At 66.4% G+C, this 112,419-nt stretch carries 108 protein-coding genes (2 of these 108 running past the window's edge); 64 read left to right on the top strand and 44 right to left on the bottom strand.

Annotated features, from left to right (window positions below; all coding sequences use genetic code 11):
• The 11 genes from AC06FE_RS12165 to ccmA all read right to left on the bottom strand — a co-directional run.
• A protein-coding gene (locus AC06FE_RS12165; protein ID WP_192286053.1) for a heme lyase CcmF/NrfE family subunit crosses the window boundary here: on the bottom strand, nt 1–23 show its 5' end (the start). The gene continues 1,912 nt to the left of window position 1, outside the view; 23 of the gene's 1,935 nt are visible here — the first part of the coding sequence; the start codon lies at nt 21–23; the stop codon falls past the left edge of the window.
• A complete protein-coding gene (gene ccmE / locus AC06FE_RS12160; protein ID WP_192286052.1) occupies nt 24–491 on the bottom strand; it encodes a cytochrome c maturation protein CcmE in 468 nt (155 codons plus the stop codon).
• Entirely contained in the window at nt 488–661 is a 174-nt protein-coding gene (gene ccmD / locus AC06FE_RS12155; RefSeq protein ID WP_192286051.1) for a heme exporter protein CcmD, read from the bottom strand. Before ccmD ends, ccmE begins: the two co-directional genes overlap by 4 nt.
• Nucleotides 658–1,410 carry a heme ABC transporter permease CcmC gene (gene ccmC, locus AC06FE_RS12150; RefSeq protein ID WP_192286050.1) on the bottom strand — a complete coding sequence of 251 codons (753 nt, stop codon included), beginning with the start codon at nt 1,408–1,410 and terminating at the stop codon, nt 658–660. The genes ccmD and ccmC overlap by 4 nt, the downstream gene beginning before the upstream one ends.
• A 143-nt stretch (nt 1,411–1,553) precedes the next feature.
• Complete coding sequence (gene azu, locus AC06FE_RS12145) at nt 1,554–2,006, bottom strand: azurin (RefSeq protein ID WP_192286049.1); 453 nt, start codon at nt 2,004–2,006, stop codon at nt 1,554–1,556.
• 54 nt (nt 2,007–2,060) lie between these two features.
• On the bottom strand, nt 2,061–2,831 hold the full coding sequence (locus AC06FE_RS12140; RefSeq protein WP_478073162.1) for a c-type cytochrome: 771 nt from the start codon (nt 2,829–2,831) through the stop codon (nt 2,061–2,063).
• Nucleotides 2,828–5,356: an MtrB/PioB family outer membrane beta-barrel protein gene (locus AC06FE_RS12135; protein WP_478073161.1), complete on the bottom strand. Its 2,529-nt coding sequence runs from the start codon at nt 5,354–5,356 to the stop codon at nt 2,828–2,830. The genes AC06FE_RS12140 and AC06FE_RS12135 overlap by 4 nt, the downstream gene beginning before the upstream one ends.
• A 12-nt stretch (nt 5,357–5,368) precedes the next feature.
• Nucleotides 5,369–6,412: a DmsE family decaheme c-type cytochrome gene (locus AC06FE_RS12130; protein WP_478073160.1), complete on the bottom strand. Its 1,044-nt coding sequence runs from the start codon at nt 6,410–6,412 to the stop codon at nt 5,369–5,371.
• Nucleotides 6,413–6,541: 129 nt separating this feature from the next.
• Nucleotides 6,542–7,222 carry a TetR/AcrR family transcriptional regulator gene (locus AC06FE_RS12125; RefSeq protein ID WP_132863029.1) on the bottom strand — a complete coding sequence of 227 codons (681 nt, stop codon included), beginning with the start codon at nt 7,220–7,222 and terminating at the stop codon, nt 6,542–6,544.
• A 51-nt stretch (nt 7,223–7,273) separates the two neighbouring features.
• Nucleotides 7,274–7,969: a heme exporter protein CcmB gene (ccmB, locus tag AC06FE_RS12120; RefSeq protein WP_313254526.1), complete on the bottom strand. Its 696-nt coding sequence runs from the start codon at nt 7,967–7,969 to the stop codon at nt 7,274–7,276.
• Nucleotides 7,966–8,625, bottom strand: coding sequence for a heme ABC exporter ATP-binding protein CcmA (ccmA, locus tag AC06FE_RS12115; protein WP_478073159.1), 660 nt, complete (start codon nt 8,623–8,625; stop codon nt 7,966–7,968). The genes ccmB and ccmA overlap by 4 nt, the downstream gene beginning before the upstream one ends.
• A 164-nt stretch (nt 8,626–8,789) precedes the next feature.
• Between ccmA and AC06FE_RS12110 the strand changes: the two genes are divergently transcribed.
• From AC06FE_RS12110 to AC06FE_RS12095, 4 genes are all read left to right on the top strand, one after another.
• A complete protein-coding gene (locus tag AC06FE_RS12110) occupies nt 8,790–9,938 on the top strand; it encodes a pyridoxal phosphate-dependent aminotransferase (RefSeq protein ID WP_192286043.1) in 1,149 nt (382 codons plus the stop codon).
• Nucleotides 9,939–9,948: 10 nt separating this feature from the next.
• Nucleotides 9,949–10,260 carry a hypothetical protein gene (locus AC06FE_RS12105; RefSeq protein ID WP_132863033.1) on the top strand — a complete coding sequence of 104 codons (312 nt, stop codon included), beginning with the start codon at nt 9,949–9,951 and terminating at the stop codon, nt 10,258–10,260.
• A 5-nt stretch (nt 10,261–10,265) separates the two neighbouring features.
• Complete coding sequence (locus tag AC06FE_RS12100) at nt 10,266–11,081, top strand: amidohydrolase (protein ID WP_478073158.1); 816 nt, start codon at nt 10,266–10,268, stop codon at nt 11,079–11,081.
• Nucleotides 11,082–11,172: 91 nt separating this feature from the next.
• Entirely contained in the window at nt 11,173–11,607 is a 435-nt protein-coding gene (locus AC06FE_RS12095; protein WP_132863035.1) for a hypothetical protein, read from the top strand.
• Between the two features lie 43 nt (nt 11,608–11,650).
• Here AC06FE_RS12095 and AC06FE_RS12090 read toward each other — a convergent pair whose 3' ends face one another.
• The 5 genes from AC06FE_RS12090 to AC06FE_RS12070 form a co-directional block, all read right to left on the bottom strand.
• Complete coding sequence (locus AC06FE_RS12090; RefSeq protein ID WP_478073157.1) at nt 11,651–12,286, bottom strand: ATPase; 636 nt, start codon at nt 12,284–12,286, stop codon at nt 11,651–11,653.
• A 3-nt stretch (nt 12,287–12,289) separates the two neighbouring features.
• The gene (locus AC06FE_RS12085; RefSeq protein ID WP_192286039.1) at nt 12,290–12,631 is read right to left on the bottom strand and encodes a type II toxin-antitoxin system prevent-host-death family antitoxin; all 342 of its coding nucleotides are present in this window, start codon (nt 12,629–12,631) and stop codon (nt 12,290–12,292) included.
• 160 nt (nt 12,632–12,791) lie between these two features.
• On the bottom strand, nt 12,792–14,417 hold the full coding sequence (locus AC06FE_RS12080; protein ID WP_478073156.1) for a pseudouridine synthase: 1,626 nt from the start codon (nt 14,415–14,417) through the stop codon (nt 12,792–12,794).
• Nucleotides 14,410–15,261, bottom strand: a complete 852-nt coding sequence (scpB, locus tag AC06FE_RS12075) for an SMC-Scp complex subunit ScpB (RefSeq protein ID WP_478073155.1) — start codon at nt 15,259–15,261, stop codon at nt 14,410–14,412. The genes AC06FE_RS12080 and scpB overlap by 8 nt, the downstream gene beginning before the upstream one ends.
• A 16-nt stretch (nt 15,262–15,277) precedes the next feature.
• Complete coding sequence (locus AC06FE_RS12070; RefSeq protein ID WP_132863040.1) at nt 15,278–16,177, bottom strand: segregation and condensation protein A; 900 nt, start codon at nt 16,175–16,177, stop codon at nt 15,278–15,280.
• 349 nt (nt 16,178–16,526) lie between these two features.
• Here AC06FE_RS12070 and AC06FE_RS12065 point away from each other — a divergent pair, with 349 nt between their 5' ends.
• From AC06FE_RS12065 to AC06FE_RS12025, 9 genes are all read left to right on the top strand, one after another.
• Complete coding sequence (locus AC06FE_RS12065) at nt 16,527–16,826, top strand: YciI family protein (protein WP_132863041.1); 300 nt, start codon at nt 16,527–16,529, stop codon at nt 16,824–16,826.
• Nucleotides 16,823–17,098: a BolA family protein gene (locus AC06FE_RS12060; protein WP_192286036.1), complete on the top strand. Its 276-nt coding sequence runs from the start codon at nt 16,823–16,825 to the stop codon at nt 17,096–17,098. The genes AC06FE_RS12065 and AC06FE_RS12060 overlap by 4 nt, the downstream gene beginning before the upstream one ends.
• Nucleotides 17,099–17,225: 127 nt before the next feature.
• Entirely contained in the window at nt 17,226–18,266 is a 1,041-nt protein-coding gene (locus tag AC06FE_RS12055) for a LacI family DNA-binding transcriptional regulator (protein ID WP_192286035.1), read from the top strand.
• A gap of 53 nt (nt 18,267–18,319) precedes the next feature.
• The gene (locus AC06FE_RS12050) at nt 18,320–21,289 is read left to right on the top strand and encodes a TonB-dependent receptor (RefSeq protein WP_323437979.1); all 2,970 of its coding nucleotides are present in this window, start codon (nt 18,320–18,322) and stop codon (nt 21,287–21,289) included.
• Between the two features lie 108 nt (nt 21,290–21,397).
• Nucleotides 21,398–23,017, top strand: a complete 1,620-nt coding sequence (locus tag AC06FE_RS12045; RefSeq protein WP_478073257.1) for a glucoamylase family protein — start codon at nt 21,398–21,400, stop codon at nt 23,015–23,017.
• 1 nt (nt 23,018) lies between these two features.
• Nucleotides 23,019–24,314, top strand: coding sequence for a sugar ABC transporter substrate-binding protein (locus AC06FE_RS12040; RefSeq protein WP_478073154.1), 1,296 nt, complete (start codon nt 23,019–23,021; stop codon nt 24,312–24,314).
• Nucleotides 24,311–25,192: a carbohydrate ABC transporter permease gene (locus tag AC06FE_RS12035; protein ID WP_192286033.1), complete on the top strand. Its 882-nt coding sequence runs from the start codon at nt 24,311–24,313 to the stop codon at nt 25,190–25,192. The genes AC06FE_RS12040 and AC06FE_RS12035 overlap by 4 nt, the downstream gene beginning before the upstream one ends.
• Nucleotides 25,189–26,025 (top strand): carbohydrate ABC transporter permease, encoded by an 837-nt coding sequence (locus tag AC06FE_RS12030; protein ID WP_132863046.1) that lies wholly within the window; start codon nt 25,189–25,191, stop codon nt 26,023–26,025. The genes AC06FE_RS12035 and AC06FE_RS12030 overlap by 4 nt, the downstream gene beginning before the upstream one ends.
• Nucleotides 26,026–26,126: 101 nt before the next feature.
• Nucleotides 26,127–29,285, top strand: coding sequence for a discoidin domain-containing protein (locus AC06FE_RS12025; RefSeq protein WP_478073153.1), 3,159 nt, complete (start codon nt 26,127–26,129; stop codon nt 29,283–29,285).
• 124 nt (nt 29,286–29,409) lie between these two features.
• Here the strand turns inward: AC06FE_RS12025 and eda are convergent, their stop codons facing one another.
• From eda to zwf, 5 genes are all read right to left on the bottom strand, one after another.
• Complete coding sequence (gene eda / locus AC06FE_RS12020) at nt 29,410–30,069, bottom strand: bifunctional 4-hydroxy-2-oxoglutarate aldolase/2-dehydro-3-deoxy-phosphogluconate aldolase (protein WP_478073152.1); 660 nt, start codon at nt 30,067–30,069, stop codon at nt 29,410–29,412.
• A gap of 48 nt (nt 30,070–30,117) precedes the next feature.
• Entirely contained in the window at nt 30,118–32,034 is a 1,917-nt protein-coding gene (edd, locus tag AC06FE_RS12015; protein ID WP_478073151.1) for a phosphogluconate dehydratase, read from the bottom strand.
• Between the two features lie 84 nt (nt 32,035–32,118).
• Complete coding sequence (gene pgl, locus AC06FE_RS12010; RefSeq protein ID WP_446541484.1) at nt 32,119–32,838, bottom strand: 6-phosphogluconolactonase; 720 nt, start codon at nt 32,836–32,838, stop codon at nt 32,119–32,121.
• Nucleotides 32,835–33,839 (bottom strand): glucokinase, encoded by a 1,005-nt coding sequence (glk, locus tag AC06FE_RS12005; RefSeq protein ID WP_478073150.1) that lies wholly within the window; start codon nt 33,837–33,839, stop codon nt 32,835–32,837. Before glk ends, pgl begins: the two co-directional genes overlap by 4 nt.
• On the bottom strand, nt 33,836–35,281 hold the full coding sequence (zwf, locus tag AC06FE_RS12000; protein WP_132863052.1) for a glucose-6-phosphate dehydrogenase: 1,446 nt from the start codon (nt 35,279–35,281) through the stop codon (nt 33,836–33,838). The genes glk and zwf overlap by 4 nt, the downstream gene beginning before the upstream one ends.
• Before the next feature lie 330 nt (nt 35,282–35,611).
• Between zwf and AC06FE_RS11995 the strand changes: the two genes are divergently transcribed.
• The gene (locus AC06FE_RS11995; protein WP_478073149.1) at nt 35,612–36,712 is read left to right on the top strand and encodes an ABC transporter ATP-binding protein; all 1,101 of its coding nucleotides are present in this window, start codon (nt 35,612–35,614) and stop codon (nt 36,710–36,712) included.
• Between the two features lie 15 nt (nt 36,713–36,727).
• Here the strand turns inward: AC06FE_RS11995 and ygfZ are convergent, their stop codons facing one another.
• Nucleotides 36,728–37,585 (bottom strand): CAF17-like 4Fe-4S cluster assembly/insertion protein YgfZ, encoded by an 858-nt coding sequence (ygfZ, locus tag AC06FE_RS11990; RefSeq protein ID WP_478073148.1) that lies wholly within the window; start codon nt 37,583–37,585, stop codon nt 36,728–36,730.
• Between the two features lie 39 nt (nt 37,586–37,624).
• On the opposite strand from ygfZ, the gene AC06FE_RS11985 reads away from it, so the two are divergent.
• From AC06FE_RS11985 to AC06FE_RS11940, 10 genes are all read left to right on the top strand, one after another.
• Complete coding sequence (locus AC06FE_RS11985; RefSeq protein ID WP_132863055.1) at nt 37,625–37,798, top strand: DUF1674 domain-containing protein; 174 nt, start codon at nt 37,625–37,627, stop codon at nt 37,796–37,798.
• 55 nt (nt 37,799–37,853) lie between these two features.
• On the top strand, nt 37,854–38,246 hold the full coding sequence (gene sdhC, locus AC06FE_RS11980) for a succinate dehydrogenase, cytochrome b556 subunit (RefSeq protein ID WP_132863056.1): 393 nt from the start codon (nt 37,854–37,856) through the stop codon (nt 38,244–38,246).
• Nucleotides 38,243–38,626 (top strand): succinate dehydrogenase, hydrophobic membrane anchor protein, encoded by a 384-nt coding sequence (gene sdhD, locus AC06FE_RS11975; RefSeq protein ID WP_132863057.1) that lies wholly within the window; start codon nt 38,243–38,245, stop codon nt 38,624–38,626. Before sdhC ends, sdhD begins: the two co-directional genes overlap by 4 nt.
• 3 nt (nt 38,627–38,629) lie before the next feature.
• Nucleotides 38,630–40,420, top strand: a complete 1,791-nt coding sequence (gene sdhA / locus AC06FE_RS11970; RefSeq protein ID WP_192286025.1) for a succinate dehydrogenase flavoprotein subunit — start codon at nt 38,630–38,632, stop codon at nt 40,418–40,420.
• A gap of 18 nt (nt 40,421–40,438) precedes the next feature.
• Nucleotides 40,439–41,224, top strand: a complete 786-nt coding sequence (locus AC06FE_RS11965; protein WP_132863059.1) for a succinate dehydrogenase iron-sulfur subunit — start codon at nt 40,439–40,441, stop codon at nt 41,222–41,224.
• A gap of 161 nt (nt 41,225–41,385) precedes the next feature.
• A complete protein-coding gene (locus AC06FE_RS11960; RefSeq protein WP_132863060.1) occupies nt 41,386–41,640 on the top strand; it encodes an FAD assembly factor SdhE in 255 nt (84 codons plus the stop codon).
• A 91-nt stretch (nt 41,641–41,731) separates the two neighbouring features.
• Nucleotides 41,732–42,040 carry a hypothetical protein gene (locus AC06FE_RS11955; RefSeq protein ID WP_225591559.1) on the top strand — a complete coding sequence of 103 codons (309 nt, stop codon included), beginning with the start codon at nt 41,732–41,734 and terminating at the stop codon, nt 42,038–42,040.
• A gap of 23 nt (nt 42,041–42,063) precedes the next feature.
• Nucleotides 42,064–43,305 (top strand): lipoprotein-releasing ABC transporter permease subunit, encoded by a 1,242-nt coding sequence (locus AC06FE_RS11950; RefSeq protein ID WP_132863062.1) that lies wholly within the window; start codon nt 42,064–42,066, stop codon nt 43,303–43,305.
• A complete protein-coding gene (locus tag AC06FE_RS11945) occupies nt 43,298–44,173 on the top strand; it encodes an ATP-binding cassette domain-containing protein (protein ID WP_478073147.1) in 876 nt (291 codons plus the stop codon). The genes AC06FE_RS11950 and AC06FE_RS11945 overlap by 8 nt, the downstream gene beginning before the upstream one ends.
• A gap of 93 nt (nt 44,174–44,266) precedes the next feature.
• Entirely contained in the window at nt 44,267–44,728 is a 462-nt protein-coding gene (locus tag AC06FE_RS11940) for a DUF6491 family protein (RefSeq protein WP_478073146.1), read from the top strand.
• Between the two features lie 91 nt (nt 44,729–44,819).
• Here the strand turns inward: AC06FE_RS11940 and AC06FE_RS11935 are convergent, their stop codons facing one another.
• The 4 genes from AC06FE_RS11935 to htpG all read right to left on the bottom strand — a co-directional run bounded on the left by AC06FE_RS11935 (nt 44,820) and on the right by htpG (nt 49,875).
• Nucleotides 44,820–45,092, bottom strand: coding sequence for an oxidative damage protection protein (locus tag AC06FE_RS11935; protein WP_192286021.1), 273 nt, complete (start codon nt 45,090–45,092; stop codon nt 44,820–44,822).
• A gap of 17 nt (nt 45,093–45,109) precedes the next feature.
• Complete coding sequence (gene mutY, locus AC06FE_RS11930) at nt 45,110–46,165, bottom strand: A/G-specific adenine glycosylase (RefSeq protein ID WP_478073145.1); 1,056 nt, start codon at nt 46,163–46,165, stop codon at nt 45,110–45,112.
• Nucleotides 46,166–46,328: 163 nt separating this feature from the next.
• Nucleotides 46,329–47,648: a signal recognition particle-docking protein FtsY gene (gene ftsY / locus AC06FE_RS11925; RefSeq protein WP_478073144.1), complete on the bottom strand. Its 1,320-nt coding sequence runs from the start codon at nt 47,646–47,648 to the stop codon at nt 46,329–46,331.
• A gap of 322 nt (nt 47,649–47,970) precedes the next feature.
• Nucleotides 47,971–49,875, bottom strand: coding sequence for a molecular chaperone HtpG (htpG, locus tag AC06FE_RS11920; protein WP_478073143.1), 1,905 nt, complete (start codon nt 49,873–49,875; stop codon nt 47,971–47,973).
• Between the two features lie 203 nt (nt 49,876–50,078).
• Here htpG and rsmD point away from each other — a divergent pair, with 203 nt between their 5' ends.
• The 7 genes from rsmD (at nt 50,079) to AC06FE_RS11885 (ending at nt 56,049) form a co-directional block, all read left to right on the top strand.
• Nucleotides 50,079–50,705, top strand: a complete 627-nt coding sequence (gene rsmD, locus AC06FE_RS11915) for a 16S rRNA (guanine(966)-N(2))-methyltransferase RsmD (RefSeq protein ID WP_192286017.1) — start codon at nt 50,079–50,081, stop codon at nt 50,703–50,705.
• Entirely contained in the window at nt 50,702–51,208 is a 507-nt protein-coding gene (gene coaD / locus AC06FE_RS11910; RefSeq protein ID WP_192286016.1) for a pantetheine-phosphate adenylyltransferase, read from the top strand. The genes rsmD and coaD overlap by 4 nt, the downstream gene beginning before the upstream one ends.
• A gap of 43 nt (nt 51,209–51,251) precedes the next feature.
• Nucleotides 51,252–51,743, top strand: coding sequence for a hypothetical protein (locus AC06FE_RS11905; RefSeq protein WP_478073142.1), 492 nt, complete (start codon nt 51,252–51,254; stop codon nt 51,741–51,743).
• Nucleotides 51,744–51,951: 208 nt separating this feature from the next.
• The gene (locus tag AC06FE_RS11900) at nt 51,952–52,236 is read left to right on the top strand and encodes a YfhL family 4Fe-4S dicluster ferredoxin (protein ID WP_132863071.1); all 285 of its coding nucleotides are present in this window, start codon (nt 51,952–51,954) and stop codon (nt 52,234–52,236) included.
• On the top strand, nt 52,233–53,975 hold the full coding sequence (gene ggt, locus AC06FE_RS11895) for a gamma-glutamyltransferase (RefSeq protein ID WP_478073141.1): 1,743 nt from the start codon (nt 52,233–52,235) through the stop codon (nt 53,973–53,975). The genes AC06FE_RS11900 and ggt overlap by 4 nt, the downstream gene beginning before the upstream one ends.
• A gap of 253 nt (nt 53,976–54,228) precedes the next feature.
• Nucleotides 54,229–55,119, top strand: coding sequence for an MBL fold metallo-hydrolase (locus tag AC06FE_RS11890; protein ID WP_132863073.1), 891 nt, complete (start codon nt 54,229–54,231; stop codon nt 55,117–55,119).
• A 96-nt stretch (nt 55,120–55,215) separates the two neighbouring features.
• Entirely contained in the window at nt 55,216–56,049 is an 834-nt protein-coding gene (locus tag AC06FE_RS11885; protein ID WP_132863074.1) for an alpha/beta hydrolase family protein, read from the top strand.
• A gap of 47 nt (nt 56,050–56,096) precedes the next feature.
• On the opposite strand, the gene upp is transcribed toward AC06FE_RS11885, so the two are convergent.
• A complete protein-coding gene (gene upp / locus AC06FE_RS11880) occupies nt 56,097–56,729 on the bottom strand; it encodes a uracil phosphoribosyltransferase (RefSeq protein WP_132863075.1) in 633 nt (210 codons plus the stop codon).
• Nucleotides 56,730–56,931: 202 nt separating this feature from the next.
• Between upp and AC06FE_RS11875 the strand changes: the two genes are divergently transcribed.
• The 10 genes from AC06FE_RS11875 to AC06FE_RS11830 all read left to right on the top strand — a co-directional run bounded on the left by AC06FE_RS11875 (nt 56,932) and on the right by AC06FE_RS11830 (nt 72,750).
• Nucleotides 56,932–59,442, top strand: a complete 2,511-nt coding sequence (locus AC06FE_RS11875) for a TonB-dependent receptor (protein WP_478073256.1) — start codon at nt 56,932–56,934, stop codon at nt 59,440–59,442.
• The gene (locus AC06FE_RS11870) at nt 59,439–60,542 is read left to right on the top strand and encodes a phytase (RefSeq protein ID WP_478073140.1); all 1,104 of its coding nucleotides are present in this window, start codon (nt 59,439–59,441) and stop codon (nt 60,540–60,542) included. Before AC06FE_RS11875 ends, AC06FE_RS11870 begins: the two co-directional genes overlap by 4 nt.
• Nucleotides 60,539–61,912: a purple acid phosphatase family protein gene (locus tag AC06FE_RS11865; RefSeq protein ID WP_478073139.1), complete on the top strand. Its 1,374-nt coding sequence runs from the start codon at nt 60,539–60,541 to the stop codon at nt 61,910–61,912. The genes AC06FE_RS11870 and AC06FE_RS11865 overlap by 4 nt, the downstream gene beginning before the upstream one ends.
• A 3-nt stretch (nt 61,913–61,915) precedes the next feature.
• Complete coding sequence (locus AC06FE_RS11860; protein WP_478073138.1) at nt 61,916–62,524, top strand: inorganic diphosphatase; 609 nt, start codon at nt 61,916–61,918, stop codon at nt 62,522–62,524.
• Nucleotides 62,525–62,706: 182 nt separating this feature from the next.
• Complete coding sequence (locus AC06FE_RS11855; RefSeq protein WP_225591557.1) at nt 62,707–63,201, top strand: hypothetical protein; 495 nt, start codon at nt 62,707–62,709, stop codon at nt 63,199–63,201.
• Between the two features lie 267 nt (nt 63,202–63,468).
• Nucleotides 63,469–65,712 (top strand): type VI secretion system Vgr family protein, encoded by a 2,244-nt coding sequence (locus AC06FE_RS11850; protein ID WP_478073137.1) that lies wholly within the window; start codon nt 63,469–63,471, stop codon nt 65,710–65,712.
• Nucleotides 65,713–65,732: 20 nt separating this feature from the next.
• Nucleotides 65,733–67,352 (top strand): tetratricopeptide repeat protein, encoded by a 1,620-nt coding sequence (locus AC06FE_RS11845; RefSeq protein WP_478073136.1) that lies wholly within the window; start codon nt 65,733–65,735, stop codon nt 67,350–67,352.
• Nucleotides 67,349–67,477, top strand: coding sequence for a hypothetical protein (locus tag AC06FE_RS11840; protein ID WP_263863683.1), 129 nt, complete (start codon nt 67,349–67,351; stop codon nt 67,475–67,477). Before AC06FE_RS11845 ends, AC06FE_RS11840 begins: the two co-directional genes overlap by 4 nt.
• Nucleotides 67,478–67,495: 18 nt before the next feature.
• Nucleotides 67,496–72,043, top strand: a complete 4,548-nt coding sequence (locus AC06FE_RS11835; RefSeq protein WP_478073135.1) for an RHS repeat-associated core domain-containing protein — start codon at nt 67,496–67,498, stop codon at nt 72,041–72,043.
• Between the two features lie 8 nt (nt 72,044–72,051).
• Nucleotides 72,052–72,750, top strand: a complete 699-nt coding sequence (locus tag AC06FE_RS11830) for a hypothetical protein (protein ID WP_478073134.1) — start codon at nt 72,052–72,054, stop codon at nt 72,748–72,750.
• A 410-nt stretch (nt 72,751–73,160) separates the two neighbouring features.
• Here AC06FE_RS11830 and AC06FE_RS11825 read toward each other — a convergent pair whose 3' ends face one another.
• Entirely contained in the window at nt 73,161–73,634 is a 474-nt protein-coding gene (locus AC06FE_RS11825; RefSeq protein ID WP_478073133.1) for a transposase, read from the bottom strand.
• On the opposite strand from AC06FE_RS11825, the gene AC06FE_RS11820 reads away from it, so the two are divergent.
• From AC06FE_RS11820 to AC06FE_RS11785, 8 genes are all read left to right on the top strand, one after another.
• Nucleotides 73,547–74,047, top strand: coding sequence for an AHH domain-containing protein (locus AC06FE_RS11820; protein ID WP_478073132.1), 501 nt, complete (start codon nt 73,547–73,549; stop codon nt 74,045–74,047). The two genes, AC06FE_RS11825 and AC06FE_RS11820, sit on opposite strands and share 88 nt — an antisense overlap.
• Before the next feature lies 1 nt (nt 74,048).
• The gene (locus AC06FE_RS11815; protein ID WP_478073131.1) at nt 74,049–74,729 is read left to right on the top strand and encodes a hypothetical protein; all 681 of its coding nucleotides are present in this window, start codon (nt 74,049–74,051) and stop codon (nt 74,727–74,729) included.
• Nucleotides 74,730–74,864: 135 nt separating this feature from the next.
• Complete coding sequence (locus AC06FE_RS11810) at nt 74,865–75,473, top strand: pentapeptide repeat-containing protein (RefSeq protein WP_478073130.1); 609 nt, start codon at nt 74,865–74,867, stop codon at nt 75,471–75,473.
• A gap of 252 nt (nt 75,474–75,725) precedes the next feature.
• Nucleotides 75,726–76,607 (top strand): hypothetical protein, encoded by an 882-nt coding sequence (locus AC06FE_RS11805; RefSeq protein ID WP_478073129.1) that lies wholly within the window; start codon nt 75,726–75,728, stop codon nt 76,605–76,607.
• Between the two features lie 273 nt (nt 76,608–76,880).
• Entirely contained in the window at nt 76,881–77,276 is a 396-nt protein-coding gene (locus tag AC06FE_RS11800) for a hypothetical protein (protein ID WP_478073128.1), read from the top strand.
• A gap of 38 nt (nt 77,277–77,314) precedes the next feature.
• Nucleotides 77,315–77,881, top strand: coding sequence for a hypothetical protein (locus AC06FE_RS11795; RefSeq protein WP_478073127.1), 567 nt, complete (start codon nt 77,315–77,317; stop codon nt 77,879–77,881).
• 217 nt (nt 77,882–78,098) lie between these two features.
• Entirely contained in the window at nt 78,099–78,815 is a 717-nt protein-coding gene (locus AC06FE_RS11790; RefSeq protein WP_478073126.1) for a hypothetical protein, read from the top strand.
• A gap of 310 nt (nt 78,816–79,125) precedes the next feature.
• Nucleotides 79,126–79,938 (top strand): aminoglycoside adenylyltransferase family protein, encoded by an 813-nt coding sequence (locus AC06FE_RS11785; RefSeq protein WP_478073255.1) that lies wholly within the window; start codon nt 79,126–79,128, stop codon nt 79,936–79,938.
• A gap of 206 nt (nt 79,939–80,144) precedes the next feature.
• Here the strand turns inward: AC06FE_RS11785 and AC06FE_RS11780 are convergent, their stop codons facing one another.
• Entirely contained in the window at nt 80,145–80,696 is a 552-nt protein-coding gene (locus AC06FE_RS11780; protein ID WP_478073125.1) for an SMI1/KNR4 family protein, read from the bottom strand.
• 130 nt (nt 80,697–80,826) lie between these two features.
• Between AC06FE_RS11780 and AC06FE_RS11775 the strand changes: the two genes are divergently transcribed.
• The gene (locus AC06FE_RS11775) at nt 80,827–81,486 is read left to right on the top strand and encodes an FABP family protein (protein ID WP_192285998.1); all 660 of its coding nucleotides are present in this window, start codon (nt 80,827–80,829) and stop codon (nt 81,484–81,486) included.
• 78 nt (nt 81,487–81,564) lie between these two features.
• On the opposite strand, the gene AC06FE_RS11770 is transcribed toward AC06FE_RS11775, so the two are convergent.
• A complete protein-coding gene (locus AC06FE_RS11770; protein WP_446541462.1) occupies nt 81,565–81,729 on the bottom strand; it encodes a hypothetical protein in 165 nt (54 codons plus the stop codon).
• Nucleotides 81,730–81,894: 165 nt separating this feature from the next.
• Between AC06FE_RS11770 and AC06FE_RS11765 the strand changes: the two genes are divergently transcribed.
• From AC06FE_RS11765 to AC06FE_RS11745, 5 genes are all read left to right on the top strand, one after another.
• The gene (locus AC06FE_RS11765; RefSeq protein WP_446541461.1) at nt 81,895–82,677 is read left to right on the top strand and encodes a GIY-YIG nuclease family protein; all 783 of its coding nucleotides are present in this window, start codon (nt 81,895–81,897) and stop codon (nt 82,675–82,677) included.
• 121 nt (nt 82,678–82,798) lie between these two features.
• Nucleotides 82,799–83,302: a lipocalin family protein gene (locus AC06FE_RS11760; RefSeq protein WP_446541460.1), complete on the top strand. Its 504-nt coding sequence runs from the start codon at nt 82,799–82,801 to the stop codon at nt 83,300–83,302.
• Nucleotides 83,303–83,541: 239 nt separating this feature from the next.
• Complete coding sequence (locus tag AC06FE_RS11755) at nt 83,542–83,898, top strand: BON domain-containing protein (RefSeq protein ID WP_478073124.1); 357 nt, start codon at nt 83,542–83,544, stop codon at nt 83,896–83,898.
• A 63-nt stretch (nt 83,899–83,961) separates the two neighbouring features.
• The gene (locus AC06FE_RS11750; RefSeq protein WP_478073123.1) at nt 83,962–84,975 is read left to right on the top strand and encodes a DNA topoisomerase IB; all 1,014 of its coding nucleotides are present in this window, start codon (nt 83,962–83,964) and stop codon (nt 84,973–84,975) included.
• Between the two features lie 389 nt (nt 84,976–85,364).
• Nucleotides 85,365–86,384: an SDR family oxidoreductase gene (locus AC06FE_RS11745; protein ID WP_478073122.1), complete on the top strand. Its 1,020-nt coding sequence runs from the start codon at nt 85,365–85,367 to the stop codon at nt 86,382–86,384.
• 484 nt (nt 86,385–86,868) lie between these two features.
• Here the strand turns inward: AC06FE_RS11745 and AC06FE_RS11740 are convergent, their stop codons facing one another.
• Nucleotides 86,869–87,114 (bottom strand): hypothetical protein, encoded by a 246-nt coding sequence (locus AC06FE_RS11740; RefSeq protein WP_478073121.1) that lies wholly within the window; start codon nt 87,112–87,114, stop codon nt 86,869–86,871.
• A 384-nt stretch (nt 87,115–87,498) separates the two neighbouring features.
• Nucleotides 87,499–88,770: an amino acid permease gene (locus AC06FE_RS11735; protein ID WP_446541458.1), complete on the bottom strand. Its 1,272-nt coding sequence runs from the start codon at nt 88,768–88,770 to the stop codon at nt 87,499–87,501.
• A 219-nt stretch (nt 88,771–88,989) separates the two neighbouring features.
• Between AC06FE_RS11735 and AC06FE_RS11730 the strand changes: the two genes are divergently transcribed.
• The gene (locus AC06FE_RS11730) at nt 88,990–90,807 is read left to right on the top strand and encodes a DUF885 domain-containing protein (RefSeq protein WP_192285984.1); all 1,818 of its coding nucleotides are present in this window, start codon (nt 88,990–88,992) and stop codon (nt 90,805–90,807) included.
• Between the two features lie 186 nt (nt 90,808–90,993).
• The gene (locus AC06FE_RS11725) at nt 90,994–92,145 is read left to right on the top strand and encodes a metallophosphoesterase (protein WP_478073120.1); all 1,152 of its coding nucleotides are present in this window, start codon (nt 90,994–90,996) and stop codon (nt 92,143–92,145) included.
• Between the two features lie 31 nt (nt 92,146–92,176).
• Here AC06FE_RS11725 and AC06FE_RS11720 read toward each other — a convergent pair whose 3' ends face one another.
• The 6 genes from AC06FE_RS11720 to AC06FE_RS11695 all read right to left on the bottom strand — a co-directional run bounded on the left by AC06FE_RS11720 (nt 92,177) and on the right by AC06FE_RS11695 (nt 98,128).
• The gene (locus AC06FE_RS11720; protein WP_132863095.1) at nt 92,177–92,656 is read right to left on the bottom strand and encodes an MgtC/SapB family protein; all 480 of its coding nucleotides are present in this window, start codon (nt 92,654–92,656) and stop codon (nt 92,177–92,179) included.
• A gap of 153 nt (nt 92,657–92,809) precedes the next feature.
• Nucleotides 92,810–93,508: an acireductone synthase gene (mtnC, locus tag AC06FE_RS11715; protein ID WP_192285978.1), complete on the bottom strand. Its 699-nt coding sequence runs from the start codon at nt 93,506–93,508 to the stop codon at nt 92,810–92,812.
• 137 nt (nt 93,509–93,645) lie between these two features.
• Nucleotides 93,646–94,200, bottom strand: coding sequence for a 1,2-dihydroxy-3-keto-5-methylthiopentene dioxygenase (locus AC06FE_RS11710; RefSeq protein ID WP_192285976.1), 555 nt, complete (start codon nt 94,198–94,200; stop codon nt 93,646–93,648).
• Between the two features lie 72 nt (nt 94,201–94,272).
• Nucleotides 94,273–94,920, bottom strand: a complete 648-nt coding sequence (locus AC06FE_RS11705) for a methylthioribulose 1-phosphate dehydratase (protein WP_192285973.1) — start codon at nt 94,918–94,920, stop codon at nt 94,273–94,275.
• A gap of 219 nt (nt 94,921–95,139) precedes the next feature.
• Entirely contained in the window at nt 95,140–96,573 is a 1,434-nt protein-coding gene (locus AC06FE_RS11700; RefSeq protein ID WP_192285971.1) for an amino acid permease, read from the bottom strand.
• A gap of 79 nt (nt 96,574–96,652) precedes the next feature.
• A complete protein-coding gene (locus AC06FE_RS11695) occupies nt 96,653–98,128 on the bottom strand; it encodes an amino acid permease (RefSeq protein ID WP_478073119.1) in 1,476 nt (491 codons plus the stop codon).
• A gap of 185 nt (nt 98,129–98,313) precedes the next feature.
• On the opposite strand from AC06FE_RS11695, the gene AC06FE_RS11690 reads away from it, so the two are divergent.
• Entirely contained in the window at nt 98,314–98,871 is a 558-nt protein-coding gene (locus AC06FE_RS11690; RefSeq protein ID WP_478073118.1) for an NUDIX hydrolase, read from the top strand.
• Nucleotides 98,872–99,005: 134 nt separating this feature from the next.
• Here the strand turns inward: AC06FE_RS11690 and serA are convergent, their stop codons facing one another.
• Complete coding sequence (gene serA / locus AC06FE_RS11685; protein WP_132863102.1) at nt 99,006–100,247, bottom strand: phosphoglycerate dehydrogenase; 1,242 nt, start codon at nt 100,245–100,247, stop codon at nt 99,006–99,008.
• A 205-nt stretch (nt 100,248–100,452) separates the two neighbouring features.
• On the opposite strand from serA, the gene AC06FE_RS11680 reads away from it, so the two are divergent.
• Genes AC06FE_RS11680 through AC06FE_RS11665 form a run of 4 tightly spaced genes read left to right on the top strand, consistent with a single transcriptional unit; the run spans nt 100,453 to nt 105,186 of the window.
• The gene (locus AC06FE_RS11680; RefSeq protein ID WP_478073117.1) at nt 100,453–101,841 is read left to right on the top strand and encodes an FAD-binding oxidoreductase; all 1,389 of its coding nucleotides are present in this window, start codon (nt 100,453–100,455) and stop codon (nt 101,839–101,841) included.
• Nucleotides 101,842–101,892: 51 nt separating this feature from the next.
• Entirely contained in the window at nt 101,893–102,192 is a 300-nt protein-coding gene (locus AC06FE_RS11675; protein ID WP_132866073.1) for a DUF2388 domain-containing protein, read from the top strand.
• Nucleotides 102,189–104,066 carry a DUF7844 domain-containing protein gene (locus tag AC06FE_RS11670; protein ID WP_478073116.1) on the top strand — a complete coding sequence of 626 codons (1,878 nt, stop codon included), beginning with the start codon at nt 102,189–102,191 and terminating at the stop codon, nt 104,064–104,066. Before AC06FE_RS11675 ends, AC06FE_RS11670 begins: the two co-directional genes overlap by 4 nt.
• The gene (locus tag AC06FE_RS11665) at nt 104,053–105,186 is read left to right on the top strand and encodes a two-component system sensor histidine kinase NtrB (RefSeq protein ID WP_313254382.1); all 1,134 of its coding nucleotides are present in this window, start codon (nt 104,053–104,055) and stop codon (nt 105,184–105,186) included. The genes AC06FE_RS11670 and AC06FE_RS11665 overlap by 14 nt, the downstream gene beginning before the upstream one ends.
• A 142-nt stretch (nt 105,187–105,328) precedes the next feature.
• On the opposite strand, the gene yeiP is transcribed toward AC06FE_RS11665, so the two are convergent.
• From yeiP to AC06FE_RS11640, 5 genes are all read right to left on the bottom strand, one after another.
• A complete protein-coding gene (gene yeiP, locus AC06FE_RS11660) occupies nt 105,329–105,895 on the bottom strand; it encodes an elongation factor P-like protein YeiP (protein WP_132863106.1) in 567 nt (188 codons plus the stop codon).
• A 59-nt stretch (nt 105,896–105,954) separates the two neighbouring features.
• Entirely contained in the window at nt 105,955–106,725 is a 771-nt protein-coding gene (locus tag AC06FE_RS11655; RefSeq protein WP_313254379.1) for an SDR family NAD(P)-dependent oxidoreductase, read from the bottom strand.
• A gap of 82 nt (nt 106,726–106,807) precedes the next feature.
• Nucleotides 106,808–109,360, bottom strand: a complete 2,553-nt coding sequence (locus AC06FE_RS11650) for a sensor domain-containing protein (protein ID WP_323438017.1) — start codon at nt 109,358–109,360, stop codon at nt 106,808–106,810.
• Nucleotides 109,357–110,250 carry a hydroxymethylglutaryl-CoA lyase gene (locus AC06FE_RS11645; RefSeq protein ID WP_313254375.1) on the bottom strand — a complete coding sequence of 298 codons (894 nt, stop codon included), beginning with the start codon at nt 110,248–110,250 and terminating at the stop codon, nt 109,357–109,359. Before AC06FE_RS11645 ends, AC06FE_RS11650 begins: the two co-directional genes overlap by 4 nt.
• 19 nt (nt 110,251–110,269) lie before the next feature.
• On the bottom strand, nt 110,270–111,058 hold the full coding sequence (locus AC06FE_RS11640) for an enoyl-CoA hydratase-related protein (protein WP_478073115.1): 789 nt from the start codon (nt 111,056–111,058) through the stop codon (nt 110,270–110,272).
• Between the two features lie 126 nt (nt 111,059–111,184).
• On the opposite strand from AC06FE_RS11640, the gene AC06FE_RS11635 reads away from it, so the two are divergent.
• Both AC06FE_RS11635 and feoB read left to right on the top strand, forming a co-directional pair.
• The gene (locus tag AC06FE_RS11635; protein ID WP_132863111.1) at nt 111,185–111,433 is read left to right on the top strand and encodes a FeoA family protein; all 249 of its coding nucleotides are present in this window, start codon (nt 111,185–111,187) and stop codon (nt 111,431–111,433) included.
• Nucleotides 111,430–112,419, top strand: partial view of a ferrous iron transport protein B gene (gene feoB, locus AC06FE_RS11630; protein ID WP_478073114.1) — the 5' portion only. 867 nt of this gene lie beyond the right edge of the window; only the first 990 of its 1,857 coding nucleotides appear in the window; the start codon lies at nt 111,430–111,432; the stop codon falls past the right edge of the window. The genes AC06FE_RS11635 and feoB overlap by 4 nt, the downstream gene beginning before the upstream one ends.

Here is a 112,419-nt window from a genome sequence, read left to right as displayed (position 1 = left end):
ACCTGTCCAATCTCGGCAAGCACTCAGGGCGTTCCCGTGGCAGGCGGGGTGGCGGGGACCTGGTGCTTGGTGTGGGCCTGGCCCATCTTGTCGGCCAGTTCCTTGGGCATGTAGGTCTCGTCGTGCTTGGCCAGCACGTCCTCGGCGACGAACACGCCGTTGGCCATGCGCCCGGTGGCGACCACCGCCTGCCCTTCGCGGAACAGGTCCGGCAGGATGCGGTCGTAGGTGACCGGCAGGATCGCATCGCCGTCGGTGACGTCGAAGCGGGCCAGCAACGCGCCGGGTTCGCGCTTGAACGAGCCCTTGGCGACCATGCCGCCGAGCCGGAAGCGGGCATCGGCCGGAACCTGGCCGGACTGCACTTCGGCAGGCGTGTACAGGTAGGCGATGTTGCGCTGCAGGGCGGCGGTGACCAGCGCGACGGCGACGCCGGCAACGGCCAGCACCAGCACCACCAGCAGCAGGCGACGGCGTTGGGTGGGCGTCATCGGCTCAACTCCTCGTCCACCGCTACCTGCGTGGCCTGGCGCGCGCGCGCGACCCGGCTGCGCGCCTGACGCAGCTGCCGGCGGATCTGCAGCCGCGGCACGATGAAGTCCCATGCCAGCACGATGAAGAACACCGCGTAGGCCATGGCCACGTACTTGAAATAGGTCATGCCGATTTCTCCACGCGCTCGCGCAGCCACGCCTTGCCGGCCTCGCGGCGCAGGTTGTCGGCGCGTGCCCGCGACAGCAGCGAACCGGCGAACCAGAACTTGGTGGCCAGCACCATCAGCCACAGCGGCAGGATCATGCTGCCGTCCATGCTCGATTCGCCGAACACGCGGATGGTCTGGCCTTGGTGCAGCGAGTTCCACCACACCACCGAGTAACGGATCACCGGCAGCAGCACCACCCCGACGATGGACAGCAGGCCAGCGGCGCGTGCGGCGGCGCGGCGGTCATCGATGGCGCCATACAGGCCCATCACGCCCAGGTACAGGAACAACAGGATCAGCTCGGTGGTCAGGCGCGGGTCCCAGTCCCACCAGGTGCCCCACATCGGCTTGCCCCAGATGCTGCCGGTGAGCAGGGTGATCAGGGTGAAGGCGGCGCCGATGGGCGCGCAGGCCATGGCCAGGATCTCGCACAGCTTGATGCGCCAGATCAGCGCGATGGCGCTGTAGAAGGCCATCAGGCCGAACACGAACAGGCTCATCCAGGCCGACGGCACGTGGATGTAGAGGATGCGGAAGCTGTCGCCCTGCTGGTAGTCGGCTGGGACCACCGCCAGCGCCTGCCACAGGCCCCAGGCGAACAACGGCAGCGAAGCGATGTAGCACCACGGCGACCAGCGGGCGGCAAAGGTATCGAAGTACGCCGGGGAACCCAGCTTGTGGAACCAACCGATCAAACCCTTGAACATCCGCGCGCTCGCTGAGGAAGACGATGGCCGGGTCACGCTGCGGCGCCCGGCCGGCTGGGCACCGTAGCGATCACGATGCCGTTGCTGAAGTCATGCCAGCGCAAGATACCCGAATTCGGGCGATCTGGCCGAGGCCCGGCACCTCACCTGAGGGTGACCGTGCCCTTCATCATCGCCGAGTGGCCGGGGAAGCTGCAGAAGAACGACAGCGGCGCACCGGCGGCGACCAGGCGTGCGACCGGGATCGATACCGTGGTGGACTCCCCGCCGCCGACCACCTTGCTGTGGCCGATGATGCGGCTGTCGCCGGCCTTGAGGTAATCGGCGGCCAGGCCGGCGCGCATGCCGTCGGTGTCGATGCCCGCCATGTCCGAGGTTTTGGCCACCACCACGTTGTGGCCCATGATGTTCTTGGCCATCTTGCCGGTGTGGCTGAGGTTGATGGTGAAGTTGGCACAGCTCCTGGGCACGTCGATGTTGGCGAGGTTGTACTTCATCGCATCGTTGCCCTCCAGGTTCACGGAACAGGTGTCGGCGGCATGGGCGGAGAACGCGCCGCCCACGGCCAGCAGGGCAAGGAAAATACGGGACTTCATCTGCAACTCCTCGGACAGGGGTGGAGCGCCGGAACCCGGCGCGTGGGGCGGGTGTTACTCCTTGAGCGATGACAGCCAGGTGGAAACCGCCTTGATGCTGTCGGCATCCAGCTGGCGCCCGATGCCATGCATGACCCGGCTGTTGGTCGAGGCATCGATGGCGTCGTCATGGAACTGCTGCAGGCGGGCCTGCAGGTAGTCGTTCTGCTGTCCGCGCAGGCGCGGGTAGGCCGCATACGGTGCGCGGCCGCTGCGGTCGCGCTGGTCGGCCAACGGATTGCCGCGTGCATCGCTGCCGTGACAGCCCTGGCAGGGTGGGATGCCCTTGGCCGGCTCGCCGTTCATGTAGATGCCCTGTCCGGATGCGGCCAAGGCCGGGTCGATCTCGAGCAGCGGCGCGTCGGCAGGCGGGGGCGGCACGGGCAGGTGCGCGTAGTAGGCCGACAGGTCGCGGATGTCCTGTTCCTCCAGCGATGCCGCCATCGCGGTCATCGGTGACTCGGGCATGCGTCCGCTCTTGTAGGCGTGCAGGCTCCAGTACAGGTAGTCGGCGCGCTGTCCGGCCAGGTTGGGGAACATCGGTGCGATGGCGATGCCTTCGGCGCCATGGCAGGCCGCGCAGACCTCGGCCTTGGCCTTGCCGGCCTGCGCGTCGCCGGCCGGCGCATGGGCGCGGCGCAGGTCGTAGCGGGTCGGCGGCTGCACCGGCGTGCCGGGTTCGGCGACCGGTGCCGGTGGAGGTGTCCCCGCGTCCTGCGGGGCGGCCATGAGCACGGCCTGGGTGCCGGCAACGGCCAGTGCGGTGAGCAGCCAGAGCGCCTTCATAGGGCCACCTCGAACAACATGCCGACCTGGTTGACCTTGTAACTGGAGGGGCCGCCATCGGTATAGACGCGGTGGTCATACACCAGCGTGTCCTCGAAGCCGAAGTAGTGCCAGTCGGAGAGATTGCCGCGCTCCCAGGTATCGAAGAAGCGCATGCGCATGCGTTCGTTCAACGGGACCGACAGGCCGGCGGTCAGCGAATTGACCCGGTAGACCATCAACGGATAGCCGCCGCTGGCCTGGGCGGCATTGGCCGGCACGGTCAGCGCGTCGGGGGAGGCCATGCGGTAGCGCGTGCGGCCCTTGGAGTAGGTCCAGTTCCAGGCCAGGTCGAGCGTGGCGCGGCCGATGCGGCGGGTGAGGTTCAGCCCGGCGTAGTGGTTGCGCTGGGTGTCGCTCATCCACCAGCGGTTGGCGTCGGGGTAGGTGACGCCGCCCAGGGCCGGATCGGTGCCGGTGGCGTCGTTGACGTTGGCCACGTCCAGCGTGGAGCGGTCGTGCCCGATCCACGCGCTGGTGGTCGTGGCCGGATTGGGCTGCCACTCCCACTGCAGGCTGCTGGCATAGGTGTCCAAGCGCTGGCGGCCGATCTGCGCGTCGTAGTGGTTGCGGTCACCGCGGAACGAGGCATAGACGGTCATGTCGCGTGGCAGGATGAAGGTGGCCATCAGGTCCAGCTTCTGCTGGGTACGCGAGGCGATGTCGTACTTGCGCAAGGCCGAAACGGTGTGCGGGCTCAATGCGTCCTCGCCGGTGAAGCCGGGCAGGGACGAGGAGAAGGTGAACGCGTAGGGGTCGTAGTAGTACCGGCTGCCGCTGCGGTCCAGGTAGGTGTAGTTGGCGCGCAGAGTCAGCCAGTCCAGCGTGCGGTTGTTCCAGCCCAGCTTGATCATGCTGTCGCGGGTGGTGGCGACCTCGCGGTGCGCGCGCTCGATGCGGGTGAAGGTGTAGGTGGCCGAGAGCGTGTTCCTGTTGTCCAGCCGGTAGTCCACGCCGCTGGAGAGCTCGTGGGTTTCCTTGTCCAGGGGCAGGTTGCGGATGCGGGTGAGCACCGAGGCGTTCGCGCCGGCGTCCCAGACCCCCATCTCGCCGGGGACCACGCTGCCCTGCGCGCCGTTCTCGGCGATGTAGCCGTACTGCCCGGTCAGCGGGTTGTAGGCCCAGTAGGTGCCGGCATAGTCCTCGCGCAGGTAGCGGCCGGTGCTGCGCCAGGTCAGCTTGTCGCTGGGCAGCAGCACCAGGCGCGCGTCCAGCTTCTGGTTGTTGATCGCCAGGTCGGCGCGCTTGCGCGACAGCGCGTCGGTGGTGTTCCAGTTGGCGCAGTCAAAGATGAAGGGCGGCGCCAGGTTCTGGCCGAACTGGCCCTGGCAGTCCATGGGCGCCTGCAGCCGGTCGTTCTGGCGCATGGTGGTCAGCGCCATCGCCAGCGAGAAGTCGCCGTTCCATGCCGGCAGCTTGCGGCTGACGGTGACGCCGAGGCGGTGGTAGTCGTTCTCCGGCTCGTTGGCGAAGGAGCCGGAGTACAGCGCCGGGGTGGACGCGCCGGCCACCGAGTACAGGCCATACGGCACCTGGTAGTCGTAGGCGCTGTGCGCATTGCGGAAGAACGAGCCGGTGTAGTTGAAGTCGCTGCGCCAGACGTTGCCGACGAAGCGGAAGCCTCCCATCACGTTCATCGTGCTGTCGTCGATCGGGCGTGGGATCTCGTAGATGCCGCCATTGGCCGGGAACGGGTAGTTGAAGAAGAACGGGCCGCCGAACGGCCGCGCGCCCTTGCGTTCCTCGTGGGTCAGGCTGGCATAGCCGGTCCAGCGCGGGTTGAGCAGGTAGTTGATGCTCACGCCTTGCTTGTCGCGCACCACGCTGAGGGTGGTGAAGGGCTGTGCCGCCGACAGGGCTGCCACCTGCGCGGGCGTACTGCCGGCGGCGGTCAAGCCGGGTTTCAAGGTCAGGTGGGCACTGCCAACACCGTCCCAGATCGAACGCGCATTGCCACTGAGCACGTTGGGGGTGCTGCGCACGAAGGCCTGGACCTTGTAGCGGCCGGCCTGGCCGAACACTGCGCGGTAGTACTGGTTGTCGCGCTCCAGCCGGCTCAGCCGGACGTCGGCATAGCTGCCGTCGGCCGCGCGCTTGAGGCTGAAGTTGGCCTGCAGGATCAGGCCGTCGTCCGGGTCGCGGAAGCGCCGCCAGTGGGTATTGGCCTCGTCACCGCTGACGTGCAGGTAGCCCAGCCCGACGTTGCCGCTGTAGGTCCAGCCATTGTCGCCGAGCGGCTTTTCGGTGGGCATGTGCGGGGCACAGCCGTACAGGAACCCGGTCGGGGTGCGCTTGGGCTCGGCGCTCAGCCAACTGGCGCCATCCGGATCGCAGCCGTCCCAGCCGATGCGGCCGCTGGGGTCCAGCCAGTTGCCGAACTGCAGGTCGATGCCGGCGCCACTGTCCTGGGCCTGCGCCAGGCCACCGAGCAACGCCAGCGACAGCAAGGACCAGCGGCAGGTGCGCGAACGTTTCCGTGTGCACATGTCCTTCTCCCGTTACTTGTGCAGACGTGGGCCGGAGGGGTGGTTGGAGCCGTGTACCTGGGCGTGGCAGGTGATGCAGCCGCGTCCCATCAGGCGCTCGTCCGGCGTCATCGCGCCGCCGAGCGAGATTTCGGTCTGCAGGTCGTTGGGGTGACGGGTGTGCGAATGGCATTGCTGGCACAGCATCGGGATCGGCGCGACCAGCAGGGCATGCTGGTTGGAGCCGTGGACCTGATGGCAGTTCAGGCAGCTTTCGCGCACCGGCGCGTGTTCGAACAGGAAGGGGCCGCGCTTCTCGGCGTGGCACTGGTAGCAGGTCTCGTTGACGGTGTCGGTCTTGAGCAGGGTGGCGTTGAGCGTGCCGTGCGGGTTGTGGCAGTCCACGCAGCTGATCGCGCCTTCCGGCAGCGGCATGTGCGAGCGGCGGTTGAACTGCTGGCGGATGTCCTTGTGGCAGGTGGCGCAGGTTTCGCTCACCGATTGCTTGGCGGTCAGCCCTTCGGCCGAGAACTTCTGCATCGGGTTGTGGCAATCGCTGCACGACAGGTCGTTGCGCTGGTGGATCGAGCCCAGCCAGGCGTCGCGCGGGCCACCGGCATGGCACCCCAGGCAGCTTTCGGTCTGGTTGGCCACCGGTGTGCCGCCCTCGTGGCTGAAGGCGATGATCGCCCCCTTCTGGGTGGGGTTGGCGGCATGCACCGAGCCCGGGCCATGGCAGGCCTCGCAGGTGGCGGTGGCCGGATTGGCGGCCAGGGCGACCTGCATGCCGGCCGCATGCGCGGTGTGGGCGAAGTTGCCGCTCTCCTGGCTGTGGCAGGCGGTGCAGACCTGCTGGCCGACCGCCTTGGCATCGGGATGGGCCAGGTTGCGCGCGGGTACCGCGTCGGCAAAACCGGGCGGGGCACTGAAACCGTGGCCGGACTGGGTGGAGGCGAAATGGGTTTCAGGCAGCTTGACCGCCTGCCCGGATGCGTCCGCCTTGACCGGCGCGAGCCATGCAACCGATATCAACACCGCGGTCGCGACGAGCATCAACAATGCCAGATAGACCCGCACGTTCCCCTCCTTGTGTTGCCCCTGCCGACGGGTGGGTGGCAACGCTGGTGAGTGCAGCGTAATTACGGTTACGCCCTAATTTCGTGACGGGGTTCGCTGCGGTCAAGCTGCAACGCAGCAAGCTGGGGTTCAGCTTCGGGGCAGGGCGCCTGCGACGAACAGGCGGACGGCCAGGCGGGCCTGCTGTTTGGCGCGCGGGATGTCGTCCGGGCTCATGCGGCCGTTGGTGGAGCGCAGGATCACCCCGCCGATCACCATCATGTAGAACAGGTGCGCCGAACGCTCCGGGTCTTCCAGGTACAAGCGGCCGGCGTCGGTCTCGCGCCGGAAGTAGCGGCTCAGGCGCGCCTCCATGGGCTCGATGCCATGGGCCTGGAACCAGTCGCGCAGTTCCGGCAGGCGCATGCCTTCGGAGATCACCACGCGGTGGCAGGCGATCCGCGAAGGGGTGAGGATCTCCTCGACCATCAGGTACGCGGCTTCTTCCAGTGCCTGCTCGGGCGGCAACGTGGATTGCGCCAACTCGTCCAGGCTACGGCCGAAGTTGTCGATGCTGCGCTCCATCAGCGCATGCACCAGCCCGACCTTGTCGCCGAAGGCACGATACAGGGTGGCCATCGAGCCGCCGGCGCGCTTGACGATGTCCGACAACCGCGCGGCCTGGTAACCCTTCTCGTTGAACACCTCGGTGGCGGCGTCCAGGAATTTCTCCACCCGCAGTTCACCGCGACGCTGCAGCTCGACCGCAGGGCGCGGAGGCAGGCTGGGTTTGGCGGTGGGGGAAGACTCTGGAGACAGCCGGTCGGTCATGTGATCGCTGCTATTCAGTGAGAACGAGCGAAAGGATAGCGCCGTTTGCGGTTACGAGTTCGCGATCCGGATCGCAGCCGCGGCGGTCAGCGGGGCCAGGAACGCGGCGACGACCAGCCCGGCGCCGAGCATCAGCAGCGCGCCGCCCGGGTCCAGTCCCTGGGCCGCGGCCGATACCGCGCCGGCCCCGAAAACCAGCACCGGCACGTACAGCGGCAGGACCAGCAGGGCCAGCAGTATGCCGGCCCGGCGCATGCCCACGGTCAGTGCCGCGACCACCGCACCGAGCAGGCTCAGCAGTGGGGTGCCCAGCGCCAGGGAGGTCACGAGCACTGGCAATTGGGCAGCGGGCAAGTGCATCAATTCGGCCAGCAGCGGGCTGACCAGCACCAGCGGGAAGGCCGTGGTCAGCCAGTGCGAGAACACCCGCACGGCCACCAGCCAGGCCAGCGGCACCGGTGCAAGCAGCCATTGCTCCAGTGAGCCGTCCTCGGCGTCGCTGCGGAACAGGGTATCCAGCGACAGCAGGCCGGCCAGCAGGATCGCCAGCCACAGCACCGCGGAGGCCACGCCCTGCAACTGCCTTTCCTCCCCGCCCATGGCCAGCGCGAACAAGGCCACCACCAGCAGGGCGAACAGCACCGGTTGCGCGGCATCGCCGCGGCGCCGCCACAGCAGCCGCAGGTCGCGCGCCAGCAAGGCGCGGGCGGCGGTGAACAGGGTGGGCTGGGGACCGGGCAGGCTCATGCGGCGTCCTCGTTCCCGGGCGCGCGGCCCAGCACCAGGGTGCGGTTGCGCACCGGCGGGGCGGCGTAGGCGCCATGGGTGGTGACCAGGGCGGCGCCGCCGCTGCGCAGGTGGGCGGAAATCATGCGGTTGACCAGGTTGATGCCATCCAGGTCGAGGTTGGCGTAGGGCTCGTCGAGCAGCCACAGCGGTGCCGGCGACAGCCAGATGCGGGCCAGTGCCAGCCGCTTCTTCTGGCCGGCGGAGAGCTGGCGTACCAGGGTCTCCTCGTAACCGGCCAGGCCGACGATGGCCAGCGCGTTGCCGGGCATCTGGCGGGCGCGGCGGCCCTGCAGCCCGCACAGGAAATGCAGGTTCTCCAGCGTGCCCAAGTCCTGCTTGAGCGCGGTGAGGTGGCTCAGGTAGGCGATGTAGCGCGAGCGGTCCTGGGCCTTGGCCGGGCGGCCATCGATGTCGATCTGGCCGGCGTCCGGGTGCAGCAGGCCCGCCAGCACCCGCAGCAGGGTGGTCTTGCCGGCGCCGTTGCTGCCCTGCACGAGCAGGGCTTCGCCGGCATCCACGTGCAGATCCAGGGGGCCGAACACCGGGTCGTCATTGCGGGTGAAACGCAGGCCACGTGCGGCGAGCAGTGGCGGTGTGTTCGGCGAGTCGGTCATTGGATCGGGCGCTTCCGTCCTTGGGTGGGAGCGCAGGCAGGCTGGCGCATCGGGGCCGGGCATTATAGACCCGGCCCCTCATGCGGTTGGGTCATGGCCGGAACGGCACCGTTGCCATCGGCATTGCGTAAACTCGCGGTTTTCCCCCTGGTGTGTACGTACTGATGCAACCGCAGACCAAGCTGCCCAAGGTGGGCACCACCATCTTCACCGTGATGTCGCAGATGGCCGCCGAGCACGGCGCCGTCAACCTGGGCCAGGGCTTTCCCGATTTCCCGGCACCGCAGCGCCTGATCGACGAGACCGCCAAGGCCATGCGCGAGGGGTTCAACCAGTACGCGCCGATGACCGGCGTGGCGCCGCTACGCCAGGCCATCGCGCAGAAGGCACTGGACTGCTATGGCGCGCAGGTCGACCCGGACAGCGAGATCACTGTCACCTCCGGCGGCACCGAGGCCATCTTCAATGCCATCCATGCGGTGGTGCGGGCCGGCGAGGAAGTGATCGTGCTCGACCCGGCCTACGACTGCTACGAGCCTGCCATCGACCTGGCCGGCGCGCGGGCCGTGCACGTCGCGCTGGATCCGCAGACCTTCGCGGTGGACTGGGACAAGGTGCGCGCGGCGATCACGCCCAGGACCCGCATGCTGATGGTCAACACCCCGCACAACCCGTCCGGCGCGATGCTGTCGGCGCAGGACATGCAGGCGTTGATTGAGGTGCTGCGCGGCACCGACATCTACCTGGTCTCCGACGAGGTCTACGAGCACATCATCTATGACGGTGCCCGCCACGAATCGGCGCTGCGCTACCCGGAGCTGCGCGAACGCGCCTTCGTCATTTCCAGCTTCGGCAAGACCTACCACTGCACCGGCTGGAAGATCGGCTACGCGATCGCACCGCCGGCGTTGACCGCCGAGTTCCGCAAGGTGCACCAGTACAACACCTTCACCACCTACAGCCCGGCGCAGTACGGCTTTGCCGCGATGATCCGCGACGAGCCCGAGCACCACCTGGAGCTGGGCGCGTTCTACCAGGCCAAGCGCGACCGCTTCCGCGCGCAGTTGCTGACCACGCGCCTGAAGCCGCTGCCGGTGCCGGGAGGCTACTTCCAGCTGGTCGATTACTCGGCCATCAGCGACCTGCCGGACCATGAGTTCGTGAAGTGGCTGACCATCGAGAAGGGCGTCACCGCGATCCCGCTGTCGCCGTTCTACGAAACCCCGCCAGCCGGGCAGCGCCTGGTGCGGCTGTGCTTCGCCAAGAACGACGCCACCCTGGACGCGGCCATCGCGCGCCTGCAGGCGCTCTGAGGCGGCCGGCGTGGGTGTGGGCCAGTGGCTGTTCTGCGTGCTGTTCGGCGGCTTCCTGGCCGCCGTGGCCCTGCGCGGCTGGCTGTTCTTCTCGGTCGTGCAGGACGGGCTGCGCGCGCGCGGGGTGGCGGTGGATGACGGCTGGTTGGCCGTGCGCGGCAGCTTCAACCGCTACACCCGGACCTACCTGGCGCTGCTCGATGCCCAGGAGCGGCGCCAGCCGCGCAATCGATGGGTCGCCCGGCTGCAATGGCTGGTGCCGCTGCTGGGCGCCGGCATGGCGCTTGGCGCGATCCTCGCTTCTTCGCTTACAGGACAATGACGATCATGCAGGACCTCCGTATCTCGCTCGTGCAGGGCGACACCCGCTGGCACGACCCGGCCGGCAACCGCACGCACTACGCCGCGTTGCTGGCGCCATTGGCCGGCAGCACCGACCTAGTGATCCTGCCGGAAACCTTCACCAGCGGCTTCTCCAACGACGCCATCGACAAGGCCGAGGGCATGGACGGGCCGACCGTGGCGTGGATCGTGGAGCAGGCGCGCGCGCTGGGCGCGGCGGTCACCGGCAGCGTGCAGCTGCGTGAGGGTGGCGCCGTCTACAACCGCCTGCTGTGGGCCACGCCCGATGGCCAGCTGCAGTACTACGACAAGCGCCACCTGTTCCGCTATGCCGGCGAGCACAAGCGCTATGCGGCGGGCAACGAACGCCTGAGCGTCGAACTGAAGGGATGGCGGATCAATCCGCAGATCTGCTACGACCTGCGCTTCCCGGTGTTCTGCCGCAACCGCTACGACGTGGAGCGCGCCGGGCAGATGGACTTCGACCTGCAGATCTTCGTCGCCAACTGGCCCTCGGCACGCGCCTATGCGTGGCAGACGCTGGCGCGCGCGCGGGCGATCGAGAACCTGTGCTACGTGGCCGTGGTCAACCGCGTCGGCGTGGACGGCAATGGCCTGCACTATTCGGGTGACAGCGCGGTGATCGACTTCCTCGGCCAGCCGCAGCTGGAAATCCGCGAGCGCGAGCAGGTGGTGACCACGACGATCTCGGCGCAGGCCCTGGCGGCCCATCGCGAACGCTTCCCGGCGATGCTGGACGCGGACGACTTCACCCTGGCCGGGCCGGTCGTGGCTCGCTGAACGCACGCACGGCCACGATCGCGGCCGCCATGCGCACGCCTCGGGCCGGCTGCTAGGCTCGGCCCGGGTTCACGCAACCGAAGGAGCAACCATGAAGAAGATGACCGCTGCGCTGTTGCTGTTGGCCGCCGTCGGGCTGGCCCCGGCCGCGCAGGCCGCCGGCAACATCGATTGCGAGCTGCACTACAACCTCACGGGGTGGTCGGCGTTCTACAAGACTTCGCAGGGCACCGGCACCATCACCTGCGACAACGGCGCCAGCATCCCGGTGAAGATCTCCGCCAAGGGCGGCGGCCTGACCGTGGGACGCACCACCATCACCGATGGGCGCGGCAGGTTCACCGGCGCCTATGCATTGAATGACCTGCTTGGCACCTATGCAGCGGCCGAAGTGCATGCCAGTGCGTCGCGTGCCAGCGATGCGCAGGTGATGACCAAGGGGGACATCTCGCTGGCGCTGGCCGGTACCGGTCGTGGCTGGAGCCTGGGCATTGGTTTCGGCAAGTTCGTGATCGAGCGCCGCTGAGTCCTGGAACCACGATGCCCGGCCCTGCGGCCGGGCGTCGAGATCATTCGTCGACGGCGACCGGGAACGCCTTCAACGCTGCCCATACGATGGGCTTGGCCCATTCGGGTACCTGCGCGAACTCCTCCTGCGTGGCGGGGCAGAGGATCTGGCCGCGTTCCACTTCCAGCACCAGCAACGGCTCGACCTGGCCATCGGCATCGGCGGGGCGGCTGTTGTCGTAGACGTGCAGTGCGGTCAGGTGCGGGAGCAGCTCGACCAGGTTCATCCGTGAGCTGTCGAAGCGCTGGCGGATCTTGCCTTCGGGGATGTCGTGGCCACCATTGGCCACGCGCTCGGCCACGCGCTGCAGGTGCAGCTCGACGTTCTCCAGTCCGCAGAACCAGATGCTGACTTCATGTCGTGCGCTGGCTTCACGCAACAGGGCAGGGATGGTGTTCGCGCCCAGCGTGGTTTCGAAGGCGTAGTCGACGTCATCGGCCATGGCCGCGCGCAGGCGGCGGGTGCCCTCCTGCCAGGCGGTGGCATTGGCTTCATCCAATGGCCATCCGCGTTCGACCAGTTGCCGGGTGAACGCATCGGGGTTGAACCAGGTGGCACCGTCCTCGGCCAGCATCATGCCCAGCAGCGAACTCTTGCCGGCGCCATTGACGCCGGCCAGGACAAGGATCCGTGCCATCGATCAGAGCGACTTGCCCAGCCGGATCCTGCGGCCACGACGGGCCGGTCGCGCCAATGCCCTGGCCAGGCTGCCGTCCTGCAGGGAGGACAGGTGCGCATCGAACTCGGCCTGCAGCGCCTGCAGTGACTGCGCGCGCTGGGCGCCGGCGGAATGGCCGTTGGCCTGGTCCACCAGACGCTGGTACTCCTCGGCCGAGACCACCACCGCCTGCGGATGATTGTGGTTGGTGATCACCACCGCACCGCTGCGGAGCACCTTGCGCATCAGGTCCGGCCAACCCTTGGCCTTGACGTCGCTGGCGGGCGTCTTTTCCAGATCCAGCAGATTCAGGGAGAGGTCCATGGTGGCATCCAGCAGGGGAGTAAGGGGAAAATATCCCAAAATTACCATTTTGGGTGCTTTCCCGGCGCCAGTGTTCAGGCGGGCGATGGGCGGCTGAACGCAGAACGCCCGGCGCGGGGCCGGGCGTTCGGGTCATGCCTGGGGGATATTCCTTGCGGAATCAGCCGCCACGCGGGCCGCGGCCACCGCCACCGGGACGGCCGCCACCCGGGCGACCGGCGCCGCCGGGGCGATTGCCACCCGGACGCGGGCCGCCGGCCGGACGGCCTGCGCCGCCGGGACGGTTGCCACCCGGGCGCGGACCGCCGGCAGGGCGGTTGCCGGCCGGACGTGCGCCATACGGGTTGAAGCCCGGGTTGGCGTGGTCGGACGGGAAGCTCGGGGCGTTGCCCGGGTGGCCATAGGGGTGCTTGCGCTGGCCCTGGCCGACACCCTGGCCGGCACCACCACCGCCCTGCGGGCGGCCCTGGCCACCGGCGGCACCACGGCCGGCGCCACCGGCGCCCGGACGCCGCTTGTTGCCGTACGGCCGTGCCTGGCCATCCGCGCCACCACGGCCCGGACCCCGGTTGCCACCGGGACCGGCATTGCGGTGGCCGGTCGGGCCGGTGCTCACGCCATCGGGCACGTACCAGGTGCGGAACGCGGCCGGGTTGCCTTCCGGCAGGCCACGGTCGCCCTTGGGGGCCTTGCGCTGCTTGAACGGCTTCTGCGACTGCTTGGCCGCCGCTTCGCCGCTGACGGTCAGGCCGCCCTTGAAGCCGCCGCCCTTGCCACCACGGCCACGGCCGCGGTCTTCGCGCAGGGTGTCGAAGCGGCGCAGTTCGCGGCCTTCGTCGGCGGTGTTGTGGCCGTTGACGTAGGCATTGCCGCGGCCGCCGTCGCGCGCGACGCGCACGGTGGTCTTGGCGGCCTTGCGCTGGCCGATCACCGGCTGCAGCGTCAGCGCCGACGGGGTGCCTTCCTCCAGCTTCAACTGGCTGCGCAGGGCTTCAACCTGCGGGCTGGGCAGTTCCACCGACTGGCCGCGCAGCAGTTCGCGCGGCAGTTCGATCTTGCCGTAGCGGGTGCGCTTGAGGCGGCTGACCTGGCAGCCCTGCGATTCCCACAGGCGGCGCACTTCGCGGTTGCGGCCTTCCTTGACGACCACGCGGAACCAGTCGTGCGAATCGGTGCCGCCGATGCGTTCGATCTCGTCGAACTTGGCCGGGCCGTCTTCCAGCGCCACGCCGCGGGCGAGGCGGTCGACGATGTTGTCGGGCACCTTCTCCTCGCCTTCCGGGGCGCGCACGCGCACCACGTACTCGCGCTCGACCTCGAAGGAGGGATGCATCATGGCGTTGGCCAGCTCGCCGTCGGTGGTGAGCAGCAGCAGGCCGGTGGTGTTGATGTCCAGGCGGCCGATGGCGATCCAGCGCGCGCCCTTGAGCGGCGGCAGCGACTCAAACACGGTCGGGCGGCCTTCGGGGTCTTCGCGGGTGGTCACTTCGCCTTCGGGCTTGTTGTAGACCAGTACGCGCGACGGGTCGGTCAGCGCGCTGGCCACGAAGCTGCGGCCGTCCAGGTCGATCTTGTCGCCGCTCTTGACCGACATGCCGGTCTGGGCGGTTTCACCGTTGACCTTGACCAGGCCATCGGCGATGCGCTGTTCCAGCGCACGGCGCGAGCCCAGCCCGGCCTGGGCCAGGACCTTGTGCAGGCGCTCTTCGAGCTTGGGCTGTTCGGTGCTGGCTTCGCGCTTGAGCGAGAGCTTGTTCAACGACAGCTTGCGAGGGGTGTCACTCATCAGTTTTGCTCCGGCCGGCGTTTTCCGCGTCGGCCTCTGGGTCGGAATCGGCTACGTCAACAGCCACGGTCGTCGTCGCGACGGCGTTGTCTTCGGTTTGTTCCACTTCCGCCGCGCGCTCTCCCGGCGCGGCGTCGGGTTCGCCCGTGAGGGCGGTGGTGCCTGCCGTGGCGCCGGCATCCGGGGATGCCTGCGCCGCAGCGGTATCAGGGGTGTTGCGTTCGCCGGCCTCGGCGCCATCCGGGGTGGCGGCGCCTGCGCTCAGCGGTGCCGCTGGCTGGCCGTCGCCATCCAGCGGGAGTTGCGGTTCCAGCTCGCCGATGTCACGCAGTTCGGACAGCGGCGGCAGTTCGTCCAGGCGCTTGAGCCCGAAGTAGTCCAGGAAGCCCTTGGTGGTGCCGAACAGGGCTGGCTTGCCCGGGACATCACGGTGGCCGACCACGCGGATCCATTCGCGTTCTTCCAGCGCCTGGATGATGTTGCTGCTGACCGCCACGCCACGCACCTGCTCGATCTCGCCGCGGGTGATGGGCTGGCGGTAGGCGATCAGCGCCAGGGTTTCCAGGGTGGCGCGGGTATAGCGGGTCTTGCGCTCGGTCCATAGCCGGGACACCCAGCCGTGCACCTCGTTGGTGATCTGGAAGCGGAAGCCGGAGGCCACCTCGACCAGTTCGACGCCACGGCCGGCGCAGCCTTCGCGCAGCAGTTCCAGCGCGCGCTCGACGCTGCCCGGCGGGGCCGGCTCGTCCTCCGGAAACAGGCCCTGCAACTGTGCCAGGGGCAGCGGCTGGCTGGAGGCCAGCAGCGCACCTTCGACGATACGGTTGATCAGCGGTTGATCCATGCGTTGGCTTGTAGGCTCAGGCGGGGTCGTTGTCGGCGTCATCGAACTCGCTGGAGAACGCCAGCGGTGCGTTGGTGTTGCCGGCGGCCAGGGACTTGACGTAGATCGGGGCGAGCGGTGCTTCCTGCACGATGTCCAGCAGCTGTTCCTTGGCCAGTTCCAGCATCGCCAGGAAGGTGACCAGTACGCCGAGCTTGCCCTCCTCGGCGGTGAACAGCGTTTCGAAACGGTAGAACCGGCCATCCTCCAGGCGCGCGAGCATGTCGCCCATGCGCTGGCGTACGCTCAGTGCCTCGCGCTTGATGGCGTGGCCGCTGAACAGCTCGGCGCGCTTGAGGACCTCGTGCAGCGCCAGCAGCATCTCCTTCAGTTCCACCGGCGGCGGCAGCTTGACGGCGGCGCGCTCCGGCACGAAGGCATGGGCCAGGCTGGTGTCGCGGTCCTGGCGGGGCAGGGCATCGATGTCCTCGGCGGCCTGCTTGAAGCGCTCGTACTCCTGCAGGCGGCGGACCAGCTCGGCGCGTGGGTCGGCTTCCTCGCCTTCCACGCTGGGCGGGCGCGGCAGCAGCATGCGCGATTTCACCTCGGCCAGGATCGCGGCCATCACCAGGTACTCGGCGGCCAGCTCGAAGCGCAGTTCCTGCATCACGTTGATGTAATCAACGTATTGCCGGGTGATCTCGGCCACCGGGATGTCCAGGATGTCCAGGTTCTGGCGGCGGATCAGGTACAGCAGCAGGTCGAGCGGGCCTTCGAAGGCGTCCAGGATGACTTCCAGCGCGTCCGGCGGGATGTACAGGTCCTGCGGGATCTGCAATACCGGCTGGCCATGCACCATCGCCAGCGGCATTTCCTGCTGCTGCGGGGCGTGAGGCGGCGCTGGCGGGTTCGCGTCGTGCGCGAGTTCGGAAGTCATCAGGTCGACATCGGGGTATAGCGAGCCGTACGCATGCCGAGTTCGCGCCCGGCTAGGTTCCTGCCCTGGTATTGCGAGCCATGCGCGCTTGCCTGGCGCGATTCCACACATCAACAACAAGGCGCGCCGCAGAAGGTGCGGCAACGTCATTACGAGGAGGTCGTCTACGCGGTCCGGGAGTGATGTGCTTCGGTCAACGAGCGGGGCCGGGAGCCTTCCGCTGCACCGAGCCGCTACAGGCCGTCTGCGTGCAATGGACTAAAGAGTAATCGCCGGGACCGGCCGATGTCCAGCGTTCTGGCGCTAGACTTGTGGTCGATCCATTCAGCGGACAAGGAGTGATGGCCCGGTGTGGTACGTAATCGAAGGGTATGACGGCGAGCAGGTGCTGGCCCAGCGGATGGCCGCACGCGGTGCCCATCTGGAGCGGCTCAAGGCCTTGCTTGACCAGGGGAGACTGCTTTTGGCCGGTCCTTGTCCTGCCATTGACGCCGAGGACCCCGGCCCGGCCGGCTTCAGCGGCAGCGTGGTGATCGCCAGTTTCGAGGACCAGGCCGCGGCGCGGGCCTGGGCCGACGCCGACCCGTACGTGGCGGCAGGCGTGTATACCCGGGTGGACGTCCGTCCGTTCCGCAAGGTGCTGCCATGAACCGGGTCGAGCAGATCCGCTCGGCCCTGCAGGCCGCCTTTCACCCGGACCTGCTGGAGGTGGAGGATGACAGCCATCGCCATGCCGGCCACGCCGGCGCCCGTGACGGGCGGGGCCATTTCAACGTGACCGTGGTCAGTGCCGCCTTTGCCGGCAAGGGCCCGTTGGCCCGTCACCGCGCGGTCTACGCGGCCGTGGGCGAGATGATGCAGACCGATATCCATGCGCTGTCGATCAAGGCGCTGACGCCGGCCGAGGCCGCGGGCAGCTGAACGTCGCGGTCGGTACCTGGTCGGGACAGCCGATGTCCCGGTTCATTTCGGGCGGCATTACAAAAGGTTTACAAACGCCAGTGAAAACGTTTACATTCCGCGCAACCCCGGTGCGGAGGGCGTGACGGTGGCGAAGTCGGCAATCACCATCAAGGATGTTGCCCGAGAGGCGAACGTCTCCGTCGCCACGGTGTCGCGTGCGCTCAATGGCCATGACAACGTCGCCGAGCCGGTCCGCCAGCTGGTGCTGGAAGTGGCCCGTCGCCTGCGCTACACGCCGCATGCCGCCGCCCGCAGCCTGAGCAGCCGCAGCACCCAGACCGTCGGCGTGGTGCTGCCGGACCTGTACGGCGAATTCTTCTCCGAGCTGATGCGTGGCATCGATGGCATTGCCAGCGCGCATCGCCGGCACCTGCTGGTGTCCAGTTTCCACGGTGAGCCGCAGCAGCAAGGTTCGGTGCTGCAGGCCATGCGTGGCCGCGTGGATGGCCTGCTGGTGCTGTCGCCGTATGCGGGGGATGCCTCGGCACTGCTGGACCAACTGCCGGCGGACATCCCGACGGTGCTGATCAATACCCCGATCACCGACGGCAGCCATCCGGTCTTCAGCATCGACGACCATGCTGGCGCGCTGGCCATGACCGGACACCTGCTGGCGCAGGGCTACCGCAGCATCGCCTTCATCGGCGGCCCCGAGCGCAACCACGATGCGCGCGAACGCCTGCGCGGGTTCCGCGATGCGCTGGCCGCCGCCCCCCAGGCGATTGAATCCATCGAGCTGCCCGGGGCCTTCGACGAAGCCTCCGGCTACGAGGCCGGGCGTGCCCTGCTGGCGCGGCCGCGCCTGCCTGAAGCGGTGTTCGCCGCCAACGACATGATGGCGCTGGGCTGCCTGTATGCCTTCCAGCAGGCCGGCGTGCGCGTGCCCGACCAGGTGGCGCTTGCCGGCTATGACGACATTCCCCTGGCGCGCTTTGTTCACCCGTCCTTGACGACGATGCAGGTGAGCATCGCCGGGCTTGGAGAGCAGGCGATGTCCCACCTGCTGCAGCGGATTCGGGAACCGGGGTCGCAACAGACGCCCGGCCTGATGTTGGTTCCAAGCCTTGTCGTGCGCGACTCCACGGCACGCACGGCGCCACTTGACCCGGCAAGAGACCGGGGTTGAGCCACTCATAACACTTACCGCGGGTCATGCCGCTACCTTGGGAGAGGTAAAACATGTACAGGATTGCTCGGAAGTCCACCCCCACACGCAAGCTGCTGAGCTGTGCGCTGGCCAGTTGCCTGTTGCTCGGCGCTGCCCCGGCCTTCGCCCAGAGCACCGCGGCCACCATCCGTGGCCAGGTGATGGCTGATTCCAGCCCGGCTGCACAGGCGCAGGTCACGGCCACCAACATCGCCACCGGCCTGAGCCGCAGCGTGCAGAGCACGGCGAGCGGCAGCTACTCGCTGGCCGGCCTGCCACCGGGTACTTACCGCGTGGAGGTCAATGCCGGCGGCAAGACCAGCACGCAGAACATCACCGTGCAGGTTGGCCAGACCGCCACGGTGAACCTGGGCGTCGGCGGCGTCGGTGAAACCACGGCCGGCGGCGCAGCGACCACGCTGGACGCGGTGCAGGTGGTCGCGCAGGCGCCGATCGAAACCAAGACCTCGGAGATCGCCACCTACATCACGCCGCGCCAGATCGAGGCGCTGCCGCAGGGCACCCGCAACTTCCTGGCCTTCGCCGACACCGTGCCGGGCATGGCGTTCGAACAGAACCCGGCCAATGGCTCGACCAAGCTGCGTGGTGGCGTGCAGAACGCCAACAACGTCAATGTGTACATCGACGGCATCGGCCAGAAGAACTACGTCACCCAGGGTGGCATCACCGGGCAGGACGCCAGCCGCGGCAACCCGTTCCCGCAGCTGGCGATCGGCGAGTACAAGGTCATCACCTCCAACTACAAGGCCGAGTACGACCAGATCAGCTCGGCGGCGGTGACGGCGGTGACCAAGTCGGGCACCAATGAGTTCAAGGGCTCGTTCTTCTGGGACTACACCAACCAGGATTGGCGCGAGCCGCGCGAGAGCGAGAAGGACGCCGGCAAGACCCGCTCGGGCGAGAAGCAGTACGGCGCCGCCTTCGGTGGCCCGATCGTCAAGGACAAGGCGCACTTCTTCGTGACCTACGAGGCCAAGGAGTACAACGCGCCGCAGGACCTGAGCCCGGGCGAGGGGCGCATTGCCGGTGACCTGCCACAGGCCTGGCGCGACCAGCTCGGTGCCACCTCGACGCCGTTCAAGGAAGACCTGTACTTCGGCAAGCTGGACTGGTCGATCAACGAGGAGAACCTCGTCGAGCTGACCTACAAGCGTCGCGAGGAGAGCGAGATCGGCAACGTCGGCGGGCAGAGCGCGCGCAGCTACGGCACCGATACCGGCGTCAACGAGGACCGCTACGACCTGCGTTGGCAGTTCTCCAACGCCAACTGGCTCAACGACGCACACCTGACCTACGAGAAGGCGTTCTGGACCAAGGCGCCGGTCAACATGGCCAACGGCATGGTGCTGACCGATGGCTCCGGCGATGACGGCAAGCAGATCTACCGCATCGGCGGCGGCGAAGGTGGCCTGCAGGACAAGGGCCAGAAGGGCTGGTCGTTCCAGAACGACACCACGTTCTTCGGCTGGGAAGGCCACACCGTCAAGTTCGGCGTGAAGTACAAGCAGGTCGACCTGGACACCATCGAGCAGCAGCCCTACAACCCGCAGTTCTACTACGACATCCACCAGGGCGGCGCGGTGCCGTACTTCGTGCGCTTCGGCAGTGCCGCGATGGGCACCGACGGTGGCTCGGTGACCTCCAAGAACAAGCAGTTCGGCCTGTACATCCAGGATGACTGGGATGTCACCGAGCGGCTGACCCTGAACCTGGGCCTGCGCTGGGACTACGAGAAGACCCCGTCCTACCTGGACTACGTGACCAGCGGCGACGTGCTGGCCGCGCTGTCGGCGGTGGACACGCGCGCAGGAAACGCACCGGGCCAGACCTACGCGCAGTCGCTGGCGCTGGGCGGCATCGACGTCAACCGCTACATCAGCACCGGCAACAACCGCAAGCCGTTCAAGGATGCGATCCAGCCGCGCCTGGGCTTCTCCTATGACCTGACCGGCGACGAACGCCATGTGATCTTCGGCGGCATCGGCCGTTCCTACGACCGCAACCTGTTCGACTACCTGCAGCTGGAGCGCAGCAAGGCGACCTTCCCGACCCGGCGCTTCAAGATCAACTCGCCCGGCCACGCCTGCGACCTGAGTGCCTCGGACTGCCTGGACTGGAGCCCGCAGTTGCTGGATCGCGACTACCTGATGTCGCTGGTCAATTCCACCGACGCCGGTCGCGAAGTGTGGATGTTCGACAATGACCTGAAGACGCCGTACTCCGACCAGATCAGCCTGGGCATCCGCGACAGCTTCAACCTGGGCGGGTTGGACTGGAACAGCTCGGCCACCGTGCAGCACACCCGCTACAAGGACGGCCTGCTGATCATGCGCGGCAACCGCTACCCCGACGGTGGCGTGTTCGCGCCGAACGGCAGCCCGTGGTCCGCGCCCGGCCTGCCGGGCATGGGCAGCCTGATCGTGGCCACCAACGGCTTCGAGTCCAAGAGCACCGCGCTGCTGCTGAGCCTGGACAAGCCGTACACGTCCGAGAGCCCGTGGAACGTCAACGTGGCCTACACGCTGACCGATGCCAAGCAGAACATCCACGAGAAGGACCCGGTCTATGGCTGGTACTTCACCCAGGGTGGCTGGTACGACGGTGCCTGGACGCCGCGCCATCGCCTGGTGATCAGCGGCTTCACCGACCTGCCGTGGGGCATGAGCGTGTCCGGCAAGCTGACCCTGGCCAGCAAGATCAAGCGCTGGGACATCGACGGCACGGCGGCCTACGGTGGCTACGAGCGTCCGCACAGCTGGGAGCCGGACGGCACGCTGGGCTTCAAGCAGTTCGACCTGTCGCTGACCAAGACCTGGGACACCGGCACCGACCTGAAGCTGAAGATGCGCGCCGACCTGCTCAATGCCTTCAACTGGACCAACTGGGGCGGTTACGGCATCAACTGGGATACCGGCGTGATCAACAGCTGGGACCAGTACCAGACCCGGACCTTCAAGCTGTCCTTCGGCCTGGACTGGTAAGTCGCATCCCCGGCCGCCCGCGTGGCGGCCGGGGCCTCCACACGCGCCACATTGCCCATCAAGGGCGGGTGGCGACCTGATTCCTCTACAACGGATGTCGTCTTGAGCATGTCACGTAGCCCCCGGTTGTTCGCTGGCCTGGCCACTGGTTTCGCGCTGGCGGTGCTGGCGGGGTGTGGCAAGGCGCCGGAGCCGCCGATGCCGAAGGTGTTGCCGCAGGTGATCCTGGTCGAGGCGGACCTGCCGCCACGGCCGATGAAGCCGGAACTGCCGCCGTTGTTCGATGACATCGAGCGGCGCACGTTCCAGTTCTTCTGGGATACGACCAACGAGCAGAACGGGCTGACCCCGGACCGCTATCCGTCGCGGCCGTTCGCCAGCGTGGCGTCGGTGGGCTTTGCGCTGACCGCCTATCCGGTGGGCATCAAGAACGGTTGGGTCAGCCGCAACCAGGCGGTCGACCGCACCCTGCTGACGCTGAAGTTCTTCCGTGACCTGCCTTCCGGGCCGCAGCGTACCGGCAAGGCCGGGTACAAGGGGTTCTTCTACCACTTCCTGGACATGCAGGAAGGTCGCCGCTACGACAGCTGGGTCGAGCTTTCCAGCGTGGATACCGCGTTGCTGATGATGGGCGTGCTGTTCGCGCAGTCCTACTACGACGGCGAGGACCCGCGCGAGAAGGAGATCCGCCAGATCGCGGACACGCTGTACAAGCGCGTGGACTGGCAGTGGCTGCAACGCAACAAGCCGCTGGTCTCGATGGGCTGGTTCCCGGAGAGCGGTTTCATCCAGCATGACTGGATGGGCTACAACGAGGCGATGATGCTGTACGTGCTGGCGCTGGGCTCGCCCACCCATCCGGTCGAGCCGGATGCCTGGACCGTGTGGACCCGTACCTACGACAACGACTGGGGCGTCTACCAGGGCCAGGAATACCTGTCCTTCGGGCCGCTGTTCGGCCACCAGTACAGCCACGTCTGGATCGACTTCCGCGACATCCAGGACGCGTACATGCGCGAGCGCGGCATCGACTATTTCCTCAACACCCGGCGCGCGACGCTGGCTCAGCGCGAGTACGCCATCGAAAACCCGATGCAGTGGAAGGACTACGGCGACAACGTCTGGGGCCTGACCGCCGGCGACGGGCCGCAGAACACCACCCAGGAGTACAAGGGCGAGCAGCGCCAGTTCCGCCATTACTCCTCGCGCGGCGCGGGCCTGCGCGAGAACTTCGATGACGGCACCATCGTGCCGTCGGCGGCGATCTCCTCGTTGCCGTATGCGCCGGAGGTGGTGATCCCGGCCACCGTGGAGATGCACAAGCGCTACGGCGACTACCTGTACTCCAGCTACGGGTTCCTGGATTCATTCAACCCGAGCTTCAACTACGACATCCCGCTCAAGACCGGGCGCACCATCCCCGAGCGTGGCTGGGTGGCCAGCGATTACATCGCCATCGACCAGGGGCCGATCCTGCTGGGCATCGCCAACTACCGCGACGAGTTCGTGTGGGACGTGATGAAGAAGAACCCGTATGTCCGCAAGGGATTGGAGCGGGCGGGCTTCACCGGTGGCTGGCTGGCGCCGGAGGACAGCTTCCAGCCCCTGCAGAAGGATGACCGCGCGGCGTCGGCCCGCGCTACCGGCATCGCCGAATCGCGCGCTGCCGCCGCGGCCGAACAGAAGGCCGCGGCGGACAACCCGCCGGCCTCCAAGCCGCAGCAGTGACATGCCGTCGATGATCCGCGCGCTGCTGCTGTTGTGCCTGTCCGGCGTGCTGGCTGGCTGCGGCGGCACGCCGCAGGACGGCACCACGCTGCGCTTCTGGGCGATGGGCCGCGAAGCGGAAGTGGTGGGCGAGCTGCTGCGCGAGTTCGAGGCGGAGAACCCGGGCATCCACGTCGAGGTGCAGAACATCCCGTGGACGGCGGCGCATGAAAAGCTGTTGACCGCCTATGCCGCCGAAGGGCTGCCCGATGTCTGCCAGCTCGGCAATACATGGATCGCCGAGTTCGCCACGCTGCAGGCGCTGGAGCCGCTGCAGGCCCGGGCGGACGCCTCGGCCGTGGTGGACCAGGCCGATTACTTCCCTGGTATCTGGGATACCAATGTGGTCGAAGGGCAACTGGTCGGCATCCCGTGGTATGTGGACACGCGCCTGCTGTTCTACCGCAAGGACCTGCTGCGCCAGGCCGGCTACGACCACCCGCCGCGCACCTGGGCCGAGTGGGAGCAGGTCAACGCCGCGCTGAAGAAGCTGATGGGCGACAAGGGTTACCCGGTGCTGATGCCGCTCAACGAGTTCGAGCCGCAGCTGTCCTTCGCCCTGCAGCAGGACGATGGGCTGCTGCGTGACCACGACACGCGCGGCAATTTCCGCAGCCCTGGCTTCCGGCGCACGCTGGCCTTCTACGACAACATGTTCGAGCAGGGCTGGGCGCCGAAGATGTCCGAGACACAGATCTCCAACGTCTGGGACGAGTTCTTCCGTGGCTTCACCGCGTTCTACCTGTCCGGGCCCTGGAACATCCGCGAGTTCCGCCAGCGCCAGCCCCCTGGCCTGGACGGGGAGTGGGGTACCACCCCGTTGCCCGGCCCGGACGGCCCCGGTGCCGGTATCGCCGGCGGCACCAGCCTGGTGGTGTTCCGCGCCTCGCAGAAAAAGGAGGCGGCGTGGAAGCTGATCGAGTTCCTGTCGCGCCCGGACATCCAGCAGCGCTTCTACACCGTCATCGGTGACCTGCCGCCACGGCGCAGTGCGTGGCAGTCGCCGGAGCTGACCGACGATCCGCTCACCGCGGCATTCGCCGACCAGCTGGAGCGGGTCAAGCCGACGCCCAAGGTGCTGGAGTGGGAACGCATCGCGCAGCAGATGCGGGTGGTCACCGAGCAGGTGGTGCGTGGTGGCCTGCCGCAGGACAAGGCGGTGGAACAGCTGGACCAGCAGGTCGACGAGATCCTGGCCAAGCGTCGCTGGATCGTTGAACAGCAGGCCGGCGCCAACGCGGCGGGGGCAGGGCAATGAAGCAGCGTTCGCTCGTTGGCTGGGTATTCGCCGCGCCGGCGCTGATCGTTATCGGCGTGTTCTTCGGGTTGCCGGTGCTGTCGGCACTGGCGCTGAGCCTGACCGACTTCGACCTGTACGCACTGGCCGACCCGCACAACCTGCGTTTCAACGGGCTGGGCAACTACATCGACCTGCTGCAGACGCCGATGTTCTGGAAGTCGCTGGGCAACACCGCGTACTTCGTGGTGCTGGGCGTGCCGCTCTCCATCGCGGTGTCGCTGGGCGCGGCGATGCTGCTCAATGCGCCGGCCAGCCGTTTCAAGGCGCTGTTCCGCACCGCCCTGTTCGCCCCGGTGGTGACCACGCTGGTGGCGGTGGCGGTGATCTGGCGGTACCTGTTCCACACCCGCTACGGGCTGGTGAACTGGGGCCTGGGCCAGGTCGGCATCAACCCGGTGGATTGGCTGGGTGACCCGCGCTGGGCGATGCCGACCATCATCCTGTTCGCGGTCTGGAAGAACTTCGGCTACAACATGGTGATCTTCCTGGCCGGCCTGCAGGCCATCCCCAAGGACCTGTACGAGGCCGCGCGCATCGACGGGGCCACGCGCTGGCAGCAGTTCCTGCACATCACCGTGCCGATGCTGGGGCCGGTGCTGCTTGTGGTGGGCGTGATCACCGTGTCTGGCTATTTCCAGCTGTTCGCCGAGCCCTACGTGATGACCCGCGGCGACCCGCTGCAGAGCACGGTCAGCGTGCTGTATTTCATGTTCGAGGAAGGCTTCAAGTGGTGGAACCTGGGACGCGCTTCGGCCGTGGCGTTCCTGCTGTTCCTGATCATCCTGGCGGTGACCACGCTGATGCTGCGCTTCGGCAAGCGCAAGGAGCTGGTATGAGCCGGGAGATCGGGCAATCGCGTTGGCATGCGTGGTGGATCAACGGCGCGCTGGCGGTACTGGCGGTGATCAGCCTGGCGCCGCTGGCCTGGATGCTGTCGGTGTCGTTCATGCCCAGCGGGCAGGCCTCGCAGTTCCCGCCACCGTTGCTGCCCGCGCACGCCACGCTGGCCAACTACCACGCACTGGCCAGCCGCACCGGCATGGGCGGCAACTTCCTCAACAGCCTGGTCGTGTCGCTGGGCATCACGCTGGGGTCGCTGCTGTTCAACACCCTGGCCGGTTACGCCTTCGCCAAGCTGCGCTTTGCCGGGCGCGAACGGGTGTTCCAGATGCTGCTGGCGGCGCTGGTGATCCCGGCGCAGGTGGCGATGCTGCCGCTGTTCCTGCTGATGAAGCAGATGGGGTTGGTCAATACGTTCGGCGGCGTGGTGATCCCGGCGCTGGCCAGCGTGTTCGGCATCTTCCTGGTGCGCCAGTACGCGCGCTCGATCCCCGATGAACTGCTGGAGGCGGCGCGCATCGACGGGGCCAGCGAGGCACGGATCTTCTTCCAGATCGTGTTGCCGATGCTCAAGCCGGTGCTGGTGACGTTGGCCATCTTCACCTTCATGGGCGCGTGGAACGACTTCATGTGGCCGTTGATCGTGCTCACCGACCAGGAGCACTACACGTTGCCGGTGGCGCTGGCCAGCCTGTCGCGCGAGCACATCCAGGACGTGGAGATGATGATGGCCGGCGCGGTGGTCACGGTGCTGCCGGTGTTGCTGCTGTTCCTGGTGTTGCAGCGGTATTACATCCAGGGCCTGTTGCTGGGCAGCGTCAAGGGCTGAGCGCCGGCGGTGGTACTTCCGTCTGCAACCAGCGTCGTACGGGACAGGGAACTTTGCGAAAATCCGACGCCTGCCGTCGATCGTGATTCGGGATTCTGGTGATGAACAAGCGTTATGCCGTGGGCCTGTTGGCCACCTTGCTGCTGGGGGCTGCCTCACCCGGCAGCACGACGGTGCTGGCCAGCTTCGATGACATCGGGGCGTGGCAGCTGATCACCTCGCCGCAGGTGAGTGGTTCGTTGCGGCCGGTGGCCGGTGGCAACGGCCGCGCCCTGTGCCTGGACTACGACTTCCACGAGGTGTCCGGTTATGCAGGCATCCGCCGCAAGCTCGATGTCAGTTGGCCGGAGAATTACCAGGTCTCGTTCGACCTGCGCGGCGATTCGCCTGCCAACGACCTGCAGTTCAAGCTCATCGACGCCAGCGGCGACAACGTCTGGTGGGTGAACAGGACCGGCTATGCGTTCCCGAAGAACTGGACGCGCGTGGAATACCGCAAGCGTCACATCGACAAGGCCTGGGGCCCGGACCCGGACCGCACGCTGCGACGCAGCGCCGCGGTGGAGTTCACCATCTATAGCAAGGTCGGTGGACGCGGCACGGTCTGCTTCGACCGCCTGACGCTGCAACCGCTGCCCAAGGAGGACACCTCGCCGCTGCAACCGGTGGTGCTGGCCGACACCGCGACTGCGCTGCAGCAGCGCATCGCCGACGGCAAGCCGGACACGATGTGGATCAGCGGCGGCGTCAAACAGCAGACCATCAGCCTGGACCTGGGCAAGGTGCGCGAGTTCGGCGGCGCGGTGGTGCAATGGGTGCCCGGCCTGCAGGCCTCGCGCTACGTGGTGCAGGCCTCGCGCGATGGCCGCGACTGGCATCCGGTGCGCGAGGTGACCACCGGTGGAGGCGGCCGCGACTGGCTGGCCCTGCCGGACACCGAGGCGCGCTACCTGCGCTTCGATCTGCAGGATGGCCCGAACTGGCGGTATGGCATCCGTGACATCTCGCTCAAGCCACTGGCCTTCGCGGGGACGCCGAATGATTTCATCCGTTCGGTGGCGGCCGACCTGCCGCGCGGTTTCCTGCCGCGCGGCTTCACCGGCGAGCAGCCTTACTGGACGCTGCTGGGGCTGGACGGTGGCCGCGAGCAGGCGTTGATGGGCGAGGACGGCGCGGTGGAGGCGGTGAAGTCCGGCTTCAGCGTCGAGCCCTTCGTGCTGAGCGGCGGCAAGGTGATCAGCTGGGCGGACGTGACGGGCAGCCAGAGCCTGCAGGATGGCTATCTGCCGATGCCAACGGTGCAGTGGCAGCATGCGGACTTCGGGCTGCAGGTCAGCAGTTTCGTGCAGGGACGGCCGGAGCAGGCGCAGCTGGTCACGCGCTACCGGCTGCACAACCCGGGCAAGACGGGTCGCGAGTACACCCTGGCGTTGGCGGTGCGTCCGTTCCAGGTCAATCCGCCCACGCAGTTCCTCAACACGGTGGGCGGGGTGAGCCGGATCGAGCGCCTGGCGGTCAAGGGCAACCAGGTTGAGGTCAACGGCGTGCCGCGCGTGTTCGCGATGACCGCCCCGGACAAGGCCTTCGCCAGTACCTTCGACGGCAAGCTGGACGTCACGCATCTGGCCGACAAGACCCTGCCCGCCGATACCGAGGTGCGCGATGCCACCGGGCTGGCCTCCGGCGCGTTGCTCTACACCTTCAAGCTGGAGCCCGGCGAGAGCCGCGAGGTGGCGCTGGTGTTGCCGCAGGTCGGCGATTGGCGGCCGCCGGCCGGGTTCGACGTGGACAAGGCGCAGCAGCAGGTGGCTGCACAGTGGCGGCAGAAGCTGGATCAGGTGCGGTTGCAGGTGCCGGCGGCGGGCCAGCCGCTGGCCGACACCGTACGCACCGCCCTGGCGCACATGCTGATCTCGCGGGTCGGGCCGAGCCTGCAGCCCGGCACGCGTTCCTATGCACGCAGCTGGATCCGCGATGGCGCGATGATTTCCGAAGGCCTGCTGCGCATGGGCCGCGACGACGCGGTGCGACAGTACGTGGACTGGTACGCGCCGTACCAGTTCGAGAGCGGCATGGTGCCGTGCTGCGTGGATGCCCGTGGCAGTGACCCGGTGCCGGAGAACGACAGTCACGGCGAACTGATCTACACCATCGCCGAGTACTGGCGGCATACCGGCGACCTGCAGTTCCTGCAGCGGATGTGGCCGCACGTGCAGGGCGCCTGGAAGTACATGGAGCAGCTGCGCCTGAGCGAGCGCACCGAGGACAACCGGGCCCGCAATCCGGGCTTCTACGGGATGATGCCGGCCTCGATCAGCCACGAAGGCTATTCGGCCAAGCCGGTGCACTCGTACTGGGACGACTTCTGGGCGCTGCGCGGCTACAAGGATGCGGCGGACATCGCCGTTGCGCTGGGGCTGGAAGAGGACGCTGCGATGATGGCGGCCTCCCGCGACGCGTTCCGCCAGGACCTGGACCAGTCGTTGCGGGCCAGCATGCAGGCACATGGCATCGACTTCCTGCCCGGGTCGGTGGAGCTGGGGGACTTTGATGCCACCTCGACCACCATCGCGCTGGCACCGGGCGGCGAGCAGGGCCGCCTGCCGCAGCCCGCGCTGGACAACACCTTCGAACGCTACTGGAGCGAGTTCGAGGCGCGTCGTGACGGCAAGCGGCAGTGGAAGGACTACACGCCCTACGAGTGGCGCAATGTCGCGGCCTTCGTGCGCCTGGGCTGGCGTATCCGCGCCTGGGCGGCGACCGAGTTCTTCTTCAAGGACCGCGCGCCGCAGGGCTGGAACCAATGGGCCGAAGTGGTGTCCTCGACGCCCCGCAAGCCGTTCTTCGTCGGCGACCTGCCGCACGCCTGGGTGGCCTCGGATTTCGTGCGCTCGGCGTTGGACATGTTCGCCTACAACCGCGAGGTGGACGATGCGATCGTGCTGGCGGCCGGCGTGCCCGCGGACTGGCTGGCGGGGAAGGGCATCGCCATCGACGGTCTGCGGACCTCGCATGGGACGGTGAAGTACGGCCTCGCACGCAGTGACCGCAAGCTGACCCTGCAGGTGCCGGAGGGGCTGCGCTTGCCGGCCGGCGGCCTGGTGCTGCCGTGGCCGTATGAGGGTGCGCCGGGCGAGGCCAGCATCAATGGGGAGCCGGCCGCCTGGGAAGGGCGCGAACTGCGCATCACCCAATTGCCGGCCAAGGTGGAGATCGACGTGCCCGCCGACCAGCGTCGCGGCGAGCGTGCGCGCCGCTGAAACCACGGGCAGGGATTGCCCTGATCCGCGCACAGCCCTGCACAAAGAAAAACTGCGCCCCGAACACCGGGACGCAGTGAAGTAGACGGAGGGAGAGGGAGATCTGCCGTCGTACTTGGAAAACTCAGCCTGCGCGTGCCTGCCTGACGATCGCCGCGGCAGCGGCGGCGGACCGCTTCACTTCGTCCCACTGGCCAGCGCGGATCCAGCTGTCGGCCACCATCCACGAGCCACCGATGCACACCACGTTCTTCTGCGCGAGGTAATCGGCGGCGGTGGCTTCGGTGATGCCACCGGTCGGGCACAGCTTCAGCTCGGGGATCGGGCCGGCCACGCCCTTGATCATCGCCAGCCCGCCCACGGCGGTGGCCGGGAACAGCTTGCAGATGCGGAAACCACGGGCAAGCAGGGCCAACAGCTCGGTCGGCGACGCCGCGCCCGGCACCACCGGCAGCGGTGCGGTGGCCAGCGCATCGGCCATGTGCGCCGGGGTGCCCGGGGTGACCAGGAAGTCGGCGCCGACGTCGATGGCCTGGCGCATCTGCTCGACCGTCAGCACGGTGCCGGCACCCACCACCACGTCGGGCAGCTCGCGCTTGAGCATGGCCAGCGCGTCCATCGCCACCGGGGTGCGCAGGGTCAGTTCGATGGCCGGCAGGCCACCTTCCAGCAGCGCGGTGCTGACCGCGCGGGCCTGTTCCAGGGTATGGACGGTAACCACCGGCAGGATGCCGGCGGCGCTCAGCAGCTGCTCGGCGCGATCCTGGTACTGGGCAATGCTCATCGTGTTCCTCTCAATGCAGCGGAAGCGTGCCGCGGGCGGCACGCGGAATCAGGCGTCCTTGGCTTCGTGCGGCGCAGCGGCGGCCGCGGCGTCATGGCCAAGCTCGTATTCGGCGTCGTAGTCCCAGGTGCTGCCATCGGGGTGGGCCGGGCCGCAGGAGATCGACACCGCGCCCTGGTCGGCCGGGCCGACGATGCGGCGGTTCATCGCGAACAGATTGCGTCCCATGTCATTGCCGGCCGGCGCGGTGTTGGCGGCGATGCCGCGCGCGGCCCATTCGGCGGCGTCCACCAGCACTTCCAGCGTGCCGGCCTCGCCGTCCAGACGGATGATGTCGCCCTCGCGCACGCGGGCGATCGGGCCACCGCGCGCGGCTTCCGGGGTGACATGGATCGCGGCGGGGATCTTGCCCGAGGCACCGGACAGGCGGCCATCGGTGACCAGCGCAACGCGGCGTCCCTGGTTCTGCAGCAGGCCCAGCAGCGGTGCCAGCGAATGCAGTTCCGGCATGCCGTTGGCGCGCGGGCCCTGGAAGCGGACCACGGCGACGAAGTCGTGCGGCAGCGCACCGGCGGCGTGCAGCTTGTTCAATGCCTGCGGTGCATCGACGACCACGGCCGGGGCCTCGATGGTGCGGTACTGCGGCTTCACCGCCGACAGCTTGATCAGCGACTTGCCGAGATTGCCCTTGAGCAGGCGCAGGCCGCCCTGTGCTTCGAACGGATCGGCCGCCGGGCGTACCACTTCCAGGTCGGCGCTCTCGGTTACGGTCGGCGCGTAGACGACCTGGCCATCGATCAGGCGCGGTTCCTGCGCGAAGGCGCGCATGCCGCCAGCGGCGACCGTGGCCAGGTCATCGTGCATCAGGCCCGCGTCCATCAGCTCACGGAACACGAACGCCGGGCCGCCGGCCGCGGCGAAACGGTTCACGTCGGCCTCACCGTTGGGGTACACGCGGGCCAGCAGCGGCACGATCTGCGAGAGCTGGTCCATGTCGTCCCAGCTCAGCACGATGCCGGCGGCACGGGCCACCGCGATCCAGTGGATGGTGTGGTTGGTCGAGCCGCCGGTGGCCATCAGCGCGACGACGGCGTTGACGATGGCGCGCTCGTCGATCAGGTGGCCGAGCGGGCGGAAGTCCTGGCCCAGCGCGCTGATCTCCAGCGCGCGCGCTGTGGCTTGGCGGGTCAGCGCATCGCGCAGCGGCAGTTCCGGGTTGACGAACGAGGCGCCCGGCAGCTGCACGCCCATCGCTTCCAGCAATACCTGGTTGGAGTTGGCGGTGCCATAGAAGGTGCAGGTGCCCGGGGCATGGTAGGAGTCCGATTCGGCTTCCAGCAGTTCCTCGCGGGTGGCTTCGCCGGCGGCGTAGCGCTCGCGGACCTCGGCCTTCTTCTTGTTCGGGATGCCCGGGGTCATCGGGCCGGCCGGCACGAACACCGCCGGCAGGTGGCCGAAGGCCAGCGCGCCGATCAGCAGGCCGGGCACGATCTTGTCGCACACGCCCAGGTAGATCGTGCTGTCGAACATGTCATGGCTCAGCCCGATGGCGGTGGACTGGGCGATCACGTCGCGCGAGAACAGCGACAGCTCCATGCCGCCGCGGCCCTGGGTGACGCCGTCGCACATCGCCGGCACGCCGCCGGCCACCTGCGCGGTCGCGCCGAGTTCACGGGCGGCGCTGCGGATCAGCTCGGGGTAGTGCTCGAACGGCTGGTGCGCCGAGAGCATGTCGTTGTAGGCAGTGATGATGCCCAGGTTCGGGGTGACGTCGCCGCGCAGCCGGCCCTTGTCGGTCGGGCCACAGGCGGCGAAGGCGTGGGCCAGGTTGCCGCAGCTCAGGCGCGAACGGAACGGGCCTTCGCGCAGGGCGGCGTCGATGCCGGCCAGGTAGGCCGCGCGCGACGGGGCGCTGCGCTGGCGGATGCGTTCGGTGATGGCGTGGATGGTCGGGTGCAGGCTCATTGGCTACCGGCTATGCGTTGAGGTCGGACGGTGTGCCGGCCTTGAAGGAAGGGGGACGGATGCCGGCAAGGCCGGCGCCCGCGATTACGGTGCCCAGTGGACGCGCAGTTTGTTTCCCGGCGCGTTGATCGCGGCCAGGATCGGGTAGGTGTGCACGTCGCCCGAGGCCAGCGCGGCCTCGAGCACCTCCAGCTTCTGCTTGCCGCGCAGCAGCAGCAGGCGATGGCGGATGGGGGCCAGGCCCTGCGGGGTGAGGGTGATGCGCAGGTGCCAGTCCTTGGCCACCGGGCAGCCGGTGGCGTCCAGCGCGGCATAGGCCTGGCGGCTCTGCAGCGCGCGGTCCAGGTCCTTCGAGCCGGGGAACAGCGAAGCGGTATGCCCGTCGTTGCCCATGCCCAGCACCACCAGCGTGGCCGGCAGCGCATGCTCGGCCAGCAGGTTGGCGGTGTGCACGCACTCGGCGATCGGCCTGCCGACCCGCACCAGCGGGTCGAAATGCGCGCCCTCGGCGAGCTTGAGGAAGCTGTTGCGCACCAGCCATGCATTGCTGTCATGGTCCTGCGGCGAGAGCCAGCGCTCGTCGGCCAGGCCCACCTCCACGCGCGCCCATTCCAGCGGCTGCTCGGACAGCATCTCGTATACCGGTGCCGGCGTGGTACCGCCGGACAGGAGCATGCGGGCGCGGCCGTGCTGCTTGATGTCCTGTTGCAGGAAGCCCGCCATTTCCTTGGCTACGCTTTCGGTCCAGTCCTCGTCGTTGCCGTGGCGGACAAGCGTGATGCGGTCGGAAACAGCGGCGTTCATGCGGGGGTTCCTCGTGTAGCGTGCTGCAGGTCCAGCGCGTAGGCGGTGGCGCCGAGCAGGCCGGGGCAGGGGTGGATGATGGCCATCGACGGAATCTGCGACATCGTCGCAGTGAAGCGGCCCTTGCTTTCGAAACGGGGGCGGAAGCCGGACAGCTGCAGTTGCTGCAGCAAGCGCGGCACCAGCCCGCCGGTCAGGAACACGCCATCCCAGGCGCCCTGCACCAGCACGGCATCGCCAGCCACGGCACCGAAGATCTCCAGGAACACTTCCACCGCACGGGTCGCGATCGCGTCGCCTGCGGCGGCGCGGGCCGTCACGTCCGACGGTGCCAGCTGGCCGGGGTCGGTGCCGGTGATCTCGCTCAAGGCGCGGTGGATGTTGACCAGGCCCGGGCCACAGACCAGCCGTTCATTGGAAACCCGGCCGAACTGCGCCGAGAGGAGCTCCAGGATGCGGATCTGCTCCGGGTTGGCCGGTGCGAAGCTGGTATGGCCGCCTTCGGTGGCGAGCGGGTAGTTGCGCCCGTCGCGCACCACCAGGCCGCCCACGCCCAGCCCGGTACCCGGGCCGATCACGCAGTAGTTGCGGGGTTCGCCGGCCGGTGCCGGCTCCCAGCTGGCGCCGCCGATCTGCACCACGTCGGCCGGCCCCAGCAGCGCGATCGACATGGCCTGGGCGACGAAGTCGTTGATCAGGTGCAACTGCTCGAAACCCAGCTGGGCGGCGGTACGCGAGCGCGAGATCACCCACGGATGGTTGGTGATGCGTGCTTCGTCGCCATCCACGCGCCCAGCCACGGCGAACACGCCGCTGCTGGCAGTGGCGCCCTGCTCTTGCAGGTAATGGGCGGCGGCATCGGCGAGCGAGCCGAACTGTGCGACCGGGTACTCGACGATGCTGCCCTGGTTCAACGGGGCGGCGAGGGAGAGGTCGGCCAGCGCGAAGCGGGCGTTGGTGCCGCCGATGTCGGCGACCAGGACCGTCGTCGACGCGCTCACGGCGCGTCCCCGTCTTCGGCCCTGGCCTCGGCGACGATGTCGCCCGGCAGGAAGTGGGCCGCGTCACGCGGGCCCCAGCTGCCGGCGGCGTACGGTTCCATCGCCTGGTCGGAGGCCTTCCAGGCATCGCTGATGCTGTCGATCCAGGCCCAGGCCGCGCGCACTTCGTCGTCGCGCACGAACAGGGCGTGGTTGCCGTTGAAGGCGTCCAGGAACAGGCGCTCGTAGGCGATGCGACGGTGCAGGCCGGTCGGGACCGACAGTTCCAGTTCCAGCGGCTGCAGTTCCAGCGCGCCCCATTCCGGGCCGGCCAGCGAGCTCATCAGGCCGAGCTGGATGTTTTCCTGGGGCTGCAGCTGGAAGGTCAGGCGGTTGGCGCTGGCGTGGTGGCGGGTCGGGCGCTCGAACAGCCAATGCGTGACCGGCTTGAGGTTGACCTCGATGCGGGTGGTGCGCTCGGGCAGTCGCTTGCCGGTGACCATGTGGAACGGCACGCCGGCCCAGCGCCAGTTGTCGATGTGCGCGGTGACGCCGACGAAGGTTTCCGCTTCGCTGCCTTCCGGCGGCTGGTAGGCCTGCACCGGCTGGTCGTTGATGGTGCCGGCGGTATAACGGCCACGCACCGAATCCTTGGCCGCATGGCGGGCGTCGAACGGGCGCAGGGCGCGCAGCACCTTCACCTTCTCGTCGCGGATGCGGTCGGCTTCCAGCGAGGCCGGCGGCTCCATCGCCACCAGGCACAGCAGCTGCAGGATGTGGCTCTGGACCATGTCGCGCAGCGCGCCGGAGCGCGAGTAATAGGAGTCACGGCCATCCACGCCGTCGCTCTCGGCGACCATGATGTGCACGGACTCGATGTAGTTGCGGTTCCACACCGCCTCCAGCAGCGTGTTGCCGAAGCGCAGGGCCATCAGGTTCTGCACCGCGGCCTTGCCCAGGTAGTGGTCCAGGCGGAACACGCGGTCTTCGTCGATCCACTTGCCGATGGTCTGCAGGATCTCCTCGGCGCTGGCGCTGTCCGAGCCGATCGGCTTTTCCAGCATCAGCCGGTGCGGTGCGGCCAGCGCGCCCCCCAGGGCCAGCCCTTCGCAGGTGGAGATGTACAGGCCCGGCGGGATCGCCAGGTAGCTCACGCACCTGCGGTCGACCAGGTCCTTGACGGCCTCGGCCACCGACTCGGCGTTGCGCAGGTCCACCGAACGGTAGTCGATGCGGCGCAGCAGGTCGTTGATGTCTTCCTGGCGGGCCTGCGGCATGGCCTGCTCCAGGCGCGGGCGCAGGATGTCGTGGAACTTGGCGGTGTCGTGCGGCGACAGCGCCAGGGCACGAACCTTGAAGTCTTCCGGTAGCAGGCCGTCGCCAAGCAGGCGCAACAGGGAGGGGAACAGGTAGCGCTGGGCCAGATCGCCTGTGGCACCGAACAGGAAGAGGGTATCGTGCATTTCTCGAGTTTCGTGTGCGGATGACATCGTTGTCAATTGTTTGTATTCAAGGAACTGGAGCCTTGGGCTGCTTGCGTCTGCCGGGGCCGGGGGAGGGGGCATTGCAGTCAATGCCAGTGCCGCGAACGCCGCGGTCCGCAGGGCGGAACCGCATGTTCATCTGGGCTGGCAAATGGAAAAACGGAACCGGGATGTTGCCATATGAATATGCTTACTGTGCACACGGTTTCGGATGTATACGATTGCACTGTGTCAATGCAGGCATTGGCATGAAGTGATTTGCCCGTTTGCGGGCACAGTGCCGGATGTGGCGATGTCAACGAGGTGGTGATGGCCAAGGTGAGCTTCGAGGGTGTGCGCAAGGTCTACGACAACGGCCAGGTGGCCGTGCACGGGGCCAGTTTCGAGATCGCCGACGGCGAGTTGATGGTGCTGGTCGGGCCATCGGGTTGTGGCAAGTCCACACTGTTGCGGATGGTGGCCGGGCTGGAGGACATCAGCGCCGGCACGCTGCGTATCGGTGATCGTGTCGTCAACGACGTGGCTCCGAAGGACCGGGACATCGCCATGGTGTTCCAGAACTACGCGCTGTACCCGCACATGACCGTCGCCGAGAACCTGGCCTTCGGCCTGAAGCTACGAGGCCATGACAAGGCCGAGGTGCAGCGCCGCGTGCAGGGCGCCGCCGACGCGCTGGGCCTGACGACGATGCTGGACAAGCTGCCGCGCGCGATGTCCGGCGGCCAGCGCCAGCGCGTGGCGCTGGGGCGTGCGCTGGTGCGCGAGCCGGAGGTGTTCCTGCTCGACGAGCCGCTGTCCAATCTGGATGCCAAGCTGCGCCATACCGTGCGCACCGAGATCGCCCAGCTGCATCGCAAGCTGGGCAGCACGATGATCTACGTCACCCACGACCAGGTCGAAGCGATGACGCTCGGCCAGCGGATCGTGGTGTTGAACGAAGGCGTGATCCAGCAGATCGACACGCCGATGGCGCTCTACGACCGCCCGGCCAACCTGTTCGTGGCCGGCTTCCTCGGCAGTCCGGCGATGAACGTGCTGCGCGGCGTGCTGCACCGGGACGCGCAGGGGGCGGCCTGGTTGCGGCTGGGCGACGGCACCGAGGTGCCGCTGGGAGCGGCGGTGGTCGCGCCGGAATGGGTGGGCCGCGAACTGGCGGTGGGCGTGCGGCCGGAGCACCTGCAGCCTAGCGCCGGGGAGGGAGCGTTCGCCGCGCGGATCGAGGGGATCGAGCCGGTGGGCAACGAGATGTTCGTGAATCTGCGCCTCGGCGCGCAGGCGCTGGTCATCCGGGTGGCGCCGCAGGCCCTGCCGCAGGTCGGGCAGGAACTGCAGGTGGCGGTAAGACCGTCGGCGCTGCACTTCTTCGATGCCGCCAGCGGCAATCGCATCGAGGCGCCTGGGGCTGGTTGAGCCCCGGCACCCGGCTCAACGCGCCAGGCCGTCCAGCAGCGGCATGATGTGGGCGTCCGCGTCGAGGACCTGCAGCGGGCCCTCGGCCATCTCCAGCGGCAGGACGGCCAGCGCCAGCACGCCAGCGCTACTGGCCACGCTGCCGATGGTGGCGCCGTTCTGGCTGACCGCGGTACCGGCTTCGGGCGTGGCCACGGTGTGCAACAGGGCCAGCGAGCGCTTGGCCTTGCCCAGGAAATGGGTGCGGGCCACGATTTCCTGGCCGGGATAGCAGCCCTTCTTCACGCTGTAGGCGGCCAGCCGGTCCAGCCCCAGTTGCTGGGGCGTCCATTGCTCGCGCTGGGCATCCACCAATCGCGGCAGCCCGAAGCGCAGGTCGCTCTGCCGCCAGGCCAGCTCCTCGCCGGGGGTGGCGGCCGCGGTTGCCGGCCCGAGCAGCAGGGTGCGGGGCAGGGCCAGGCTGCCGACATCCAGCTCGACCACGTCACCGTCGCCCTGCGCGATCCGCGCACCATCGGCCTCGGTCGGGGCCTGCAGCGCCGCATTCACGCTCAGTGTGTCGGCATGGCTGACCACCACCTTGCGACGGAACACAAAGCGGCGCAGCTGCTCGGCGATGGCCGCCGCGCCGCCGTCGTGGCAGACCAGCAGCAGCTCCTGCGCATCCAGCCGCAGCAGCTGGAAGATGGCGATCACGCGGCCCTTGGCGGTCAGCCAGGCGCTCCATTGCCAATGGCCATCGGCCAGCGAAGGGATGTCGTTGGCGAACTGGGCCTGGGCGAAAGCGACCGCATCCGGGCCGGAAAGGCGCACGATCTGCGCCATGGCCAATGTGCGGAAACCGTTGAAAGCGGGGGCGAGGTTGTCAGACACGTGACTGGGGACTAAAATTTGTGCGTTGCGAGACCGACCATGATAGGCCAAACAACCCCCACTCCAGAGACCGAAGCTGAAGCCCCGTCGACCCCCGAGAAGCAGCCGCTTCCCGAGGCCACGCCGGTGCCGCAGGAAATCGGTGGTCGCGGCGGACTTGATCCGGTGCGATATGGCGATTGGGAAAAAAACGGGCGCTGCATCGATTTCTGAGCAGCGTTGAGCCAACGCGGCATTGTGCCGCCCAGCCGAGATAACGAGTCAGCGAATGGCGAACAGACCCCGCCCCCTTTCTCCGCACCTGCAGGTGTATCGCTGGCAGATCCAGATGGCCACCTCGATCCTGCATCGAGCCACCGGCATCATTCTGGCTGTCGGCGCCCTGATCATCGCAGGCGGTTTGCTCGCCCTGATGATGGGCCCTGAGTCCTGGAGCTGCTTCACCACCCACGCCAGCGCCTGGTACGGCAAGGTGATCCTGTTTGGCTGGAGCTGGTGCTTCGCCTACCACCTGTGCAATGGCATCCGCCACATCGTGCAGGACTTCGCCATCGGCTACGCCAAGCCCACCTTCATCCGTAGCAGTTGGATCTCGGTGATCGCCTCGCTGGTCATCACCGCCGCGATCTGGGCCTACGTCTGCATGGGAGCCGCCGCATGAGCAAGTTCCGTACCCCGCTCAAGAATGCACGCGGCCTGGGCAGCTCCAAGTCCGGCACCGAGCACTTCATCCACCAGCGCCTGACCGCCACCGCGCTGGTCGCGCTGACCATCTGGTTCCTGTGCCTGGTGCTGAGCCTGCTCGGCGCCGACTACGTCACCGCCGTGGAAACTGTTTCCAAGCCGTGGAATGCAATCCTGCTGGTCGGCTTCCTGGTCGCCATGTTCTGGCACGCCCAGCTTGGCCTGCAGGTGGTGCTCGAGGATTACATCCACAACTCGCTGATGGCCCTGGCCCTGCAGACCACGGTCAAGTTCGTCGCCGTGCTCGGCGCGATCGTCAGCATCTTCGCGGTCGCCCGCATCGCGCTTGGGAACTGATACATGTCCGCTTACAACATCACTGAACACAAGGTCGACATGGTGGTCGTCGGCGCCGGTGGCGCTGGCCTGCGTGCGACCTTCGGCCTGGCCCAGAAGGGCCTGCAAACCGTCTGCATCACCAAGGTCTTCCCGACCCGCTCGCACACCGTTGCAGCGCAGGGTGGCATCTCCGCCGCGCTGGCCAACATGGGCGAGGACGACTGGCGCTACCACTTCTACGACACCATCAAGGGCTCGGATTGGCTGGGTGACCAGGACGCCATCGAGTACATGTGCCGCGAGGCCATCCCGGCCATCATCGAGCTGGAACACTACGGCGTTCCGTTCTCGCGCACCGAAGAAGGCAAGATCTACCAGCGTCCTTTCGGTGGCATGACCACCAAGTACGGTGAAGGCCCGTCCGCGCAGCGTACCTGCGCCGCCGCCGACCGTACCGGCCACGCCATCCTGCATACCCTGTACCAGCAGTCGCTGGCGCACAACGCGCAGTTCATGATCGAGTACTTCGCACTCGACCTGATCTTCGACGACGAAGGCGTCTGCCGCGGCGTGCTCGCCCTGGACATGGCCGAAGGCACCCTGCACCTGTTCCGTTCGCAGGGCGTGGTGCTGGCCACCGGCGGCTATGGCCGTGCCTACTTCAGCGCCACCTCGGCGCACACCTGTACCGGTGACGGCGGTGGCCTGGTGGCCCGTGCCGGCCTGCCGCTGCAGGACATGGAATTCGTGCAGTTCCATCCGACCGGCATCTACGGCGCCGGCTGCCTGATCACCGAAGGCGTGCGAGGCGAGGGCGGCATCCTGCGCAACAGCAGCGGCGAGCGTTTCATGGAACGCTATGCACCGCATTACAAGGACCTGGCATCGCGTGACGTGGTGTCGCGTTCGATGACCATCGAAATCCGCGAAGGCCGCGGCGTCGGCGAGCACAAGGATCACATCCTGCTCGACCTGACCCACCTGGGCCCGGGCGTGATCGACAAGAAGCTGCCGGGCATCGCCGAGAGCGCCCGCATCTTCGCCGGCGTCGACGTGCACAAGCAGCCGATCCCGGTGATCCCGACCGTCCACTACAACATGGGGGGCATCCCGACCAACTACCACGGCGAAGTGGTGCGCAAGGTCGGCGACAACCCGGATGCCGTGGTGCCGGGCCTGTACGCCATCGGCGAAGCGGCCTGCGTGTCGGTGCACGGCGCCAACCGCCTGGGCTCCAACTCGCTGCTCGACCTGGTGGTGTTCGGTCGCGCCGTGGCCAACCGCTGCGCCGAGACGATCAAGCCGGGTGCCTCGCACAAGACCCTGCCGTCCGATGCCTGCGACAAGGCGCTGGGCCTGCTGGACAAGCTGCGCCACGCCAATGGCGATACGCCGACCGCGGTCATCCGCGACAACATGCAGCGCACGATGCAGAACGATGCTGCCGTGTTCCGTACCAGCAAGACGCTGGAGGAAGGCTGCAAGAAGATGGCCGAGGTGTTCGACTCGTTCCAGGACGTCAAGGTCTCCGACCGTTCGCTGGTCTGGAACTCGGACCTGATCGAGACCTACGAACTGAACAACCTGCTGCTCAACGCCGTTGCGACCATCAACTCGGCCGAACAGCGCAAGGAAAGCCGCGGCGCCCATGCGCACGAGGACTTCCCGGACCGCGACGACGTCAACTGGCAGAAGCACACGCTGGTCACCGTCGACGACAAGGGCAAGTGCAGCTTCGACTACCGTCCGGTGCACATGTACACGCTCAGCGATGACGTGTCCGTCGTGCCGCCGAAGCCGCGCGTCTACTGATCCGGGGAACCTACGAACATGGCTGAATTTGCACTTCCGAAGAACTCCCGGATCACCAAGGGCAAGCACTTCCCCGCCAAGGGCGGCGCGAAGAACACGCGTACCTTCAAGATCTATCGCTGGAGCCCTGACGACGACCAGAATCCGCGTACCGACACCTACGAGATCGACCTCGATGCGTGCGGCCCGATGGTCTTGGACGCGCTGATCAAGATCAAGAACGAGATCGACCCGACCCTGACCTTCCGTCGCTCCTGCCGCGAAGGTATCTGCGGTTCGTGCGCGATGAACATCGACGGCACCAACACGCTGGCCTGCACCCGCGCCATCGCCGATTGCGGCAAGGCAGAGGTGCCGATCTACCCGCTGCCGCACATGGACGTGGTCAAGGATCTGGTTCCGGACCTGACCCACTTCTACGCGCAGTACGCCTCGATCAAGCCGTGGATCCGCACCCAGACCCCGGCACCGCCGGACCGCGAGCGCCTGCAGTCGCCGGAAGACCGCGAGAAGCTGGACGGCCTGTACGAGTGCATCCTGTGTGCGTGCTGCTCGACCAGCTGCCCGAGCTACTGGTGGAACGGCGAGCGTTACCTGGGCCCGGCGATCCTGCTGCAGGCCTACCGCTGGATCATCGACTCGCGTGACGAGGACACCGGTTCGCGCCTGGACGATCTGGAAGATCCGTTCAAGCTGTACCGCTGCCACACGATCATGAACTGCGCCCGCACCTGCCCGAAGGGCCTGAACCCGGCGCTGGCGATTGCCGAGATCAAGAAGCTGATGATGGCGCGCCGCGCCTGATGCGTTATGCCTTCTCCCTTGGGGAGAAGGTGCCCCGAAGGGGCGGAAGAGGGTAGGGGCGACGCCTGCTGCCATCGATTTCGCGGGAGCTTCGCTCCAACCCTCACCCCAACCCCTCTCCCGGCGGGAGAGGGGCTTTGGTATCCGAGGTATCCGAAGCCATGCAGACCGAAGACGAAATCCTGTTGAAGAAGCTGCGTTGGCGTTGCCGGCGCGGCATGCGCGAGCTCGACCAGTTGTTCGGCCGGTACCTTGACCGTCGCTGGCTGCAGGCGCCTGCCGAAGAACGCGCGGTTTTCCTGCAGTTGCTGGAAACCGAAGACGATAAGTTGTGGCGTTGGTCCATGGGCTACGAGGCCTGTCCGGATGCGCCGCAGGCAGAGCTGCTCTCCTATATCCGCTCCCTTCCGGTGTGAGTGCCGGCCGTCACGCTGGCTGCTGGCCGCGCTGACGCTGCTGGGAGGGCTGGCCGCATTGGCGGTATTGACGTGTGACCTGCAGGCCCCCGTGGCCTGGCCGTTGGCCGTGCTCGGGCTGGCAGGGTCGTGGCGGCTGGTGCGCCGCGAATGGCAGCGGCCGGTGGTGCAACTGCTGATCCCCGCCGGCGCGCAGCCGGCCCGGCTGGACGACCGGCCGCTGGATAGGCTGGAACTGCTCGAACGCGGGCCATTGGTACTGCTGCGCTGGCAATCCGACGGGCGACGGGGCTGCCTGCTGTTCGGGCCGGACAACCTGCCGCAGGCACGACGACGTGAACTGCGTCTGGCCGTGCGCGCCCATGCCGTTTCCCGCCAAGCAGGGACAATGGCACCATAGCGGCACTTCCCGGGCACACGCGCATGTTCAAACCCTTACCCGTCGCAATCGGATTGCGTTACCTGCGAGCCAAGCGCCGCAACGGCTTCATCTCCTTCATCTCCATGGCCTCGATCCTCGGCATCGCGCTGGGCGTGACCGTGCTGATCACCACACTGGCGGTCATGAGCGGCTTCCAGAAGGAAATCCGCGATCGCCTGCTGCAGATGTCGGCGCACGCCACCGTCAGCGCCGATGGCGAGCCGATGACGAACTGGCAGCACGCCATCGATGTGGCGATCAAGGACCCGCGCGTGGCCGGTGCCGCACCCTACATCGAGATCCAGGGCATGTTGGCCGGCCCGCGCGTGCAGGGTGCCATCGTGCAGGGCGTGGATCCCGCGCAGGAGCCCAAGGTGTCGGTGCTGGCCGACAAGATGCAGAAGGGCTCGCTGGATGATCTGAAGCCGGGCGAGTTCAACATCGTGCTGGGCAAGGAACTGGCCTTGTGGCTGGGCGTGGACGTGGGCGACAACGTGGTCGCCACGCTGGCCGAGGTGCAGGGCACGCCGATGGGTGCGATGCCGCGGGTCAAGCGCTTCACCGTCAGCGGCATCTTCGAGGCCGGTTCCAACGAGGTCGACCGCGGCCTGGCCTTCGTCAACATGCAGGACATGCAGCGCGTGCTGCGCATGGACGGCGTCACCGGCGTACGCCTGAAGATGCATGACATGGACCAGGCCTACACCGTGGCCCGCGATCTGGCGATCAACCTCAACGGCTACTACCGGGTCAGCGACTGGACCCAGGAGAACGCCAACCTGTACCACTCGCTGCGCATGGAAAAGACGGTGATGGGCATCCTGCTGTCGCTGATCATCGCCATGGGCGCCTTCAACCTGGTGTCCTCGCAGGTGATGCTGGTCACCGACAAGCAGGCCGACATCGCGATCCTGCGCACGCTGGGCCTGACCCCGGGCGGGGTGATGCAGGTGTTCATGGTGCAGGGCACGCTGATCGGCGTGTTCGGCACGATTGCCGGCGTGCTCGGTGGCATCACCCTGACGCTCAACCTGGAGCGCATCCTCGGCCTGATCGAGTCGGCCTTCAACATCAAGCTGCTGCCGGAAGACGTGTACTACATCACCGGCCTGCCGACCGACATGCAGACCAGTGACATCGTCATCATCACCGCCGTGGCGTTGCTGATGAGCTTCGTAGCCACCCTGTACCCCGCGTGGCGCGCCGCCCGCACCCAACCGGCCGAGGCGCTGCGTTATGAGTAAGAACCCGATGGAATCCGTGATCCGCGCCGAGGGCCTGGGCAAGACCTACGCCGAGGGCAAGATGCACACGCCGGTGTTCGATGGGCTGGACCTGGACGTGAAGCCCGGCGAGACGGTCGCCATCGTCGGTGCGTCCGGTGCCGGCAAGAGCACGTTGCTGCACCTGCTGGGTGGCCTGGATATTCCCACCGCGGGCGAGGTCTACGTGGCCGGGCACCGGATGTCGGCGTTGTCCGACACCGAGCGCGGTCGCCTGCGTAACCGCTCGCTGGGCTTCGTCTACCAGTTTCATCACCTGCTGCCGGAGTTCACCGCGCTGGAAAACGTGATGATGCCGGTGATGCTGGATGAGAAGAGCTCTGTCCCCGCACGCCGCTGGGTGGCCACGAGCATTGCGACGGTCTGTTTCGCCACGCTGGCCTCGGTCAGGACCGGGCACTGGATCTTCCTGTGGCTTGCCTTGGGGGTGTGGCTTGCAGGACTGCTCGGGGTGGGTGTCATCTCGTACTGGAGTGGGCGGAAGAGGGTTGTCGCCGCCCGTCAACGGGCGACCGAAATACTGGAGGCCGTGGGGCTGGGACATCGCGTGCACCACAAGCCGGGCGAGCTGTCCGGTGGCGAGCGCCAGCGTGCTGCGGTGGCGCGGGCGCTGGTCAACAATCCTGCCTGCATCCTGGGTGACGAACCCACCGGCAACCTGGATGACAAGACCGCGGGCACCGTGTTCGAGCTGATGCTGGCATTGAACCGCAGGTACCAGACCAGCCTGGTGCTGGTCACCCATGACCGCAGCCTGGCCCGCAAGTTGGATCGGGTGCTGGAGCTGCGCGAGGGCCGCCTGCACCAGCTGGAGCGCAGCGAGGTCTGAGGCCGGGGATGTTTCTCGCCAATTCACCCGGACGGGAGGATGATCCTGCCTGGATGTCGTGTGGTTTTCTTTCCTGGTAAGAGGAGTCGTGCCATGAAGAAGGTGCTTGTCGCATTGATGGCTGCCGCAGCCTTGGCCGGCTGTGCCACGGCAGGGAAGCTGAGCAGCAGCGAGCGGCTGGAGTTGTACCGCGCCCATGCCGGCGCGCCGGTGAACAGCTTCCGGTACTTCGGTTCGTTCAACGGCTGGACCGAACTGGGTGACAGTGCGTTGGCGGTCTGGACCAAGCCGAGCGAGGCGTGGCTGCTGAGCCTGAGTGGGCCATGCATGGACCTGTCCTACGCGCCGGCCATCAGCATCACCAACATGATGGGCCAGGTGTCGGCACGTTTTGACCGCGTGGTGGTGTTGGGCAGCGGGCCGGTCGGTCGTGTGCCATGCCGCATCGAGAGCATCCAGCCGCTGGACGTGAAGGCGCTGCGGGCGTCGGAGAAGGAACTGCGCGAGGCCAAGGCCGCCGAGCGTGCCGCCGACCAGGCGGCCGACGACAAGTAACCAACACGGTAGGGCGGCGCCAGGCGCCGCGGGGTGTTGCTGGCGGCGTCAGGTGCCGGGCATGGCCCGGCACCTCTCGTCCTGCCCGGTGTCAGGCCTCGGGGGCGACGTAACCGGCAGGCTTCTCGGCACCGCCGGAGAACAGGTACTTCACGAGTTCTTCTTCCAGGAATGCGCGGTGTTTCGGGTCGCGTGGCGACAGCCGGTTTTCGTTGATCAGCATGGTCTGGTGCGCCAGCCAGCTGGCCCACGCCTGCTTGCCGATGTTGGCGAAGATGCGCTGGCCCAGTTCACCGGGGTAGGGCACGAAGTCCAGACCTTCGGTTTCGCGTTGTTCGTACTGGCAGAAGACGGAACGGGGCATGGCGTAATCCTGTGGGTTCAGTGCGCGCGATGGCGCTCAAGCAGTTTGCGGATCGGAGCGGGCAGGCCAACGTCGGCCAGTTCGGCGCGTGAAACCCAGCGCAGGCCGTCATTGTCGCCAACCTTGGCGCGCAGGGCGACCTTGCGCGCGTTCAATGGCTGCAGATGCAGCCGGTAATGGCTGAAGGTGTGAACGATCAGTGGCAGTTCGTCAGCGTTGTCGTAGTCACCGACGATGTTGCCTGCGAACCATTGCCGCATTTCGGCATCGGTATCGGCTTGTGGCAGTGTCCACAGCGATGCCCAGATGCCGGTCGGTGGACGCTTGAGCAACAGGATGCGGCCTTGCGTGTCTTCCAGCAGCAAAGCAGTGGCTTCGCGCTCGGGCAGGGTCTTGCTGGGCTTGGGCGTCGGCAGTGAATCAACCAGTCCCTGGGCATGCGCGACGCAGCTGTCCTGCACCGGGCACAGGATGCATGCGGGCTTTGAGCGCGTGCAAAGCGTGGCGCCGAAGTCCATCTGCGCCTGGGTGTAGTCGGCCATGCGTCCGGCTGGCACGTTTGCGACATGGTCGATGGCCAGCCCCCACAGCTGCTTCTCGATGGCCGGCTGGCCGGGGAAGCCGACGATGCCGTGGTAACGGGTCAGCACGCGCTTCACGTTGCCATCAAGGATCGGGAACGGGTCGTTCCAGGCCTGGCTGAGGATGGCGCCGGCAGTGCTGCGACCGATCCCGGGCAGGGCGAGCAGGGCATTGAAGTCACGTGGCAGGTCACCGTCATGCCGTTCGAGGCATTGCTTCGCCGCGGCATGCAGGTTGCGGGCGCGGGCGTAGTAGCCCAGGCCGGCCCAGTTGGCCATCACCGTGTCGTTGTCGGCCCTGGCCAGATCAGGAAGGGTGGGGAATGCCTGCATGAAGCGGTGGAAGTACGGGATGACCGTGGCCACCTGGGTCTGCTGCAGCATGATCTCCGACAGCCACACCCGGTACGGCGAACGCGGATGCTGCCACGGCAGGTCATGGCGTCCGTGCTGGTCGAACCAGGTCAGTAGTTGGCTGGGGAAGCTGGACATGGACTCGCAGGCGATGGCGACTTTGAAGCCCTTCTCCCTGCGGGAGAAGGTGCCCCGAAGGGGCGGATGAGGGCAGGGGGGGCGCTGGTGCTGCGTGGGGGCTTCGCTCCCGTGGGCCCTCACCCCACAACCCCTCTCCCGCACGCGGGAGAGGGGCTTCAGGTCAGTTGCTGCCCAGCGCCTGCGGCAGCAGGGCGTCGACGAAGGCTTCCGGGTCGAACACGCGCAGGTCTTCCGGGCGCTCGCCGATGCCGGCGAAGCGGATCGGGATGCCGAACTCGCGGGCCAGCGCGAATACCACGCCGCCCTTGGCGGTGCCGTCCAGCTTGGTCACCACCAGGCCGGTGACGCCGGCGGCGGCATGGAACTGACGCACTTGTGACAGCGCGTTCTGGCCGGTGGTGCCGTCGATGACCATCAGCACTTCGTGCGGTGCGGTGTCGTCGATCTTGCCGAGCACGCGGCGGATCTTGCTCAGCTCGTTCATCAGGCCGGTCTGCGTGTGCAGGCGGCCGGCGGTGTCGGCGATCAGCACGCTGGTGCCGCGCGCCTTGCCGGCCTGCAATGCGTCGAAGGCGACCGAGGCGGCGTCGGCATTCTGGCCCTGTGCGACCACGGCCACGCCGTTGCGCTCGCCCCAGATCTGCAGTTGGGCCACGGCAGCGGCGCGGAAGGTGTCACCGGCGGCCAGCATCAGGCTGTGACCCTGGTCCTTGAAGCGCTTGGCCAGCTTGCCGATGGTGGTGGTCTTGCCCACGCCGTTGACGCCAACGGTGAGGATCACGAACGGCTTGGCCTGGGTGTCGATGACCAACGGCTGGGACACCGGCTGCAGCAGCGCGATCAGGTCGGCGCGCAGTGCAGCCAGCAGGGCGTTGGCATCGGCGAATTCACGCGACTTCATGCGCTTGCGCAGGCTTTCCACCAGTGCGGTGGTGGCCGGTACGCCGACGTCGGCGGTGATCAGCGCGGTCTCGATCTCGTCCAGCAGGTCGTCGTCGAGCTTGGGGTTGCGCGAGAACAGGCCGCCGAAGCTGCGGGCGAACACGCTGTTGCGCAGGCGGTCGCGCCAGCCGACCTTGCCGGCCGGAGCAGCGGGCGCGGCGTTGGCGGGGATCAGGGCGTCATCGGTTTCGGTCGCGCTCGATGCGGCGACGTCTTCAATGGCGAGGGGGGCGGCAGCGGGTACCACCTCCGCCTGGGGCGCAGGTGCGCTTGCGACCGGCGCGGGTTCGGCAACGACGATGGGCTCCGGCGCGGCTTCGGTGGCCGGCTCGGCCTGGGCCGGGGTTTCGGCGATGACGGCTTCTGCGGCAGGCGCTTCAACCGGAGGCTGGACGAACGCCTCGGCGAGGTCGGCTTCTGCCGAGGCTTCGGCCGGTGCCTTCGGGAACGCGGCGGCCAGGTCTTCCGCGCTCAGCGTGGACGGCTTTGCAGGCGGTTGTGCGTCGTCGGTCTTCTTGCGGCGGAAAAAGCTGAACATGGAGGAAAAAGGCCTGAAATCAGATGCATATGCTACCACCGGCGGTTGTGTCGCCGGGGTGGGGTGAAAAGCTTGCCCCTCGCCAAGCCACCCCTTCGCTGCGCGAAAGGGTGGGGGCTCAAGCCCCTCTCCCGTTTACGGGGTGAAGAGGGGCACTCGCGAACCACGGGTTCGCGCCCCGATGAACGCCCCTTGCGTCAGCGCAACGGCCGGCGCGCGGGGCGGCGGCTGTATTGCTGGGGTGGGATGAAATGCTTACCCCTCCCCAACCCTCCCCTTCGCTGCGCGAAAGGGAGGGGGCCAAAGGCCCGCTCCCGGTCAATCAGACCGACAGCTCCAGCAGCAGCTTGTTGAGGCGGCGGACGTAGCCGGCCGGGTCCTTCAGGCTGTCGCCCGCGGCCAGCGCGGCCTGGTCGAACAACACGTGGGCCAGGTCGTTGAAGCGGTCCGTGTCGGCCTCGGCATCCAGCTTCTCGATCAGCGGGTGGGCCGGGTTGAACTCGAACACCGGCTTGCTGTCCGGCACCTTCTGGCCGCTGGCTTCCAGGATCTGGCGCATCTGCAGGCCCAGGTCCTGCTCGCCGATGGCCAGGATGGCCGGGGAGTCGGTCAGGCGGTGCGAGACGCGCACTTCCGCCACGTCCTCGCCCAATGCTGACTTCAGACGCGTGACCAGGGCTTCCTTGGTCTTGGCGACTTCTTCCTGCGCCTTCTTGTCTTCCTCGGTTTCGAGTTTCCCCAGGTCCAGGTCGCCACGGGCGATGTCCACGAACGACTTGCCATCGAACTCGTGCAGGTAGCTCATCAGCCACTCGTCGATGCGGTCGGTCATCAGCAGCACTTCGATGCCCTTCTTGCGGAACACTTCCAGGTGCGGGCTGTCCTTGACCTGCTGGAAGCTCTCGCCGGTCAGGTAATAGATCTTGTCCTGGCCTTCGATCATGCGGCCGATGTAGTCGGCCAGCGCCACGCTCTGCTCGCCGCTGGCGTCATGCGTGGAAGCAAAGCGCAACAGGCCGGCGACCTTCTCGCGGTTGTTGAAGTCCTCGGCCGGGCCTTCCTTCAGCACCTGGCCGAAGTTCTTCCAGAAGCCGGCGTAGGCCTCGGGCTGGTCCTTGGCCAGCTTTTCCAGCATGTCCAGCGAACGCTTGGTCAGCGCGGACTTCATCGAGTCGATCACCGGGCCGGACTGCAGGATCTCGCGCGAGACGTTCAGCGGCAGGTCGTTGGAATCGACCACGCCTTTGATGAAGCGCAGGTACAGCGGCAGGAACTGCTCGGCCTGGTCCATGATGAAGACGCGCTGCACGTAGAGCTTCAAGCCCTTCGGCGCATCGCGGTGGTACAGGTCGAATGGCGCACGACCCGGGGTGTACAGCAGCGAGGTGTACTCGAGCTTGCCCTCGACCTTGTTGTGGCTCCACGCCAGCGGGTCGGCCGGGTCATGCGCGATGTGCTTGTAGAACTCCTTGTACTCCTCGTCGGAGATCTCGGACTTGGAACGGGTCCACAGCGCGTTGGCGCGGTTGACGGTTTCCCACTCCGGGGCGGCCGGCGCGTCGGCTTCCTCGCCGTGGTGTTCCTTCTGCAGCTCGATCGGCAGGCCGATGTGGTCGGAGTACTTCTTGATCAGGCTGCGCAGCTGCCAGCCGTCGGTGAAGCCTTCCTCGCCTTCCTTCAGGTGCAGCACGATGCGGGTGCCGCGCTCGGGCTTGTCGATGGTTTCCACCTCGAACTCGCCTTCGCCGCGCGAGGACCAGTGCACGCCCTCGCTGGCCGGCAGGCCGGCGCGACGGCTGTACACGTCGACCTGGTCGGCGACGATGAAGGCCGAGTAGAAGCCCACGCCGAACTGGCCGATCAGGTTGGAGTCCTTCTTCTGGTCGCCGGACAGGTTCTTCAGGAACTCGGCGGTGCCGGACTTGGCGATGGTGCCCAGGTGGGCGATGGCTTCATCGCGGCTCAGGCCGATGCCGTTGTCGTCGATGGTCAGGGTGCGGGCGGCCGGGTCGGCCTCGATGCGGATGCGCAGCTCGCCGTTGCCTTCCAGCAGCTCCGGCCGGGTCAGCGCCTCGAAGCGCAGCTTGTCGCTGGCATCGGCGGCGTTGGACACCAGCTCGCGCAGGAAGATCTCCTTGTTCGAGTACAGCGAGTGGATCATCAGGTGCAGCAGCTGCTTCACCTCGGTCTGGAACCCGCGGGTTTCCTTGTGGCTCTGTGCGTTCATCGGTCGGGGATGCTCCGTGGCTGAGGTGCCGCGCCCGGCGCGGCGGCTGACACAGGGGTAGGGGTGAATGGGCGATTTTCAAGGTCGGCACCCGGGACGGGGGGCTGGTCTATCATCTGCGGCCTGATTCAGCTGTCCTGTGGGTGCCTGCCGATGCCTTCCCTTCGCCGACCGTTGCCATTGGCCCTGCCGGGAGGGGCCGCATGAGCCGTGGGCGCGCTGGCGGTGCGCCGCCGACGGGTACCGGGCAGGTGCGCATCATCGGTGGCCGCTGGCGCAATACCCGCCTGCAGGTGCCGCAGGTCCAGGGGCTGCGTCCCACCAGCGACCGGGTCCGCGAGACCCTGTTCAATTGGTTGATGCCCAAGTTGCCCGGTGCGCGGGTCCTGGACCTGTTTGCCGGCAGCGGTGCGCTGGGGCTGGAAGCGGTGTCGCGCGGCGCGGCCTCGGCGCAGCTGGTCGAACGCGACCCGGGCCTGGTGGCGGCATTGCGGGGCATGGTGTCCCGGCTGGATGCGGCCGCGCAGGTGGAGGTGGTCAGCGGCGACGCCCTGCGCTGGCTGGAAAGTGCATCGCCGGCGCGGGCCGACATCGTGTTCCTGGACCCCCCGTTCGCGGCAGGTCTGTGGGAACAGGTGATCGCGCGCCTGCCACGGCACCTGGCCGACGATGCCTGGTTGTACATGGAGGCCCCGGCCGGATCGATGCCGGCACTGCCGGCAGGCTGGAGCCTGCACCGCGAAGGGGGGACCCGCGATGTGGCCTATGCCCTGTATCGGCAAGCCACTGTTACACTTCGCGGCGACATGAACGCGACTGAACCCGCATGACCACGCCCAACCGCCGCATTGCCGTTTACCCGGGTACGTTCGACCCGATCACCAACGGTCACATCGACCTGGTGAACCGCGCTGCGCCGCTGTTCGAGAAGATCGTGGTCGGCGTGGCGCAGAGCCCGTCCAAGGGCCCCACGTTGCCGCTGGAGCTGCGTGTGTCGCTGGCGGTGGAAGCCCTGCAGCACCACGACAACGTGGAAGTCGTGGGCTTTGACACCCTGTTGGCCCATTTCGTGCGCGCCTGCCATGGCGGCGTGCTGCTGCGTGGCCTGCGCGCGGTGTCCGATTTTGAATACGAGTTCCAGATGGCGAGCATGAACCGCCACCTGATCCCCGAGGTCGAGACCCTGTTCCTGACCCCGTCGGAGCAGCACAGCTTCATCTCCTCCTCGCTGGTGCGCGAAATCGCCCGGCTGGGGGGCGATGTGTCCGGCTTCGTGCCGGCCACCGTGCTGGAAGCGTTGCGTAAGGCCCGCGAAGCCCGCGCGGGCAAGTGAAACATCCGAACAGCCGTACAGAACCTCAAAAGGGAGAAGAAACATGAAGAACACGATGCGCGTGATACTGGCCGCTTCGATGGTGCTGGCCTTCACCGCCTGCAAGAAGGAAGAGGCCGCTCCGGTGGCGGAAGCCCAGCAGGCGCTGGTTGCCCCGGCCAAGGACGACGATGCGGGCTGGAAGAAGTACCTGCAGGCCGTGGCCGTGCAGAACATGGGCAACATCACCGCCAGCCCGTTCCTGTACTACCTCCCGCCGGAATCGGACCCGGAATTCGCCGCCAAGTACGACCGCCAGGTCGAGAGCGCCACCACCGCCATCGGCCGTGGCATCCAGCCGGGCAACATGCTGGCCTTCGGTTCCTCGGCCTCGGCCAAGATGGCCGACATGATCGAAGCCGCCTTCAAGGGCGTGCAGGCTGATTCGATGAAGAACGTACGCGTGGTGTTCATCGGCGATGCCGCCGACAACGCCCGCGTGCAGACCATCGTCAAGCCGACCGGCGCCGACTACATCTTCGTCGAAGCCAAGTAATGCCATGGGGTAGGGCCGCGATGCGGCCCTGCCTTGCTTCAAGGCGCCGGTGGCGGGCGTTGGAGGCGACGCAGGCAACACCGGCGATGATGTGATTGCAGGCGTTCCTTCGTGGAAGCCTTGTCAGCCTCGCGGCTGAGGCCGCTCCTGCACCGGGAGCGGCGTGGTTGGTTGAATGTCCCGTCGCAACGGGAAGGCAGGAAGTGGCATGTCCCTGAAAATCAATGAGCTCTGCGTCAACTGCGACGTCTGTGAGCCCGCCTGCCCGAACCAGGCCATTTCAATGGGCGAGACGATCTACGTGATCGATCCGGCCCGTTGCACCGAATGCGTCGGCCATTTCGACGAGCCGCAGTGCGTGGTGGTCTGCCCGGTCGAATGCATCGACCCGGACCCGGACATCCCCGAGACACAGGATCAGTTGCTGGCCAAGTTGCACGGGCTGCAGCGTGATCATCCCGAACTTTACGAACCGGAGAACCCGCAGGCATGAAACCCATCGCCCGTTCCCTGTTGTTGTGTACGTTGTTGTTGAGCCCGAGCGTGTGGGCGTCGGAGGCCGCGCCGGCGCGCGCGGCCCATCCTGATGGTGCGGTGATCGCCAGCGGCCATTCGCTGGCCACCGATGCCGGCATGGAGATCCTGGCCAAGGGCGGCAACGCATTCGACGCGGCGGTGGCCGTGTCCTCGACATTGGCCGTGGTCGAGCCGATCAGCTCGGGCCTGGGCGGCGGCGGTTTCTTCCTGTTGCACGACGCCAGGACCGGCAAGGACGTGATGCTGGATGCGCGCGAGACCGCGCCCGAATCCGCCACGCCGGAGCAGTTCCTGGACAAGAACGGTGACCTGGACCGCGACCGCTCGGTCAACGGTGCGTGGTCGGCCGGCATCCCCGGCCTGCCGGCCGCCCTGGTGCAGATTGCCCGCGAGCATGGCCGCCTGCCGTTGAAGGATTCGCTGGCGCCGGCCATCCGCGTCGCCACCGACGGCTTCCCGGTGTACGCACGCATGGCACGGGGCTATGCCTCGCGTGCGGAGGTGATGGAACGCTACCCCGGGACGCGCGAGGTGTACCTGCGCAATGGTCGCCCGATCACCGAAGGGGACGTGTTCAAGCAGCCCGAGCTGGCGCATACGCTGCAGTTGCTGGCCGAGAAGGGTTTTGATGGCTTCTACCGCGGTGAGACTGGCCGCAAGCTGCTGGCCGGCGTCAAGCAGGCCGGTGGTCGCTGGACCGCCGAGGAACTGGCCGGCTACACGGTCAAGACCCGTGAGCCGATCGTCTTCAACTATGGCGACTGGAAGATCACCACCGCGCCGCCGCCGTCCTCCGGTGGCATCGCGCTGGCATCGATGCTGCAGATCCTGGAAGGCTGGGACCTGGACAAGATGGACGCCGCCCACCGTACCCACCTGGTGGTGGAAGCGATGCGCCGCGCCTATCGCGACCGCACCTTCTTCCTGGGCGACCCGGACTTCGTCGACATCCCGCAGAAGGTGTTGACCAGCCGCGACTACGCGCAGGGCCTGCGCGCGACCATCCATCCGGAGAAGGCCACGCCGAGCGACCTGCTGTCGGGCAATCCGACGCCGCTGGAAGACGAGGAGACCACGCACTTCTCCATCATCGATGCCGAAGGCAACCGCGTCGGCGGCACCCAGACGGTGAACCTGCTGTACGGCTCGGGGTTGATCCCGGCCGGCACCGGCGTGCTGCTCAACAACGAGATGGATGACTTCGCGCTCAAGCCGGGTACCCCGAACGCCTTTGGCGTGATGGGTTACGAGGCCAATGCACCGAAGAAGGGCAAGCGCATGCTCAGCTCGATGACGCCCACCTTCATGGAGAAGGACGACAAGGTGGTGGTGATCGGCACGCCGGGTGGCAGCCGCATCATCACCATGGTGCTGCTGGGCATCCTGGGCTACGACGATGGCCTGACCGCGCAGCAGGTCGCCGCGCTGCCGCGCTACCACCACCAGTGGCTGCCGGACCTGATCGAAGCCGAGGACGGTACCTTTGACGCGGAGACCGTGAAGCAGTTGCAGGCGATGGGCCACAAGATCGACCTGCCCGGCGACAGCGCCGCCGGCGGCCGTGGCTCCAGCCATGTGTGGGGCAACCTGCAGACGGTGGAATGGGACCGCAGCACCAACACGCTGTACGGCGGTAGCGATCCGCGTAACCCGGTGGGCAGTGCACGGGTCGAGAAGCCGGCCAAGGCCGACTGATCCGGCGCTACCGACGTGGTGATGGGAACCCCGCTTTCGAGCGGGGTTTTTCTTTGACGGGCTTCCAGTGCTTGCCGCTGCGTGGCAGGTAGCCGGGCAAGGCGTGAGCCCGGCCCTGTCGCGGGAGGCTGGGGCCAGCGAGGCCATAGGTCCTGGCGGGGTGGCGGACACGGCGTGCCGGTGGCCGATCGCGTCAATAATTCGCCACTCACAACTTGCGAATATTTAACGTGCGCCGGTTAGAATTTTTCACATGAAACTTTGGTCGATCCGCGGTAATTCGCAGAAGCTCGATGGTGGTGCCATGTTCGGCAACGCGCCCAAGGCGTTGTGGGAAAAGTGGTCGCCGTCGGATGAACTCAATCGCATCGAACTGGCTTGCCGGGCGCTGCTGGCCAGCCCGCTGGGCGGCAAGACGGTGCTGTTCGAAACCGGCATCGGCGCGTTCTTCGAACCCAAGCTGCGCGAGCGCTACGGGGTGATGGAGCCGCGCCACATCCTGATCGATTCGCTGCGCGAGGCAGGTTTCGAGCACGAGGACATCGATGTGGTGGTGCTCAGCCACCTGCATTTCGATCATGCTGGCGGCCTGCTGGCGCCGTGGTCGGAGGGGCGTGAGCCGGAGCTGCTGTTCCCCAATGCCACCTTCGTCGTCGGTGCGGCCCATTGGGAGCGTGCCCGCCATCCGCATCCGCGCGACCGGGCCAGTTTCATCCCGGAACTGCCGGGGTTGCTGGAAGCCAGCGGCCGGCTGGAAGTGGTGTCGGGTGCCCACTCGAAGGCACTGGGCGAATCGGTGCGCTTCAGCTTCAGCGACGGGCATACGCCAGGGCTGATGCTGGCCGAGATCGTCGGCCCGGAACAGGTCAACGGCCAGCCGCGCGGCGGCGTGGTGTTCTGCGCTGACCTCATTCCCGGGCGCTCCTGGGTACATGTCCCGATCACCATGGGCTACGACCGCAATGCGGAGCTGCTGATCGACGAGAAGCGCGCCTTCCTGGAGGACAAGCTGGCCCGCAACGTGCACCTGTTCTTCACCCACGACCCGCAGTGCGCAATGGCACAGGTGGTGCGTGACGAGAAGGGCCGTTTCGCCACCGCGCACGAGGTCGGCGAGTTGAAGGCACGCACGCTGGCGGCCTGAGCTGACCAACAGCACAAAAAAAACTGACTTCCGGCACTGAATCGCGAGGGCGCCGGAGAGGACATTGACCCCATCCTTTGATGCGGAGTCGATGCCATGAATATTTCCCGCCTGATCCGTCGTGCTGCCTTCTGCGCGCTGCTGCTGGTGCCATCCGTCGCGGCGCTGGCGGCCCCGTCCCGGGTGGAGCCGCTGCAGGTGAGCGCGCAGCGTTCCACCACGATGGCGGTATGGGAGCCGGCGCAGGTGCGTGGCGTGGTGCTGTTCTCATCCGGCCATGGCGCGTGGCCGGAGCGTTACGAGCGACTGTTCCAGACGTGGGTGGACGCCGGCTTCGCAGTGCTGGCGCCAGTCCACGTGGATTCGATGAAGTACCCGGAGCGCGACAAGTTCACCCTGCAGCAGAGCCTGGGCGAGCGCTTCAGCGACATGCGCGCCACCAGCGCCTACGCTGCCGCGCATTGGCCGGGCAAGCCGGTGGCCGCTGCCGGGCACAGCCTGGGTACACTGATATCGACCGCGCTGGGCGGTGCGCTGGCAACGCTGGGGCCGCTGCGTGATCCGTCCGTGGTCGCGGTGCTGGGCTTTTCCTCGCCGGGCAAGATTCCCGGCCTGATCGGGCCGGACAGCTATGCCTCGCTCGCGGTCCCGCTGCTGGAAGTCACCGGTGACAAGGACGTGGTGCCGGGCTTCGTGAGCAACCCCGCCGATCACCTGTACGCGGTGGAAACGGCACCGGCCGGGGACAAGACCGGCGTGGTGCTGGCCGGCGGCGACCACAACCTGATCGGCGGCGAGCCGGAGGCGTTGTTCGATCGTGCCCGGCAGCTGGGGACGGCATTCCTGCAGGCCGAGCTGCTGGATGATCCGCAGGCGCGGGCCGCGTTGGCTGCGCCGGCAGCGGCTGGAGAGCAGTGGCTGCGTCGCTGAAGGGGAGAACAGCGCTGCCCCCGGATGTCCGGGGGCAGGGAGCCGGATCAGCCGACCCGGGTACCGAAGATGCGGTCGCCGGCGTCGCCCAGGCCCGGCAGGATGTAGCCCTTCTCGTTGAGGCGCTCATCGATGGCCGCGGTGAAGATCTCCACGTCGGGGTGGACCGCCTTGACCGCCTCGATGCCTTCCGGCGCGGCCACCAGGAAAATGCCCTTGATGCGGCGGGCGCCGGCGCGCTTGAGCATGTCGATGGTGGCGATCAGGGTGCCGCCGGTGGCGAGCATCGGGTCCAGGATCAGCGCATCGCGCTCTTCCAAGCGGCCGGTCAGGCGCTCGAAGTAGGGCACCGGTTGCAGGGTTTCCTCGTCGCGCTGCAGGCCGACCACGCTGACGCGGGCGGCCGGGATCAGCGACAGCACGCCGGTCAGCATGCCCAGGCCAGCGCGCAGGATCGGCACCACGGTGATCTTGGCGCCGGCGATGCGCTGGACCTGCACCGGGCCGGCCCAGCCGTCGCGGGTATGGTTCTCGGTTTCCAGGTCGGCGGTGGCCTCGTAGGCCAGCAGGGTACCCAGCTCATTGACGACCTCGCGGAAATCCTTGGTGCTCATGGCCGGATCGCGGAGCAGGCCGATCTTGTGCTGGACCAACGGATGACGGACTTCGACGATTTTCATTGGGGTACTACGCGGTAGGGAGATGCCACAGTTTGACGCCTGCGTCCCGGCTCGGCCAGTGTGACTGAAACATTGCAGCCGCGTGGCTGTAACCCCGACGCAAACTTTCGGAAATACCTTGCCCACCCATCCTTTACATGGTTTGGGGGCAATAGTGCGCAAGGGTGTTCTGGTGGTGGCAGTCGCAACGGCGGTGGCCTGCATGGCATCGGCTCCGGCAAGGGCCCAGCAGGTGGGGCCGGATGGCTCGGCGACCGCGGCGGCCGCTGCGGCGGCAATCGACCTGGACCGGGTCGAGGTGCGTCCGCAATTGGAGGCGCAGACCCGCGCGGTGGAGCTCAAGCGGGATGCCAACGGCATCCAGGACGCGGTGGCCTCCGATTCGATGGGCGACTACCCGGACATGAACGTGGCCGAGTCGTTGCAGCGCCTGCCCGGCGTGAGCGTCACCCGCGACCAGGGCGAGGGCCGCTTCGTGGTGGTGCGTGGCCTGGACGCCGCGCTGAACAGCGTGAGCATCGACGGCATTGCCGTGGGTACGCCGGAAGACTCCTCGCGTGCGGCCCCGCTGGACGTGATTCCCACCGATTCAACCGAGCGCCTGCGCGTGGTCAAGTCGGCCACCCCGGACATGCCCGGTGACGCCATCGGCGGCAGCGTGGTGGTGGAATCGGCGTCGGCCTTCGACCGCGACGGCCGTTCGCTCAAGGGCAAGGTGGAGGCCAGCCACCAGCAGCTGTCCGGCGAGACCAGCCCGAAGGCGGCGTTCAACTACAGCGAAGTGTTCAACGACACCTTCGGCGTGGCGCTGGACGTGAACTACCAGAAGCGCACCTTCGAATCGGACAACACCGAAGTGGCATACGACACGTATGACGACGACCGGCAGGACGACCTGGTCGCCACCGAGCTGCAGCGCCGCAAGTACACCATCGAGCGTGAGCGCACCGGTGCCAACCTCAACTTCGACTGGCGCCCGGACGAGGACAACCGCTACTACCTGCGGACCCTCTACAGCCGCTTCGATGATGCCGAAACCCGCCAGCGTACCGTTTTCGCGCTGGAGGACGGCCAGATCAGCGCGCTGGGCAATGGGCGCTATCAGGTGGACGAGCTGCCCGCCGATGCGATCAGCAAGCGCATGCGCTACCGCACCAAGGAAGAGAACACCTTTGCCGCCAGCCTCGGCGGCGAGAACCGCCTGAGCGGCGCGGTGCTGGACTACCGCGTGGGCTATACCAAGACCCGCGAGCGCGTGAACGATGAAATGGAGGCGCGCTTCGACTACGACGGCGACGACCTGTCCGCGGTCATCGACCAGAACAGCGGCATCCCTGGCCTGTCGCTGAGCGATGCCGGCTGGATGGACAGCAGCAACTATGCGTTCAACCGCGTGGTGCTTTCGCCCAAGCAGGTGGATGACAGCGAGCGCAGCGCACAGGTCAACATCCGCTTCGACGGTGACCACGCCAGCTACAAGTTCGGCCTGCTCGGCCGCTGGCGCGAGCGCGCGGTCAACGTCGATGAAACCGACCTGCGCAAGGGGCCGGCGGTCGACCTGACCGACTGGAACGGCGAGACGCTCGACCACCGCGGCGGTCCGCTGGGACAGGGCATGCGTTCGGCGGCGATGCGGCGCTGGTGGGTCGAGAATGGCAGCCTGTACAGCGAGCGCTCCAAGGAAGCGCTGGGCAACACGATGGCGTCGCTGGAAGAGGACTACACCGCCAACGAGGACATCCTCGCCGCCTACGCCATGGGCACCTGGGACATCGGCGCGCTGCGCGTGATCGGCGGCGTGCGCGTGGAGAACACCCAGTTCGACGCGACCGGCAACCAGGTCGATGTCGACAAGGATGGTGATCTCCTGGTGTCGCCGCGACTGGCCAGCAGCAGCTATACCAACGTACTGCCGGGCCTGCACCTGCGCTATGACACCGACAACAACTGGGTGCTGCGCGGTTCGGTCAACAAGACGGTGGCGCGTCCGTCGTTCGGGGACATCTCGCCGCGCCTTTCCGTCAACGTGCAGGACGAGGAAGTGCGCGTTGGCAACCCGCAGCTGGATCCGTATGAGTCCACCAACCTGGATTTCTCAGTCGAGCGCTATCTGGGCGACAGCGGTATCGTCTCGCTGGGCCTGTTCCACAAGTCCATCGACGGCTACATCGTCGAAGTGACCAGCAAGAACGACAGTGAATACCCGGGCATGGATGTCACCCGTTCGCTCAACGGCGACAAGGCCAAGGTGTTCGGCGCGGAGTTCAACTGGCAGCAGCAGTTGTCGTTCCTGCCGGGTGCATGGTCGGGCCTGCTGGTCGGCGCCAGTGGTACCTGGCTGGATACCGACTTCGACCCGGGCATGGCCGACCGCGCGCGCGACGACTTCACCCTGCCGCGTGCCTCGAAGAACGTCTACAGCGCGCATGTCGGCTATGAGTGGGGCGGTTTCAGCACGCGCCTTGCCGGTGTCTACCGCAGCGAGTACCTGGACAGCATCGGCGACAGCCGGGCGTTCGATATCTACGTGGCGCCGCATACGCAGCTGGACTTCAGCCTGGACTACAAGTTCAGCAAGAACGTGAGCCTGTACCTGGAGGCCTCCAACCTGCTCGACGAACCGCTGGAGCTCTACCAGGGCGTGCGCTCGCGCACCCTGCAGAACGAAGAGTACGGCCGCACCTACGCCATCGGCCTGAAGGTGGCACTGTGAGGGCCGCCCTGCTGGGCACCGCGCTGGTGCTGGCGCTGAGTGCCTGCCAACCGACCGCCAAGTCGACGCAACCGCCCAGTGCCGAGGACGTCGCCGAGGGCGCGGCACCGTCGGTCCGCGTCACCGAGGCCTTCCTGACCCCGATGACGCCGGCCGACAACATCGACTCGCCCGCCAGTTGGCGGGCCGCCGACGGCGCGCTGTGGCTGATCGCCACCGCCAAGGCCACCGACAAGCTGGTCGTCTACGACGGCCAGAGCGGCAAGCACCTGCGTGACGTGGGTAGCACCGGTACCGCCCCGGGGCAGTTTGATCGCCCCAACGGCATCGCCGTCAGCGGCGACCTGGTGTTCATCGTCGAGCGCGACAACCATCGCGTGCAGGTCCTGCAGTTGCCTGATTTCAAGTCGTTGGGCGTGTTCGCCGCAGGTGACCTGCGCAAGCCCTACGGGCTCTGGGTGAACCCGGTGCAGGGCGGCTACGACGTGTACGTCACCGATTCCTACGACGACGGCGAGGACGCGGCCGGCAATGACATCCTGCCGGCGCTGGAGCGATTGAACGAACGCGTGCGCCGCTACCACGTCGAAGTCGGGGACGGCACGGTGCAGGCGCGGTTGGTCCGCAGCATCGGCGACACCTCGGCGAAGGGCGCGTTGCGCGTGGTCGAGTCGATCTGGGGTGACCCGGCCAATGACCGCCTGCTGGTGGCCGAGGAAGACGAAACCTATGCCAGCGAGTTCAAGGTCTACACGTTGGCCGGTGACTTCACCGGCAACACGTTTGGCAACGGGCAGTTCAAGGCGCAGGCCGAGGGCGTGATGCTGCGTACGTGCGGCGACGGTGGCTGGTGGATCACCACCGAGCAGGGCAAGGACCGCAGCGTGTTCCACCTGTTCGACCGCCGGACGCTGGCACCGGTGGGGGCATTCCACGGCGACGTGGTGGCCAATACCGACGGCATCTGGAACAGCCAGCAGGCATCGGCACGCTTCCCGCAGGGAGCGCTGTACGCCGTGCATGACGATCAGGGGGTGGTCGCGTTCGATTGGCGTGACATCGCCAAGGCCTTGTCGCTGCCGCAGGACTGCGCGCTGTGAGTTCCGGGGGCGGGAGGCAGTGGCTGCTGCTGGCAGCCCTGTGGGTCGCGGCCGGGGCGGTGGGGGCCGCTCCGGTCGCAGAGCCGAACACGCAGGTGCCGGTGGGGAGCCGGCACTATGCGGCGACCGCCGTGCCCGACCGCATCGTCGCTTCCCCGGCGCAGGATGCCGCCACCGGTTTTGCGGTGTCCTGGCGCAGCGTGCCGCTGGATGCGGCGGCGGTACTGCAGGTGACCCTGGCCGGTGACTCGCCGGACATGGGGCAGGTGTGGCGCATCACCGCCCGCAGCCAGGCGCTGCAGACAGAGAACGGCGCGGCCCAGTTCCACCACGCCGATGTCGGTGGCCTGCAGCCGGACACGCTGTATGCCTACCGCGTGCAGGGGCAGGGCAGCTGGAGTGCGTGGAACCACTTCCGCACCGCAGGTGCCGCCGACCAGCCGTTGACAGTGCTGTACTTCGGCGACACCCAGAACAAGAACCTCAGCCACGTCAGCCGGGTGATCCGGCAGGGATGGCAGGCGGCACCGGACGCGCGGCTGGCCTTGTTCGCCGGTGACCTGGTCAGCGGCGGCGACGGGCAGGACGACAGCGAATGGGGCGAATGGTTCGCCGCGGGCGGCTGGCTGCTGCCGGGAATGGCCGTGGCACCGGCGGCGGGCAACCATGAGTACTTCGAGGAGTTCGAGGACACCCCGCAGGAACGACGCGTACTGGGCCGGCATTGGCCGGTGAGCTTCGCGTTGCCGGGCAATGGTGCGGGCGTGGCCCGCAGCACCACGTACTGGTTCGACTACCAGGACCTGCGCGTGGTGGTGCTCGACGGTACCTCGGCGCTGGACCTGGGCACGGCCGCACAGCAGGCGCAATGGCTGGACGGCGTGCTCACCGGTGAGCGACCGCACTGGACCATCGTCGTCGTACATCAGCCGCTGTATCCACTGCGGGCCGAGCGTGACAACACGGTGCTGGCCGAGCAGCTGCGCCCGGTGCTGCGCCGCCGCCGCGTCGACCTGGTGTTGCAGGGGCACGACCACACCTACGGACGCCGTGCCGACGAGGCGGGCGACCTGCCGCAGTACATCTCCTCGGTGGCGGGTCCCAAGCAGTACCGCCTGTCCGAACAGGCGCGTGCGACGATGCGACCGGTGGCCGAGGACACCCAGTTGTTCCAGGTGCTGCGCATCGAAGGACGCACCCTGCGCTACGAGGCGCGGACCGCGACCGGGCGCCTGTACGATGCCTTCGAGATTCGTCGGGGCAGGGGCGAGGCACGGCGGTTCACCGAAGTGACCAAGGGGCGCATTGCGCAACGTGATTGCCCGCGCCCGCATTCGCCCAAGGGGCGCGACGACCGCTGCTGGGAGTAAAGGATGCGAGTGCTGCGATCAATGGTCCTGTTGCTGGCGTTGACGCCGCCGGGTGCCTGGGCGGGCGATGTCGTGCTGCATCCGATCCGGTTGGCACAGCCGGAGACGGCCCCCGACGACGTGCTGCTGGTGGTCGAGATCCCCGCCGGTGGCGCGATCAAGTACGAGCTTGGCGAGGACGGTGAGTTGCGGGTGGATCGGTTCCTGTCGATGCCCGTGGCCTATCCGGCGAACTACGGTTCGATGCCGCGCACGCTGGCTGGCGATGGCGACCCCTTGGACGCCCTGGTACTGACCCGCTTCCCGATCCAGCCAGGGGCCGTGGTCCGGTTCCGTCCCTTGGGCGTGCTGCGCATGGTCGACCGGGGCCAGGCCGATGAGAAGATCGTCGGCGTGCCCAGCGATGCGGTTGACCCGAGCTACAGCGCGCTGCGCACCCTGCAGGACCTGCCGGCGATGGAGCGCGAGCGCATCGAGGCATTCTTCCGCGTCTACAAGCAGCTCCCGGCCGGTGCCCGGATCGAGTTGCATGGCTGGGGCGATGCCGGGGAGGCGCGGCAGCTGATCCGCGCCGCGATGCAGCGATTCGGGCAGACCTCGCCCGCTCGCTGAGCCGCGCGTGCGCGGCTTCACGATCTGCCAGTGGAGGCTGGCATATACTCGGCCCCTGTGCCGAGCGTGGGGAAGGCCGGGACGCCCGTGATGGACGCGCTCCGTCGGGCCAACCAAGGGGATCGGCGAAGGCTCAATCATCGGCTCCGGCAGGCACCGGGGCGGTATCACGGAGGATAGTCATGCGTAGTCACACGGCATTGATCAGGATGAGCGCGGCACTGGTGTTGGTTGCCGCTGCATGTGGCGCGAGCGCCGCGCCGCCGATGGAGGAAGAACAGGTCAACCCCAGCGAAGTGGTGTTCGAGAATGGGCAGGCCTATGCCGACGCCGGCGGTGGCCAGCTCGAGCGCCTGCACAGCCGCAAGCAGGGTGGGGAAACCGTCTACTACCGGCTCGTGCGTTACGACAACGAGTTCGGTTATGTCGCCAATGACGGTGCGCCGTCGGAAGCCTACACGGCGCGCCAGACCAGCTCGCTCGGCAGCACGCCCTACACCTACCACGGCTCGGGCATGTACCGGCCGGATTTCTACAACAGTCCGTACAACCGCGATGCGCGCCAGCGCTACTGGGGCCCGGGGTACTTCGGCAGCTGCAGCCGCTATGACGGGTGCCGCGAAGTGCAGTACGTACCGCTGGTGCCCGTCGTTCCGGTGTACCGGTCCGGGTACTGAGCGCAAGGCAAGCGGGAATGAAGCGAAGGGCGGCCAATGGCCGCCCTTCGTTTTGGCAGGCCCGACTCCGTTTTCATGCTTGCGTCACGGTTTGTGGTGCGTCGACGTTGGGCACATGCAAGGCCTGAATTGGGAGCATTCCTAAGCGGGGCTGCAGAACCGTCTTGTTTAGCTTTGTGATTGAATTTTGAGGCGTCAAAATGATGGCGCTTTCCCGGTGCTGATGGCAAAGTCGGGCTCGACCTACATGGGACGACGGAGCGCCCAATGTCCGCTGCATCATTGCTTACCGCCCTGGATGTGCAACGCTTGCATCAGGACCGACGCCTGATCCGCGTGGAGACGGCATTGGAGCCGGAGACATTCCTGGTCAAGCAGTTCGATGGTTCCGAAGGCGCGTCACGGCCCTTCAGTTACCGCATCGAGTTGCTTTCCACCCAGCCCCGGCTGGAGCTCAAGCAACTGGTGGGCCAGCCGCTGCGCCTGCAGCTTGGCGATGAGTTCGGGAACCGCAGCGTGCACGGCTACGTGCGTGAGTTCGCCAGCACCGGCCAGCAGGCACAGTTCAGCAGCTATCGCGCGGAGGTGGCTCCCTGGTTCGCTTTCCTGGACTACACCTGCAACTGCCGCATCTTCCAGGACAGGAACGCGCTGCAGATCATCGAGGAGGTGTTCGGCGGGTATTCCGAGCTGGCGCGGTACCGCTACGACCTCAATGCCGGCAAGCTGCCGACGCTTTCCTACTGCGTGCAGTACAACGAGTCGGACTTTGCCTTTGTCAGTCGCCTGCTCGAAGACGCCGGCCTCTACTACAGCTTCGTGCATGACGAGGACGGGCATACGCTGGTGATCAGCGATGACTCCACGCTCAGCACCGTGCACGGTGACCCGCTGGCGGTCTCCTTCGTCTCGGACCAGGGCACGTTGGCACGGACCGGCCTGCATCATTGGGGCGCACGTCGTCGTGTCGGCCCCAGCATGCAGACGTTGCGCAGCTTTGATTTCAAACAGCCCAGCCAGCAGCTCGATGGCGATCGGGGCAACGAGGTGCCGCTGGGCCTGTTGCCGCCGCTGGAGCAGTACCGTTACGACGGTGCGGCACGGTTCTCCAACAGCCGTGTCGGACAGGCGTTGGCAGCGGTGCGCAACGAAGAGGTGGTGTGGCCGACCAAGTTGTTCGAATGTGCCGGCAATGCCGGCGAGCTGGATGCCGGCGGTTGCTTCAGCCTGGAGCGTCATCCGGACTTCCACGGGCGTGACGGTGCTGACCGCGAGTTCTTCGTGGTGGCGTTGCAGCGGGAAGGGCGGAACAACTTCGCCAGTGACTTCGGCAGCGCCGAAGCGCCGAGCGTGGAGATGCGCGCTGAAGTCCTGCGCCGTCGCATCCCGTTCCGCCCGTTGCGCACCACGCCGTGGCCGCGCATGCCCGGGCCGCAGACCGCGACGGTGGTCGGGCCGCCGGGCGAAGAGTTGCATGCCGATGCCTATGGGCGGGTGAAGGTGCAGTTCCATTGGGACCGCCAGCTGGATCGCCGCGAGAACGCCTCCTGCTGGATCCGCAGCGCCAGCCCCTGGGCCGGTGCGGACATGGGCGGTGTCTCGCCGCCGCGCGTGGGGCAGGAGGTCATCGTCGACTTCCTCGATGGCGACCCGGACCGGCCGATCATCACCGGCCGCGTGTACAACGAGCAGAACATGCCACCCTTCGGCATGGAGGTCAGCGGCCTGAAGTCCAAGACCGTCAAGGGCGCGGGCTGGAACGAGATCACCATGCACGACAGCGCCGGCGGCGAGCTGCTGAACATGCGCGCCCAGCGTGACATGGTCACCACCGTGCTCAATGACCAGAACGCCACGGTCAAGAACAACAAGTCCACGTCGGTGACGGTGAACCACAGCATGGACGTGGGCGCCAACCAGGACATCAGCGTGGGCGGCACCCGCGGCATCACCGTGACCGGCGCGGACACGTTGACGGCAAAGGACACGCGCACCACGAACGTCACCGGCGCGGTCACCGAGAAGTACGAAGCCGGCGAAACCAAGACCATCACCGCTGCCGGCTACACCGAGACCATCACCGGCCCGTTCAAGACCACCCTGACCGGCGACTACACCAGCCAGCGCACCGGCACCTGGCTGGAGACGGTGACATCGACGTCCACGCGCAACGTGGTCGGCCTGGTCACCGAGACGTTCGATGCGGGGCGCAAGACCACCATCACCGGCGAGGACAAGCGCTCGGTGCAGGGCAAGGTGGACGACAGCAATGTCGGGGCGCGCGTGGTCGATGTGACCGGCAACTACTCGCAGGACGCCTCCGGCACCTTCAGCCAGGGGTCCGATGGCGACATGAGCCTGGAGTCGGCGACCAAGCTCACCGCGAAGGTGGGTGGTTCATCCATCGAGATCACCGACAGTGCGATCACGATCAGCGCCGGGGGTTCGGTGGTGGTGATCGATGCCAGTGGTGTCTCGGTCAATGGCAGCGAAATCAAGCTCAACTGCTGAGCCGGCCCGGGAGGCAATGCATGCAGGACAACCCGATGCTGCGCGGCTTGAGCGCGTTGCGAGATGCCTGGCTGCAGGCCAGTGCGGAGCCGGCCCACCGGTTGCTGGTGTGGCGCCTGCCGGCCAACGCCAGCCGCCTGTTGGCTGCGTTCTTCGAAATGCAGCGGCACGACGAGGGGCGCGATACGCCGGACTACTTCCTGCGCATCGACACCGCCTATGAGCTGGGCTTCCGCTACAGCCGGCAGATCAAGCGCGACCTGCTGGAGCGCTACCTGGCCAGCCAGGACGAGCTGCGCGAGCAGCAGGTGCCGCTGGGTTGGCGCGGCCCGCACGAGGCGCACGCGGACAGCGCCAAGGGCGTGGTGGAGGTGCTGGAGAGCTTCGTCGAACACCACCGCGAACAGATGCGGTTGCTCGCGGCCGTGCTGGAACCGGAGCGCTGCGTGCCGGGCGAGGGTTTCGAGCGCTGGGTGGAGGCCGCCCTGGCGGCCGGCCCGGGGCCGCGGCTGCGGCTGGTGCTGATCGACAGCCAGGAGCAGCCGCGTTGGCAGGGCCTGCTGGATCGCCTGGGCGACAAGGCCGGCTTGATCACGGCGGAGGTGGACCTGTTCTCCATCGCCCGCGACACCGCCGCGCAATCGGGCGGGCGCGGCCCGGAGGTGCTGTACCGGCAACTGATGGCCGACATGATGCTGCTGATCGAGCGTGGCACGCCGGCGCAGGTCGCCGCCCGCGCCGAGCGAGCCCAGGGCCTGGCGTTGCGCCAGGGCTGGCAGGAGCAACAGTCGGTGGTGCAGATGATGCTCGCCGGTTCATGGCTCAAGCACGGTGACCACGCGCAGGCCATCAACGCCTATCGACAGGCACGTAGCGCGGCCGAAGGGGCGCGCGTGGCCGGCAATGCCGGCGCACCGGAACTGGTGATGCAGAGCTGGTTCGGCGAGGCCGGCTGCTGGTTGGCGGCCAAACAGCCCGAGCGTGCCGCCCAGACCTACCTTCAGGCCTCCACCTCGGCCGCCAGCATCCCGCACCCGATGTTCACGCTGGAAGGGCAACGCATGGCCGGCTGGTGCCAACTCCAGGCCGGCCAGCGCGAGGCAGCGCGCACGCACCTGCTGGAGGCGGTGCGGACCGCCAAGCCCCTGTCACCGGCCGACCGCAAGGCCACCACCTTGCCGCAGGCGCTGTGGGACCTGCTGTTGCTGCAGGACACGCGCCGTTGCGAAAAGCTCCAGGAGGTGTCGGCCCACTACCTGCAGGCAAGTGCGCTCCTGCTTGAAAAAGCCGATGCGCAGGCACGTGCATTGGGGCCGCTGCCGCCACGGGCGGAGCTGGACCGGATCGACGCGCAGTTGGATGGCGCGTTGGAGCAGAGCTTCCACCGTGCCCAGCAGGAGCGCGAGCGGGTGATCCAGGGGGGCGACGAATTCTTCCGCAAGATCGTGGCGGTGGGCCGCGACTTCCTTGACCCGGGCTGGAATGGCCTGCCAGCCATCGAGCACCCGCTGGACCACGACATTCCGGTGTGGAGCGAGCCGCCGGCCATGCAGCCGCTGCCGGACCCGGCCGCGCTGCTGCAGCCGGCACCTGCCATCCCGGCCACGCCCGCAACGACCACGGGAGTGGCCCTGGCATGAAGTCGAACAAGATCCTCTGGATGAGCGTGGCCATCGTCGTCGGCATCGCCGTCGTGGCGTGGATCAGTGCCGATTACCGGGACGAGGTAAAGGCTTTCCTGCGCGCCCTGGCGCGCGCGCTATAGCGGACAGGGAGTGTTGCCATGAGCATCGCCGCCAAGCATTTCGACCCCCAGTTGGGCATCGACATCCATATGTACGCGGTGCCGCCGAGCCCGCTGCCGACGCCGCACATCGGCCTGGTGCTGGACCCGTTCGACTACATCCCGTTCATCGGCTCGACCATCAAGGTCAACGGCGTGCATCGCGCCACTGCCGGTACCGGGGGCCTGGACATCCACATCCCGATGGGGGTGTGGGCGCCGCCGTTGTCAGCGCCGATGGGGCCGCAGTTCGACGGTGAAGAGATCTTCATGGGCAGCCGCACCGTGTCTGCCGACGGGGAGCCGTTCTCGCGGCTCGCCATGCCGGTGCTGGACTGCAACCTGGCTGGCATGATCAACCCGTTCCGGGTCAAGAAGCCCAAGAAGCCGCTGCGCGCGATGTCGTTGCCCACCGGGTTGAACGTGGCCATTCCCACCAGCGTCACCGTGGGCGGTCCGCCGACGGTGTCGTGGACGGCACTGGCATTCCGTGCGGCGTTCGCGGGGCTGGGCAAGCTGCGCAAGAGTGCGTTCTTCCGCAAGAAGATGGACGCATTCGCGAACTGGCGGCGAGCGCGGTGGGGCAACCTGCCGCCGGGATTCCTCAAGTGCAAGGTGCTGCGTGCCGAGCCGGTGGATATCCGTGACGGCAGCGTGGTGGTCAACCATCAGGACTTCCATGTTCCCGGCCGCTTGCCATTGGCGTGGACGCGCAGCTATGGCTCGCGCCGTGGGTCAGAGCCGGGCCTGTGCGGCAACGGCTGGCTGACGCCGGCCGATATACGCCTGGAACTCCTGGACGATGGCAGCGCCTGGCTGTCCGCGCCGGACCAGGTGGCGTTTTTCCCTGAGCTGCCGGCGGTGGACGGCGAGGTGGGTGCGATCCTGGACTTTGTCGATGGTGCCCGGTTGCTGCGCGGTCAGGGGCAGTGGCGGGTGCGTTTCAAGGGTGGGTTGCAGTATGTATTCGGCGTGCTGCAACCCGGCGGGGTGAGCACGTTGCCGGCGAGGGGCGCGTTGGTCATCGAGCGCATCGAGGACGCGCATGGCAATCATTGGCGGTTCGAGCGACGCGATGGCCATCTCGTCCGCATCGTCGAAAGCGGGGTGGATGACCTGCAGGGGCGCTTCATCGAGGTGGATGCGCGCCATGGCCGCATCGAGCGGATGGCCCTGCACGATCCGGCCACCGGCCGGCTTCACCCGCTGGTGAGCTACCGGCATGGCGATGCCGGCGACCTGCTCGCAGCCGTCGATGCACTGGGTGCGCCGCGCACGTTCGGCTACGAACAGCAGCGGATGGTGCGCCATACCGATCGCGTCGGCCTGTCCTTCCACTATGCGTTCGACGCACAGGGCAGGGTGGTGCACTCCTGGGGTGATGGCGGCCTGTACGACTATCGCTTCGAATACGACGCGTTGCTACGGGAGACGCGCGTCACCGATTCCTTGGGCCACCTGACGGTGGTGAAGTTCGATGAAAACCAGTTGCCACTGTGCGAGATCGACCCGCTCGATGGCGTCACGCTGTTCGAGTACGACGACTTCGGCCGCACGGTAGCGGTGACCGACCCGGAGGGACTGCGCACCGGCTTTGCCTATGACGCCCACGGAAACCTGACCTGCCTGACACGAGCCGACGGCACCTCGGTCCAGATGGAGTACGACCAGGACGACCATATGGTGTCGTTTCGTACACCCGATGGTGCCGATTGGCGCCAGACGTACGACCTGCAGGGCCTGTTGGTCGCGCAGGTGGATCCACTGGGCGCCACCACCTGCTTCGACTACGACCGGCAGGGCCAATTGCTCGCGCAGACCAATGCCCGGCAGGCGGTGACGCGACTGCGCTATGACCGCCACGGGCTGGTGGCCGCGGTGATCGATGCACTGGGCCATGAGAGCCGCTACGTGCATGACCCGATGGGCCACCTGCAGGAGCAGACGGACCCACTCGGTCAGGTCAGTCGTTACGAGTACGACATCAAGGGACGCCTGCTGGGCACGGTCGGACCGGACGGCAATGGCGTGCGCTGCGAGTACGACGCCGAGGACCAGCTGGTGCGCTACACCGATGAAGCTGGCGGTCAAACGCGCCTGCAGTACGTTGGTATCGGTCAGATCGGCAAGCGGCTGCAGGCCGATGGCCACAGCGTGGAGTATCGGTATGACTCCGAGGAACAGCTCGTCGCGGTCATCAACCAGCGCGGTGAAACCTACCAATTGGTGCGCGACGCCTTGGGCCGGATTGTCGAGGAGGTCGACTACTGGGGACAGGCCCGCCGGTACACCTATGACGCAGCGGGACGACTGACCGCCACGGTGGACCCGCTGGGCCAGCGGATCGCCTTCACCACCGACAAGCTCGGACGCATCATCCGCAAGACGCTGCCCGATGTCCGTCATCCGGGCCAGCAGGTGCAGGAGCACTTCATCTACGACAAGCTGGGGCAGATCGTTGAGCTGCGCAATCCGGCGCGAACGGTCAGGCGGCAGTACGACCAAGTAGGACAGTTGCTGGAAGAGCTGCAGGATGGCTTCCGCGTGGGCTATGCCTACGATGCGGTCGGCAACCGCGTCCTGCGCGAGACCTCGGCCGGCAACCGGGTGGCGTTCGGCTTCGACCTGCGTGATCAGGCGGTGTCGGTGGCCATCAACGATGAGCCGCCGATCGCGATGGAGCGCGACGCACTGGGGCGCACTACCCGGGAGCGGCTGAGCCCGCACCTGCAGCGCGAGTTCACCTATGACAGCCGCAACCTGTTGACCTCGCAGTCGGTGCTGAAGGATGCCGCACCGCTGTTCGAGACGCGTTACGACTACGACCGCAGTGGCAACCTGACCCGGCGCAGCGACAGCGTGCAGGGCATGGATGAGTACCGTTACGACGCCATTGGTCGCCTGCTGGAGCATATTGATCCGAAGCAGAAAGTGGAACGCTACTTCAACGACCCGGCGGGCGACCGGCTGCGCACCGAAGTGAAGCAGGTGCAGGCGCGCAAGGTGGTGGGCGGCGACGAAGACGAGCTGACTACCTGGACGCGCGAAGGCACCTACCAGGGCGTGCACTACGTGTTCGACCGCGCCGGCGACCTGGTGCACAAGGGCGCACCGCATGGCGATGCGCCGGATGACCTGACGCTGATCTGGGATGCCAACCATCGGTTGGCGGAGAGCCGCCGCAACGGGCAATCAACGTACTACGGCTATGACCCGCTGGGACGTCGGGTGTTCAAGCGCAATCCGACGCAGACGACGTGGTTCTTCTGGGATGGCGATGCGTTGCTGGGCGAGGTGCAGCAGGCCAATGACGCCGAGGATGCGGTGCCGGTCTGGGTAGGGAACGTGGCCAGCCTGGTGGAAGTGAAGCGCAGGCAGCGGCGGCTGGAGATGTTGCATGGGCGGGTGCGGGAGTATGTGTACTACCCGGGGACGTTTGTGCCGTTGGCGTTGGTTGGGGCAGCGATGATGAAATGCCTGGATCGTGTCGCTGTTGTGGAGGCTGCGGTTGCGACGCGAGCTGGTGGTCAGCTTAAGACGCCATCGGGTCAATCAGGATCGAAGTTGGACCGGAGCGCCTCGAAGATGCTCGGAGGGTTTAGCGGCCAGATACCCAGTCGACTTGGAGATTCGAAGAGTTTTGTGGATGGATCCCTTGGAGCCGGGCTGGCGCTCAACGGTAACTTTGGCTTGGGTTCCAGTCCTGCAGGCGGTCCTGCTTCGGCTGCGCCTGATATGGTGGTGGGTGGGAGTGCACGGACATCATCCTCGCATGGGCTTCTCGGTGGGCAGGTAGAGGGTCGAGATGACGCTCCGGCGAGCCGATCAGATCGTTTGTGCCTGTTCCATCTCGATATCAACGGCTATCCAATGCAGATGACTTCAGCCTCCGGCGAGTTGATTTGGAGTCGTGCCGCGGCGCCCCGAATGGCTGAAATGAGGGGGGCGGGTGACAGTGAGGGCATGGAGCTAGAGCTGCAGGGTCAGTATCGGGATCACGAAACAGGCCTTCTCTACAACCGGCATAGGTACTTCGATTCCGCGGTAGGACAGTTTTTATCGAGTGATCCTTTGGGTCTTGCTGCGGGAGAGAATTTCTACGAGTTTGGCCCAAACACGCTGGGTTGGACTGACCCATTGGGGCTGAGTTGCAGGTCCACCAGAAAGTTGCAGAGCTTCGTGGATCAGGCGGTCAGGGAGCTGGTCGCCAATCCCAAGATGGCAGAATCGCTGATGAGCGAAGGCAGCTATCGCCACCTCAAGAATGGCACTAACCTCTATGCAGCAAGCTTTGGCAAGGCTGTTGAGCGACGGGTTGCTCAGTTGGTCAGGGAGGACCCGAATCTTAGGAACACAATCCTGCATACGGGTCTTGCCAGGGGAAGCAACGGGCGATTCATTTCGAGCCCCGATTTCACGCGTACGACCGGACGGCCCAAGGTGTGGGACGTTACGACGAATGCAGACGTGCCCGCGCATGCAGATCGCTACGGGGATGATGCCGTTACCTATCTCACGTATGATGTTGTCAAGGGACTTCCGTTCTAGGTCTGGTGATGCAGAACATTGACGCGCAGCAGTTCAAGATGGTGTTTGATGATGGCGGGAAGGTCTTCGAGGCACTTCGAATAACGAACAGTAGCTTTGACAACTGTGGGATGTCGCTGTCAAAGCGGCCCTCGAAGATGAGTGTTGTTCGCGATGTGCACATCTCAGGCTGCAAAGTGGTCAATTCCGAGATCGGGCCGACGGAATTCGAGGATGTTCATGTTGAGGGTCTGGACGTAAATCCTATTCTCCTGCTTTGGTCCTGTTTCTTTAGGCGTGTATCACTTGTTGGTAAAATTGGAAAGATAAAAATCAATCTGGAGCCTTTCGCATTCTGTACAGATGCCGGGGTTATTGCGGCGTTTGAAGAAAAGCGATCCATATTCTATGCGGCTACGGAGTGGGCGCTGGATATCAGTGGGGCGAAGTTTGTCGACTTTGCGTGCAAGGGTGTTCCTCTTGCTCTGATCAGGAGAGATCCAAAAACTCAGGTGATAGTTCGGAGGCGGAATTTCTCAGGGGTCAGTATGCTGGGTCCCGAGTTCGAAAATGCTTTTCCCGAGACACATACGAGGTTGAGTATTTTTAGTGAATCGAATGCTGAGGAAGTCCTGCTGGTGGTGCCTTTGGCTGCTGCCAAGAAGCGGCGCGAAGATTGGGCGGGCGGCATTGCGGAGTTAAGGCGTTTGGGAGTTGTCTCGGAGTGAGGTAATGATTTTCAGGTTCGTGCACGAATTGATGAATGGCTCGAGCTTGAAAGCGATGAGGCGATAGCAGAGATGGCAGTGATAGCAGTGATCGCTGGAGTTCCGTTACGGTTACTTGTTGGTGATGTCAGCTTGTTTTTGTGAAAGCATGTGCTAATTGGAGGTTTGCTGGTGGATGACCTTGAACGACAGCACGCATTGGCTGGCCCGTCAGAAAAATGGCCGGCGATCTCTTGTCGGAGTAACTTACTCGGATAGGCGGTTTGAGAGATTGCTGTTCGGACCCGGTGATCCATTCTCCGGAGGCGTTGAAGTCGAAAGCTGCAAATTTATCTCGTGCTCGACTGAAAGCACCTTCTCCATAACTCATGGTGTGCGTATGTGTAATGACCCACCGCTTTCTGCTCAGGTCATACGGTTAATGTAGCGGCATAGGCCGCATCCGGGGTCATCATCTTCAGCGCCTGGTGTGGGCGCTGTTGGTTGTAAAAGGCGATCCAGTCGGCAATCACCCGCAGGGCATGGGCCTGGCTTTCGAAGCGGTGCCGATGCACGCATTGCTCCTTCAGTGTCCGGATCCCCCGTTCCACCATCCCGTTCTGTTGCGGGCAGTGCGGCGTAATGAACTCCTGCTTCAGGCCGTGGCTGCGCACCAGGCGGGTGTAGTCGCGACTGGTGAAGACCAGCCCGTTATCCGAGCGCAGCAGGAACGGCTCCCGCACGCGGCCCAGCGTGCCGTAGCGGGTGATCAACACCTGCTCCAGAGCCGCCGAAGCCGTACTGGCCTTGCCGGTCCGTGACAGATGCCAGCCCAGAAGCTGCCGGGTATGGCAGTCGATTGAATTCCTTGGGGACGGTTGATTCGCTCGGGCTGTCAAGTACATGCCAGTTGACAAAGAGTTTGGCCGCGGCCGGTCGCCCATTGCTGCCCGGACAAACGGCCCATCATATAGTTCAGCAAAACAATCCAAGTAAATATGCGGTGCTTTCAAGGGACTTGCTTGTTAGAAATGGATTGGATGTTGAGGTTGCAGAAAACGGGGCCAGGCTATGGGGTGCGGCCGGTTCCCAAGTTGCTCAGGCCGGTCATCCTGGACGGGCGGCAGCAAGATCTGCTGGAACCTGTCATGCTGGAAAACACATTCACAGTCCGATAAATGACAAGATGATATGCAGAATGTTGAGAAATTCAAAAAAGCGTGGAGGCGCCGATGCAATAAAGGCAACACTCAGCGAGCTAGGGCGTACACAAGAGAATGGCAGTTGGAAGGATACACTCAAGGCGTGCAGGGATTGATGTGATAAAAGTTAATCAAATAAGATCGGCTGGCGAAGCGGCGAAACTCGCTGGTATCGATGTGGCGGGTTTTGTTGTGGCGCGTTCATGTTCCCCGGGTGTGTTGGACATGGATCAATGCAGGAGCGTCGGTGCTGTGCTTGATTGTGCGCATTCCATCTTTCCGGTTGGTGGTGTTGATGACATTGGGTTTTGCAGGGAGCTGATTGAGGAGTTGAGGCCTCGCTATCTAGAGTTCACCGTTGTGGATCCGGAGAAAACCGAGTTGAGTCTGGCGCAGTTGGAGGCTCTTTCAAGATTGAATGTTGGAAAAGTTGCCAGTGGACTGTTCCTGCTCAGGGATGATCTTTCCTTGCTTGATAGAAGTTCGCACATGGATGCGCTCGTGCAGGCGGGGGTTGAATTGTTTCAAGTTGAAGTTGAATCATTGGTTGATCCTGAAGTCAGAATTGGCCCCAAGGACCGTGCGCGAGTTGGGGAGTTTTTTTCTCGTTATCCTTCGATAATGGGGGGCTCATTTTCGCTGGGCGTAAAGGTCCCTGATGTGCATCAGCGTGGGTACTATTTAAATCTGTCTGTGGATGGTGGTCGCTCGTATGATTTCTCGCAGCAGCACTATGCATTGTCGTCGGCAGTTAGAGCGATTAAAGGGCTGCGGGCTGCTCCTGCAGGAATGAGTTGATTGCATGGGGTGCCTCTTCCATTCTTTGTAATGGGTTCAGGCGGATATCACGACGCCCGGCAGGCTGGGAAGCTGGCCAAGTAGAGTAGTGTCCTCGACACAAACTTCAATCTATGGTCGTCGAGGGTGCGGTTAATGAAGGTAAAAGAGGCGCGGGCCAGATGGCAAGCAGAGCAGTTGCAGTTGATTGAAGGTCGTCTTCGTGACGCGGCTAAGTCAATGAGGATGGGGGTGATGCCTGAATCGCCGTTCGGTCGAACTGATGAGGCCCTTGAGGACTATCGCGGGATTACACTCGCTGAAGCCGTTCGCTACCTGAGTATCGAAAGGGTCGATCTCTCTGATGCTGTGTTCAAGGACGGAGCCAGCATCAATGAGTCTGAGGCCAAGGGGTGCAAGCTTGATCGCGTGGATATGCGTAACGTGTTTGTGAGGCGGAAGTTCGATGCATGCAGCTTTGTTGGGGCGAAGCTCAATGGAGCGCGATTGGGTGGGGAGTTCATTGACTGTGATTTCTCGCGATCGAATCTATCCAGGTCATTTGCGACAGATTGCAGGTTTGTTGGTTGTAGGTTCTTCGAAGCAAATCTATCAAGTGTTCATTTCATCAGCTGCGTATTTGAGCGATGTGACTTTGCGGGAGTTAAGGTGATTTCTGGATCTGTTGCGAGGAGCAGGTTTGTGGGGGGCTCCTTGCCAGAGCAACTTCAGGGCTGTATCACGGATGGAGTCGTGATTCGTTGAATACCATCTGGATGAATCGAAATTTGATATCCCGAAGCATCGATCTGACGTTCTCCCGGTTTTGAGTGGTACGGCGTGACATGGAGTCCAATCCCCAGCTAGACGGAGATTGGACATGAAGAGGCACTTTTCCGAAGAGCGTGGAGCCGAGGCCGAAATTCCGGTCAAGGAAACTTTTTGGTGGCATGGTCACAGGGAGGCAAGTCAGGCTCTGGCACATTGACTCTCAGCGGAAGGTGGATAGATAAGTTGATGGCTCGACAAGCGACCGGCTGCTTCAAGGAGGAGCGCATTACGAACGCCGTAGTTTTGATGCATAGCAGGCACGAAGCAGCATTTCCGACTCCGGGTGCTGAGTTGGTGTTCTTCAATGCCCCCTTCAGCACCGAGAGACTTGCCAAGATGGAGCGGGCTCATCTGTGGTCACCGCCCGGCGACAAGCTTGAAGTGCTGCCAGAGATCCTCAAGGAAATGCGAGGTCTCAAAACGCTCAGCATAGGGCCGGGATCAATCGCGCCGTCGATCATGGATTCACTCGAAGAAGGCCTTCTGCCTGAAGGAATCGAGGCGCTGAGTATTCATCTTGGCGTGGGCACGCTGGCTTGGCCAGGTGTTGTGCTGTCCAAGCTCAGAACTCTGTACGTTGACGTGCCGGTGCGCTTCGATGCGTCGAGCTTCCCAGCTTTGAAATCGCTTTCCATCTATCCCGACAGGTCATTGAATAACCTCAGGCAAGCCTTGGCTTTACCTCTGGAGGAGCTGAACCTTCTGAATGTTTCTGAAGGAAGTGAGATCTTCAATATGCTTTCCACGTTGGCCGGTGGCCTTGAACGCTTGGGGCTGTTGGGTGGAACAAAGCTGAGAAGTCTTGATGGTATCGAGGCGCTTGCGCGACTGCGGTCGGTATGGCTGAAGAATATGAGTTCGCTTGATGACATCCGTGCACTTGCTGGCCTGGAGCATCTCCAAAGTCTGGACGTTCAGTACTGCAAGAAGATTGCGAACATCGAGGTCATCAATGATCTATCCGCGCTTCGAGAGCTGACGATTGTGGGGTGCGGGAAAGTGGGGCTGGAGAAAATAGAGGCGAAGATCAAGTCGCTTCAAAAAAGTACTGTCGGACGTACAATCTAGGCAAGATCTGAATAGCTCGCCCAGACGATGCCAAGTTTGCCGCTGGCGATTGAGACGGATAACGGCAAGGAGTTCGCTGGCAATGTGGTGGTGACATGGGAACACGAATGTGGCGTGCAACTTCGGTTGATCTAGACGGGCGGGCCAAGCCGGCGTGCCTATATCGACGGTTCCAATGGGCGTCAGCGCGATGAGTTCCTTGACGAGCACTGGTTCCCGATACTGCTACACATTTGCGCCTTGATCGAAACATGATGGAGGGATGCAGGTACTATGCGCACAATAAATGAAATCACCGAAGAGGCGCGCGACGGTGCGCGCGCGGAATCCAATCACGGTGATGACCTCAGTCTTGATGGTGTGATGAATGCGGTCGGGCGTCTGAATGGGATCGACAGGACGCTTGTGAGCATCCGGACTTCTGATGGGGATATTCTTGTGGGGGGCGGATGTGGCGAGTATGTCGTTACGATGGATTTCCTGGATGAAGTCGTGAACATTGTTGACCCTGCGCGCGACGTCGACGACTTCACCGAGGTGACGGTGGGAGGGCAGGTCGTCGACTATCCGTCGATCTATGTGGTGCCCCTGCGGTCGGTTGAGCTGGCGTTGAGGGAGTTCTTGTTGGGCGATGGGAGCAAGGTGCCGCGCGAGGTGGTTCAGAAGTAGTCTTCAGAGGGAAGGCGCCTTGCCTTGCAGGAATGATGATGTTGAAAGAGAAGTTTTTTCGTTTGGCGCGCCATTCCGATGGGCCCTCGCGGGTCGGTGGCGGAGCGCCTGACGCGGTTCTTGGCATGGCGGAATTTCGTGCTGGCTCCCGTTTTCTTCTGCTGCTTTCAGGTTCTGAATTTCCAGAATTGAATGGAAGGGATCTGTCGGTCATGTTTGATGAAGAATTCCTTCCTCACGGCGTAGATACGATCTACCCGAGGATTGGGGTGCGGTGCCTTCTCCATGAGCCAAGTCCGGAGAGCTCGGAGGCTTCCACTGTCCTTGATTCAATAGATCGCGGTTCCCTCGTGCTTGCGGCGGAAGGGGATCCCTGGTTCATAAAGGTCGGTGGGGAGCCGGTTCTGATCCAGCAGGAGGAGTACTACGCCAATGCGGTGACCGCCGCCGGATATGACTTCTTTTTTCAGGTTGACGAGAACGGATTTCCGGATGGATTTGTACTCGAGGATTACCCGTTGAACTACGGGGGCCTTTACCTCTATGCGAAGCGCGGCGTTGGCGGCGAGGTAGTGGAAGTGGTAGCAGGTTTCACGCAGTTCTAAGACGCATCGCATCCCTTGTGGCTGGCTGCAGGTGTTTGAGCCGGCCTGGGACACCCTGAACATCTCGTCATGGCTTGTTATCGAATCTCGGCTATCGCCGATTGGTCCAGGATGGACACTCGTGGTGGATCCAAGGCGTCATTCGCCCGGCACCCTTTGGTGATGGGTAGAAAGTGCAAGCGGTTCCGGCGTTGTATCTTCCCGACCGAGATGCATCGTGTTCAACACACGGATCGGTCGGCACGCGCGGGTTGCGCTGGCTGCCGACCTTGACCGTGTTTGGGGGCTGATCATGGGTGCCATGGTGCATGACGCGGGCCGCCATCGGCGCGACATGGAGCTGTACCATCGAGAAGTTGGGTGGCAGTTATCAGTCGCGGCGTTTCGGCCGGGAAGCCATCAAAGTGGCCAATCACGTAGAAGACCCGCCGTGACAGGATTACATGAAAGGTTTGTCGACCATCTGCTGTCGAAGGGGTGGATGCGCCAACCCAGGAGCGACAGCTTGCTGCATACGGAATCCCTGGTGGCGGATGCGGCTTCGATAGCTGCAGTTCCTCCGTCGTACATCGAATTCCTGTCGGGTTTCCAGTCGCTTTCGAGCGAGGACGAGGCAACCTGGTTCCTGACGCTGGAGGATTATGCAGGTGCGACGGCCGGTGCTTTTTCCTGGGATGAGTTTGAGAGGATGAGTCTTGATGCAGCGATGGACGGCCAGGATGCCGAATCGGTGCGCGTCTTCTGGCGGGAGTATCTGCCCGTTGTCCTGTCGGTCGGTGGCGACTACGAGTTCATCGCTGTAAGCAGGCTGTCCGGCTTGGTCGTGCACGGTGTTGAACCGGAATTCGAGAGTGTCACGCGCTTGGCGGAGAACGTCGATGCGCTGATGCACAAGGTAATTGAAGGGCAGCACGCCGGATTCTTCTTCGATTGAGGGAGCATCGGATGCAATGGCGTGTGCTTCGCAGGCGTGACCGCCGGCCGAACGCCCACTGTATCCAGTGGGCGGTGGCAGATCACGGGTCGATGAGTCCGGTCGCCCATGTGGAATCGACCGGTTTGCGATGTGGCTCGAGCCATCAGGGTGCGATGATCGTCGCTTGGGTGGCGAGGCCGGCAAACGTGCAGCTGGGGCTGGCGCGGCATGGGCCGCCTGGTCCGTTGACCTGCGGATCCCTGTGCCGTCGCAGATGCACGACCGTGTATCGCCTGCATCGAAGGAGCGGCGACGCTACACTCCCGGCATGCATGACTCTCCGGTTCCTTCGATCAATCCGCAGCTGGCCGCTGTTCACCGCGTGCTTGAACGCCATCTCGGTGACACGATCATGGCGGTCCATTTGTTTGGCTCGGCCCTGTTGGGCGGGCTCAAGCCGTCGAGTGACGTCGACCTGCTCGTCACCGTGGCCGTGGCACCGGATGAGGGGGTGCGGAATGCATTGCTGGTGGATCTGCTGACGGTATCGGCGCCGCCATCTGTCGATGCGGTGTTGCGTCCGCTGGAGTTGACGGTGGTCGCGTATGACGGTGTGGTGCCATGGCGGCATCCCGCGCGCTGGGAGCTGCAGTTCGGGGAATGGTTGCGGTCGGACATCGTCGCGGGCCGCTTCGAGGCGCCCGGGCTTGATCACGACCTGGCCATTCTGCTCAGGCAGGTGCAGGCACACGGCGTCGCGCTGGTCGGGCCCTCGCCGGGAGCGCTGTTCGAGCCGGTCCCCGATGCGGATGTTGGCCGCGCATTGCAGGACACCGTCGCGCAGTGGCAGGTGCCGGAAGATTGGGCAGGGGACGAGCGCAACATCGTTCTGGCGCTGGCGCGCATCTGGTACACGACGGTCACCGGTCGGATCGCCGCCAAGGATGATGCCGCCGATTGGCTGCTTCCGCTGCTGGACGAGCGGTATCAACACGTCCTGGCCGCTGCGCGGGCGGCGTATCTCGGACATGCACCGGACACACTTTCCGGTCAGGCAGATGCGGTTGCCGATTTCATCCGCTACGCCTGCCATTCAATCACGGTGCTTCACACAGGCCGGCAGGGGGCTGTCGGGCTGTGAGCGATGTGCGGTCTCGGTACGCCGCATGGGGAGAGCGTTCGGGCAGGCTCGGCGAAAGTGCCTCGATCAAACACCCGTAGATCGAGCGGGCCTGCGGCGCCGAAAGCGCAGGCAGGAGGCGCCGAGAACGGCCGAAGTCCAGGCGCTCGCGGACGATGGCCTAGCGTCCCGGAGCCTAAGCGGATGGGCGGGCATGTCGCGGTTACTCATTCGAGGAGGAGGTCCTCGGGTGCGTCGGCAATCTGCGTGAGCGAGAGCGGCAACAGCGCGGCGAACCCGTCGCAGACATGGTCCATCGCATCCGGGTCGTGGGTGAAGCTGATGATCTGGCCGGGACGGCCGTGCGCGGAAGGGCTGTGGTCGAGGATCAGCATCAGGATCGGGGCATGGAAGCCGGCGAAGGGCAGCCAGCCCTGCTGCGCCCAACCGGATTGGAGCCGCACGTCCCGTGGGCGGGGATCCTCGTAGCCGTCGTACTGGGGCGCGCGCCGGTGCATGCCGCGCCATTGCTGCATCGCCTGTTGCAACGACAGGAAGCGGTAGCCGGTGAGATACCCCGGGCGCGCGAATACGGTCTGGGCATCCTCGCTGCCATTGGCATGACGCCAGGCGCTCTTCAGCAGCGGGCAGATCGTGAAGCCAAGCTCCCGTTCGGCATCAGCGAGCGCGCGCTCGCTGATGCCGGGGGCCAGTTGCAGGGCCTGATCGTTGGCCGCATACAAGGCCGCGAGTTCAGTGAGATAGGCAGGGAAGTCCATGGGCATCGGTTGTGTCGGGGCGGTGGGCGCTTCGTGCCCGCGGATCGGGCGGGCGCGGCACCGGCAGGGATATTCGGGGTGGCAGCGGGTAAAATGCGCCAATTCACTGCTGCGGTACACCCTGCGCGCCATGACTACATTCCCTGAAGACATCTACACCGAGCCGACCCCCGATCCCAACACGCTGGGCAACTTGGGCCCGCTGGCACCCATGGCCGGCGTCTGGCGCGGCGAGCGCGGCATGGATGTGAATCCCAAGGCGGACGGTCCGGAGCACCAGGCGTTCATCGAGCACTACGAACTCCATCCCATCGACGCGCAGACCAATGGCCCGCAACTGTTCTACGGCCTGCGCTACCACACGCGCATCGTGAAGCCCGACGACGTGGAGACGTTTCACGACCAGGTGGGCCACTGGCTGTGGGAGCCGGCGACCGGGACGATCATCCTGACGCTGTCCATCCCGCGTGGACAGACGGCGATGGCCGTCGGCACGGCCGCGCCGGACGCCAAGCGCTTCCATCTGCGTGCGGTGCGCGGCTCCACCACCAACGGCATCCTCTCCAATCCGTTCCTGGAACATGCGTTCCGGACCGAGAGCTACGACATCGAGGTCACCATCCATGACGATGGCACCTGGTCGTATGAGCAGACGACGGTGCTGGTGATCCCGGGCCAGGCCGAGCCGTTCAATCACACCGATCGCAACACGCTGACGCGGATCGGTGCGCCGGTGCTGAATCCAACGGCGCAGGCCGCCGCAGAGGACGCGGAGCCGATGCCGGCCTGACACCCGCTGCCCATCGTCCGGTTCTGCACAAGCCCCGCTACGCGGGGCTTGTGCTTGAAGGCGAGGCCGACGCCCCGTTCATTCTTCCTCGTCGTCGTGCTCGCGGTGCTTCTTGGGTTCGGGCGGTGTACCGGGGCTCGGCTCGCGGCGAGGCGCCGGATGCGGGAGGTTGTCGGAAGGAACGGGCTTGGCGTCGTTCCGCGATGAAATCCCGAGCCGGTGACCGGCCTGCAGGAGGGTCATGGCGTTGCTCCGTCGGCACGGCAGGCATTGCCGTGCCAGTACCCTGCGCGCAGGGCAGCTAGTGCGCCGTGGCTGTCGCGTTGCCGGTACGCTGACAATGATGACCGCGGTGGATGCCCCAGCTGTTAAGCAATGGTGACGTACCCTGCGCCGATGAAACCACCGATGGAATTGCAGGGCCTGCAGGCGCTGCCGCCCGCACCCGGCGTGTACATCTTCCTGGGGCAGGACGATGAAGTGCTCTACATCGGCAAGAGCATCAACCTGCGCCGTCGCGTGGCCGATCACCTCCGGGCACCGGGCTCGCGTCGCATGCTTGAGCGGGCGCGATGCATCCGCCATGTACGCACGGCCGGCGACATCGGCGCACAGTTGCTGGAGGCCCGGCTGGTGAAGCAGCAGCTCCCGGTCTTCAACATCCGCCTGCGGCGGCACCGGCGCCTGCTGGGCATCACCCTGCCCGGGGACACGCCCGAGATCCGCAATGTACATGCGCTCGGCGCTGCCACCGCCTACGGGGTCTTCGCCAGCAGGTTCGCCGCGCAGGCACTGCTGCGTACGTTGGCCGATGCGCATGGGCTGTGCTGTTCGGTGCTGGGGCTGGAGCCGTCGACGGCGGGGCAGCCCTGCTTCCGGTACCGGCTTGGGCGCTGCGCGGGCGCATGCTGCGGCCAGCTTCCGATGCAAGAACACCGCCGACGGCTGCACGAGGCGCTTCGCGCGCACCACCGGCGCGTGTGGCCCTATGCCGGCGGCATCGGGATCGTGGAGCAGTGCGAAGGGCTTCGGCAGATCCACGTCATCCGCAACTGGGCCTATCTGGGGAGCGTGGACACCCTCGCGCGGGCCGCGGCGCTGAGCCGCCCCGAAGTCGGGTTCGACCTGGACGGCTACCAGATGCTGGTAGGGCCGATCCTGCGCGCAAGCGTGGAGATCCTGCCGCTCTGAAGCGTTGCCGTTGCACCCCCGTCAAGCCGGATGAGTATCCGGTGAGGGCCGCGGCCGGTTCCTTTCACGGGCCGCTAAAGGCGCGCTTGTTCTCATGCGTTCATGCACATGGGAGACCGCAATGGACACTGACGTACTGAGCGTTCCGCACCTGGATATCGAGCGCTACCTCGGCCTCTGGTTCGAGATCGCGCGCAAGCCGATGCGCCACGAGGATGTGGGCGCGCGCGACATCACCGCAGACTACTCGCTGAACGAGGACGGCTCGATCCGCGTGGTCAACTCCTGCATCAACGAAAAGCGCGAGCTGGAGCAGTCGGTGGGCACGGCACGCGCGGTGGACGAGAGCAATGCACGGCTGGAGGTGAGCTTCCTGCCCGAGGCATTGCAATGGGTGCCGTTCACCAAGGGCGACTATTGGGTACTGAAGATCGACGCGGACTACCAGAGCGCGCTGGTCGGTGAGCCGTCACGGAACTACCTGTGGCTGCTGCACCGGCAGGGCCACATGGAGCGCAGCGTCGCCGAGGAATGGTTGAATGTGGCGCGCATGCAGGGTTATGACCTGTCCGACCTGATCTGGCCGGAGCAATCCGGTGCGGTCTATCCGCCAGCATCGGCCTGAGCCCCGCACCGGAGCAGGTAGCCATGAAACGTCGTCGCCTTCTGTCCAAGAGGAACATGGCCATCATCGGCGCGATCGTCATCATCCTTGCACTGATCATCAGCATCCCGCCGTGGTAGTGGCGATGTACATGATTGTCATCGGCGCATGAGCAACCGATGTGCCGCTGATGCGGCTGGTTAACCCCCGCAGGCGGATGCTGGACCCGGAGCTGACCTGCTCCGTCAAAGGAGAAATCCATGAAACGAGCACTACTCAGCCGTTGGGCCCTGCTGGCTGCACTGCCGCTGTGTGCCCCGGTCGCCATCGTCAGCGCCGAGAACCCGCCGACCGAGCGCGAAGAGGCCAAGGCGGACTCGGAACAGCCGGGCAGCGATGCCTGGATCACGACCAAGGTGAAGGCGGACCTGTTGACGACCTCGAACGTTCCTGGCCTTGAGATCAAGGTGGAGACCGTCAATGGCACGGTGAACCTGAGTGGCACGGTAAGCAGCCAATCCGAGAAGGAACATGCCGTCGCGGTTGCGCGCGGCATCCAGGGTGTGAAGCAGGTGGATGCGACCGGCATCCGGGTCATGGGTGCACCGGCCCGCTGAGGATGATGGCGGGCAGCGGCGACGGGCCGCTGCCCGCAAGGGGCAGGGAAGGAGCGCATGGCGATGGGCGCAGGCCTTCGATATGTCAATGACGACGCGCCGGGAATACGAAGGCTGCGTTGCGGGCGTGGGTTTCGCTACGTACACGCCAACGGCAAGCCCGTGGTGCAGGCGGCCACGCTCGAACGCATACGTTCACTGGCCATACCGCCGGCCTACCGCGACGTGTGGATCTGCGCGGCTCCTGATGGCCATCTGCAGGCGACCGGTCGTGATGCCCGCGGACGCAAACAATACCGCTACCACCCCGACTGGACCCGGCGTCGCAGCGCCGACAAGTTCGCGCACCTGGTGGAGTTCGGCACGGCGTTGCCACGCTTGCGCCGCCAGGTGCGTGCCGGCCTGCGGCTGCCCGGCTTGCCGCGCGAGAAAGTGCTGGCGCTGGTGATCGCGGTGATGGGGCGCACGTTGGCTCGGGTGGGCAATGACACCTACGCCCGTGGCAATGGCTCGTATGGGTTGACGACGCTACGCAACCGACATCTGGGCCGATGCGCCGGAGGTGGTCTGTTGCTGGAGTTCACCGGGAAGTCCGGGCGCAGGCAGCGCCATGCAATCGATGACCCACAACTGGTGCGCCTGCTCCGCCGCTGCCAGGAACTTCCCGGTCAATCGTTGTTCCAGTACGTGGACGCGCAGGGAACGGCCGTGCCGATCGATTCGGGGGACATCAATCACTACCTGCGGCAGGCCATGGGAGGCGCGTTCAGCGCGAAAGACTTCCGAACCTGGGGCGGCACCGCCGCCGCCGCGTTCGAACTGGCGAGATACGCCGCCGACCCCGCTGCAGCGGCCACGGTGGAACGGCAGGTGATGGATGCGGTGGCGGCCGTGCTGGGCAATACCACGGCGGTCTGTCGCAGGGCCTATGTGGACCCCTGCCTGTTCGACGCCTGGCATGCGGGGGCATTGGAACCCCTGCGTACATTGCGGGGAGCGCATGCCCGCGAAAGCGCCTTGCTGCGCATCCTGCGCGCGCATCACCGGAACGGGAAGGGCGCGGGGCGAATGCGCTGATCGCAGGTGCGAGCAGGGAGCTAGCTGCTCCAGGCATCGCCTACACGGTGCGTTTACCTGTTTTCACCTTTCCGGCCGGTGCGCACGCGGAGAATTCCTTCCCGCTTGATCACGCGAGGAACTGCAGATGGCTACCTGCGATGTTTGTGGCAACAACTATGCACACAGCTTCACCGTGACCCAGGGTGAAGCAACCGGCACCTTCGATTCGTTCGAATGTGCCATCCATGCGATGGCACCGCGGTGCGCGCATTGCGGATGCGCGGTCATCGGACACGGCGTGGAGGCAGCGGGCTCTGTCTTCTGCTGCGAGCACTGCGCACGTCATGGCCAGCCCGCCTCGGCGTGAGCGTCCCCCCGATCCTGCGCCATACCCGTAGCATTCACACATGAGCCCCGCAAAGAAGACCGCGCGCAATGCGGCGAAGAAGGCCGTCGGCAAGAACGCCGCCGCGACCACGGCCGCGCGCCAGCGCCAGTTGCAGGCGCGCACCGACAAGGCCGATGCCCGTGCGGACAAGAAGCCGAAGCCACGCGCCGGTGTCCAGGCCGGGGTGCGCCACCAACCCGTGCGCATGCCGGCCCAGCATCTGCCCAAGCCCGGCGTGGAGGCGGAGCTGGAGTTGGCCCCGCGCTATCTGGCCTCGGCGTATCACGGCAGCGGCAAGCTGCGCGGCATGCGCGCAATCATCACCGGGGGCGACTCCGGCATTGGTCGAGCGGTAGCGGTGTTGTTCGCGCGCGAAGGCGCCGACGTGGCGCTGCTGTATCTGGACGAGCATCAGGACGCCGAAACGACCCGCGCACAGGTGGAGCGGGAGGGCGCGAGCTGCCTGGTGATCAGCGGCGACGTGCGTGACCCCGCCTTCTGCAGCGCGGCGGTCCGCCAGGTGGTCGCGGCGTACGGCGGGGTCGAGATCCTTGTCAACAACGCTGCCTTCCAGTTGCACTGTCACCGGCTGGAAGATCTTGGCGATCCCCAACTGCAGGAAACACTGCAGACCAATATCGCCGGTTACATCCACATGGCCAGGGCGGTGCTGCCGCACATGAAGGAGGGCGCCTGCATCCTCAACACCGGCTCGGAAACCGGCATCTTCGGCAGCCCATCGCTGATCGACTATTCCGCCACCAAGGGGGCCATCCATGCCTTCACCCGATCATTGGCGGCACAGTTGCTGGGACGCGGCATCCGCGTCAACTGCGTGGCGCCAGGGCCGGTGTGGACGCCACTCAATCCCGCGGACAAGGCGGCGGACGATGTAGCTGCGTTCGGCAAGGACAACGACATGGGCCGGCCCGCGCAGCCGGAGGAGCTGTCGCCGGCCTATGTGTTCCTGGCGTCCCCGGTGACCGCGAGCTACATCAATGGCGTGATCCTGCCGGTGATGGGCGGCCCGCGCGGCTGAGCGTGGTGCGGTGATTGCCTGGAGAAAAGGAAAGCCCCCGGGAGGGGGCTTTCCGCTCATCCAACGATCAGGTCCCAGTGCATCTCCGAGCCCTGGAACTTGTAGCGGTAGCCGTCGTAATCGACCTGGCGTGCGATGTTGCCGTGGTCGTCGACCAAGGTCCGCATCTGGATCTCCGAAGAGCGTCGATGCGCGATGCGAATGCCGTCGCTTGAACCCGGGCGAACCTGGGTGGGCTCGCTGGCGAGCAGTGTTACTGGCCGGCGCTCCCGGCCTGGGCCTTCAAGGTACATGGATACCGATCCCATGAGGCTGACTCCGTCAGTGTGGTTCGGACCCCCCGCTGGTTCATATCTAGAGGGCACCCGTCGGCTGAACAAGTCAGGGCTTCACACTTTGTGCCATCGGCAGGGTCTTTCGGGGGAAATTATTCATGTTTGTCCGATCCTTGTGCATGAACATGCGGGGTTGGAGCCGTACACCGTCAATGCTGGGCATCATCACGTGGCTTGCCGGCGGTGATGCCGCTGATCTCATCGAGCAGCGCACGCAACTGGTCATGAAAGTATGCGCGGTCAGGCGCGGGGATATGTGACCGGACGCTATCGACTTCGCACGCGACAAACACCGCGATGTCGCCGGAGCGGGCGTTGGCCAGCCTGTCGCGCGCACGCAGTGCGATGCCCTGCAGCCAATGGTCGATATCGTCACGGGTCAGCATTGTTTCCATCGTGCAGTCCTGGCATGTCGCCGTCACAGCAGATGAAGGCAGGGTACGCCTGTTTCCAACGCGCGCTCAGTCAGTGAGGTCAGCAGTGCACGCCGGGGATCTGGACATGCACGTAACATCAGCGGGCGTTGCCTGAACCCTGATGAGGGTCGGGCAGATGGGTAGAACGATGTGTCATCTACCGCAGCGCAGATATCCGCGCGATGTAACGATGTCTTAATCGTCGCGACGATAGGCTTGCGTCACCAGCTATGCGACCTTCTGCCTTCACGCCTGCAGGGTGAAGGCAGAAGGCGCTAGTTGGACCAGAGTTCGAACGCCTTGCCATGCAGGCGCGGCGTACCCGGTGTACATGCGTCGCCGGCTTCGCGGCGGCGGCCGTGGCTACCGTTGGCGGCGCAGCACGAAGTAGATCGGCAGGCCGGCGATGATCAAGCCGACGCCCCAGAGCAGGGCCTCGGTTCCGATGCCGATGACCGCATACAGGCTGAAGGCCAATGCGCCCGCGGCGGCGACGCGCGACACCGTGCCGGTGCCGCGCCACAGCCAGGCCGCCGCGCCGGCCAGATAGGGCAGCAACGTCGCAGCGGTGGAGAGCAGTACCGAGAACTTGAACAGGTCCACCAGCGAACGGTTGTAGTTGCAGATGACCAGCACGGTGGCCAGCAGGCAGCTGACGATCACCCCGAATGCCGGTGCGCCACGCCGGGTTTCATGGGCAAAGGCACGCGGCAGCACGCCATCGCGCGCGGCGGCCATTGGCAGCTGCGCCGACAACAACGTCCAGCCATTGAGCGCGCCCACGCAGGACACTGCCATCACCACGGCCAGCAGCATGCCGGCGGTCGGCCCCCACAACGCGGCGGCGGCGTCGGCCATGGGCGCGCCGGAGTTGGCGAGCACGTCGGCCGGCAGCAGGCCGAGCACGGTGGTGCAGGCCAGCACGGTGGCGATGCCGGCAATGGCGGTGCCGGCCACGGTGGCGCGGGCGACGGTACGCGGCGCGTCATCGACCGATTCGGCCGGCACGGTCGCCGCTTCCAGCCCGATCATGGCCCACAACGTGAGGGCCACGGTGCTGGCGGCCACGCTGCCCAACGACTCGGCCGTCGGGTTGAACGGAACGTAGTGGCTGGTATCGACGAACCACAGCGCGACCAGGCCGAACAGCAACAGCGGGACCACCTTCAGCACCGTGGTCAGCAGTTGCAGGCGACCGGCTTCGCGTACACCGAGCAGGTTCACGCCCGCGCACAGCCACAGCGCGACCAGGCCGCAGCTGGCGGCGCGTACCGGGGTCGCGGTGAGTTGCGGGAAGATCGCCCCGATGCTGCCGGCGAAGGCCACCGCGATGGCGGCAATGGCGCACCACATCGAGATCCAGTAGCTCCACGCCACTATGAAGCCCGGCAGTTCGCCGAAGGCGTTGCGCGCAAACACGTACGGGCCACCGGTCTGCGGCCAGCGCCGGGCCAACCGGGCGAAGGTGACGGCCAGCAGCAGGGCGCCGCACAGGGTGATGCCCCAACCGACCAGGGTGGCGGCGCCGTACGGGGCGAGGGTGGCCGGCAACAGGAAGGTTCCCGAGCCGATCATGCTGCCCACGACCAGGGCAGTGGCGGACCAGAAGCCCAGCGGGCGGCGCGAATTCGTCATGACTACAGCAACGGCAAGGGCTCTGGCCACGTGCCGGAAGGCGGTGGGCGGGGCAGGAAGCAAGGGGTGTGGCCGGCCCGGACGGGCGGCGTGGCGGTGAATTATGACGGTTTGCCGACCGGAGCGCGAATTCCGGCCGCCACCAGTGACCTTTGGCCCTTTCCGGGTGCTTCGGCAGCACCGACGCTGCCGGTCTTGTACTTACCTTGGAAACCTTCCATGAAGCTGCGTCCCCTGGCGTTTGCCGTCTCGTTGTCCCTGGCCACCGTGCTGGCCGCCTGTTCGCCGTCCTCCGAGCCCAAGGCCGGCGAGACCGCCAGCCAGGCACCGCAGGCCGACAAGGCCGCGCAGCTGAACCAGCTGTACGCCGACTACTGGGAAGGCGTGCTCAAGCAGAACCCGCTGCAGGCCACCTTCCAGGGCGACAACCGTTACAACGACCAGCTGCCGGACTTCGGCTCGGCGCAGTTCCGCACGCAGAGCCATGACTTCACCACCGAGTGGCTGGGCAAGGTGGAGGCCGTGGGCGAGGCCGGCCTGAGCGGCCAGGACCTGCTGAGCTACCGCATCTTCGTGGAAGAACAGAAGCAGTCGCTGGAAGGGGAGAAGTTCCCGTCCTGGATGATGCCGGTCAACCAGATGGGCTCGACCGTGAGCTATGCGGTGATGCTGGGCTCGGGCCAGGTCGCCCAGCCGTTCAAGACGGTGAAGGACTACGACAACTGGCTGGCGCGCGCGGCGCGTGTGCCGGTGCTGCTGGATACCGAGATCGCCAACATGCGCGAAGGCATGAAGGCCGGCGTGGTGCAGCCGCGCGTGCTGATGGAGAAGGTGGTGCCGCAGTTCGACGAGATCATCACCGCCAAGCCGGAGGACAGCCAGTTCTGGGGGCCGATCAAGTCGCTGCCGGCGGACTTCCCGCAGGCGGACAAGGAACGCCTGACCGCCGCGTTCCGCACCCTGATCGCCGACCAGCTGATGCCGGCGATCAAGAAGCAGCGTGACTTCATCGCCAACGAGTACCTGCCGGCGACCCGCGAAACGGTGGGCCTGGATTCCCTGCCGGACGGCAAGGCGTGGTACGCGTTCAATGCCAAGGAAAGCACCACCACCGCGCAGACCCCGGAGCAGATCCACGAGATCGGCCTGAAGGAAGTGGAGCGCATCCACGGCGAGATGCGCAAGGTGATGGAGGAGGTCGGCTTCAAGGGCTCGCTGCAGGACTTCTTCAAGTTCATGCAGAACGACAAGCAGTTCGAGTTCAAATCCGAGCCGGCGCTGCTCGAGCACTACCGTGGCCTGGAGGCGAAGATCAACGCCAACGTGCCCAAGCTGTTCTCGCTGACCCCGAAGGCGGGCTTCGAGATCCGCCCGATCGAGGCCTTCCGTGCCAAGTCGGCCGCCGGTGGCGAGTACATGCAGCCGAGCGAGGACGGCACGCGCCCGGGCATCTTCTACGTGAACACCTACGACCTGCCGACCCGCAAGACCTGGGACGCGGAGGACCTGTTCCTGCATGAGGCCATTCCGGGCCATCACTTCCAGCTGGCGTTGCAGCAGGAACTGAAGGACGTGCCGGCATTCCGCCGCTTCGGTGGCGAGACCGCCTTCATCGAGGGCTGGGGCCTGTATGCCGAGAGCCTGGGCAAGGACCTGGGCGTGTACACCGACCCGTACAGCTACTTCGGCCGTCTGCAGGGCGAGTTGTGGCGCGCGGTGCGCCTGGTGGTGGACACCGGCCTGCATTCCAAGGGCTGGACCCGCCAGCAGGTGCTGGACTACATGTTCACCAACTCCTCGGTGAGCGAGCCCGATGCCATCGCCGAGGCCGAGCGTTACATTGCATGGCCGGGCCAGGCGTTGGCCTACAAGACCGGCGAGCTGAAGATCCAGGAGCTGCGCAAGCGTGCGCAGGAGCAGTTGGGTGACAAGTTCGACATCCGCGAGTTCCATGCCGAAGTCCTGAAGGACGGCTCGGTGCCGCTGGATGTGCTGGATGCCAAGATCAACGATTGGATCGCGGCAAAGGCGAAGTAAGCCGGCGCTCCCCCTCTCCCGGCTGCGGGAGAGGGGCGCAGGTGGCCCCTGAAAACCAAACACAGCAGTTCAGCCGCCGCTACCTTCCCGGCAATCAGGCTGTGTCAAAGTACGTGGCATCCCCTTGAGTCCTTCCTGGCGGCCTGATGGCGGGCGAAGCCTGCATCGCGGTTGTCGCAATCAATGATGACGCTCCTTGTTTCCCTGATCCTGCCGTTGCTGGCGCTGTGGTTGTGGCTGCCGGTCAACGCGCTCAGCAGGCGGCAGCGCCGTTGGCGCATTTCCCTGACCATGGGGCTGGCCTTCGTTGGGCTTGGCTTCGCCACGCTGTGGCGGTTGGACTGGCTCGAGTACGAGGTGGTGGCCTGGGTCCAGCTGGTGTTCGGCTGGGTGCTGGTGATGTTCGTATTGCTGTTGGCCTTCCTGCTGCTGCGTACGCTGGGCTGGCTGGCCAGTCGCCTGCTCGCGCGCACGTCGACGTTGGCCACGGTCTGGCACGGGGCCCGGTTGAACGACGTTGCCGCGGTCGCCATCGTCCTGCTGGCCAGTTGGGGCATCGCCAACGGCCTGCGTCCGCCCAAGGTGCAGGAACGCGACCTGGTCGTGCCGAACCTGCCCGCGGAGCTGGACGGGGTGCGGGTGGCGGTGCTGGCGGACCTGCATATCAGCCCGGTGAAGCGCACCTGGCGGACCCAGCGCATCGTCGACGAGGTGCTGGCCGCCATGCCCGACCTGATCGTGCTGCCGGGCGACATGGCCGACGGCGGCCTGGAGGCGTCGGGTCGGTTCGCCGCGCCATTGGCGCAGTTGAAGGCGCCGTATGGGGTGTGGCTGGCCCCGGGCAACCACGAGTACTACTACGACTACACCGCATGGATGACCCACTTCCGGCGGATGGGGCTGGGCGTGCTGGAGAACCAGACCGCGAAGCTGTCCATCCACGGCCGCACCCTGGCGATCTCCGGCATTGGCGATCTGGCCGCGTTGAAGCCTCGTCCCTATGTGCGCGGCGGCATGGCGCCGGACTTGTCGAAGGTGATCGCGGGCGCGCAGGGCAGCGACGTGCACATCCTGCTCGCCCACCAGCCCAAGCAGGCGCGCAATGCGTCCAGGAGCGGGGCGGTGGACCTGCAGATCTCCGGCCATACGCACGGCGGCCATCTGCTGGGCTTCGACCGTCTTGTGGTGGCGCCGTTCAATGACGGCTATGTGCGGGGCGAGTACAGGGTGCGCGACATGACCCTGTTCGTCAGTGCCGGTGCCGGGCAATGGGACGGGTTCACCGCGCGGCTGGGGGTGTCTTCCAGCATCGACGTGCTGGTGCTGCGCACGCGATAGCAGCCTGGCGCGGCGGCCTGCCGTGGATGGATCAGTCGTTCTTCTTTTCGGGCATGAGGTGGGGCAGGGCACTGACCACGGCCAGCGCGGCCAAGGTGGTGAAACCGGCTGCCAGGTACATGCCCATGCCCGCGGCCATGCCGATGGCCGAGGTCATCCAGATGCCTGCGGCCGTGGTCAGCCCCTGGATGCGTTCTTCGTTGTCCAGCTTGAGGATGGCCCCGGCGCCCAGGAAGCCGATGCCGGAGACGATGCCCTGCATGACCCGGGTGACGTCGCCGGGCGCAACGCCCATCTGCAGCGGCGCCAGGACGAACAGCGCCGAACCCACCGAAACCAGGATGTGCGTCTTCAACCCGGCGGCACGTCCCTTGCTCTCGCGCTCCAGTCCCAGCGCGCCGCCGAGCGCGATGGCCGTCAACAGGCGGGCGCCGACCACGGTGAGGGTTTCGGCGTCGGGCAGTGAAAACTCATTGGCCAGGGTCTGGCTGACCGCGAATGGACTGATCATGCGTCGATGCCTCCAGCGACCGGCAGACGGGGCTTCCGCGTCATCGGTACCCTAGCAGCCCCGCGCGTGCGCCGGCGTGAGGCCATGACGCCCGGCGACACATGCGAAAACGGCCCCACCGGGGCCGTTTTCCTGTCCAGCGGCAACGCGGTATCAGAGCGTGATCTGCTCGAAGTTCTCGACCCGCGCATGGCCGTGCGTCGCTTCGCCGGTGCGCGGCAGCGGATAGTCGCTGAGCCGGTCGACCAGTACGGTCCGCAGCCCGGCCTCGCGCGCGGCGTCGAGTTCTTCGACCACGTCGGACAGGAACAGGATGTCCTGCGGCGCGATGCCGATGGCCTTGGCGATGTGCGCATAGCTCGGGGCCTCGCGCTTGCCGCCGACCTCGGTATCGAAGTTGCCGGAGAACAGTCCATTGAGGTCGCCGGCATCGCTGAAGCCGAAGAACAGCTTCTGCGCCGGTACCGAACCGGAGGAATACACGTACAGCGGCAGGCCGCTTGCGTGCCAGCCGCGCAGGACGGCGGCCACTTCCGGGTACAGGTGGGCGGTGTAGTCACCGTTGCGGTAGCCCGCGTCCCAGATCATGCCCTGCAGTGCCTTGAGTGCGGTGTGCTTGCGGTCCTGGTCGATCCAGCCCTGCAGGGTTTCCGCGATCACCGCGTCCTGGCAGGCGCCGGCGGCGATCTCGGTGGCCACCGCATCCAGCCACTGGCGCACCTGCGGTTCGTTGCCGTGGCTGCGGACGAATTCCGGCAGGGCGTTGCGTGCGTACGGGAACAGCACTTCCTTGACGAAGGAGATGCTGGAGGTGGTTCCCTCGATGTCGGTGAGGATGGCTTTGATGGTCATGGACGGGGTGTTCCTGCGCCGGGCTGGCCGGGTGCTGGCGGGTTTACGGTCGGGTTGTCGGGGGGGGGGGGGCTTGCCCACCAGGGGCTGCCTCATCCCGACTCCTCTCCCGCAGGCGGAAGAGGGGGGAGAGCAGATCAGGCCGCGCTGGGCTCATAGCGCGGGAAGCGCTGGGCGATGTCGGTGCCGGTGAAGTGACCGACCCAGCCGTCCGGCTCGGTGAAGAAGCGGATGGCGGCGAAGCTGGGTTCCTCGCCCATGTCGAACCAGTGGGTGACGCCGTCCGGGACCGAGATCAGGTCGTCCTTCACGCATTCCACTTCGTAGACCTTGTCGCCCACGTGCAGGGTGAACAGGCCCGAGCCGGCGACGAAGAAACGGACTTCGTCTTCCTTGTGGTAGTGCTCGTCGAGGAACTTCCTGCGGATCTCGGCGCGGTTGGGGTTGTCCGGGGCGATCGAGGCCACGTCCACGCTCTTGAAGCCATGCGCGGCGACGAGGCGGTCGATGTCCTCGCGGTAAGCGGCGAAGACCTCGTCCTGGCTCGCGCCCGGGGCAACCGGGTGCTTGGCCTGCCAGCGCTCGAAGGTGACGCCGATGTGCTTCAGTTCGGCGGCAATGACCGCGCCGTCGCGGCTGTCCAGCAGCGGGGTGTCCGGGGCGGTGTCGTTGAAGATGCGCAGTCGGCTCATGGCCAGGGACTCCTCGAGTGGGGGAGGGGAGCATACCCGCACGGGCCGGCGCGGGCCCATGCGGAGGGGTAATCAGGAAATGGCGCGCAGCTTGCGCAGTTCAAGTTCGCAATGCAGCAGGAACTCGAAGGCTTCCAGGTGGCGGCGGGCTTCGGCCATATCGCGGCCCCAGGCATACAGGCCGTGGCCGTCGATCAGGTAGCCCCACATCGGGCCCTTGTCCAGTTCGGCCTCGACCTGGGCGGCCAGCACGTCCATGTCCTGGGTGTTGGGGAACACCTTCAGGTCGACGGCGGTCTCGTGGGTGGAGTTGCCATGCAGCGCCTTGAGCAGCTCATAGCCTTCCAGGCGGATGTGGCCCTGGCCGCCGAACAGGCGCGAGGCGATGGTCTGGGTCGGGGAGTGGGTGTGCAGCACGCAACCGACGTCCGGGAAGCGGGCATAGAGCTGGGTATGCAGCAGGGTTTCGGCGGACGGACGCAATGGGCGGCCCACTGCCTTGCCGGCCAGGTCCACGACCATGATGTCGCTTTCGATCAGCCGCCCCTTGTCCTTGCCGGACACGGTGATGGCGGCGTGCTGGTCGTCCAGCCGGTGCGAGAAGTTGCTGCTGGTGGCAGGCGTCCAGCCGGCCTGTGCCAGTTCGCGGATGTTGTCGATCAGCAACTGGGCCAGTTGGCTCAGCCGCTCGCTGTCGTAGGGGACGGAAGGCGCGTTCATGGGGCGCATTCTACTAAGCCGGGGGCGCTCTTAGGGGCTGCGGGGCGGCGGGCCCGTCGCCCCGCAGGTGCCCTGTGCCCACGAACCCGTACGCCGGTGCGACTGCGTTCCGGCTGATCCCGGGTGTGTTTGGCGTGCCCGGGCGGCGCGTGGTGTCGGGCAGGGAAAAGCCTGGGTGTTTCCACCCGGGCTTGGAGGGCCGTCGGCGCCGCCGCCGGGTCAGCCGTTGCGGCCGCGCAGCTTGCTGTGGCGCATGCCGTAGGCGAAGTAGATGATGAAGCCGGTGGCGGTCCACAAGCCCATCAGCATCCAGTTGTGCAGGGTCATCGCGGTCAACAGGGCGATGCAGCTGAGCACGCCGAGGCTGCAGATCAGCCAGGCCATCGGAATGCGGAACGGGCGCGGCAGGTCTGGCTGGGTGCGGCGCAGGACCAGCACGCCGGCGCAGACCGCGGCGAAGGCGATCAGGGTGCCCATGGAGGTCAGCTCGCCGAGGATGTCCAGCGGGAACAGCGCCGCGAGCAGGGCGATGCCGATGCCGGTGATCACCGTGTTGATGTGCGGGGTGCGGTACTTCGGGTGGATCTTGGTGAACACCGGCGGCAGCAGGCCGTCGCGACCCATGATCATGAAGATGCGCGGCTGGCCGATCACCATCACCAGCACCACCGAGGACAGGCCGATCAGGGCGCCGACCTCGACGATGATGCGCAGCCAGTCCAGCTGCGGATGCGCGGCCACCGCGGTCACCACCGGCTCGGCGGTGCCCAGCAGCTTGTACGGGACCAGGCCGGTCATCACCGCCGCCATGGCGATGTACAGCACGGTGCAGATCACCAGCGACAGCAGCATGCCGATCGGCAGGTCGCGCTGCGGGCGGTGCGATTCCTGGGCGGCCACCGAGACCGCCTCGAAGCCGATGTAGGCAAAGAACACCATCGCCGCGCCGCGCAGCACGCCGTCGAAGCCGTACTTGCCCGGGCCCTCGTTGGCGGGGATGAACGGGGTCCAGTTGGACGGGTCCACGTACTTCCAGCCGGCGAAGATGACCAGCAGGATCAGGCCGGTCTTGAGGATGACCATGGCCATGTTCATCGCCGAGGACTTGCTGATGCCCACGTAGCACAGCCAGGTCAGCAGCAGCACCAGCACGGCAGCGGGGATGTTGGCGATGGCGCCGGTCGGGCGCAGCTGGGCGTCCAGTGGCGCGCTGACCAGCGCGGACGGCAGGTAGATGTCGAAATGGCTGAGCAGGCTGAGGAAGTAGCCGGTCCAGCTCACCGCCACCGCCGAGGCGGACACGCCGTATTCGAGCACCAGCATCCAGCCGATGAACCAGGCCGAGAGCTCGCCGAAGGTGGCGTAGGTATAGGTGTAGGCGCTGCCGGAGACCGGCACCATCGAGGCGAACTCGGCGTAGGCCATCGCGCAGAACGCGCAGCACACCGCCGCCAGCACGAAGGACAGCATGATCGCCGGGCCGGCGTGGTTGGCCGCGGCCTGGCCGGTGATGACGAAGATGCCGCCGCCGATCACCGCGCCGATGCCCAGCGCGGTGAGGCCCCACGGGCCGAGGGTGCGCTTCAGGCTCAGGCCATTGGCCTCTTCGTGCGCGGCGTGCGGGTGTTTGGTCGCCCAGAGTTGCTTGAACATGTTTCGGGTCTTCGCTCGTCGTTGCGCAGCGGGGAGGCGCAGGGAAACGCCGGCGCACAAGGCGCCGGCATGAAGGGAATCAGGCGTTGTCGTTGAGTTTGCTGTGGCGCATGCCGTAGCCGAAGTAGATCAGCAGGCCCAGCACGGTCCAACCGACGAACAGGTGCCAATGCACCACGAATGCCTGCAGGAACAGGGCGACGCAGGCGATGGCGCCGAGCGGGCAGATCAGCCACGGCAGCGGCACCTTGAACGGACGGGTGATGTCCGGCTTGGTGTAGCGCAGGACCAGCACGCCGATGCAGACCGTGGCGAAGGCCAGCAGGGTGCCCATCGACACCAGCTCGCCAAGCACGTTGAGCGGGATCAGGCCGGCCAGCGCCGAAGCCAGCACGCCGACCACCACGGTGCTGACATAGGGTGTGCGGAAACGCGGGTGGACCCGGCCGAACGCCTTGGGCAGCAGGCCGTCGCGGGAAATGGTGTAGGCGATGCGGGACTGGCCCATCATCATCACCAGCACCACCGAGGACAGGCCGGCGATGGCGCCGATCTCGACGAAGGTCTTCAGCCACATCAGCTTGGGATAGGCCTCCAGCGCGGTGGCCACCGGCTTGTCGGTCCCCAGCAGGGTGTAGTTCAACATGCCGGTCAGCACGGCGCAGACCACGATGTAGACGAGGGTGCAGACCGCCAGCGAGCCGAGCAGGCCGATCGGCATGTTCTTCTGCGGGTCCTTGGTCTCGCCGGCGGCGGTGGAGACCGCGTCGAAGCCGATGTAGGCGAAGAACACGATGGTGGCCGCGCGGAACACGCCGCTCCAGCCGAACTCGCCGAAGGTGCCGGTGTTCTGCGGGATGAAGGGCTGCCAGTTGGCGGGATCGATGTATTGGATGCCGAAGCCGATGAACAGGCAGATCACGGTGATCTTGATCGCCACGATGATGGCGTTGACGAAGGTGGACTGGGTCACGCCGACGTAAAGCAGGCCGGTCACGGCCGCCACGATCAGCACGGCCGGCAGGTTGAACAGCTTGCCGGAGCTGACGAACTCGCTGCCCGTCCAGGCCAGCGGCGCGGCACTGAGCGCGTCGGGGAACGGCATGTGCAGGGTGGTGGTGATGAAGCTGATCAGGTAGGCCGACCAGCCGACCGCGACCGAGGCCGAGGCGAACAGGTACTCCAGCACCAGGCACCAGCCGATGAACCAGGCCATGCCCTCGCCAAGGGTGGCGTAGGAATAGGAATAGGCGCTGCCGGAGACCGGCATCATCGCCGCGAACTCGGCGTAGCACAGGCCGGCCAGGGCACAGGCCAGGCCGGCGATGACGAAGGACAGCATGATCGCCGGGCCGGCGTGGTTGGCGGCCGCCTGGCCGGTCAACACGAAGATGCCCGCGCCGATGACCGCTCCGATGCCGAGCATGATCAGGTGCTTGGCTGTGAGGGTGCGCTTGAGCGTGGCTTCGCCTTGGAGGCTGCCCTCGATCGGCTCGCCCGCATCGACATGTGCGGCCGGTTCGACCGGTTTGACCCTCAACAGTGTTTTGAGCATTCCGCTGGTTCCCGTACTGAGTGCTGGCCCGCCGACTGGAAGGGCGGGTCCGGTAGAGTGCGCCGAAAGCTGAACATTCGGCAACGCGCCTACCTTGCCAAAGGCGATGAAACTCGACAAGCGCAGGTGCAACATCGACAGCGATAATGGCCGCCGGCATCAACCCGACGAATGTGCTTACAGTCATGCATGAACAGGATCAGGCGCTGCGCCAGGCGCTGCAGGAATATGCGCGGACCGTCCCGCAGCAGGCGGAGGTGGTGCAATCGTTCCTGGCGCTGTTGGCCGACCAGGAGCCGGATCCTTTCTGCCGGGAGCGGCTGGCCGGGCACTTCACCGGCAGTGCCTGGCTGGTCAGCGCCGACGGCGAACGGGTGCTGCTGACTCATCACCGCAAGCTTGCACGGTGGCTGCAACTGGGCGGGCACGCCGATGGCGACCACGACCTGGCGGCCGTGGCGCTGCGCGAGGCGCAGGAAGAATCGGGCCTGCCCGGCCTGAGCTTGGGGTCAACGGCGATCTTTGACCTGGACAGGCACTGGATCCCGGCGCGGGGCGAGGTCTCCGGGCATTGGCATTACGACGTCCGCTACGTGGTGCAGGCGGGGGCGGACGAGCGCTTCGCGGTCAGCGAGGAGTCGCTGGACCTGGCTTGGTGCACGGTGCATGAGGTCGCCGGGCAGGACGATGCGTCCCTGCGGCGCATGGCGCAACGCTGGTTGGCGCGGCCAACGCCCCGGTAGGAGCGCCTTCAGGCGCGAAGCCGGAATGAGATCCGATGGCGCGCGGGTTGATTGCCAGCTTCGCGGCACTTCTGCCGCTCCTGGACGAAGCGGCAGAAGTGCCTTCAGGCGCGAAACAGGTGCAACTGCCGCGGTCAGTAGAGGATGCGCGTACGCAGGGTGCCGGGGATGGCCGCCAGCTCGTCGCGGATCACGGTGGCCTGCTCCTCGGTCGCGCCGATGTCGATCACCACATAGCCGACCTTGGGGTCGGTGCGCAGGAACTGGCCGTCGATGTTGAGGTTGTGGCGCGAGAAGATCTCGTTGATCTTGGACAGCACGCCCGGCACGTTGCGGTGGATGTGCAGCAGGCGCAGGCTCTCGTCGTGTTCGGGCAGGGTCACCTCGGGGAAGTTGACCGCCGACAGGGTGGAGCCGTTGTCGCTGTAGCGCACCAGCTTGGCGGCGACCTCGATGCCGATGTTCTCCTGTGCCTCCAGCGTCGAGCCGCCCACGTGCGGGGTCAGGATCACGTTGTCATGCGCGGTGAGCGGCGACTCGAAGCGGTCGCCATTGCCCTTGGGCTCGACCGGGAACACATCTACTGCCGCGCCACCCAGGTGGCCCGAGCGCAGCGCCGCGTCCAGCGCGTCGATGTCGACCACGGTGCCGCGCGCGGCATTGATCAGGTGCGCGCCCTTCTTCATCTTCGCCAGCTGCGGGGCACCGATCATCCACTGGGTGGAGCCGTTCTCAGGCACGTGCAGGGTGACGATGTCCGAACGCTCCAGCAGGCTGTCCAGGCTGATGGCCGGGTGCGCGTTGCCCAGCGACAGCTTGGTCTCGATGTCGTGGAAGATCACGTTCATGCCGAACGCCTCGGCCAGCACGCCGACCTGGGTGCCGATGTGGCCGTAGCCGATGATGCCTAGGGTCTTGCCGCGCACCTCATGGCTGCCGTCGGCCGACTTGGACCAGCCGCCGCGGTGGCATTCGGCGTTCTTCTGCGGGATGCCACGGGTCAGCAGGATGGCTTCGGCGATGACCAGCTCGGCGACCGAGCGGGTATTGGAGTAGGGCGCGTTGAACACCGGGATGCCGGCCAGCTCGGCCGCTTCCAGGTCCACCTGGTTGGTGCCGATGCAGAAGCAGCCCACCGCGATCAGGCGCTTTGCGTGGGACAGCACCTCGGCCGAGAGATGGGTACGCGAGCGGATGCCGACGATGTGGGCCTCGGCGATGCGGGCCTTCAGCTCCTCGTCCGGCAGCGACTTGGTATGGAATTCGATCTGCGAGTACCCGGCCGCCTTGAACGTGTCCACGGCGGTCTGGCTGACCCCCTCGAGCAACAAAACGCGGATGTCCTGCTTCGGGAACGAGGTCTTCTTGGGCGACATGTCGGGTACGACGGCACAGGGGGAAGGGCCGCCAACTATGCCAGATCCGAAGCCGCTTTGGTGCGCTGCGCAACGCGGCAAGGCATTGATGGAGAAAAGGTTTCAGATGAATTTACCTGCGCTTGGCAGCGGGCTGCCAAGGTGACTGGACGAGGCGCGGCCGGACTGTCACGCTTGGCGGCTTTCACGCCGCCGAAACACCGCCATGACCGATCCACGCCTGCAAAGCCTGCAGCAGTCCTGCCCGAGCCTGCGTCTGAAGACCGATCCGGCCGACCTGGAGCATTACGGGCGTGACTGGACCCGCCGCTGGACCCCGAACCCGCTGGCCATCGCCTTGCCGGGGACGGTCGAGGAAGTGCAGGCGGTGGTGCGCTGGGCCAACCAGCACGGCGTGGCGGTGGTGCCGTCCGGCGGCCGCACCGGGTTGTCCGGTGGCGCGGTGGCGGCCAACGGCGAGCTGGTGCTCAGCCTGGAGCGCATGAACAAGGCGCTGGACTTCAATGCCGTGGACCGCACCCTGACCGTGCAGGCCGGCATGCCGCTGGAGGCGTTGCACAACGCGGCCAGGGAGCACGGGCTGATCTACCCGGTGGATTTCGCCGCGCGCGGCTCCTGCTCGATCGGTGGCAACATCGCCACCAATGCGGGCGGCATCCGCGTGATCCGCTACGGCAACACCCGCGAATGGATCGCCGGGCTCAAGGTGGTGGCCGGCAACGGCGAACTGCTGGAGCTCAACAAGGGCCTGATCAAGAACTCCAGCGGCTACGACTTCCGCCAGCTGGTGATCGGCTCGGAAGGCACGCTGGGCATCGTGGTCGAGGCCACGGTCAAGCTGACCGACCCGCCGCCGGCCACCAACGTGATGCTGCTGGCGCTGCCGTCGTTCGACGTGCTGATGCAGGTGTTCTCGGCGTTCCGTCAGCGCCTGCAGCTGGAGGCCTTTGAGTTCTTCACCGACCGCGCCGTGCAGCACGTCACCGCGCACGGGGCGCAGTACCCGTTCGGGGAGATCCATCCGTACTACGTGGTCACCGAGTACGCCTCGGCCGACGAGGCCGGCGAAGCGGCGGCGATGGCGGCGTTCGAGCATTGCATGGAGCAGGGTTGGGTGCTGGATGGTGTCATCAGCGCCAGCGAAGCCCAGGCCCAGCAGCTGTGGCGCCTGCGCGAAGGGATCACCGAGGCGGTCGCGCGCTACAAGCCGTACAAGAACGACGTATCGGTGCGGATCTCGGCGATGCCGGCGTTCCTGGCCCAGTCGCAGGCGCTGATCAACGGTGCCTACCCGCATTTCGACGTGGTCTGGTTCGGCCATATCGGCGATGGCAACCTGCACATCAACGTGCTCAAGCCCGACGACACCAGCGATGCCGAGTTCCTGACCCAGTGCGAGCATGTCACCAAGCTGCTGGCCGAGGTGCTGCACCGTTTCGACGGCAGCATTTCGGCTGAACACGGGATCGGGCTGGTCAAGAAGGCCTACCTGGGCAGCACCCGTGGCGCGGCCGAGATCGCGCTGATGCGCGGGGTCAAGCGGGCGTTCGACCCGAACGGCCTGATGAACCCGGGCAAGTTGTTCGACCAGTAAGGGTTTGCCAGTTACTCTGTGCGCCCTCCAATCGCCAAGACCGACCTGACGATGATCCGCCCGATCCTGTTCTGCGCCCTGCTTGCCCTGCCGCTGTCGGTGTTCGCCTCCAGCTTTGCCGGAACATCGGCCGGATCGGCCTCGGGCGCGTCCTCCAACTCGTCGGGCAGCTCGTCCGGCGACGACAAGGTGGTGCTGGATGCGCGCGAAGACGCCGCCGGCTTTGTCGCCAGCAATGGCGCCATCCGTGGGGCATGGCTGGAAGCGGCCCTGATCCACCTGCGCGAGCGTGATGCCGCCGCCCGTGAAGCCAGCGACATGGAACTGGCGCGGAAGATCCTGGCGCTGTGACCGGCACCGGCCGGCTGCCGCGTGCGCGGTGGCTGGTAGTCCTGCTGGCCGGCCTGTTGGCCGCCGGCCAGGGCCAGGCCGCACTGCGCATCAGCGTGGACGGCCCGGGCTTGTCGCCGTCCGAACGGCGCGACAGCCAACAACTGGTCGAGGATGTCCTGCAGCGCGCGCCGCCTGCGCTGCGTGCACGTGCAACCCGCCCGTTGCGGTTGCGCTGGCGCGAGGATCTGCCTGAACACGTGCAAGGGCGCGCCCACGGCGATGTGCTCGGCCTGGACCGGCGCCTGCTTGATGCGCTGGACGGTGGTCATGAGCCTGATTGGGCCGTGGTGCGCGCCGCGCTGGTCCACGAGCTGGCACATGCGTTGGATCGCGCACCCGACGGTGGCTGGTCGAAGCAGGCCCGCTTCCGCGACCTGGCCGGTTGGCAGGAGCGCCCGCTCTGGCCGGGCCGGGGACGCAACCGCTTCACGCTGCGCAGCCCGGATGCCTACGAGCGGGACAACCCGGTCGAGTTCTTCGCGGTCAACTTCGAGCACTACCTGCTTGATCCGCAGTTCGGCTGCCGGCGCCCGGCGCTGGCGGCCTGGTATGCCGCGCAACTGGGCGATCTCCCGGCGGAAGCCTCAGCAACTTGCGCCCAAGCCGTGCCGCTGATGAAGGCCGGCGAACAGGAAGGGTCCGCCGAGTTGGTCGAATTGGATCCTGCGCGTGTCTACCAGGTGGACTACCTGCTGGCCGAGGGCAACGACGTGCTGATGAGCCGCTGGGGCCACAGCATGTTGCGATTGGTGGTGTGCGCGCCGGGGCGGCCACCTGGCCCTGCCTGCCGGATGGACCTGCAACATCACCTGGTGCTGTCCTTCCGTGCCTTCGTCGGCGACGTCCAGATCTCCAACTGGCGCGGCTTGACCGGTTCCTACCCGTCACGCCTGTTCGTGCTGCCACTGAACCGGGTGATCGACGAATACACCAAGGTCGAGCTGCGTGGCGTCTCGTCGGTGCCACTGGCGCTGGACCGGCAGGAAATCACCGGGCTGCTGCAGCAGGCCGCGCAGTTGCACTGGAGCTATGACGGCCGCTACTTCTTCATCAGCAACAACTGCGCGGTGGAAACCTGGAAGCTGCTGCGCGACGGTGCCCCGCGGCTGGGCCAGGCCGACCTGCAATCCATCACCCCGACCGGCCTGCGCGCGAAGCTGCAGCGCCAGCACCTGTTGGCGGCCGCCCCGCAGGACACCGCCGAAGCGGTGCGCGGGGGCTATTACTTCGAATCGGCCGCCGGTCACTACGCGCTGGTGTTCGCCTTGGCGCGGGAGGCCTTGGGGTTGCCGGTGGCCGATGTCGCGCACTGGCTGGCGTTGCCGGCCGGGCAGCGGCGGCCATGGATGGAGCGGGCCGACGGGCAATCGCTGGCGGCACTGCTCCTGCTGGAACAGGCCGGATGGCGGCGCCAGGAGCTGCTGGCCCGTGACCGCCTCAAGCGTGAATTGCTGGGGGGGAAGGACGCGGCGCGGCAGCATGCCGAGTTTCTGGCCCTGATGCAGCGCGCTGGCCTGCTGGTGGCACCGGGCGGGCTGCCGCTGGGTGGATATGGCATCCCGACCCCCGCCGAGCGCGATCTTGCCCGTGGGGCGGTGGCGGCGGGCGCACCGGAAGCCATCGCGCAATGGTCGGCGCTGCGCGCGGAAGCCTTGGCGTTGCTGCCTGCCGGGCAACAGGCGCAGATGGCCGGCATTGAATCGAATCTGGACTACCTGCGCCAACGCTTGCGTTTGCGGTACGGTACGTCGTCCTCCTTGCCAGTCGTACTGACCGGGGAGCGGGGGAGAGGACGACTTGTGGAGGGTGCGGTTGAGCATGGCAATGAATGATGTGCAGCTGCCCGATGGGGCGACGCAGCTGGCCGAGGATGTGATGCGACTGCGCTCATGCGCGGTCCTGCAGATGGACCACCACGGGCGGATCCTGGATTGCAATGCCGGTGTGCTGGGGGTCTTCGGCTATCGTTCCGATGAACTGGTTGGCCGTAACTTCGCCTGTCTGTTCAGCAGCGCCGAAGTGGACCGTGGCTCGGACCGCGCGGCCCTGACCAAGGCATTGCTGCACAGCTTCGAGAACCAGGGCCTGGCGATGATGCGCAAGGACGCCACGCGCTTCCGTGCCGGCTTGCTGCTGGAGCGGGTGGAAGGCAGCGGGGACACGACGCCGCGCGTGCTGATGGTGGTGCGCGACCTGAGCGATTTCTTCCAGACCCAGAAGCGGGTCAACGAGGCGCAGGAGATCGCGCTGCGCGCACAGCGGCTGGACGCGGTCGGCAAGCTGACCCTGGGGCTGTCGCATGACTTCAACAACCTGTTGTCGGTGATCGCCAACAGCCTGGACATGCTCGCCGCTCGCCGTACCGGTGACGAGAGTGCGCGCCGCATCCTGGACATCGCCCACCGTGCGGTGGAGCGGGGCACGCAGCTGACCCGGCAGATGCTGGCCTTCGGCCGCGGGCAGACGCTGGTGCCGGAGGTCAGTGACGTCGGCCATCTGCTGCAGTCGTCGCTGGAGCTGTATCGCCGCGTGTGCGGGGAGACCATCCAGCTGAACATCCAGGTGGCGCAGGGCCTGCCGCCGATCGCGGTGGATACCGGCCAACTGGAGGCCGCGCTGCTCAACCTGTTGAGCAACAGCCGTGACGCGATGCACGGGGTGGGCCGGGTGGTGCTGGAAGCCCGCCTGGAAACCGCCGTGCTGCCCGGGGGCAAGGGCGAGGAAGAGGATTTCGTCTGCATCACCGTCGGCGACAGCGGGCCGGGCATCCAGGCCGAGATCCAGGGCAGCGTGTTCGAGCCGTTCTTCACCACCAAGAGCGTGGGTGACGGCAGCGGGCTGGGGCTGAGCCAGGTGTACGGGTTTGCTTCGCAGTCCGGGGGCACCGCGACGATCGGCCGGTCGGCGTTGGGGGGTGCGGCGGTATCGCTGTACTTCCCGGTGGTGCGCTGATCCCGGAATGCCCTGTCATCCGGTGATGTCCGGATGACGGGCCCTGATGCAGGTCGAGGCCGGCATCAGCTTCGCGGCCGAGGCCGCTCCTGCCGGGGCAGGAGTGCCTTCCGGCGCGATGCCGGGTGCACCCGGCTGCGGATCAGTCGGCGCGGCCGCCGAACTCACCGGTGGTGGTGTTGACCAGGATGCGCTCACCGTTGGTGATGTATTCCGGGACCATGATCTCGATGCCGGTGCTCAGCTTGGCCGGCTTCGGACGCTTGGTCGCGGTGCCGCCTTTCAGTTCCGGCGGGGTCTCGACCACTTCCAGGGTCACGTGCTGCGGCATCTGGATCGCCACCGGCTGGTCGTCGATCACCTGCACGTAGATGCCGGTCAGGCCTTCGGTGATGTAGCCGGCGTCGTCGCCGATCACGTCCGCATCCAGCGTGTACGGGGTGTAGTCCTCGTCATCCAGGAACACGAAGGCGTCGCCGTCCATGTAGGAATAAGTGGACTGGCGGCGCAGCAGCTCGACTTCGCTCAGGTTGTCATCGGCGTCGAAGCTGGCATCGAGCTTGTTGCCGCCCGGCACGCTGTACATGATGAAACGGAAGCGGACGTTGCCGCCGCGGCCCTGCGGTGAGCTGCGCTCGATGTCGCGGATCTGATAGACGCCGTTGTTGTATTCGACGACGTTGCCTTTCTTGATATCGCTGGCTTTCATGCTTGGAAAGTCGGTTGGGGTAAACGGAGGCGGGCGCCCTGGGGGCGCCCGCGGGGGGATCACTTCGGTGCCAGACGCACGGCACCGTCAAGGCGAATAGTCTCACCGTTGAGGTAGGTATTGCCAATGATGTGGCCGACCAGGCTGGCAAAGTCGGCCGGCTGGCCCAGCCGCGACGGGAACGGGATGGAGGCGGCCAGCGATTCCTGCACGTTCGGCGGCATGCCATCGACCATCGGGGTCCAGAACACGCCCGGGGCGATGGTCAGCACGCGGATGCCGAAGCGCGACAGCTCGCGGGCCATCGGCAGGGTCATGCCGACCACGCCGCCCTTGGAGGCGGAGTAGGCGGCCTGGCCGATCTGGCCTTCATAGGCGGCCACCGAGGCGGTGTTGATGATCACCCCGCGCTCGCCATCGGCCGAGGCCTCGTTGTGCTGCATCAGGTCGGCCGCGGCCTTGGCCACGTTGAAGCTGCCGACCAGGTTGACCATCACCGTGGTCTGGAAATTGGCCAGCGGCATCGGGGCCTCGCGGCCCAGCACGCGGCCGGCGCCAAGGATGCCGGCGCAGTTCATCACCACGTTCAGCCCGCCCAGGAAGTCCCTGGCGGCAGCCAGGTTGGCGGCCACGCCGGCCTCGTCGGTGACGTTGGTGGTGAAGTAGCGGGCATTGTCGGCGCCCAGCTCGGCGACGGCGGCCGCACCCTTCTCGTCATTGAGGTCGAACAGGGCGACCTTGCCGCCGTTGGCGACCAGGAACTGGGCGACGCCGAGGCCGAGGCCGGAAACACCACCGGTGATGACAGCACGCACGGAGGACAGCTGCATTGGAACGATCCTGCGGAAAAATGGACCACCGATTCTAGCGGATGCGCCTGCTCCGCCCAGAGGGGCAGGCCGGCTTGCCGTTTCAGCGCAGGCGCAGGGCCAGTTCCCCGGGGGACAGGCCCGGGGAGAACAGGAAGCCCTGGCCGACCGGCACGCCCAGCTCCAGCAGGAACTGGCGCTGGGCCTCGGACTCGATGCCCTCGGCCACCAGCCCCAGGCCCAGGCTGCGGGCAATGCCGCAGACCGCCTCGCAGACCGCCACGTCGGAACGGTTGCGTGGCACCCCGCCGATGAACAGCTGGCTGAGCTTGAGGCCATGGATGGGCAGGTTGCGCAGGTAGTTCAGGGCGCTGTAGCCCTCGCCGAAGTCGTCGATGGTCAGGATCACCCCCATCCCGCGCAGCTCGGCGAAGGTGCGCAGGGTGGCCGGGGCGTCCTCGATCAGGACCCGTTCGGTGAACTCCAGCTCCAGCGCGCTGCCGGGCAGGTCGAACGCCTGCAGTGCCGACTGGACCTGGTGCGCCAGCCGGTCGCCGCTGAACTGGCGGTAGGAGACGTTGATCGCCACTCGTACCAACCCCAGCCCCTGGTCGCGCCATTCGCGGATCTGCTGGCAGGCCTGGTGCAACACCCAGTCGCCGATCCGGACGATGTCGCCGGTGTTCTCGGCATGGCTGATGAAGATATCCGGGCGCAGCTCGCCCAGTTGCCGGTCGTGCCAGCGGATCAGCGCTTCGCAGGCGACCAGTTCGCCGCTGCGCAGGTCCACCTGTGGCTGGTACACCAGCCGGAACTCGTCGCGTTCCAAGGCCTTGCGCAGGCGCCGTTCGATCTGCAGGCGGTCGCGCTGGCGCCGGGCCAGCTCCGGCGAGAACGCCTGCCAGCCATTGCGGTCGCGGCGCTTGCACTCATACATGGCCAGGTCCGCGTTCTGGATCAGCTGCTGCGGGCGTTGCCCATGCTGCGGCGCGCGGGCGATGCCGATGCTGGTGGTGACCGCGAACTCATCCTTGCCGAACTGGAAGGGCGGCACGAAGGCGTCGGTGATGGCCTGGGCCAGTTGCTCGGGGCGCTGTGGCAGGTCGCGGGCATCGCAGGTGACCACGAATTCGTCGCCACCGAAGCGGGCCAGCAGGCCCTCGGTGCCGATGGCCTGGCTGATGCGGCGGGTCGCCTCGATCAGCAACTGGTCCCCGGCATTGTGGCCGAGCACATCGTTGACGGTCTTGAAGCGGTCCAGGTCGATGTACAGCACCGCCACGCCGGCGTGGGAGGGGTTGCTCAGGCGCGCTTCCAGGTCGGTGAGCGCGGCATCGCGGTTCATGATGCCGGTCAGTGGATCGGTGCGGGCCTGGTTCTTGAGCGTTTCCTCGGCCTGCTTGGATTCGGTGATGTCCTGCAGGGTGCCGGCGATGCGGCTGGAGGCCAGGTCGCCGGGCTCGACCTCGCCGATCATGCGGATCCAGAAGCTGTGCCCGTTCGCGCGCTGCCCCTGCAGCTCCAGCTCGAAGCCGGCACGCTGCTCGACCACCCGGTCCATGGCCTCGCGCAGCAACTGGCGCGACCCCAGGTTCAGGCAGCCGAGCAGGGTATCCAGGTCCTCCGGCGGCTGGGCCTGGCCGAGGATGCGCTGGGCTTCGCCGGTCAGGTACAGGCGCTTCTGGCCGCGGTCCCATTCCCAGCCGCCGATGTGGGCCAGGGCCTGGGCGCGATCGAACAAGGCATGGTCGCGCTTGAGTTCGGTGATGTCGCTGAACAGCGAGAACACATGGTCGGGCAGGTCGCAGTTGGACGAGAACACCGGCACGGTGGTCATCGAGATCCAGATCATGCGGCCGTGCGGCCGGTGGTACAGGCCGACGATGGTGCTGGGGATGATGCGTCCGTCGCGGAACGCGCGTGCGACCGGCCATTGCTCCATGCCCAGGCGGCGGCCGCGCTCGTCGACGGTGATCCACTCATCGGCATCCACCGGTGCGCGGGCCGGCAGGTGGTTGGTCAGTTGCAGGATGCGGTGCGCGGCGGGGTTGGCCGAGAGGATGTTGAAGCTGCGGTCGAACAGCATCACTCCCTTGTCGATGGACTCCAGCAGCAGGCGGTAGCGCGTTTCGGCCTGCCAGCGCCGGCTCAGGTCGCGGGCGACGGCGACGATGCACTGCTGGCCGTCATGCTCGAACACCGCCGAATGCACTTCCACCGGGAAGCGGCTGCCGTCGCCGCGCATGTTGGTGACTTCCACCACGTAGGTCTCGCCGCGGTGGAGGGTTTCCCAGACCGGCTCCAGGTGGTCGGCGGGCAGGTCGGGGTTGAGCAGTTCGATGGGCTGGCCGACGATTTCCTCGCGGGTCCGGCCGTAGGCCTCGATGCCGGCCTTGTTGAGGTCCAGTACGACTCCGGTGGCGCTGAGGATGCTGACCGGGTCAGGCACTGCATCGAACAGCGCCTCGTAGCGGCGCTGGGCGGCGTGCCGCTCGGTCATTGCCTCGCTGAGTGCGGCGCGGGCGGCGACCAGTACCTGCTGCAGAGCAAGCGGCAGCGGCTGGTGCAGGGCCTGGTCCAGCCCGGCGAGCGCATCGACGTGGGCGGCGGGGTGTTCCCCCTCCGCGTGGACTATGCGCTGGCCGGTTCCGGTCATGACACTGTCAAAGCCTTTCCTGTCTTGCTGCCTGTCTGCCGGCCCAGCCGTTCGGCGAGCCAGTTCCCCGTGGCGGCAAGCGCCGGCAGATCGACGCCGGTGCTCATCCCCATACCGTGCAACATGTAGACGACGTCCTCGCTGGCGACATTACCACTGGCGCCACGCGCATAGGGGCACCCCCCGGTGCCCGCGACCGCCGAATCCACCACCCGGACCCCCACGTCCAGGCATGTGGCGATATTAGCCAGTGCCTGCCCATAGGTGTCGTGAAAATGGATGGCCAGGGCGTCGACCGGCAGTTCGGCGGCAACCGCCTGCAGCATCGCCCGCGCCTTCAGCGGGGTGCCCACGCCGATGGTGTCGCCCAGCGAGATCTCGTAGCAGCCCATCGCATGCAGGCTGCGCGCCACGCGCACCACGTCGGCCAGCGGCACCTCGCCCTGGTAGGGGCAGCCGAGCACGGTGGAGACATAGCCGCGGACCTTGATGCCATCGGCCTTGGCGCGGGCCAGCACCGGCTCGAAGCGACGCAGCGATTCGTCGATGCCGGCATTGGTGTTCTTCAGGTTGAATTGCTCGGAGGCGGCGGTGAACACCGCCACTTCCTGGACCCCGACCGCCAGCGCGCGCTCGTAGCCTTGTTCGTTGGGTACCAGTACCGGGTAGTTCACGCCGGGGCGGCGCTGGATGCCGGCAAACACCTCGGCGGCGTCGGCCAGCTGCGGCACCCATTTGGGGCTGACGAAGCTGGTGGCCTCGATGCTGCGCAGGCCGGTGGCCGAGAGCCGGTCGATCAGCGCGATCTTGTCGGCGGTGGTCACCTGCTGCTTTTCATTCTGCAGGCCATCGCGCGGGCCTACTTCCACGATGCGGACGAAATCGTTCATGGCGTTGCGATACCTGCGGTCACGGGGAGGCCCAGGCGGGCGGGCGCTTCTCGAGGAAGGCGGTCAGGCCTTCGCGGCCTTCGTCGGAGGCGCGCAGCGCGGCGATCAGGCCGGCGTTGGCACGGTCCAGGGCATCGCGGTCACCGCCGGCGGCGGCCACTTCACGGACCAGGACCTTGGCCGAGGCCGCGGCGACCGGGCCGGCCTTGGCCAACAGCGACAGCTGGGCGTCCACGGCCGCGTCCAGGGCCTCGGCCGCGACCACCTGGTGGACCAGGCCGATCTGCGCGGCGGTGGCCGCATCGAAGTGCTCGCCGGTGGCGAACCAGCGGCGCGCCTGGCGCGGACCGATGGCCGCGATCACATAGGGCGAGATCACCGCCGGCAGCAGCCCGAGGCGGCTTTCGGTCAGGCCGAAGCGGGCGCCTTCGGCAGCGATGGCGATGTCACAGCAGGCCACCAGGCCGACGCCACCACCGAACGCGGCACCGTGGACGCGGGCGATGGTCGGCTTGGGCAGCTCGTCCAGGGTGCGCATCAGCCGGGCCAGGGCCAGCGAGTCCTGGCGGTTCTCGTCCTGGCTGGCGCTGGCCATCGCGCGCATCCATTGCAGGTTGGCGCCGGCCGAGAAGGAGGCGCCGGCCCCCGAAAGGACCACGGCGCGCACCGTCGGGTCATTGCCGACGGCTTCCAATGCGGTGGTCAGGGTCTGGATCAGCGCGGCGTCGAATGCGTTGTGCAGTTCCGGGCGGTTCAGTTGCAGGGTCGCGACGGCGCCCTGGCGGTGTACGAGCAATGCATCGCTCATCGGGAAAGCCTGAGTTGAACGGTAAGTGCGCGAATCATAGCGGTGCAGGACTGGGACGCCATGACGCGACGCGGCGATGCTAGAATTGATAACCATTCTTATCAACTCCTTAGAAGGGCCCATTCAGTGACGTTGTCCGAGTTGCCGCTGCATGCCTCCGCCAAGGTTGAAGACGTACAGGACCTGCATCCCAATGACGCCATTGCGCGCCGCCTGCGTGAGCTGGGCTTCGTGAACGGCGAGGAGGTGCGCCTGGTGGCGCGGGGCCCGGTCGGCGGCGAGCCGCTGCTGTTCCAGGTGGGTTTCACCCGTTTTGCCCTGCGCCGCAGCGAAGCGGCCCGGGTGCGCGTGCGTACTGAAGGAGTATCGGCATGAGTGGGGCAGTGGCACGGCTGGCGCTGGTCGGCAACCCGAACAGCGGCAAGACCGCCTTGTTCAATCAGCTGACCGGCAGCCGCCAGAAGGTGGCCAATTACACCGGCGTCACCGTCGAACGCAAGGAAGGCCGCATGCGCGGCCCGTCCGGCCGCGAGTACGCGGTGCTGGACCTGCCCGGCGCCTACAGCCTGCATCCGGCCAGCCTGGACGAGGCGATCACCCGTGACCTGTGCCGTGGTTTCTACCCCGGCGAGGCCGCGCCGGACGCGCTGATCTGCGTGATCGACGCGACCAACCTGCGCCTGCACCTGCGCTTCGCGCTGGAGGTGCGTGAGCTGGGCAAGCCGATGATCGTGGCCCTGAACATGGTGGATGCGGCGCGCCGTCGCGGCATCGAGATCGACGTGCCGGCGCTGGAAAAGGCACTGGGCGTGCCGGTGGTGGAAACCGTCGCGGTGCAGCGCAACGGGGCCAAGGCCCTGGTCGAGCGCATCGACGGGCTGGTGCCACAGCTGGCTTCGCAGCCCCTGCAGCAACCAGTGGAAGCCGGCGAGCACCACGCCCAGGTGCGCGCCATCCTGGAAGCGGCGGTGCGCATGCCCAGCCGCACCGGCAAGATCGACGACACGCTCGACCGCTGGCTGCTGCACCCGGTGTACGGGCTGCTGACGCTGGCGGTGGTGATGTTCCTGATCTTCCAGGCGGTGTACGCCTGGGCGACCCCGCTGATGGACGGCATCGAGGCCGGCTTCGGCTGGCTGGGCGAGTTCGCCGCGGCCAATCTGCCGGAAGGGCCGCTGAGCAGCCTGCTGGTGGACGGCATCATCGCTGGCGTGGGCGGGGTGATCGTGTTCCTGCCGCAGATCCTGATCCTGTTCTTCTTCATCCTGGCGCTGGAGGAGTCCGGCTACCTGCCGCGCGCTGCCTTCCTGCTGGACCGGATGATGGCGTCGGCCGGCCTGTCCGGGCGCTCGTTCATCCCG

This window comes from Stenotrophomonas sp. Steno-C18 (assembly GCF_056393195.1).
This window is presented reverse-complemented; position numbering and strand designations above follow the sequence as displayed.

Excerpts from the sequence above, each read along its gene's own strand:
- AC06FE_RS11885 (WP_132863074.1), top strand. The coding sequence starts at position 55,216 with ATGAATATTTCCCGCCTGATCCGTCGTGCTGCCTTCTGCGCGCTGCTG.
- AC06FE_RS11720 (WP_132863095.1), bottom strand. The coding sequence starts at position 92,656 with ATGATCAGTCCATTCGCGGTCAGCCAGACCCTGGCCAATGAGTTTTCA.
- AC06FE_RS11805 (WP_478073129.1), top strand. The coding sequence starts at position 75,726 with ATGGCTCGACAAGCGACCGGCTGCTTCAAGGAGGAGCGCATTACGAAC.
- AC06FE_RS12125 (WP_132863029.1), bottom strand. The coding sequence starts at position 7,222 with ATGACCGACCGGCTGTCTCCAGAGTCTTCCCCCACCGCCAAACCCAGC.
- AC06FE_RS12135 (WP_478073161.1), bottom strand. The coding sequence starts at position 5,356 with ATGTGCACACGGAAACGTTCGCGCACCTGCCGCTGGTCCTTGCTGTCG.
- AC06FE_RS11755 (WP_478073124.1), top strand. The coding sequence starts at position 83,542 with ATGAAACGAGCACTACTCAGCCGTTGGGCCCTGCTGGCTGCACTGCCG.
- AC06FE_RS11965 (WP_132863059.1), top strand. The coding sequence starts at position 40,439 with ATGGCTGAATTTGCACTTCCGAAGAACTCCCGGATCACCAAGGGCAAG.
- AC06FE_RS12045 (WP_478073257.1), top strand. The coding sequence starts at position 21,398 with ATGTCACGTAGCCCCCGGTTGTTCGCTGGCCTGGCCACTGGTTTCGCG.
- AC06FE_RS11765 (WP_446541461.1), top strand. The coding sequence starts at position 81,895 with ATGGAATTGCAGGGCCTGCAGGCGCTGCCGCCCGCACCCGGCGTGTAC.
- AC06FE_RS11900 (WP_132863071.1), top strand. The coding sequence starts at position 51,952 with ATGTCCCTGAAAATCAATGAGCTCTGCGTCAACTGCGACGTCTGTGAG.
- AC06FE_RS11710 (WP_192285976.1), bottom strand. The coding sequence starts at position 94,200 with ATGAGCCGACTGCGCATCTTCAACGACACCGCCCCGGACACCCCGCTG.
- AC06FE_RS11935 (WP_192286021.1), bottom strand. The coding sequence starts at position 45,092 with ATGCCCCGTTCCGTCTTCTGCCAGTACGAACAACGCGAAACCGAAGGT.
- AC06FE_RS11690 (WP_478073118.1), top strand. The coding sequence starts at position 98,314 with ATGCATGAACAGGATCAGGCGCTGCGCCAGGCGCTGCAGGAATATGCG.
- AC06FE_RS11695 (WP_478073119.1), bottom strand. The coding sequence starts at position 98,128 with ATGCTCAAAACACTGTTGAGGGTCAAACCGGTCGAACCGGCCGCACAT.
- AC06FE_RS11775 (WP_192285998.1), top strand. The coding sequence starts at position 80,827 with ATGACTACATTCCCTGAAGACATCTACACCGAGCCGACCCCCGATCCC.
- AC06FE_RS11855 (WP_225591557.1), top strand. The coding sequence starts at position 62,707 with ATGCGTAGTCACACGGCATTGATCAGGATGAGCGCGGCACTGGTGTTG.
- AC06FE_RS11905 (WP_478073142.1), top strand. The coding sequence starts at position 51,252 with ATGAAGAACACGATGCGCGTGATACTGGCCGCTTCGATGGTGCTGGCC.
- AC06FE_RS11825 (WP_478073133.1), bottom strand. The coding sequence starts at position 73,634 with ATGTACTTGACAGCCCGAGCGAATCAACCGTCCCCAAGGAATTCAATC.
- ccmA (WP_478073159.1), bottom strand. The coding sequence starts at position 8,625 with ATGACCGACTCGCCGAACACACCGCCACTGCTCGCCGCACGTGGCCTG.
- AC06FE_RS11800 (WP_478073128.1), top strand. The coding sequence starts at position 76,881 with ATGCGCACAATAAATGAAATCACCGAAGAGGCGCGCGACGGTGCGCGC.
- AC06FE_RS12050 (WP_323437979.1), top strand. The coding sequence starts at position 18,320 with ATGTACAGGATTGCTCGGAAGTCCACCCCCACACGCAAGCTGCTGAGC.
- AC06FE_RS11700 (WP_192285971.1), bottom strand. The coding sequence starts at position 96,573 with ATGTTCAAGCAACTCTGGGCGACCAAACACCCGCACGCCGCGCACGAA.
- AC06FE_RS11740 (WP_478073121.1), bottom strand. The coding sequence starts at position 87,114 with ATGGAAACAATGCTGACCCGTGACGATATCGACCATTGGCTGCAGGGC.
- AC06FE_RS11830 (WP_478073134.1), top strand. The coding sequence starts at position 72,052 with ATGCAGAACATTGACGCGCAGCAGTTCAAGATGGTGTTTGATGATGGC.
- AC06FE_RS11950 (WP_132863062.1), top strand. The coding sequence starts at position 42,064 with ATGTTCAAACCCTTACCCGTCGCAATCGGATTGCGTTACCTGCGAGCC.
- AC06FE_RS11730 (WP_192285984.1), top strand. The coding sequence starts at position 88,990 with ATGAAGCTGCGTCCCCTGGCGTTTGCCGTCTCGTTGTCCCTGGCCACC.
- AC06FE_RS12035 (WP_192286033.1), top strand. The coding sequence starts at position 24,311 with ATGAAGCAGCGTTCGCTCGTTGGCTGGGTATTCGCCGCGCCGGCGCTG.
- AC06FE_RS12025 (WP_478073153.1), top strand. The coding sequence starts at position 26,127 with ATGAACAAGCGTTATGCCGTGGGCCTGTTGGCCACCTTGCTGCTGGGG.
- htpG (WP_478073143.1), bottom strand. The coding sequence starts at position 49,875 with ATGAACGCACAGAGCCACAAGGAAACCCGCGGGTTCCAGACCGAGGTG.
- sdhD (WP_132863057.1), top strand. The coding sequence starts at position 38,243 with ATGAGCAAGTTCCGTACCCCGCTCAAGAATGCACGCGGCCTGGGCAGC.
- AC06FE_RS11840 (WP_263863683.1), top strand. The coding sequence starts at position 67,349 with ATGAAGTCGAACAAGATCCTCTGGATGAGCGTGGCCATCGTCGTCGGC.
- AC06FE_RS12110 (WP_192286043.1), top strand. The coding sequence starts at position 8,790 with ATGCAACCGCAGACCAAGCTGCCCAAGGTGGGCACCACCATCTTCACC.
- AC06FE_RS11960 (WP_132863060.1), top strand. The coding sequence starts at position 41,386 with ATGCAGACCGAAGACGAAATCCTGTTGAAGAAGCTGCGTTGGCGTTGC.
- AC06FE_RS11985 (WP_132863055.1), top strand. The coding sequence starts at position 37,625 with ATGATAGGCCAAACAACCCCCACTCCAGAGACCGAAGCTGAAGCCCCG.
- AC06FE_RS12060 (WP_192286036.1), top strand. The coding sequence starts at position 16,823 with ATGAACCGGGTCGAGCAGATCCGCTCGGCCCTGCAGGCCGCCTTTCAC.
- azu (WP_192286049.1), bottom strand. The coding sequence starts at position 2,006 with ATGAAGTCCCGTATTTTCCTTGCCCTGCTGGCCGTGGGCGGCGCGTTC.
- ggt (WP_478073141.1), top strand. The coding sequence starts at position 52,233 with ATGAAACCCATCGCCCGTTCCCTGTTGTTGTGTACGTTGTTGTTGAGC.
- AC06FE_RS11655 (WP_313254379.1), bottom strand. The coding sequence starts at position 106,725 with ATGCAGCTGTCCTCCGTGCGTGCTGTCATCACCGGTGGTGTTTCCGGC.
- edd (WP_478073151.1), bottom strand. The coding sequence starts at position 32,034 with ATGAGCCTGCACCCGACCATCCACGCCATCACCGAACGCATCCGCCAG.
- ccmC (WP_192286050.1), bottom strand. The coding sequence starts at position 1,410 with ATGTTCAAGGGTTTGATCGGTTGGTTCCACAAGCTGGGTTCCCCGGCG.
- eda (WP_478073152.1), bottom strand. The coding sequence starts at position 30,069 with ATGAGCATTGCCCAGTACCAGGATCGCGCCGAGCAGCTGCTGAGCGCC.
- AC06FE_RS12085 (WP_192286039.1), bottom strand. The coding sequence starts at position 12,631 with ATGGACCTCTCCCTGAATCTGCTGGATCTGGAAAAGACGCCCGCCAGC.
- scpB (WP_478073155.1), bottom strand. The coding sequence starts at position 15,261 with ATGGATCAACCGCTGATCAACCGTATCGTCGAAGGTGCGCTGCTGGCC.
- AC06FE_RS12080 (WP_478073156.1), bottom strand. The coding sequence starts at position 14,417 with ATGAGTGACACCCCTCGCAAGCTGTCGTTGAACAAGCTCTCGCTCAAG.
- AC06FE_RS11875 (WP_478073256.1), top strand. The coding sequence starts at position 56,932 with ATGGCATCGGCTCCGGCAAGGGCCCAGCAGGTGGGGCCGGATGGCTCG.
- AC06FE_RS11760 (WP_446541460.1), top strand. The coding sequence starts at position 82,799 with ATGGACACTGACGTACTGAGCGTTCCGCACCTGGATATCGAGCGCTAC.
- coaD (WP_192286016.1), top strand. The coding sequence starts at position 50,702 with ATGACCACGCCCAACCGCCGCATTGCCGTTTACCCGGGTACGTTCGAC.
- AC06FE_RS11745 (WP_478073122.1), top strand. The coding sequence starts at position 85,365 with ATGAGCCCCGCAAAGAAGACCGCGCGCAATGCGGCGAAGAAGGCCGTC.
- mutY (WP_478073145.1), bottom strand. The coding sequence starts at position 46,165 with ATGTCCAGCTTCCCCAGCCAACTACTGACCTGGTTCGACCAGCACGGA.
- AC06FE_RS11835 (WP_478073135.1), top strand. The coding sequence starts at position 67,496 with ATGAGCATCGCCGCCAAGCATTTCGACCCCCAGTTGGGCATCGACATC.
- AC06FE_RS11850 (WP_478073137.1), top strand. The coding sequence starts at position 63,469 with ATGTCCGCTGCATCATTGCTTACCGCCCTGGATGTGCAACGCTTGCAT.
- AC06FE_RS12030 (WP_132863046.1), top strand. The coding sequence starts at position 25,189 with ATGAGCCGGGAGATCGGGCAATCGCGTTGGCATGCGTGGTGGATCAAC.
- AC06FE_RS12100 (WP_478073158.1), top strand. The coding sequence starts at position 10,266 with ATGCAGGACCTCCGTATCTCGCTCGTGCAGGGCGACACCCGCTGGCAC.
- AC06FE_RS11845 (WP_478073136.1), top strand. The coding sequence starts at position 65,733 with ATGCAGGACAACCCGATGCTGCGCGGCTTGAGCGCGTTGCGAGATGCC.
- AC06FE_RS11675 (WP_132866073.1), top strand. The coding sequence starts at position 101,893 with ATGATCCGCCCGATCCTGTTCTGCGCCCTGCTTGCCCTGCCGCTGTCG.
- AC06FE_RS11735 (WP_446541458.1), bottom strand. The coding sequence starts at position 88,770 with ATGACGAATTCGCGCCGCCCGCTGGGCTTCTGGTCCGCCACTGCCCTG.
- serA (WP_132863102.1), bottom strand. The coding sequence starts at position 100,247 with ATGTCGCCCAAGAAGACCTCGTTCCCGAAGCAGGACATCCGCGTTTTG.
- ccmB (WP_313254526.1), bottom strand. The coding sequence starts at position 7,969 with ATGAGCCTGCCCGGTCCCCAGCCCACCCTGTTCACCGCCGCCCGCGCC.
- ftsY (WP_478073144.1), bottom strand. The coding sequence starts at position 47,648 with ATGTTCAGCTTTTTCCGCCGCAAGAAGACCGACGACGCACAACCGCCT.
- AC06FE_RS12140 (WP_478073162.1), bottom strand. The coding sequence starts at position 2,831 with ATGAAGGCGCTCTGGCTGCTCACCGCACTGGCCGTTGCCGGCACCCAG.
- AC06FE_RS12090 (WP_478073157.1), bottom strand. The coding sequence starts at position 12,286 with ATGGCACGGATCCTTGTCCTGGCCGGCGTCAATGGCGCCGGCAAGAGT.
- AC06FE_RS11810 (WP_478073130.1), top strand. The coding sequence starts at position 74,865 with ATGAAGGTAAAAGAGGCGCGGGCCAGATGGCAAGCAGAGCAGTTGCAG.
- zwf (WP_132863052.1), bottom strand. The coding sequence starts at position 35,281 with ATGCACGATACCCTCTTCCTGTTCGGTGCCACAGGCGATCTGGCCCAG.
- rsmD (WP_192286017.1), top strand. The coding sequence starts at position 50,079 with ATGAGCCGTGGGCGCGCTGGCGGTGCGCCGCCGACGGGTACCGGGCAG.
- AC06FE_RS11725 (WP_478073120.1), top strand. The coding sequence starts at position 90,994 with ATGACGCTCCTTGTTTCCCTGATCCTGCCGTTGCTGGCGCTGTGGTTG.
- AC06FE_RS11940 (WP_478073146.1), top strand. The coding sequence starts at position 44,267 with ATGAAGAAGGTGCTTGTCGCATTGATGGCTGCCGCAGCCTTGGCCGGC.
- AC06FE_RS11705 (WP_192285973.1), bottom strand. The coding sequence starts at position 94,920 with ATGAACGCGCCTTCCGTCCCCTACGACAGCGAGCGGCTGAGCCAACTG.
- AC06FE_RS11640 (WP_478073115.1), bottom strand. The coding sequence starts at position 111,058 with ATGAGCGATGCATTGCTCGTACACCGCCAGGGCGCCGTCGCGACCCTG.
- yeiP (WP_132863106.1), bottom strand. The coding sequence starts at position 105,895 with ATGAAAGCCAGCGATATCAAGAAAGGCAACGTCGTCGAATACAACAAC.
- AC06FE_RS11795 (WP_478073127.1), top strand. The coding sequence starts at position 77,315 with ATGTTGAAAGAGAAGTTTTTTCGTTTGGCGCGCCATTCCGATGGGCCC.
- AC06FE_RS11750 (WP_478073123.1), top strand. The coding sequence starts at position 83,962 with ATGGGCGCAGGCCTTCGATATGTCAATGACGACGCGCCGGGAATACGA.
- ccmE (WP_192286052.1), bottom strand. The coding sequence starts at position 491 with ATGACGCCCACCCAACGCCGTCGCCTGCTGCTGGTGGTGCTGGTGCTG.
- AC06FE_RS11890 (WP_132863073.1), top strand. The coding sequence starts at position 54,229 with ATGAAACTTTGGTCGATCCGCGGTAATTCGCAGAAGCTCGATGGTGGT.
- AC06FE_RS11780 (WP_478073125.1), bottom strand. The coding sequence starts at position 80,696 with ATGGACTTCCCTGCCTATCTCACTGAACTCGCGGCCTTGTATGCGGCC.
- AC06FE_RS11785 (WP_478073255.1), top strand. The coding sequence starts at position 79,126 with ATGCATGACTCTCCGGTTCCTTCGATCAATCCGCAGCTGGCCGCTGTT.
- AC06FE_RS11680 (WP_478073117.1), top strand. The coding sequence starts at position 100,453 with ATGACCGATCCACGCCTGCAAAGCCTGCAGCAGTCCTGCCCGAGCCTG.
- pgl (WP_446541484.1), bottom strand. The coding sequence starts at position 32,838 with ATGAACGCCGCTGTTTCCGACCGCATCACGCTTGTCCGCCACGGCAAC.
- ccmD (WP_192286051.1), bottom strand. The coding sequence starts at position 661 with ATGACCTATTTCAAGTACGTGGCCATGGCCTACGCGGTGTTCTTCATC.
- AC06FE_RS12040 (WP_478073154.1), top strand. The coding sequence starts at position 23,019 with ATGCCGTCGATGATCCGCGCGCTGCTGCTGTTGTGCCTGTCCGGCGTG.
- AC06FE_RS11770 (WP_446541462.1), bottom strand. The coding sequence starts at position 81,729 with ATGACCCTCCTGCAGGCCGGTCACCGGCTCGGGATTTCATCGCGGAAC.
- AC06FE_RS11995 (WP_478073149.1), top strand. The coding sequence starts at position 35,612 with ATGGCCAAGGTGAGCTTCGAGGGTGTGCGCAAGGTCTACGACAACGGC.
- AC06FE_RS12095 (WP_132863035.1), top strand. The coding sequence starts at position 11,173 with ATGAAGAAGATGACCGCTGCGCTGTTGCTGTTGGCCGCCGTCGGGCTG.
- AC06FE_RS11860 (WP_478073138.1), top strand. The coding sequence starts at position 61,916 with ATGCGAGTGCTGCGATCAATGGTCCTGTTGCTGGCGTTGACGCCGCCG.
- AC06FE_RS12070 (WP_132863040.1), bottom strand. The coding sequence starts at position 16,177 with ATGACTTCCGAACTCGCGCACGACGCGAACCCGCCAGCGCCGCCTCAC.
- AC06FE_RS11650 (WP_323438017.1), bottom strand. The coding sequence starts at position 109,360 with ATGACCGGAACCGGCCAGCGCATAGTCCACGCGGAGGGGGAACACCCC.
- AC06FE_RS11665 (WP_313254382.1), top strand. The coding sequence starts at position 104,053 with ATGGCAATGAATGATGTGCAGCTGCCCGATGGGGCGACGCAGCTGGCC.
- AC06FE_RS11945 (WP_478073147.1), top strand. The coding sequence starts at position 43,298 with ATGAGTAAGAACCCGATGGAATCCGTGATCCGCGCCGAGGGCCTGGGC.
- sdhA (WP_192286025.1), top strand. The coding sequence starts at position 38,630 with ATGTCCGCTTACAACATCACTGAACACAAGGTCGACATGGTGGTCGTC.
- upp (WP_132863075.1), bottom strand. The coding sequence starts at position 56,729 with ATGAAAATCGTCGAAGTCCGTCATCCGTTGGTCCAGCACAAGATCGGC.
- AC06FE_RS11645 (WP_313254375.1), bottom strand. The coding sequence starts at position 110,250 with ATGAACGATTTCGTCCGCATCGTGGAAGTAGGCCCGCGCGATGGCCTG.
- mtnC (WP_192285978.1), bottom strand. The coding sequence starts at position 93,508 with ATGACCATCAAAGCCATCCTCACCGACATCGAGGGAACCACCTCCAGC.
- sdhC (WP_132863056.1), top strand. The coding sequence starts at position 37,854 with ATGGCGAACAGACCCCGCCCCCTTTCTCCGCACCTGCAGGTGTATCGC.